Consider the following 115343-nt stretch of genomic DNA (forward strand, 5'->3'; position numbering starts at 1 on the left):
GTTCCCTTCCGGGCCTGTTACAATTACCGTTTTTCCATCATTGGGAATGTACCCGCACTGTCAATCCTTTTTTATTATTATTAACCCGTTTTTGCAAACTTTTCCATATTGCTGACAAGCCCTCATCGGAGGAAAATCTTACGAGTCGCGAGATTTTAAATGCCAATTTATGGTCAATTATCGATTTTTCGGAAGGATCACAACCATTGTCGTTCCCATATTTACTCGACTTTCAGCGTAAATATCCCCTCCATGTTTGGAAATAAATTCTTTACACAATATAAGACCTAGGCCTGTTCCGCGCTCTCCATTCAGCCCAACACTACTGAATTGAGTATCAATTCGGAACATTTTCTCTAAGTTTACATCCGCTATTCCGACGCCTGTATCTCTACAATCAAGTCTCACTTGTGCTGCAGTTTCACTTATCGAGAGTTCTATGTTTCCATTTTCTGGAGTAAATTTTAAGGCATTGGAGAGGAGATTTCGAATGACGAGGCGAAGCATCGAATCATCGGCACATACATAGGTTTTGTGATCGCCAATCACATTCGCAGTTATTTTTTTCGACCGAAACTTATTATCCGATTCTGAAATACACTCACGCGCTAAATCATAAAGGTTAAGGAATTGGGGGGAAAAGGGTATGGTATCTGTTTGTGTTCTTGCCCAATCCAAAAGATGTTCCAATAATTGATAAACCTTATTTGAAGAATCTGAAATCTGTCCCAGAAGTTCAAGAATTTCCTCGTCCGTATAACGAGCATATTCTTCAATTAGCATATGAGTGACATGTTGGTAGCTACTCAAAGGATTTCTTAAATCGTGAGCGATGATTGAAAAAAACTTATCTTTGGTCTTATTTGACTCGGAAAGTTTTTGTTCTGATAAATTCAAAGCCTCAATGGCTTTGTTTTTCTCACTAATTTGCTGTCGGAGCAATTTGGTTCGTTCTAAAACTTTTTTTTCTAGTTCAACTTGATGGCTTTCTACTCTCGTATATAATATAGTCATAAACTCTGCCAGAAGAGAAAAAGGAACTAGAAAGGAGATTAAGTAAATATAGGATGTATATACATCTGGATTTACGAAAGGACCAACACCCATTTTTGTCATAACAATGGAAAAAATATAAAGGTGAAAGATGGCGACACTAACACCCTTTAATCGATTGAAATAACCGATCATTACGACAACAAAATAAGAGAGGAAATAAAGGAAAGGTAGGTATCGAATGGCAATCAATAAGATCGCCGTTTGAACCAATAGTAAGGAAAGGAAAACGGTAATTCTCCCATCAAACTCGCTCCTTCTCCAAAAAAAATAGAGGGGTACGCTTGCAAAAATCCCAATCGTATCGCCAAACACAATGACGCTGAATATCCGAATGATTTCTTCGGTCGTGTGTTTATCAAAAAAATGGAAATAGTATAAATTAAGACAAAGAAATGACACCGCTACAAAACACGGGATAAAAGCGACAAAGAGAATAAACTTATAAAAATCCGAAATGGAGAGCAATTCATTTTGGACTAATTTGCGCCAAAAAAGCATCGCGATGATTGGCTGAAGAGTATCACAACCGGCAGAGAAAAAAAGCGCTGCATAAATTTGCCAGTTTTCGATCCCATTTGCGGAAGAAATCAATCCATCATAATTTGCGATAAAACTGGAAAGAAAAACGATCGGTATAGCCCGGTATCCTAATTTTAAAAAAGTGATCAGAGCAATGCCAGAGGGAAGCCAGAGCACAGTCAAGTTACCTGGCTCAAAAGCGAGGTAACCCATCCCCAATTTTGCGGTAAGGATATATAAAAAGAGGGATAAAAAAGAGAATAGAACTTTGTCTTTCATCCTAATACAATGTATTAGGGAGTTAGTAGATTTGTATATGCCAATTGAATATTTTCAGACTTCATAAAATAAGTACCGATGAGCATCGCATCCACGAGACCCTTATATGCCTGCCAGTCTTCATAACTCTGAATACCTGACTCAGCGACGCGAATGATTTTTGCATCCATCAAGGGAGCCATCTCCTCGATCAGACCGGGATGTATTTGGAACGTATCTAAATCGCGGGTATTGATTCCGATGGTGTCAGCACCGCAGGCAAGTGCTGTTTTCACTTCGCTTGCATTATGTGTTTCGACAAGTACACCTAGCCCGAGACCCTTTGCGTGCCGCAGTAGAGAAGTTAACTGAGGTATTTCAAGGATCCTTACGATCAGAAGGATGGCAGAAGCGCCTGCCGAATAGGCCTCGTCAATCTGAACTGGATCAATAATGAAATCCTTTCGTATCGTCGGAACTTCCACTGCATGCGAAACATTGATCAGATCCTTAAGTGAGCCAAAAAAATACTGTTCGTCCGTAAGGACTGAGATGGCCGCTGCCCCTTGCACTGCGTAAATGGTTGCGATAGAAACAGGGTCATAATTTGGCCTGAGGATTCCTGAGCTGGGACTTCCTTTTTTACATTCCGCAATGATGGAGACGGTATTTGGTTTTTTTAGGCGCTCGGCCCAAGGGTAGACTGGTAAAAGACGACGGGGGAATTTTTTTCCCCTCAAGGCCGTCACTTCCTGACGTTTCGTCTCAATGATTTTATGGAGGATAGGATTCGTGACCTAGTCCTTTAAAAATTAGAATGCTTTTAAGGCAGCGTCTTCCGACTCATAGATATCAAACAAAGATGTCAGCTCAATCACATCGAAGATGCGCTTTACTGCAGGTTTGATGTTAGAAATTTTCAATTGCCCTTCTTTGCTGTTGAGTTTGCGTAATGTCGAAATGCAGGCTCTAAAACCGGAAGAAGACATATATTCTACGTCTTTCATGTTCAAAAGGACTTTTCTATGCCCACCATTGTCAATCAGATCCATAAGACCTTCCTCGACATCATTTGCCACAGAAACGTCAAGACGACCTTCTAAATAGACAACTAGCTTTCCTTCTTTGAACTCGTGTTTTAGCACTATAGCACCCGAACCTGATATGATTTTACAAAATCATCGGTTTTTAGCTGACTGTCAATCAATGTTTTCTCACTCAATTTTTGACAAATCCTCCCTCCTCCAAAGGGACACTTTTCTTGTTTTAGGGGGTGGCCTCTCTGGTGAATCTGCCGGTCGATTGCTCTCAAAGAATGGCAAGACTGTTTATCTTGCGGACAAAAACGCGGTTCAAAAAACGGATTCGGTTTTCGTCGCGACATTTTCTGATACGACCGAATGGAAGGAATTGCCTAAGTTTCAAATGATAATCAAAAGCCCGGGAATTTCTCCGGAGCACCCCCTCCTAACGCAAGCGCGACAGAAAGACATACCCATTCTGTCCGAAATCTATTTGGGAAGACTTTTTTTTAATGGCACTCTCATTGGCATAACAGGCACAGATGGTAAATCAACGACTACTGCACTCACCCATCATATAATCAAAGCTAAATTTCCAAATTCCGAGGTCGGAGGAAATCTTGGGTTACCCTTTACTTCGTTCTGCGATGAAAATCTAGATCTTATAGTATTAGAATTATCAAGTTACCAATTAGAAGATTCTCCTAATTTGAAACTGACGGCATCGGCCATCATCACCTTGGCACCAGACCACCTCGAAAGACATAAAACGATGGAACGGTATGCGAAAGCGAAATGGAACATCGTATCTCATAATGACATACATCATACTTTGGTTACCCAAAAAAAGGTAATGGAGCTTATACCAAAAGAAAGGACCGAATTCATGGGAAGGATGCTGTTTTTTGGAATCTCTGAATCCATTGATATCCGAGATAAAGAAAAATTAATTAAGACACCAAACGGAGTTTATCATACGAATGATTTTAATCTTTCGGGTTTTCACAACTTACAGAACTTAAGCGTAGCCATTGCTCTTGCAGAGACAGTTGGACTGACCCAAGAGGAAATCCAAGGACGAATCAGCACGTTTCAGGGATTACCTCATAGGTTCCAATCCATTCCCAAAGAGGAGTATGACGAATCGACTTTTGGTAAGATTCGGTTTATCAATGATTCCAAGTCCACAAATTTACATAGTATGTTATCTGGAATTGCTGGCTATGCGAAAGAGGATCCTATATTTCTCATTTTAGGTGGAGAGCCAAAAAACGAAAATTTGTCTCCCCTCATTCAGAGGGTAAGGGAGTTAGATGCAAATATTTTGATTTACGGTAAAGCTTCCGTAGTCTGGAGAAAGGATTTTGAGAATTCAGGAATACAAAATATTAATTATGTAAATAATCTGGAAGAGGCAATCCAACTAATCAAATTGATGATTGATCGGGAAAAACAGACAACAGTGATTCTCTCACCTGCAGCTGCGAGCTTCGATCAGTATCAAAATTTTTCAGAAAGAGGTGATCATTTCGTTTCTCTGGTGAAACAGTATTTCGGAAGATAGATTTTGATCGTGGATTAACTTTCGAGTCTCTTATGAAGTGTTTTTTCGTAAACTTTTGATTCGATAAAAATATCAAGAAGATCACCATCGATGTGTTGGTCTCTCACTTCCATTTTTAAAATATCAAAAGCCCTATCCAATGGGACTGCTTTTTTGTAAGGACGATCTTTATCTGTTAACGCATCAAAGATGTCAGCAATGGCCATCATTTTGGCCTGAATCGGAATTTCTACAGCTGTTAGGCCACGAGGATAGCCTCCACCATTTAGCTTTTCATGGTGCCCGTGTGCGATTGATGGAACCATTTTCAATTCCTTGGTCCAGGGGATCTTGCTTAAAAACTGAAACGTATGTTCCACATGAGATTCGATTTCTCGTCTTTCCTCAAAATCCAAACTACCCTTTCGAATGGAAAGAAAACCAAATTCACGCGGCTGTAAAAGAGAAATCTGCCCACCTTCAGTCGTTATATAACTTAGTTTAGATATTTCCTCTAAGAAATTAGAATTACCCTCTTCCAGAATGGAAGGCTCGTTAGACTGATGAATGACACGTACCATTTCTTCCATCTTCTGCTTTTCTAGCTCGTATTCCAATTGGATGGACTGTTCGAATTGCGAATATCCAGCAGAGCCATGTCTTTTCAAATACTCAATTTTTTTCTGAGCGAGTTTTGCCTCAACATCCTTGATGATAAAATGAAAACGCCAACGGATCAGATCAAGCTCATGGTCCTCAAGTTTTTTAGCTTTTACAAGAACCTTCTCTCTCACTCCTACTTTTCCAAAATCATGCAAAAGCGATGCATACCTTATCTCTTTGATCTGTGATGGATTAAATACAATGTCTTTAAATCTACCAGCTTCGATCGAATTTACAGCCTCCGCCAAATTCACAGTATACTGTGCAACGCGAAAGGAATGACCTGAAGTGGTTGGGTCTCGAGATTCAATGGCCGAAACACTGGCCGTTACAAATCCCTCAAATAATGTTTCGATTTCTTGTACTAAATTATTGTTTTGAATGGCAACCGCAGCTTGACCTGCAACTGCCATCACCAATTCTTCCGAGTATTTATCATACTCGAGAACGGAATCAGATTTTAACTGATCTACTGTCAGTTTTGAATGAAAATTTTTCTTACGATTGATGAGCTGAATAACGCCCACAACCTCATCGTGATGATCCTTCATGGGAACAACTAACATTGATTTTGAATAGTAGTTTCCCATTTTATCGAAATCACTATTAAAATGAAATTCTTCCTTGCCCGATAGTTCGTAAACATTTGGTATATTTAGCTGCTTACCCGTAAATGCCACATAACCGGCGATACTCTTTTTATTGATCGGAAGGATGAATTCATCCGAATTCAGGTCGAGTGCTGAAATCTTAAATCTGAGGTTTCTAGGATTTCCTTTTTCATCTTTTTCTACAAGATAAAGGGATCCTGAATCTGAATTGGATATTTCTCTTGCAGAATTTAAAATATCTCGAAGAAGTTTCGTGAAATCTTTTTCATTGGCAAGACTGATACCAATCCTCGTCAGTTTTGAAATTTCATTTGTAGAAACATTGATTCTTTTTTGCAGCTCGAACTTGTCGACAATCATCTGCAAGTTGGTGAAGGCATTTATTAAGGATTTTACTAAAAAAATAACGGGAGCTTCATCAGGAATATTGGTGAAAAACAATTCCTCTTCTATTGAGAGGGCTTGGAAACCGGTATAATCGATAGGCGCTCGAATCAAAAATGCACACATTACAGAAGGATGCATTTTTAGATATTGGTGAAATGCAGAATGAGATTTTTCGAGTTCGTATCTGGAAATGTAGAATAGCACCTTTGCAATGCTTTGTGATGATTCTAAATCGACTTTATCTAACTCTGAAACTGGTAAAATCGTAGCACTTATTTTTTTTGCATAGTCTACAACCCTACCTTCAAAGTAAGGATCATCTGTGATGATATACCTATGCGTCCTAGACGAATCTTTTAACACATTCATTTTATCGAGGATTGTACGTGAAATGTCTAGCTTTAAATTTAAAATTCAAGGGTTTATCTTTTTGGGCAAAAAATAAACAACCGATGCAATAAATGTGGAAACTAGAAAAATGGAAAGTAAATAGAGAGTCTGTACCCCTAACAATACCAAGGGGGAATGTGGCCAATTCGTATCTGGTATTAGGAGAAAAACAGAGTATACTGAAAAGAAGGAAGAAATCAAGAGCGAGACCGCTAAAATGCTCCCATGCAAAGTCCAATTTCTTCCCTGAAGCCAAACGCGAACTAACACGAAACAAATCCCGAGCACAAAACAGAAAGGCATGAGTAATTCGATTGGAACAGTGATGGATTGCAGGACAAAACCGGAAGCACCGAGAGAGGCCATTAAGGCAGATGCTTTTGTCAGGTCGGATTTCCTGTTCAGAATCATGATGCCAAGTAGCATTGCACAAAAAGAAAAGAAAACTTTCAGAGCTAACGGAAGGATCGATTCCGTTGGGAAGTGACCAAAAGAACAAAGCAAGGAAACGGGAAGGCCAAGAAAGAATAGAAACTTGGCATTAAAATCATCCGTTTGTGATTCTAATTCGTCCTTTTCTGCCTTCATAAAAACTTCAAAAAACCATACCATGCTTCCAGAGGCAAGAAACAGAAAAGAGGACCTACTCTGGTCAATGACATGTAACTCAAAAAACAATCCATCATGTATTAAAAAAAAGAAAATTGGAAAGGAAACACCTGAAATTAGAAGTAAAAGAAAAATCGCAGAGAAATCGGACAAACGTGAAAGTATGCCAGAGGTAGCGATGAATCCGAATGAGAGAAATACTATCATCATCGTCAAAAATGTGACTTCACTCGCTTGGTTGGGAAGTGAGTCCTGAAATCCAAAAATTTGTAAAACTAAAAAGATTACATACGTAAACAAAAGAAAGACGGTTGAGTAAAATGTAATTTTGGCATGCATTTTCCTTTCATAAAAAAAAGTTACCACACCAATTAAAAAAAGGATAGAGAGTCCTAACGAAACTATGAGTAAATCGGGGGCAATCATTGTTTTGTTCATTTCAGTATTCATTCAATGTATATTTTGCGAGCGTATAGGGAGGCTCGCCGTTGCGATCCAAACTCTGGAAATTATGATGAAAGCCTCTAACGGATTGGTAACCAATAATAGTAAACTTGGTACTTCCTATGGGTTTAAAAAGAATACTTCGATTGAAGAAATAAAGCACAGGATTGTCCATTAGAGTGGCGCCAATATCTTTAAAATGAGGCTGTATCTTGTTAAATGTTTCATAAATATCGATTGAGTTTGCAGCGCGAATGATGATTGTTTTATCCTTTAACTTTGGAATGTTACGGTTTCTGAAGAGCCATCGATTCGTATCCTCATAAGATTCTAGAAAATTTCCGACTCCATCCGCACTGATGATTCTAATATTGCCAAAGGAATACAATTGTTCCTTCTTATCATTCGGAACTTTTTTCAAAAACAATTCTACTTCCGTCGGGAGCTCCCAAAGGATAACATTCATTTTTGGAAAATGGTATGCCACCGACTGTGATGTAATCCCAGGGGCATCCACATTATTTAACGCTGGACCGATGTCGATGAATACTACGTTTTCTCCCTTCACATAACTTTTATTTGGAGGGAAAAGTGAATTTTTTAAATAAGCTAAGGCTTGAGTTCCAAAAAAATCTATATGCAGTAAATCGCGTAAAAATTCATTAGTGTCTTCAAGACGGTCTTGGTAAGTACGTGCCCTAATCTCCTCGTCTTGGCCATTAAAAATATAACGTCCTGTAGATGATTTGATCACACTTTCCTCATAGGTTGTAAAGGCATCATTTTTTGGAATTTCGAATGTTCCGAATTGAATATAGTTTGTTATCTGTAAATTCGGTTTTGATTCCAAAGGTAAAATACCACTGTAAGGACTCAAACGAGTATATTGTTTATAGTACGATTCGGTTTCGTCAACAGATCCTTTAATTTGGTATATATAAGCAAGATTCAGTAAAGCATTTCGATAATAAAGATTGTCTTCTATTGGCAGAAAGGCTTTTGCATTAATGATTTCTTCAAAATAGAATTGTGCCTGGTTATAATTTCCCATACTAAAATTGATAGCACCGGAAAGAAGGATTAAATGAAAACTGAGCTCGTGATTCGTTTGACCAATTTGAAATAATTTTTTCTTGGAAAGATTTGCAAAATGAAGGCTTGCTTCAAAAGAAGAAAGAGAAAATTGTAACCTGGAAAAATTATAATAGAACAACGCCTGATCAAAATCATGGAACTGACTTATAGATTTTTCTAATTTATAGAACTCATTTAGAGCAATTTCTCTTTGACCTAATTGAGCAAGAAGCAATGAGTAATGGATTTGGTTTACAAGATAATTACTTTTTCTTTCATACGCTAGCGTTTCATACATCTCTTTAGCAGAAGTAAAATAAAACAACGCCTCTTCTGACTTCCCAAGCGAAATTAAAATTCGACCGATTAACGAAAGAGTCTCAGCATACTCTTCATGAAAAACCTTTCCTTGGTTCTCGCGTTCTTTTCGGGAGAGTTGAAAAAATTCAAAAGCTAAATCATTCTGTTTTTCGCTATAATAGCCTTTAGCAATCTCATATGACAAGAGATAAGTGTAGTCAGAGGACATGAATTTATTTTCAGTCCAAACTTTCCACACATCCTTACCAACAGAGCTACCTTTCCATTTTAAAGAACTTAGCAGCGACTCGAAACGAAGAAAGGGAGATTTTGGTTTTGCCGAAATCAATTGATTCATGAGTGCTTGTTGCTGAAGCTCAGTAACGCTCTTATCAAAAGCCGATTTGTAGATTAAATACTCACTTGATGAAAGAATTTCTGGATTTATATCAAAAGGAAGTGACTCGTATTTTGGATTCAAGAGCAAATATCGATTCAATCGAATTTTTTCTCGAATCAGTGAAAGATAAGATTCTGTAATTTGAATTGGCGCCTTACCAATTTCATCCCAACTAACACGCAATTTTTGACCACTATATGATTTAAAATGTTTTGGAAATTTTATTTCCGCCTGGAAGGTAATTCCGAAGCGATCAACATCGAAATCTCCACCTAAGGCAATGTCGGCGAATGTCGATTCAAAATCTGCTTTTTCGATTTCAAAGCCAAGAAATACAAGGCTACTCATTTTTTGGAACTCAAGGGAGACAAGATGACTCAGCGTATCGTTATGTAGATCGATGCCTTTAACAGAACTATAACGCCAAGGGGAAAGAGAAATTTTTGGAATCATACTGGGAGCATTGTATGATTTCGGAAGCGTTTCTTTCTGAATTGTATTTTTAATAGAGTAGTATAGCGGAGGATATGCGATCGCCGCGAGAAAGATTAGAGTGAGTAATGCGTTTTTTTGAAAGCGGGACAAGGATTTGTTCAATTCTAAAAATAATGATATGACCCATTATCTTTAGAATTTTGCTAGATTCAAGGAAAAAATGGGGGTCACCCCCCACCGATTATCGTTTTAGTCCAAGGACTTCCTGAATCATCTGATCCGAAGTGACAATGGTTCTCGAGTTGGCTTGGAAACCACGCTGTGTAACGATCATATCTGTAAATTGGTCAGAAAGGTCAACGTTTGACATCTCAAGAAGTCCCGCATTGATCTTGCCCCGACCTTGAGATCCCGCTTCTCCAATGTTTGCCTCTCCCGAGTTCATGGAAAAACTATACATTGTGTCTCCTTCTTTATTGAGACCAGCTGGGTTTGTAAAATTGGCCATTGCAATCCGAGCGAGTGGTTGGCGCACACCGTTCGAAAAAACTCCCGTCACGGTTCCTGTGTTATCAATGGAAAAGGATTCCATGTACCCCATCGCATAACCATCCTGTTTTACAGCCTTGGTCGTAAAATCGGAGGAGAATTGTGTGATCCCGCCAACGAGTCCTGCTTCACCTAAATTTAAACTGAAAGTTTGAGTCGTGGGATTGCCAGGCAAGCGGAAAGAAACCTTTGCTTCTAGTTTTCCTGTGGTTTGCGAATCAACTCCATCGGATACAGAGATAATTTTTCCGTCTGGAGTAAAGGAGACCTCGAGTTCATTGTTTCCAGGAACTTGTGTATTTTCTCCACCCGTTCCATTTACATCCACAGAAAGTTGAGAAGACTCATCTAAATTCATTCGCATCTTCCAAACATTGTCTCGGACTTTATAAAACTCAACTCCTAGCTGGCGTGTATTACCTTGTTCATCATATACGTTTATGCTTGTTACATGACCCCTTCTCTGACGTGGATCTGGATCGTTAATGTATCTTTTGATGTCTTCTTCGGTCGCATCTGCTGGAACTGCAGGAACATTGGAATTGAGATTTGATTGAAAGTCTACTTTTTGAGTCGCTCGAGCCGGCTCCTTGGAGTATAAGGGAATGATAATATCTTCTACTGATCCAGCGGAATTAATATACTTATTTCCGGTATCATCTAGGCGGGAGTTCCAACCTTGCACCTTCAATCCGTTCGCAGGGTTTACGTAATAACCATTTTTGTCTACGTTGAAGGCACCAGCTCTCGTATAAAAAGACTTATCACCATCCTTAACAATAAAAAATCCTTCACCGGAAATCGCGATGTCTGTGTTTTTTCCAGTAGTCTGGAGAGCACCTTGAGTCATTATCTTATCAATCGCTGCAATGAGAGAACCAAGTCCAACTTGTTTTGGGTTTGTTCCACCAATATTTTCTTTTGGCTCAGACGCACCTTGCAATTCTTGCGAGATCATATCTTGGAATGTTACACGCTCAGTCTTGAAACCATGCGTGTTAACGTTTGATATGTTATTCCCGATAACGTCCATTCTTACTTGGTGGTTTTTTAATCCGGATACTCCGGAGTAAAGCGATCTCATCATATATTTATCCCTCTTTTACCTTATCGACCTTTTCTGATTAATCCTTATAAGCTTCTTGTCTGCTTTGTGTATTATTTGGAATTTCCGGAAGTTTTAACTCAGCTTGCGCTGGAACAACTGGTTCCTGTTTTACGACAGCAGGTTGTCTCTGATATTCTGGTTGCATTTTTAACAATTCAGGATCAGAGATTAAATTTATTTTCGTAACGTCTATCATACGTCCGCTGACACGAACGTAAGTTTTACCTTCATTATCAAACATGATAGCACCGGCTATTCCTGTGACATCCTCACCAGTGACTAGATCCGGACCAGAAACCATCTTTCCGACAACCGAGTAACTTTGTTTCGATTCCATTCTCTGTATGCCCGATGAAATGTTCTTCATCTGTTCGAGTGAAGAAAATTGTGCCATTTGTGCGATGAAGTCTTTGTCTTGGACTGGATTTGTCGGATCTTGGTGTGAAAGTTGAGTTAAAAGAAGTTTAAGAAAATCATCTTTCCCTAATTCTTTTTGTTTTTCTCGAATCTCAATCCCTTTGAGCCCGCTTTTCTCTTCCTTATCCATTTGATCTAAATGCTTACGGATATTGAACGTCTTTTCGGTATCGAGATACCTACTTCGAACTGCGTTTTGACTGGATATATCTTGTATCGAATCAGGCATCTCTATTGTCCTTTACGCGAAAATCTCAAGCGCACCTGATGGCTTAAGATAAGCATCATCTTCACTTTTGGTATCATTTCCTTCCTCTCTGGCGGAACTTCTGTTATATGAAGATCTTACCATTTCTTCCGCAAATTTCCGATCTTCCGAATTCTGTTGAGAAAACTTAGAACCATTTTGATCCCATACATCCACGAGAAGTGACTCGAGAGATAGCCCCGATTCTTTGAAGTTTTCTTTCAATTTTGCGATTTCATTTGTAAGAAGATCTTTCATTTCTTCTGTTTCAACAAGGATCCTTCCTTCAACCTTATCTCCATCGACAGATACACGTAGGGTCAATCTTCCAAATTCTTTTGGATTCATTATGATTTCTGCAGTGGACTTTCCGTTTTGCACAATGTCAAAGCGAGCCTGTTTTACTAGTTCATCTAAATTCTTCTGCATTTCCTGACGGGTCGGAGTATTCGATTTTTCCGACTTACTAAGTTCCTCAGAACGGCTGTTCCATTTTGTCTCTGCAGCAAACGAAAATCCATCTCGCTGCGAGGAAGGATTTTTATTTCCACTATTCATTTGTCCATTTTCTTCCTTGGAAGATGTGGCATTGGTATTTATCGCAGAAGAAATCTCTGTTTGCTCTTTTGTTTTGATTTTTTCTGCTGCCGAATTTGATTTTGGTTCGGTTTTTAAAAATTCCTTCTCTTTGATTCCGAGGCTACGTGTTGATTTTTCACCTAGCGCTAGTAAATCCAAATTTTCTTTTCGTTCCTCTTTGAAATCGGTAACATTGCTCCCGTTTTTCTTTTTAGGAATTTCTTTTTGAAATACATTTTCCTTAGGCAATTGGTTGGCAACCGGAGGAAGTTCCGATTCTTTTTTCACTACTTCTTTACTGACAGCTGAAAAGGTAGAAGGCGCGCCCGAGCCAACACCCGGTTTTTCTGTTGATTTGGAAACTTGTTTGGTTTTTGAAAAATTAGCAAACGTTACATTTCCGTTCTGGATTCGAATTTTCGGATTTGTGAACGCTATGTTTTCTGAGCTAGTTTTTGGTATTTCCAGTTTTAATTCGTTCGGAGAATTTAATTCTTTCGCTTTAAATTCTTTTTTATCTTTTTTGAAGATTGAGTCAGCGATTTTTTTCGCTTCCTCCATAAAGTTTGTATTTTCTTTTACAGAGCTAGCATAAGGTGCATTTTTTTCATTTTGTTTTAGAAGTGCAAATTGAGTCGGTTTCCTGTCCTGCTTTGTGGATTCTATTTCCACACTTTCTTGGGTCTCTTTTCGTTGGAACGAGTGTGCAAATTCATGTCCTAGATACACGATTGAATCGGTTACAGATTCCGCTTCTATTTCGTCTTCATCTAAATCCAATGCAAAAGCCTCCTCCTCCTCCTCGAGGTCCAGCCTTTCGACCTTTTGGTTTTCTGTTTCTAGTTTCGATTCTTCTTTTTGCTCCTTCGGATTTATGCGAGCGCTAGCTGACTCGTCTTTGTTACGAGCGGAATTTAGGTCTGACTTCAATGGAGATTCAAATGCAGATACAAGACTATCTGCTTCCCGTTTCAATAGATCACTGAAAGGAACGGAAGCAGTCTCTGCCGATTTATTGCCATCAAGGGCCACAGTCTTAATGTCAAAACTGAGAGCGGATGTTAGTTGTCTTGAGTCCCGAGAAATGTTCATGGGAAATCTCCTTACAAACTAAGGATCGAACTTCCACAGAATACCTTGAGACATTTATCTTCATTCTTCCCCTCCCTATGTCTCCAAGGCTGTGATTTCTATTGACATTCTCGCTCCTTGCGAAAAATTTGACAAATATCCAATAAATTGGACAAATGATCCGATTTATTGTAAAAATTACTGGATAACCCCGCAAATATGGACACATTCATTAGTACCCGCCCATATACAAAGACGAGTTTCGGACTCAGCTTGGGTGTGACGGTATTTTATTTGAGCTTGATGGTCATGATTCCCTTGCTCGGACTTTTTTTTTCCACGGCACAAATTGGATGGGAAGGAATCTTCTCTGTATTTAGCGAAGACAGAACGCGAAATGCGCTATTTTTAAGTTTTTATGTGGGTTTTGTTTCCGCAATCATCAATCTATTTGTCGGTTTTCTCTTTGCATGGGTGCTTGTTCGGTATGAGTTTCCAGGCAAAAAAATCATCGATACCCTTGTGGACTTGCCCTTTACGCTGCCAACTGCGGTTGCAGGCATAGCACTTACCACCATCTATTCGCAAAATGGATGGGTCGGGAAAATTTTTGCCCCGTTTTCTATCAAAATCGCATATACCCCAATTGGAATTATCATCGCACTTGTTTTTATTGGTTTTCCCTTTGTGGTTCGCGCCGTACAACCGGTGTTAGAAGACTTGCCTAAAGAAATGGAAGAAGGCGCAAGATGTTTAGGTGCCTCGCCTTTCACTACCTTTCGAAGAGTTATTTTTCCCGAGTTGTGGCCATCCATTCTTTCTGGAACAGGAATGGCTTTTGCTCGTGGCATTGGTGAGTATGGGAGTGTCGTTTTTATTTCAGGAAACATTCCAGGAAAAACTGAGATATTGCCACTACTGATCATCACAAAGTTAGAACAATATGAATATGCAAAGGCAACTGGAATAGCGGTTGTTATGCTAGTTATTTCTTTTTCTATCATGTTCATTATCAATGTCTTACAAAACCGTGCCTCACGGAGATTGACATGAAAGAATCAACATTTCCTTTTACAAAGTGGATATTGATCAGTTTTGTATATTTTTTTGCGTTTGTGATTCTAATTTTACCAATACTCACTGTCTTTCAAGAAGCATTCGCAAAAGGAATTTCTGGATACATCGAAGCGCTCAAAGATCCCGATACCATTTCAGCATTTATGCTCACACTTGAAGTGGCAGCAATTACTGTCCCCATCAATACTGTTTTTGGTTTCATTGCTGCCTTCACAATCACTCGGTTCCAATTTCCTGGTAAAAATATAATACTGACCATCATAGATTCCCCATTCGCCGTATCACCCGTGATTGCCGGTTTAATTTTCCTGCTAATTTTCGGAAGGCAGGGATGGCTTGGAGGAACACTCGATGCTTGGGACATTAAGATTGTTTTCAATACACCAGGACTTGTCATTGCGACACTCTTTATTACCCTTCCCTTTGTGGCAAGGGAACTCATTCCGCTTATGCAGTCTCAAGGGAAAGAAGAAGAAGAAGCAGGATTATTACTCGGAGCAAGCTTTTTTCAGACACTAAGAAAGATCATTTTACCGAATGTCAAATGGGGCTTGATATACGGAATCATTTTGTGTAACGCTCGTGCTATGGGAGAATTTGGTGCAGTTTCTGTATTGTCGGGTCATATACGAGGACAGACAAATACTCTCCCCCTTCAAATCGAGGTTTTATATAATGAATATAACTCGGTTGAGGCATTTACTGCAGCTTCCCTACTTGTATTTTTATCGTTACTGACACTTATCGTTAAGATTATCCTGGAAAAGAATATTCATAAAAAGTAAAACTCATGTCTATCGAAATTAAAAACATAAATAAATCGTTCGGATCATTTGAGGCTCTTTCAAATATCAATCTAACCATTAAACATGGTGAGCTAGCCGCCTTACTTGGACCAAGCGGAAGTGGAAAAACGACTCTGTTGCGTATCATCGCGGGACTTGAATCCCCTGATAGCGGTGAAATCATTTTTCATGATGAGATGGCCAATACTTCGAAAATCAAGAATGGCGAAGTTGGTTTTGTGTTTCAGCATTATGCGCTTTTTCGGCATATGAATATTTTCGAGAATGTTGCCTTTGGTTTGAAAGTTCGAAAAAGAAATATAAGACCAAGCAAAGCAGAGATTGAAGAAAAAGTTCACAGCTTACTCAAGTTAGTGCAATTGGATAATTTTCAATACCGCTATCCTAGCGAGCTATCCGGTGGCCAAAGACAAAGAGTGGCACTTGCACGGGCACTGGCGATTGAACCAAAATTTTTATTACTTGATGAACCTTTTGGTGCGTTAGATGCAAAAGTCAGAAAAGAACTTAGAAATTGGGTACGTCGTTTGCATGACGAAATTCATATCACAAGTGTATTTGTAACTCATGACCAAGAAGAAGCTCTGGAAGTTAGCGATACCGTCGTCATCCTTAGATCTGGCAAGATTGAGCAGATTGGTAGCCCCGACGAAGTCTATAACAAACCAAAATCTCCCTTCGTATTCAACTTTTTAGGGGATGTAAACCTATTCCATGGCAGAATCCATGAAGGAAAAGCTGTTATTGGAAATGTAGATGTCGAATCGCCTGACCATGCTGCTCTGGAAAATTCTGCTGCAGTAGCCTACGTACGTCCTTATGATGTGGAAATATTGAGATCAAAAGACCAAGGAATTGCAGCCGAAATACAATACATTCATTCGACCGGACGGAATGTTCGCGTGGAGTTGAAACGTAAAGATACAGGCACTCTTATCGAATCAGTTCTTGAACAAGAAAATTATAAGGCTTTGAATTTACTTCCGGGTGAAACTGTTTATTTACGCATTAAAAAAGCTACGGTATACGTTGATGATGATTTTTCCATTTAATATTTTTGAAGTTATTAGAAGGACTTTTACAAATTTTTACAGCCTGGTGAGGATAGAATGACTGACATGAATATGACTGAAATTTCAAATCTTTTGACGCCACTGAACCTTGAACAGTCTCTTGGTAAAATCAATGAATTGTATGGTAAAGATGCCGTATTCACGACAAGTTTTGGATTGGAAGACCAAGCAATTACGCATGCCATTTTTAAAAATAACTACTCAATTCGAGTAGTTACTCTAGACACAGGCAGATTGTTCCGAGAGACTTATGAACTTCATCGCCTGACGCTAGATAAGTATGGAAAGCAAATAGAAACTTACTTCCCGAATGCCTCTGATCTAGAACCATTTCTTCTGAAAAATGGACCCGACTCCTTCTATGCATCCATCGAACAAAGAAAGGAATGCTGCCATATACGTAAAGTGATCCCTCTCGACAGAGCATTAAAGAGTGCCAAGATTTGGATCACAGGAATTCGTAAGGAACAATCAGGTACGAGAGGTGACATGCCGAAGGTGGAATTGGATGTGGCCAAAGATATCATCAAAGTTCATCCCATTTTGGATTGGACTTGGGAGGATACATGGACATACGTTCGCGAAAACCATATTCCTTATAATAGTTTGCATGATAAAGGATATCCAAGCATAGGTTGTGCCCCATGCACACGCACCATAGAGCCTGGAGAGGATTTTCGAGCGGGACGCTGGTGGTGGGAAAATGAAAATACAAAAGAATGCGGTCTCCATTGGGTAGACGGCAAGTTAACACCTAAAAAGGAAATGAAAGCATAATGACACTCAAGAAATTATCGCACTTACAACAGTTAGAAGCGGAATCCATCTATATACTTCGTGAAGTGGCGGCTCAATTTGAAAGACCGGCACTCCTCTTTTCTGGTGGAAAGGATTCGATCACCCTCGTTCATTTAGCACTGAAAGCATTTCGTCCTGGTAAATTTCCATTTCCCTTAGTTCATATTGACACAGGGCATAATTTTCAAGAAGCGCTCGACTTTCGAGACGCTTTAGCGAAACGGATCGGAGAGAAATTAATCGTAAGGTATGTCCAGGACTCTATTGATCAAGGCAAAGCAGTAGAAGAAAAAGGAAAATTTCCAAGTCGCAATGCGATACAAACAGTAACCCTTCTTGATACGATTAGTGAATTCAAATTTGACGCTTGCATCGGTGGGGCTAGAAGAGATGAGGAGAAAGCACGCGCGAAAGAAAGAGTATTTTCCGTACGCGATGAGTTCGGAAGTTGGGATCCAAAATTGCAAAGGCCTGAACTTTGGAATATTTATAATGGAAAAATTCACGTCGGTGAGAACGTAAGAGTGTTTCCCATCAGCAATTGGACTGAGCTTGATGTATGGGAATACATACGCACCGAAAACATTGATCTACCTTCCCTATATTTTTCTCATAAACGTGAGATTGTTTGGCGCGAAAACGTTGTCTTTCCGGTTTCCAAATTCATAACTTTGGATGCAAGTGATAAGGTTGAAGAAAAGACCGTCAGATTCAGGACCGTGGGTGACATGACATGCACAGCAGCCGTTGAATCAGAAGCGAATCATATAGACGATATCATCAGAGAAATTCAAATTTCTCGGACAACAGAACGTGGATCTAGGTTAGATGATAAGAGATCAGAAGCTGCGATGGAAGAAAGAAAGCGCGGAGGTTATTTTTAATGGATATGTTAAGATTTATTACAGCAGGTAGCGTAGATGATGGAAAATCAACGCTCATTGGTAGGCTACTCTATGATAGCAAATCTGTCTTCCAGGACCAGTTGGACGCACTTGAGCGCGCAGGCCAAGTCAATGGCGAAATCAATCTAGCACTTCTCACTGATGGATTGAAGGCAGAAAGAGAACAGGGAATTACCATCGATATTGCCTATAAATATTTCTCGACTCCGAAAAGGAAATTTATCATTGCCGATGCACCAGGCCACATCCAATACACACGAAACATGGTTACAGGTGCATCAAATTCCGATTTGGCGATCATCTTAATAGATGCCAGAAAAGGTGTTATCGAACAAACGTATAGACACTCATATATCACATCACTCCTTCGTATACCTTCTGTAGTTGTATGTGTCAATAAAATGGATTTGGTAGATTTTTCCGAATCTCGCTTCGAAGAAATTCGTAAACAATATTTAGACTTTGCCAAAGATTTGAAGTTGAAGGCCATTGAATTTATTCCAATTTCCGCATTACGTGGAGATAATGTAGTCGAACCGTCTAAGGATATGCTCTGGTGGAAAGGCAATACGTTACTCGGCTTTTTGGAAGAAGTCGAAGTTAACTTTGACGAAGAGGATACACATCCACGATTTCCAGTACAGTATGTCATTAGACCTCAGACCGATGAATTTCATGATTATCGTGGTTACGCGGGGCAAATTCGCAGCGGAAGCTTTCGGGTTGGCGATGAGGTGACGGTATTACCTTCAGGATTAAAATCCAAAATTAAACAAATTGATACTTATGAGGGGAAAAAGGAAGAAGCATATTCACCTATGTCCGTGACGATATTACTCACAGATGATATTGATGTGAGTCGAGGAGATATGATAGTTCCTAGTAATAATATTCCCACGGTATCGCAAGATCTCACGGCTGATGTTTGCTGGATGGACACGAAACCACTCAATATTGGAGGAAAGTATCTTTTACGTCAATCCACTGGGAATGTCAAATCAGCCGTAAAAGAAATTTCATTTCGGGTCGATACTCAAACACATGCTAAGATAGAAGCTTCAAATCTGGAATTAAATCAGATTGGCAGAATCGTCATTCGGACAGCAAAACCTGTGGCGTATGATACGTATGACTCAATACGTGCAACGGGAAGTTTTGTGCTAGTTGACGAAGGAACAAACCAAACTGTAGCGGCGGGAATGCTTACCAAATAAGCATTCCTTTAAAATAAATTTCGCTTGGCTTGAGATTTATACATAAATTTCTTTTGTTTTTTTCGTCCCATGGTTTGTGCATCCAGTTTACTTTGGCGAATCGAATCTTACCCAAATATCCTTTCGCTTTCAATTATCCTTAAATCCGGACGGCACTTTTTCTATAGACTTTTTATCCCATGAATTTGCTGCTCTTTTTTCACTCATTGATTATGAAAGCCATTATGATGTTCATTCCTTTTTTGATACAATCGGTTGTGATGAGCTTCCCGCGTTACTTTCAAGTTTTCGTGAGTCGGCAGAACTGCTAAAGCCTTGGAATTTCGAATGGAGAATTGAAAAGGATGGGAGGCAATATTGGTTAACTGGAAATGCCACTCCCTTTGAAAAAGAGGGAAAGATACAATGGTATGGATATATACAAGATATAACGACGAGTAAGTCATCTGATCTAACGATGTCGATCATTCAAGAAAAAGACAAGCTCCTGTTTCAAACAATGCAAGAGGGACTCGTCATTCATGATATGAGTGGAAAAATTCTTTCTGCAAATCGGAGTGCCGAACAAATTTTAGGACTTACCTTTGAACAGATGGTCGGCCTTACATCAATTGACCCAAGATGGCAGGCTGTAAATGAGCATGGCGAATACCTTCCGGGCGAAAACCATCCGGCGATGGTAACCATTCAAACTAAAATTCCTATAAAGGATTTTATCATGGGTGTCAGAAAGGCAAATGGCAATTTGACTTGGATATCGATCAATACGCAGGTGATCTACCATCCAAATACGAAAGAGGCAATTCAGGTATTTGCTGTATTTCATGATATTTCTGAGAGAAAGAAAACGGAAGAAGCCTTAATCGAATCAAAATTAAAGGCAGAATCCGCAGACAAAATCAAATCTTCTTTTCTTGCAAACGTTTCCCACGAAATCAGAACTCCATTGAACGCAATAATTGGTTATACGGATCTGATGATGGATGAAAATCATTCTGATGAAACAAAACAACAATTAGCTATAATAAAAAATAGCGGAAATTTATTGCTGAACATCATCAACGATATTTTGGATTTGTCCAAGATTGATGCAAATCAAATGCAAATAAACGAATTCCCGTTCTCCATATTTGAAATTGCCAAACGAACAGAAGAAACGGCAACGATCTTAATGAATAAGAAAAAGAAAAATCTCCACTTCCATCTCTCTGTGGATTCCAACTTACCCAAAATGATGCTTGGAGATGAATTTCGTATCTTACAGGTGATCTTAAATTTAGTGAATAACGCAATTAAATTTACTGAAAAAGGAAAAATTGAAGTTTGTTTCAAAAGTTTGCAAAAAGATCTAATTGAAATTTCTGTTCAGGATACAGGAAAAGGAATCAAGACAGAAAATTTCGAACGAATCTTTTTGCCTTTCCAGCAAGAAGATTTCAGCGATGCGAGAGAATTTGGTGGTACAGGACTTGGTCTAACTATCTCCAAAAAATTAATCGAAAAAATGAATGGGACGATCTCATTTTCGTCGTCAACTAGAGAAGAGCATGGATCTCTTTTTAAAATTATGTTACCTATCAAATCATTTGATTCAGATTCTGGATTTGCCACATCAGCGGCAATACAATCTAACGCGAATTATAAGGCCAGGAAAAACAAAATATTAATCGCAGAAGATGATACCATCAATCAAATCTTGGCAAAAAAAATTCTTGTCTCTGCTGGTTTTATAGTCAGCACAGCAAGTAACGGTAATGAAGCAGTCGATTTATTCAAGGAAGAAGAATTCGATTTGATTTTAATGGACGTACATATGCCAGATAAAACTGGATTCGAGGCAACAGCCGAAATTAGGTCATTAGAAAAAGAGAAGATAAGTCAAAAACGCATTCCTATTGTATTTTTATCCGCCGCGGCCATGGTCGAGGACCGCGAACGAGGATTAGAAGCAGGCGGTGATTGGTATCTCACAAAACCCATAGTGAAAGAGGAGCTTTTAGACGTCATCAATCAGTTTAATGACTAGATACTATAAAATTCCTAGGTTGTTTATAAAGTCACCAAAGCTTTCTGATTTTTTTCTCTCTTTTGAAAACCTTCCGAGTAATAGATCAAGTTCATTTAAGATTTGATCTTCGTCTAAACTTTCTTTATACTTTCGATTCATCCTAGCACCTTCCCAATCGGCTCCTAAGTGAAGGTTGTACTTTCCGTACGCTGTTCCAACTAAGCCTATTTCAGAAATATACGGTCTAGCACAACCATTCGGACAACCAGTCATACGAATCGTGATGGGCTCATTTTTCAAACCATACTTTATTAAAATTCCTTCAATCTTATCCACGAGCGATGGTAGATACCTTTGACCCTCCGCGAGCGCAAGCGAACACGTGCTCAGTGCAACACAAGCTATCGAATTCTTTCTTAGTGGAGAAGCTTCCGTTGTCTTTTTATCAACATCATAACGGACTAGAATTTCATGGATCAGCTCTTTGTCCTTTGGCAATACATCCGAAAGAATGACATTTTGATTGCAAGTGAATCGAAAAACCGCCCGTCTCGTCTTTGAAACTTCCAGAAGAGCTGATTTTAAATTATATCCATTCTCATCCAATACGCGACCATTCTCTACAAAAACAGTATAATGCCAGTTTCCTGCTGTGTCCTGTCTCCAGCCAAATTCGTCGGTTCTTGTTTCGAACTTATAATTTTTCGCTGGCTGGAAAGGTATTCCTGTTCTGCTTTCGACTTCTTTCTTATAAGTATCAATACCCATACGATCCACGGTGTATTTCAAACGAGAAAGCTTTCGATCTTCCCGATTACCAAAATCTCGCTGAACCGTAACAATTTCGTAAACGACTTTCAAAACATCTTTTTTTTCGATAAAGCCAATGACTGTTCCGAGCCTTGGATATGTATCAGGATTTCCATGAGTCGTGCCGAGCCCTCCACCTATGGATACATTAAACCCAATCAATGCACCATTCTCAATAATCGCGATCAGACCAATATCATTTGTAAAAATATCGACGTCGTTATGCGGAGGGATAGCAATCGCAATTTTAAATTTGCGCGGAAGGTATAAATCTTTATAGAGAGGGTCTTTTGGCTCTTCCTTTTCAACGAGCTGTTTCTCATCTAGCCATATTTCATAATATGCTCTCGTTTTCGGAAGAAGGGACCTGCTGATTTCTCCCGCATAACCAAAAACTTCTTTATGGAGCGGCGAGGCAGTTGGATTCGATGTGCAAGTAACGTTACGATTAACATCACCGCAAGCTGCAATCGAATCCAAGAAAACCTGGTCAAATGCCTTGATCGTGGGTTTGATCTGCGTCTTCAAAATACCATGCAATTGCACAGTTTGCCTGGTCGTAATTTTGATCGTCCCAGTAGAATTTTTGCCAGCCACATTATGAAGCTCTTCCCAGTGAACTGGACCGACCATACCACCGGGAATCCGAAGTCGAATCATAAAAGAGTGCAATCTGTCCAACTTTTTTAGGGTTCTTTCTTCTCTCCTATCACGATCATCTTGCTGATACATGCCATGAAATTTAAGAAGAAGTTGGTCGTCAGCCCGAAGGGAACCTGTATGCTCATCTTTTAAACTTTCAGCAAGCGTTCCTCTAAGTCCTCGACTCTCCCTTTTTACTCTTTCGGCAACTGTTTCTTTTTTTCCAGGTGTTGACATATGAAATCCTTAATATACATCTTTCTTGTAGCGACCAGATTCTTCCAGGCTACTTAAATAATCTTCCGCAGATAGATTTGTTTCAAATTCTCTGGCCGAGAGTATTTGAAGTAATTGCTTTTCTACGTCTTTACTCATTGGATCTTTGGAACCGCATACGTAAATATATGCACCCTCTTCTATCCATTTTAATAACTCAGAGGCATTTTCTAGCATCCGATCCTGAACATATACTTTGTTTTTCGTGTCCCGTGAAAAGGCTGCATTTAGCTTCTGCAGGATTCCTGTTTCCATCAATTGTAACAATTCTGCTTGGTAGTAAAAATCGGAGACAAAGTTTCGTTCTCCAAAAAACAGCCAGTTTTTTCCTGAAGCTGAGGCTGCGTCCCTTTCCATTAAAAAGGAGCGAAATGGCGCAATCCCAGTTCCCGGGCCGATCATAATGAGTGATGCGTCATCCGGTGGGAGTCTAAAATTATCATTTTTCTGAATGAAAAACAAAACTTCCTCACCGACTGTAAAATTCGAGAGATAGCCAGAACATAACCCCTCTTTAACTCCTGTTTTTGTTTCGATTGCCACCTCGGCCACTGTTAGATGGATGGCATGTTCCCCATGGGCACTTGGAGAAGATGCGATGGAATAATATCTGGGTACCATATTTTCCAAAATCGCAAAAACCTGGCCTGCGTTTGTTCCAGAGGGTAAAGGGAAATCGCTGAGAAGGACATCTAAGTCAAATCTTGTAGTAGGAATATCGGTCTTAACAAAATCAGCATATTTTTTTATCACACGATCCGGAAGATTTCGAATGGAAAGTTTTGTGAGTAAAAGATCTTTTGCCATCCATGTTTCACCTGCATGACTGACTCTCTCTTCTGGACCAATTTTTAACAAAGACAAAATCTGGTTCACTTCTTCTTCTTTGTTTTGTGGGATAAAACCTGCACTATCTCCTGGTAGGTAAAGGATTGATGCATCGGATTCAATCTCGATATGGCGAGTTGATTTCGTTGAACCAATGTCATTCAGCACAAGGTTAGTCGTCACCTTACCAGTATAAATGATTCTTTTATTGGTCGTCGTTTTGTTTTCAGTAGCTTTTGCAGTAACTTCTCCATTTTTTTCGCCAAGTTGGGAAAGATTGGATAGAAGTAAATCGATCCAAGGTGAAGCCGTAGTATCAATGTCCAAATCGCATTTTGCTACCTCTTGGATGCGGGTTCCACCAAGTCCAAATAACAATGAATCTACATCAACTCCCGTTTGGCAAAATAAAGGATACGAGGTATCGCCCAATCCAATCACCGCAAAATTTAACTTTTTAAATTTTGAAGTTTTATTTTTTAATATTTCTAAAAAATTTTTTGCTGCTGCTGGTGGCTCACCGTCACCATGAGTTGATACGACAACGATTAGGTTTTTTTCCTGATCAAGTTCGCTTGCTTTATATGTTTCTGTATTTTTTAAAGTCGCTTTATGTCCGGCATCTTTCAGTTTTTTAACCAGACCGGTCGCAAGTTTTTTGGAATTTCCGGTTTCTGTTCCATAAACAACCGTTACCTGTAGAGTTGCCGGAACAGCAGGAGCCAGTACCGTTGTCGGGACTGAACTTGTGACAATTCTTTCCGACATATCATTTGTTATACTTTTTAAGGGGATGGGTCCATCCAAGGGCATGACCAGTGCAGACAAATATCCGTTCATCCAGACCCACTCGTCTTTGGATGAATCTTTTAAGAGTTCAAAAAACTTGTTCCGTTTCTCATCTGAGAGCATTGTTCGTTACGATTCCTTTGCCTGGGTGATCAAAATGGCTCATCGGGCTTGCATGCCGCCAATAATTCTATTAAAACATCCAAAAAGTCCGATAAATTGAACGTTCGTACTCAGAAAGGCATGGGTAAACCAAAAAAATGGAGAAAATGTAAAAAATATTAACATCCATAGGAGAATTCGGAGCGGAGCAATAGGAAAAAGGAGGGAGATTCACTTGACGATCAATGGGATTATTTAAAATATAACGAATATGTTGTCCAATAAGACAGAAATTGGTCGGGTCAGCTTTGTGAGCGGAGGGCCTGGTCCCGTAGATTTGCTCACTCTCAGAGGGCTCGAGCGCATCAAAAATGCAGAAGTGATTCTCTATGATGCCCTTCTCGATCCAGAATTTTTGGACATCTTCCCAGAAAGTGCGATCTGCCTTTATGTTGGAAAACGTTCCGGTCAGCACTCTCGAACCCAAGAAGAAATCAGCGAACTCCTACTCGAATACGCAAAGGCTGGCAAACACGTCGTGCGGCTTAAGGGAGGCGATGCAACTGTATTCGGGAGACTCGGCGAAGAAATTGAAATCCTACAAGAAAATGGAATCTCTTTTGAAATCATTCCAGGAGTCAGTTCTGTCACGGCAGGTGTGAGTGCATTAAATTCTTCTCTTACACTTAGAGGCGTTTCAAGACAGATCATCATTTTGGATGGTCACACGATCATGGAAGATAACAGAAGTTGGGTGGGTATGGAAAATTTTTTTGGAACGATTGTCATCTTGATGGGAACTCAAAAAATAAAAGAATTATCCTTAAAATTAATTGCTAAAGGGATTTTACCAGAGACTCCGATTGCTCTCGTTGAAAATGCCGGCGGAAGGAAAGTCACTTCCTCATTTTCCACTCTTAACTTGGCTTCAGAAAAAGGAATTCCGAAAGAAACAAACGGACCCGGTATACTCTATGTTGGCGAGGCTATCCGAAAGAGTCTGGAAGTATGGAATCATGATAAAAAAATATCCAATCTTTCTCAATCTACAAAATAGAAATCTGCTAATTGTGGGAGGAGGACTTGCTTGTCTCGAAAAACTCCAAGGTCTTGAGAATACAGAAGCCATTATAACCATCATTACACGAGATCTCCATCCAGAAGTTCAAGCTTTTGTCAATGGTAAGAATCATATTAAGGTGATACTGCGAGATGTGGTAGCAGCAGACTTAGAAGACAGAGACATCATTTTTCTAGCCACAAATGATCCAGAGACAAATCAGCAATTTAGAAGTATCGCAAAGTCACTTAAAACATGGGCAAATTCAGTAGATGATCCAAGAAATTGCGATTTTTATTCCGCATCACTAATCAACCTAGGGGCGGTTTCTTTTGCCATCTCCACGGACGGTAATTTTGCTGGTCTAACAGCGAGTTTACGGCGGTTATTTGAAGAGGTTCTCCCCGAAGGGGATTCCGAACTTTTTGAAAAGATATACGCCATGAGAAGAGAACTAAAAGAAAAACTTCCCGATTTAGCTGAGCGAAGAAACGTTTTAAAGACAATCATCCATGATCTCGAAAATAAATACTTTCGAAAAAAATCCGATTGAATCAATCTTTATAGGTGATTTGAATCTCCGTTAGTGGATATTCATTTTCCCAACAGGAGTAAAGTGGTATATTGATCACCACTTTTCCATTACCTTCCGATCGTGCCGTCCATTCTCCTGGTGTTCGATGTTCGGTAAATTTTATAGCTTTTATTTGGTAAGGCAGATATAATTCGATTTGAATATGTTCTGACAAGGTATTGAAACGCATTAAATCATCTCGACTCTTTGCCTCAGAAATCAAATTTTGAATTTCTTCTTTTTTAATCCCAAGAGCTTCTATTAACTTTGATTTATTGCTAGTATCGATGACTACCATAAAGCTATGAGCCGTATCGTTTTCTTCCTGGTATTGAAGGAACCTCAGTCCTGGAGGTGAAATTTTGGTGATATTTTGAAAGGTGTAGAATCGTTCTTTGATTAGCAGCTCCGATTCATACTCCGCCTTTAAGCCACTACCAAAAAAAATTCCACCCGACTTCCGCTTCATTTTTTTCTCATAGATTTGCATTTCACCAGATAGGTCAGACTTAACTTTTACCTTAAGATTCCCGCCGGCACAAAAACTGATCAATGCTGTGACTGAAATTAAAAAAAAGAAATTCCTCATTTCGCAATTCTTTCCGATGATGGGTTTTCCGTTCACCGAAAAATGATTTATCCGAAACAATTTCCTGCCACAACCAACGACATTTCTAGCGAACATCATTTTTATAGACGCTTTTCCAGGGAAATTAATGACTCGGACAATGTTTACTATTCTCTGACCCTCATCACTCCGGATGTCCCAATGCGCGAGATTGACTTTGTCGTGGTCAATCCTTACGGGATCGTCACCATTGAGTTAAAAAATGGTCGCTGGAAGATCAATCGAGGTAAATGGGAATTTTATAATGTCCGCATGCGAGAATGGGAGGAAGTTGAAGGTAAGTCATACCGAAGTCCGATTGAACAATCAACCACACAGCTTTCCTTGTTTCGCGAATTTTTAAGAAATCATAACGGGTTAGAAGATTTTTTTCCTGAAGAGTATTATGATTGTGCTCTCTTTTTCCTTAAGAACGAAAGAAGAGAATTTTTTCATAAAAATACGGAATCACCTTGGATATTTGGAAAGGATGAACTTGAGGATGGAAAGTTTTCCTTACAAGAGATTATAGACAAAATCCAAAACCGAGAAACTCGCAAGCCCCTTGATAAGGAGATCTTAAATCAGATCCACGAAGTTTTAGTCAAAAATCTTAACTTTGTCTCAGATCTATCCAAAAAATCGAGCACAAGAGATGACAAACTTCTCGCACTTACAAGAGAACAGTTTTCTCTGATCTCTGAAATTACGATTGCCTCAAGATCCATTGTCTATGGAGTCCCTGGTTCTGGTAAATCGATACTTGCAGGACAATTAGGATTAACTTTTGCCGAAGAAAAAAAATCTGTCGTGATTTGGCAAGGATCCCCTTCTCTCTTCAAATTGTGGAAGGATGAACTTGAGGCAATGGAAAGTTTTTCCAAACCCATTCTTATCCATCATATCTCAGAGATCAAAAACCAAAAGTTCGATCATTTGATCATAGACCAGGTTGAAGATTGGATGGAAGCAAACACTTTAAAAGATTTATTCAACTATCTATCCGAAAATTTTTGGAAGACTTGTAACTGGACATGGTTTATGAGCAGGAGTTTTAAAACTAAAAACTCGGATATTGTTTCCTTTTTAGAAAAAACTCCTCATCGGTCGTGGGATATCATTCGAAATATTAGAAACTCTCCTGAAATCGCAAATTTCGCCAATCAGCTATCAAACGGTGACGGAGGAGAATCCGTACTTGAAACATTAACCGATGTTCAACTAGTTCCCGTATCTAAAGTAGATACAATTTCCGAGAAATTAAAATGGTGCTTAGGATATGCGAAAAAAATTCTAGATGTATCCTCTGATGAAATCAGAGTGATCTGCCCAGACGAAAATTTTAAAAAAAGCCAACCTGAACTTGGTCAGTTTTTAAAAGAGCATTCCATCTCTTTTTTAACCCTATCTGAATTTATCGGAATGGAGGATAAGTGTGGAATGCTTGTAGGTTTTAAAAACTGGCAGTTACCACAGACTAGGTCTGAAATTGCAAAAGCAGTTTTGCTTTTTCGGGATTTAGTATGCGTGTTATATGATGAAGAGGAAGAAAACCAACTTCATCTTCTACTAAAAAAAAGTGGCCCTGGCCCGTAAGCCGGATTCTGTTTTATGCGATCATCTATCTGATGCTCTCTACCCACAACCTGGCGGGACAGCTCATAACGGTTGCTTACTTGAGATTGCACATCGGAGGGTTTACCTTGCCTTATTTTTTACAAAATAAGCGGTGGGCTCTTACCCCACCATTTCGCCCTTACCATTTGCATGGCGGTATTTTTTCTGTTGCACTTTCCGTATACGATCAGTCACCCTTTCGCATCCCGAGTGTTACTCGGTCCGATTGTCCCCTAGTGTCCGGACTTTCCTCCCCAAGATCTATGTTTGATAAATCTTAGGGCGACCGCTCGACCAGAGCCAAACTCAAAATGAATCACCTATTTTTTCCGTCCAGAGGTTAATCGCATAAAATTTGGCATGATTTCTGCATTCATTCTCTCGTAATGGTGATCCGATGAAAACTTTCAGATTTTACTCTTTTTTTGCACTTTTTTTGACTGCTTTGCCCATTCTGTACGCAGTTCCAGTCGAGGATAAAACGAGTGATGAAATATTAAGCGAAGTCCGAATCTCTCGGATTCCAAAGATCATTGAAGTTTTAGAAGAAATGGGTTTGCGGGCGTATGAAATGGAACAGTTGAAAGAAGCAAAAATCCATTTCCAAAAGGCGCTCGTCCTTAGACAAGCGATTGGCATGAAACAAACGGAAGGGAGTGCACATATCCTCACGAAAGTATCTGCTATTGAGAGCAAACTGGGCAACCGATGCGAAGCCTCAAAACTTCAGAGATTAGCGATAAGAATCTACCGACAAATGGGCGTTAACTTTGGTGCCGTAAGACTAGAAGAAGAGCCAGTTAAAGTTTCCCACCTTGCGTGTGCAGAAACGATCAGCTGGCTTAGAGACTGATTACGTTTTCTTAAACTCCAGACTAGCAGAATTGATGCAATAACGCAGGCCCGTGGGTTTCGGGCCATCAGGAAACACATGCCCCAAATGGGCACCACATCGACTACAGATCACCTCGGTCCTTCTCATTCCATGGCTGCCATCTTCGATTGATTCTAATACTTCTGCATTTACTGGGGCATAATAACTTGGCCATCCACTTCCAGAATCATACTTTGTTTTTGATTCAAAAAGTTCCTGTCCACAGCATACACACAAATAAGAACCATTTTCTTTGTTCTCGTAGTAATCCCCAGAAAAAGGTCGTTCCGTACCTTTGTTTTGTGTTATCTGGTATGCAAGCGGTGAAAGCTTACGTTTCAATTCCTCTTCCGATAGTTTGATTTTTTCTGCCATATGGTATTAGACCTTGTACTCATCATTTCATTCATAGCTTTTTAAAAAAAAATGATTCTTACTCGCAACTTTTGCCTAGTTGGAATGTTAATCTAAGGAGATGAGAAATAAATTTTGTTAAAAATCAGACTGGGCTCAAAGAATTCCACCTTAGCAAAGTTACATACTCTGATGGTGGGAGAGGCGCTGAAGATTAAATTTCCAGACCTGGAACTTGAATATATTTTCAAAGAAAGCCAATCTGATCTAAATTTATTGAATGCCGATACCATCATTGGCAATTTATCTGAATTCGATTACCTATCTCATAGTCCGACAAAGGTATTTCCTGTTCTAAGCAGATCCGACCAGCGAGAAATCATCTTCTTTAAAAAAACTGCCTATTTAAAAGAGAATGACCAGCTAAATATTCTATGTTGTGATGAGATACATACGGAGAACACCTCATCTTTTTTGAAAGAATTTTTACCTCTTTTGATGAGGAATCGAGAAATCAATTTCGTGACGAGGAACGAGGATCTTTCGAAAATTTTTTCAGAATACCTATCTTCTAACTTTGATGCCCTGGCGATTCCAAAAAACTATATAGATAAACTTTTAACGGCTTTAATAAATCGAACGAACCAGGACGAATTAGATACATGCCGGGAATTGGTTCGCCAGATATTGCTTGATTCCTTATTTTTAATTCCACCGCTTTCCTATTGTCCCAGTGCCCCTTTAGCGGGGATCATGGGAGTTCGTATTTTAACAAACTCTGACAGTATCCATCATTGCCTCCGTGCCATCTTCGATACGGAATCCGATTTTGTGGCGAGACAAGAATTGACACTCGCCTCTCAAAAAAATGATGTGAACGAAAAAATTCATGCATCCGTTTTAGTCAGACCCTATGGAAATATAGAATATGGCAGAGGAAAAAATTATTGTCTTTGTCGGCTTTCGGATTCGTGTTCTGACAAATTTAGCATTCATGAAATATGGCCACCTAACGCTAAAATGGCTCCAAGACAGAGAGAAAGATTGGAATACAAAATACCTTCCTCCTCCGATTTATACATCTCAAGAGGTTATGCCTTTCCCTTAGATTTAGCACCCGACCCGAGCCAACAGATTGTATGGGCAGCAGGACTAACTACCTGGAAAGATCTTTCCAATCGAAATATCTGGGTTCATGGAACGAGTGATGGACTAGGAGAATCGGAGCCTATGAAACTCACAAGCATAATGGCTCGTAAATTAAATTTTGTGAAACTCTCACATATGGACTCAGAAACATCACACAACACTTTTCCTCTCATCTCCACGTATCGCCTGTCATATCCTGAAATCCCCGTTGATTTTGATCCTTCAAAAATCAAAGCAGCATTTTGGCGGAGCAGCACCGAATTCGATATCCTAACAAAGAGATTTCCCGAACTAAAGAAAGTAATACATTTCGTTAGCCCAGGCTCCACCTACACAAAAATTAAGTCGGAACTAGAATCAGATCCTCAATTGAAACTACATATATCACTCTCATTTGAGGTCTGGCGCACTCAGAACATTCTATTTTGAAATCACTTACCTGACTTATTTGTTGAGAATAAATCTCATTTTTTTAATGAAAATTCTGACATTCTCGTGACAATGGTTTAGGAATCCCTGGTATACTAAAATATATGTGGTCAACGCTCGTCCTTTTGCACAGTGAAGAGAAGTCTCGCCTTATGGAAGAAATACCTAATTTTATCTCCTGGCATACATGCATGAGATCAGTGTATTTAAGCGATAAGCGTCTGTTATCCGTAGATTCTGAAGAGCTAATTTCAAAAAAATACGAGATTTATTTTGGCTTTGAGGCTTATACTTTCTTACTAGAGATTGTTTGTGGTCTCCACTCTAAACTTTTTGGAGAGTCGGAAATCCAGGGACAATTTCGGGATCGTTTCAAAGAAAGCCAACTGAACAACACATCGCTTTCTCTAATGCTTCAAAAACTAAGAGATCAAATATTAGAGCATTCTAAAATAGTCAGAACTACTTTTCTTACGGGCTTCGGTCGTCAAAGTTATGGAAGTTTGTGTGAAAAATTCTTAATTGGCAGTTCTCATATCCATTTATTTGGAACGGGAAATCTAGCAAAATCACTTATCCCTTATCTTTTAGATCACCACCGAACGGTGGTCCTCTACGGTCGAAATAAGGCACGCCTCTCGGAGCTAAGACAGGAATTTAAGGTACAAACAGGCCAATGGGAAAATTATATTTCGGATTTCCATCCCGTCATCATTGCATCCTCTTACTACTCTGAATACATGATGCAAAAACACCAAGCTGCTTCGGTTGTTCTCGACTTTCGAGAGAATACGATTTCTGAAATCGGAAAAAAGAAATCAAATTATATACCATTCTCTCAAATTTTGGCTACGATTCAAAATACCGAGATAAAAATAGACCTACTGAAACCAAAAGTGAGAAGTTTGATTTTTGAACTAACGCAAAATCGAGAGGATGAACAAACTCATTTTATCAACGGATGGGAAGATCTACCTCAAGTATGTTATTAAAGATAGGATCTCGTGCGTCCACTCTGGCAAAAATTCAAAGCTATTCGGTGGGAGAAAAACTCAAAGAGACATTTCCTGAATTAGAAATTGAATATATCTTTCAGGAATCAAAAGGTGATAAAGACCTTGTTACCCCGCTTTGGAAATTATCTGGTCAGAGCATCTTTACTAAAGATTTACAAGATGCATTGCTGGCCGGAAAAATAGATGCCATTGTCCATTCATGGAAAGACTTAGAATTAAACGACCGGGATCTTACAAAGGTATTTTCAGTATTATCTAGAGCTGACGAAAGAGATGTTTTATTATTCAAGAAAGACCATCGAAACCAACCTCCTTCAAAATTAAAAGTCCTTACATCGTCTCCTCGTCGAGAATACAATCTAACTTTATTTATACGAAACTTTTTTCCCTCTTCGTTGGCAAATCAAGCCTTAGAATTTGAATCTGTAAGAGGGAACATTCAAACTCGATTCAAAAAATTTATAGAATCCGACGCCTCAGCCATACTCATTGCGAAGGCTGCACTTGATAGAATCTTATCCGCCGATATTTTTTTGACTCAAATTCATGAGATCAAGGAAACTCAAGAATTTTTAAAATCCAAACTTCTAGAATGCTTTTTTATGGTCATTCCTCTATCGCAAAATCCATGTGCTCCCGCGCAGGGAGCCTTGTGCGTTGAAATGCGTGCAAACGATTTACACTCTCAAAATTATATTCATGCTATAGTTGATAAAAATTCGGAAGCAAATGCCTTAAAAGAAAGAGCGATCCTAAAAAATTACGGAGGCGGCTGCCACCAAAAGATAGGAGTCAGTGTCATAAAAAGAGATTATGGAGAAATAACTTATTTGAGAGGAATAACCGACGAAGGACAAATTCTAAATCAAATTTCTTTTACGAGAACTTATCCCTTAAAATTTAAGAAATCCGAGGTATGGCCGAGCGAATCAAACAAGTTAAAGAAAAATAGACTTCTGTTAAATGTAGAAATTCCGGCTCTTTTCGACCTCTACGTTACAAAATCATTCTCTCTTCCACGTTCCGCGGAGCACACATTAAATGATCGAATCGTATGGTGTTCGGGAGTTAAGACTTGGAGCGAATTAGCTGCAAGAGATATCTGGGTTCATGGAACATCCGACGGACTCGGTGAAGCAGAAGAAATGAATCTTTCCCATTTAGTTCCGAGAAAGCTCAATTTTTTAAAACTGACACATGATGATTCGCAGGATCAGTTTTTGGCAACGTTAAAAACTTATCATTTAGAGCTTCAGGAAAAATCTGAAGGTATAGAAAATCACGAGCAGATTCAAGCAGCATATTGGAGTAGCGGTTCTGAATTTTTTTATTTAATAAATCATTATCCTCACTGGAAAAATTTAATTCATTTTTGTGGACCAGGAACTACATATTCCAAAATAAAACAATATTTAGGTGAATCAGCAACTGTATATATATGTCCTTCATATAAATACTGGGAAGAAAACTATTTAGAAAATTAATCATGCAAAAATATCATTTACATCGCATTAAAAGTCATCCCGCATTACTCGAAATTGCAGATACAGGCTCATTGAACTATAAAAAGATGATCCAGCCTTTGTTTGTAGTCGAAGGATTACAAGAAAGAGAAGCACTTCCATCTCTCACGAATGTCTTCCGAGAGACTGAAGATTCTATTTTGGAACAGATTGCTCGTGATGTGGCGCAAGGAATTCAGCAATTTATTCTTTTTACAATTCCAAAGGTAAAATCTGATACCTTATTCCCTGTAGATTTTTATCAAAGAGTCATCCGAAAAATCAAAGACGCACACCCGTCAATTTTTCTTTGGCTGGACACTTGCATTTGTTCTGTTACCACGCACGGTCATTGTGGGCAACTTGACTTAGATGGGAAAATTGACAACCTAGCTTCCGTAAGGAGACTCTCTTCCCTTGCCTTAATCTTTGCAGAAGCAGGGGCCGACGGCATTGCTCCAAGTGATATGATGGATGGTCGCGTAAAGTCGCATAGAAAGATCCTAGACGACAAGAGTTTCCATCCTGTTCCTATCATGAGTTATTCGACAAAATTCAAAAGTACATTGTATGGACCCTTCAGGGATGCAGCAGAATCAGCACCTAAATTTGGAGATCGATCCAGTTACCAGCTTGACGTAAGAGATAGAAGTTCTGCAATTTATGCCTCTCTGCGGGATGCGGAGGAAGGAGCTGATTTTTTGATGCTGAAACCTGGAATCACATCTTTGGATTTAATCCAGCCTATTCGGGAGAAAACAAATTTACCAATAGGTGCGTATCAAGTGAGTGGAGAGTATGCGGCAATCAATCTATTAGCTGAGAATCATTTTCTAAAAAGAGAAGACGGACTTGTCGAATCTTGGAATGTGTTTCGCCGAGCAGGCGTTTCTTTTCTCATCACTTATGCAGCCAGAGAGGCAAAAAAAATATTCTCATGAAATCCACCGAATTATTTGAAAGATCTCTTAAAGTAGCTCCTGGAGGTGTACATTCACCTGTTAGGTCATTTACTTCCGTTGGCGGAAGCCCTATATTTTTTCAATCTGCTTTGGGAGCTCGATTAACAGACGTTGAAGGGAAGGAGTATATTGATTATTGTCAAAGTTTTGGACCACTTCTATTTGGACATAGAAATGAAGAGATAGCAAACATAGTGAGAGAGACGGTTGAGACGGCATGGACTTTCGGAGCCTGTGAACCATATTCTTTAGAATTAGCTGAGTTTATAACGGCAAATATTCCTTGGGTCGAAAAAATCCGATTTGTAAATTCGGGAACGGAAGCAGTTATGAGTGCCTTACGCATAGCACGTGCCGCAACTGGTAGGAAAACGATTTTAAAATTTGATGGCTGTTACCATGGTCATTTAGACTCTCTTTTGGTAAAAGCTGGTTCAGGACTTGCTGGCACAAGTTCGAGTGATAGTGCCGGAATTGACCAGGAGATGATTCAAAATACCTTAGTATTACCTCTGGATGATGAAGAAGCATTGGAAAACCTATTTCACAAAGAAGGAAAAAATATCTGCGCTGTGGCGATTGAGCCACTACCAGCTAACTATGGATTATTGGTACAAAGAGTAGAATTTTTAAAGAAAATTGCAAATTTAACAAAAGAGTATGGCGCCTTATTATTATTTGATGAAGTTATATCCGGATTTCGGGTTGGTTTTCAGGGGATGGCGAAAGTTCTGGGCATTGAGCCGGATCTCGTATGTTACGGAAAAATCATCGGTGGAGGCTTCCCTGTAGGAGCGTATGCGGGGAAAGGGATTTATATGGATCTGGTTGCACCTCAGGGAAAAGTTTACCAGGCAGGAACTCTTTCCGCCAATCCTCTCGGTATGAGGGCTGGCCTTACTACTTTAAAAAAGGCACTGAGAGAAAATCCGTACGAAACTTTGGAAAAATCCTGTCAGACGCTAACTCAGAGTCTCGTAAGTATTTTCAATCAAGAAACGAGCATAGAATGGGAGGAAGTCTGTTTTGGTTCCTTGTTTTGGTTCAAACAAAAAACAGTAGAACCAATCCGCCGAGTTTCCGCAATACCAAATGGTCATAAAGAAAATTTCGCGAAAATGTTCCATAAACTATTGAATGCTGGAATCTACTTAGCACCTAGCGGATATGAAGTGGGATTTCTATCTACTGCTCATACCAACGTAGTGATCGAAGAGACCATCGAAAAAGCAAAAGCAGCATTTGAAAATAAATGATTACTAATAAAAGATTTGCAAACGCGATCCACCAGATTCCTCAAGCAGTACCGCCCATTTGGTTTATGCGCCAAGCTGGTAGGTATCATTCCCACTACAGAAGGTTAAAGGAAAAATATAGTTTTCTCGAGTTGTGTAAGAATCCAAACCTTGCGGCTGAGGTAGCGTTGGGTCCGATAGAAGCTTTCGGCTTTGATGTATCCATTTTATTTTCAGATCTACTATTTCCTTTAGAAGCATTAGGTATCGGTTTGGATTATGCTCCTGGACCAAAACTTGCCTTCCAGTTACGTACAGAAAAGGATGTGAATGCACTCAGAAAATTAGACGATGCGCTTCCTTACCTAGAATTCCAAAAAAAAGCCCTACAGCTAACGAAAGAAATACTGCCAAAAGATGTCTCGCTCATTGGTTTTCTCGGAGGACCTTGGACTTTATTCACCTACGCAGCTAGCGGCAAACATGAGGGAAATTTAAGTTTTCCTAAAACCAATCCTGGACTTATAAATGCCTTTTACGAAAGGATGCTGCCTCTCCTGATCGAAAATTTGAAACTCCAATTAGACGGTGGTGCTGAAATCGTCATGATTTTCGATACGGCTGCTGGTGATTTGCATTTGCCTCAGTTTGAGAAATTGGCCATTGAGCCATTAAAAGTTTTATGTAAATTGTATCCTGGTAAGGTTGGCTACTATGCTAAAGGTACAACAAACGATCAAAACGACTTACTTACCACAATTGACGGGTTAGTTGGATATGGAATCGATCATAGATTCGATCTGAGAAAAATGTTAACCTCTGAGAATAAAAAAGGCTTCGTCCAAGGAAATTTTGACCAATCCCTACTCTTTTTAGATAAAGTAAACTTTAAAACAGAATTGGAAAACTACCTGAATCCGATCAAGTTACTTTCTCAAAAAGAGAGAGCTGGTTGGGTTTCGGGACTTGGACATGGAGTGCTTCAACATACTCCAGAGGAAAATGTAAAATATATGATCGATTACATTAGAGAAACTTTTGATGCTTAGTAAGTCTGATTTACTTAAAAAGTATGATATTCCTGCTCCGCGATATACAAGTTATCCGACTGTACCTTATTGGAGCGAAAATCCTTCAACTAAAGAATGGCTTGATTCCTTAGAAACAAATCTAAGCAAGCCAGGTAGTGCACTTTCTATTTATATACACATTCCATTTTGCGAAACGTTATGTACTTTTTGCGGATGTAATACGTCCATTACAAAAAATCACTCCGTTGAGCGTCCGTATGTGGACGCAGTTTTAAAAGAATTACTTCTTTACCAAGAAAAATTACCATCAATGGAAATGACGACTCTAAAAGATATTCATCTTGGAGGCGGTACACCAACTTATCTTTCGGAACAACATTTAGATCACTTGCTTAAGGATTTGTTAAAAAACTTTAAGAAGACGAATGATTCTGAGTTTTCGATTGAAGTAGACCCTCGCAGAACAAGACTTTCGCAACTAGAAATTTTAAAAGAATATGGCTTTCGCAGAATCAGCTTAGGTGTGCAAGATTTTGATCCAGAAGTCCAACGCCTTGTAAATCGGAACCAATCGTTTGAAGAGACTAAGACCATTACGGAGGGCGCTCGATCTCTGAGTTACAATTCAGTAAACTTCGATTTGATTTATGGACTGCCAAAACAAACAGCCCTTAGCATGCGAAAAACATTTCTACAGACACTTAGCCTTAAGCCGGATCGAATCGCATTTTACTCTTATGCTCATGTTCCTTGGATCAAACCATCGCAGAGATTATTTACAGAGTTAGATCTTCCTCAAAGTGAAGAAAAAAGAGAACTATACGAAATAGGTAGGGAAATATTAGAATCTGCAGGCTATATCGAAATTGGAATGGACCACTTTGCCCTTAAACATGATCCACTTGCAATCGCATCGCAAACAAACCAATTGCACCGAAATTTTATGGGCTATAGTAGCCATACTACAGATGTTATGCTGGGTCTAGGAGCGTCTGCTATCTCCGAGACCCAAGATATTTTTTTTCAGAACCAGAAATTAGAAATCAAGTATCGAAATCAAATTCACAATTCCGAAATTCCCAATTTTCGAGGTCATAAATTATCTGACTCCGACAAATTAAGACGACAGTTGATCCTTTCCATCATGACTAAATGGAGAGTATCCGTACCTAAGGTATTAGTCTCTGATATTAAAACATACCTTCAAGAAATGGAAAATGACGAACTCATCACATGGAAGGAAAATGAATTATTCGTCTGCGAAAAAGGAAAACCATTTCTCCGAATCATAGGTACTGCCTTTGATGAAAAACTCAGAGAGGGGAAACCAGAAGGAATGTTATTTTCAAAAGCGATTTAGATGAAAAATAATACGGTCATTTTAGGTGGCGGTATATCAGGCTTGGTATCCGCGTTTTATGCACAGAATGCCAATCAAAATGTTTATATTTATGAAGCCAGTGATCGCTTAGGTGGCTTGATCTCTACCACTCAAACGGAATATGGAATCGTTGAATCTGCTGCCAACGGATTTATCTTGACATCCGAAATCCAAAATCTCCTGCATAAGTTAAATCTTAAACCTATCTCTGCAAAAAAGGAATCGAGGAGACGCTATTTTTATTCGAATAGAAAAATCACTCAGTTCCCCCTATCGTTCTGCGACCTCTTTAGGGCCGTATTTGGTTTTTTGTTCCTCAATTCCAAACTAAGAGTGAATGAAACTTTCCTGCAATGGAGCAGCCGAATCTTCGGAATCAATACCGCACTCAAAATCATTGAACCTGCGATAGGTGGTATTTATGGAGCAAAACTCGATCAACTGGATACACGAATGCTATTTTCGAAACTGGACTGGTCAAAAAATCAAAGTTTTTTTCGAAGGTATCTGACAAAAAAAAACAAAAAAAAGAACTTAGGTCTGGTATCCTTTGAAAATGGAATGGTTAGTGTCATCCAAGCATTAGAATCAGCAATCTCACCAAAAGCAGTCATTTATCTAAATCGCAAGGCTCCAAATTTATCTGATTTGCTCAATGAATACGAATCTCCCGCATTACATATATGTCTGCCATTAAATGAATGTTATTCGTATCTAAGAGAAATAGTTGATCAGATACAGATTCCAAATTTTCTTAATATTTCAACGATTACCTGCTTTGTTCAGGAGCGAATAACAAAGAAACCTGGTTTTGGAATTTTATTTCCTAAGGGTGAAAGAATGAATGCAAGTGGAGTTTTATTAAATTCTGATATTTTTCCTCATCGGATTATAAAAGAGAATCTTTGGTCTGAAACTTGGATTTTTATCTCTGATCCGCAGACAATAAGATCAGACGAGGAACTGCTAGATTTATTGATGCAGGATAGAAGACGAATCGTTGCTGCGGCTATGCCACCAGTTCAAAGTTATGTAACTCATTGGCACCGAAAATTTCCTGTCTATGATAAGGCTCTCTATGAATTCAATCGTAAATTGGATCAATTAGAAGTGGATTATTTCGATCGAGGGATAAAGATCATCTTTAAAGGAAATTATAGGCGTGGGATCGGTCTTAGAAATCTAATCGAGATGGCAACTAGGTAGACGCTCTCCCCCGAGTCTTAGGCAAAGACAATCCGTGTTTCTTTTTTTATCTCTCGATTCTAATATCAAATCAGCAATCAAATTAATAAATTTCGGGTAGGTCCCGAAAGCAGGTATTCTTAGATACGATTTAGCGCCTGCTCTCAAAGCAATATCACGTAGTTCCACTCCAATTTCTTCCAATGTCTCTAAGTGATCGCTCACAAAGCTGATGGGAAAAATGGCAATGTTCCTCTTTTCGCCACCTAACTTAGACAATATATCTTTGGTATTTGGTTCGGTCCATTTCGCTCTGCCAATCCGACTTTGATAGGAAAGATAAATTTGTCCCTGAAATCCTAGGTTTTTCAGGAATTCTCCTACTTCTGTGATCATCTGCTCAAGTTGTGTTACGTATCTATCTCCTTTTTCAACCAGTCTCATCGGAATGCCATGAGCAGAGAATACTAAATGATACGTTTCCCAACGGGGAATTCTACCTACATTTTTAAAGTGAGGAAAATTCTTTGTTTCAAGATTACCATTCATGAAATCAAATATAAATTCAGCAACCAAACGAGTGAATCTCGGGTCCAGGGCAAATGGATCCACCCAACCTACTTTTCCAACAGGACAATTCCCAATCTTATTTTGATAGATCGAGCCTAAGGATAAAATCGTGGATCGCGAAAACTGGGGAAAGAGAGGAACGTGAATGTGAGATTTTGAAGGAGCATTTTCTTCTATTAGGTGATCTCGAAGATTCGGAAATCCACATGCCATAGATACATATCCGATCCACTCCTCGCCCGTTTTCTTTTGGAGTATATGGGAAAGAGCCTCCGCTTGTTTTTCTGTTTCCGCCACTAACGGAGAACCACCGCCATAACCCATAGATTCGTAAGTCAAAGCTACCTTCGGTGCTCTCGTCCGAGCGATGTATCTTGCGATGAATTTACGTAACGGTTCCCAAAGTGGAAGATCAAAAACATACGGATCCAAAAAAAGATCCCTTAAGAAAACTTCTATCTCTTGCCTGTTTCTCGGACCTCCGAGGTTGACTAAAGTAAAACTATTCTTTTTTAACTGGCTCATAGGACACAAAGTCACAGTGCGGGTACCTGGAACAAAAATAAATGGTTTTTCCTGTTTTTGAAAATTTACTTCGGATCCTGCCTTCTTTACATACAGGACAAAGTGTGGTTAGCATTTCCGTCTTCGTTGTTGTCGGAACTTTTACTTTTGATTTCGCATCCTTTTTATCGAGATTCGATTGTGATGTAACGATTCTGTTTAATTTTAGAAGCCTGATTTTCTCAAAAAATATTTTTAATAATGTTAACTTTTCTCCCTTGCCAGAAGCTAGGACGTCCAAGGAAATTTCCATTTCTTTCGTGAAACTTTCTCCGATCAATTCAGAAAAACTGGCAACTAAATGTCCATTTACTTTTTCACCTAATGCCGTTGCGCCTAACTTTTTCTTCACTTCCATCACGTATTTTCGTTTCTGCAATGTTTCCAGCGTTTGTGAATATGTAGAAGGTCTTCCAATTCCGGTTCTCTCCATTTTTGCAATGATTTGACCTTCCGTGTATCTTTCTTTGGGTAACGTTTGTTTTTCTGCTGCTAATATTTGATCGCAGATAACAGAGGATCCTAGTTTGAGATTGGAAAGAGGATCTTTGGGCAATTCGACCTTGGGATGAAATTTTTTAAAACCCAGTGATATGCCTTCTTTTTGTCTACAATTCCAGAACTCAGCTTTTTCTTCAAAAGTGTAGCTCCTTTCCAATCCGGTTTCGGAATCCAAAAAACTAACAAGAGTTCTTTCCCAAATCAATTGATACAAAGCCGCCTCATCCTCAGTTAAAGATTTTAATAGAGATGCAGGCGTTCGAAAAGGATCTGTCGGAGTGATTGCCTCATGTGCTTCTTGGGCATGCATTTTTGATTTTGATCTTCGATCCTTTCCAAGATCTAAATCAGGTCGAGTTTGCTTTAAATATTCTCGCGCACGTAAACTCTTTTGCTCAGAAACCTGAGTGGAATCAGAGCGCATATAGGTGATGAGTCCGATCATTTCTCCTTTGACATTGATTCCTTCATAGAGGCTCTGAGCTATTTTCATCGTGTATGAGGAACTAAATCCGAGTGCCTTTGCGGCCGTTTCTTGCAAACTCGCTGTGGAGAAAGGTCGAGGCGGTAAAATTTTATATTTTTTTTCTTCTACCTTCTTTAGTTCAAAATGTAACCCTTTGGGAGTTTTTCCTGGTACGGACATGCCATATTTTTTTAAAATGGTATTTGCAGAAGATTGATCCAATCTTTTGTCCTCATCAGGAAGAACATAAGACAATGTAATTTGATGGGCATCGTTTATTATGACGGATTCTAAACTAACATAGTTTTCGGATATAAAATTACGAATTTCTAATTCTCTTTCACAGATCCACTTCAACACAGCAGACTGCACCCTTCCCGCGGACAGGCCTGAAATTTTCAAATCCTTCCATAACACGGGGGAGATTTCGAAACCAAAGATACGATCAATGAGTCGCCTACAGATCTGTGATTCAACTAAATGAGTATCAATTGTACCTGGAGTTTTTATGGCATCGTTTAATGCCTTTTTCGAAATCTCATGCAACCTAATTCGATAAATCTTCCCAGATATTTTCCCAAGCTCAGAGGAGATATGTTCTGCGATCATCTCGCCTTCTCTATCAGGATCTGAGGCGATAAAAACAAGGTTAGCCGATTTTGATGCTTTTTGAATGGAACTAAATAATGTTTTCTTTCCTTTTAACCAAACATAGGTGGGAGAAAAGTTGTTTTCAAAATCGATGCCGTAGTCTTTAGGTGGGAGGTCTTTAATATGACCTTTAGTAGCAAGCACCACCCAATCCTTTGTTAAATAGGATTGGAGGGCTTTTGCTTTTGTTGGAGATTCAACTATGATGAGTTTGGTGATACCCTACTCCAGGATTATACAAACAATCCGTCGACAGATAAATATCTCTCACCTGTATCATAGCAGAAAGTAAGGATTTTGGAGCCAGCTGGAATCTCTTTTAATTTTTTTGCAACTGCTGCGAGACTTGCACCGGAAGAGGCTCCGATAAAGACTCCTTCTTTTTTAGCAATTTCGACTGCCATAGCGAATGCTTCATCTTTTCCCACTGTTATGATCCCATCCAATAATTCTGTTTTACAGTTTTTGGGGATGAAACCAGCTCCTATCCCTTGCAGAGGATGTGGACCAGGCTTTCCACCACTTAACACAGGTGAGCCTTCAGGTTCTACAGCAAACACTTTTAAATTAGGGAATTTTTTCTTCAGTACATCGGCCACTCCAGAAATATGACCACCCGTTCCTACACCTGTGATGATGTAGTCCAATCCCTCTGGAAAGTCTTTGGCTATCTCCTGTGCTGTGGTGTCTCTATGTACTTGAATGTTTGCTTCATTTTCAAACTGTTGAGGCATCCAAGCATTTGGATTTGAGGCTACGAGTTCCGTTGCTTTTGCAATGGCACCAGGCATGCCCTTTTCGCGAGGAGTCAGTTCAAAATTTGCTCCATAAGCAGCCATGATCCTTCTTCTTTCGATAGACATATGCTCAGGCATAACGAGAGTTATCGGATAACCCTTTACCGCTGCCACCATCGCCAGTCCAATCCCAGTATTTCCAGAAGTTGGCTCAATGATCACAGAATTTTTCGTCAGTTTGCCGCTTTTTTCGGCATCTTCAATCATCGCGAGTGCGATCCGATCCTTGATGGATCCGCCTGGATTCTGTCTCTCCAATTTCAACCAAACCTGGTGGCTGTCTCCGAAGAGGCGGGAAAGTCGAACGTGGGGTGTATTTCCTATGGCTTCCAATATGCTGTTAAATTTCATAATAACTCCAATATGTATCAGAAAAACATAAATTCTGTTTTTGTCGACGACAAAAATTTAATATAACAGAGGCTTTCGTTTTTTTTAATCCTAAGCCACCGCGAAAAATCGGAAAGCAGTCGGAAAAGGCAGGATCTTAGGTATCTTTTAACTTCTCAGCAACCTCTTTCAGTTTTTCCGAGAGGTCCCCCAGAGTTGTGGATTCCTGTTCTTGTATGGAAAGGGAAAATTTTTCTAAATCCTTTTGGATCTGTTCTTTTTTCTCACTGGCACGGGAGGCCATCTTCCGTAAAAGGTCTTCACGGTAATTGCTGAAGTCAGCTTCCTTCAATTCTCCCAGATCCACCATTGATGTGACAATTTTCTCTAAACGTTCTGAAGTCAGATAATTCGCACCAATTCCCCCTAGCACCAGTCTCTCAAAAAGGCCGGAGATGTCTCTGCCCGTTTCCCGGATCAGTGAAGTGAGCATGAAATTTGAAAAGTATTCGTTCCTCTGGCCAAGGCTGACCTTTAGAAAGGTCTGTCCCAAGATCTTGGGAGTGATGTCTTCTCCACTCATATTATCGAGAACTTTCACTTCCTCTCCACCTATGATCATCTTAGCCACATCCTCAAGGGTGATTGTGGAACTGGTTTCGGGATCATACAACCTTCGGTTGGCGTAACGTTTTAGAAGCTTCATGCAGGGACGGATTTAAAATGGCTTTTCGATAGTGGGGGTCAACTAAAATACAATCTGAATGGTTCCCCTCTACGGTGCAATCCTTTGTTCCACAGAAACAGAATCCCATCTGGATCTGATTTTGGCACGGTTAAAAATGGAGGGTCTTCCCGCCCATCACGTAAATCCAAAAAACTGGAAGGATGAAAGGGAAGGTATCCGGGTATTTACAAAAGTAAGTCCTTCTCTTGCAGGGGAACTTTTAGAATGGAGCATTGAGCCTTTGTTATATGGTTCTTTCTCCTCCTCGGAAAAAGAAGGCTACATAAAAGAAGGTGTGTCTCTTTTATGGGATCGTCCCATCACGGAATTGTTTCAAATGCCTATATTTATGATGAAGCAGAGTTCTTGTTTCTGGTCCATTTGCACTTCGCACCCGAAAGTAGACAAACACTTAGGTCTCATCTTAAAAAGTTTTGGGCAATTGGTTTCTATTGAGGGAGAGCCAGACCAACTCATTTCGAGACTTCGTACAAGCCCGATCAATTTAGTAATTTTAGATTGGGACCAGAAACAACTTGAGCTTCAAAGTAAAATTCCAATCCTTCGAAAGTTAAAAGAAGAAAAAGAAATTCTTTTCTTAGGCATTAAAAATTTTGAAAAAGATCATTTATATCGTGATTTGGCTTACGGAATTTCTGATGTTTCTCCATCTCTCTTTTCAATAACAGAGATCGTAGAACTCATCGTGAGATCTTTACCTGTTCATCCTCCAAATTCGCAGACACTACGCAAGCGCACTAGCATTCGAAAATTAGTATTTGAGTTTCAAGAAAAGATAAAACCTACAAGATATAAGTTTATCGATTCTTATCTCGAAGAAGGAAATGATTCCAGGGAGCAGATAGAAATAAAAAATTTAGTGCTGGTTTTCCAATGGCTTTTCAATCGCTCAATCGAATAAACGAAGATCATCTGAAGAGAGTTCCGCAGCTCCGCGATTTGGAAATGCTTGCTCAAAAAAAAGCGCAGCTAACAAATCAAAATCTTCATCTTCTACATAGTTTTTTAGTTCCCAGAGTTCATTTCTTCTTTTGATTAAAAGAGAAACGGTGGCATCTTCTAGAGAAAATTCAATTTTTGCACGATTCAGTTCCCTAATAAAAAAATTGAGATTATACAAAACGTAGTCACGAAAGTATTGTAAACTTGCAAGTGTTGGCTCATACTTTAACAAAGCTTCGGTAAGGTAGCATGCCGTTTTAAGTTCTTCTGTATTTTTTGTTTCAAAAAAATTTGTATAGATCTGGCTGATTGTTTCGAGCATTGTTTTTGTGCTATGGTAACAGCCGAGGATGAACTCCCTTTTATCTTCATTCTCCTGACAGAATTTCCAGATATCAATAATACTTTTCTCTTTGATTGCTAATTTTAATGCTCCATCGCAGGTTTCATCCGTCGGAACGGGATCTGAAAGTCGAATGAAAAGATATTTTGTTTCGTAGGCGAAACGAGATTCCTTGGGAATATAATATTCAATCCAAATGGGTTCTTTATAATAGTGAATGCTTTCTGCCGGACTTAAATCTGGAGTCACCTTGAGCGATTTCAGTTTTCGTACATCATCGGTGAGAACTTTTTTTCCCTCGATCCTCGTCCGACTACGCTTGATTTGGCGGAGCTCCGACTTATTTAAAAGAGGCTTTGGCTTGAAGGGTTGGGACTCCATAGTATTAGGGTCGGCGGATTAGAAGACTTGCGTGAGAAAAGATCGAAGCCAAAAGCTAAAAGGGCTGATAATTCCTGTATCAAAAAATAGGACTTCCCCCTTTCTATTTAAAAAAATCGTGGTTGGATAAGCAGTCACGCCCCAATCTTTAAGGACGTCGTATTTGGCCTTTAACACGGGGTATTTTATGTTACGAGCTATTATATACTCTGCTAAATCTTTCGACTCTTCATCTTCAACCACCGAGAGAAAAACCGTATCTCCCATAAGTAAGTTTAAGTTTTTATCTAGAAGATAGGAGTAGGCCTTACAAACGCTGCACCAACTTGCCCAAAAATAAACCACTTTCGGTTTGTTTTCCCATTGAGTCTGCTCTATGGGTGTCGTCGCTAAGGATTCAATCGAAATCCGCGGATGCGAACTTTTCCCGCGAAGCATGGCAAAACCAAGTGTCGCAGCGAAGAAGAATATAAATGCGACCGCTAATTTGGCAGGATAAGGCCACTCTTTCCAAAATTTCATTGTACCCTCTTATTGTAAGACAGGTACACTATAGAAAAAGTTACTAAACATTAAAAAGAGGACGAGAAGCAACCAAAGTAAGCCAGAGACGAGGACAGCTCTATCCGTTAAAATGGCTCTTGTCGGATCGTGACCCATGTTTTTAATATAGATGATGTAAAGACTTCTAAATATGGCATAAACAACAATCGGAACTGTATAGACCATGTTTTCCGTTCCCAGACTTTTTGCCGTACTCGGGCTTACGGTATACATAACGTAACTTACAAGAGTGAGGGTGGCAACAACTCCCATCATCAAATCTAAAAATTCTATTGAGTATTCTTCTAGAATCTTTCTATGTTTTCCAGCATCAGATTTTAAGATCGAGATCTCGCCACGACGTTTCGAAAAGCCCCAGAACAATGCCAACATGAACGTACAAAGCAGAAGCCAGTGTGAAAATTCCACTTCTATTACAATGGCTCCGGCAATGGCCCTGAGTACAAATCCGATGGATATACTCATTACATCTAAAATGACGATGTGCTTTAGAATCTTACTATATACAAGATTGAAAGCCAAATAAAAGAGTGTGAGGAAGAAGAACGGCTTCGACAGTAAAAATGCGCCAATCAAGGCGAAAGGAAGGATCGCACCAGTGATGACAAGCGCGAGTCCCGCATCTAATGCACCACTTGCGAGCGGTCGGTGTTTTTTTTCTGGATGTTTTGCATCTTCTTCTCTATCTAAAAAATCGTTAAAGACGTACTGCGAACTTGCGACCAAAGAGAAGAGAACAAAAGCCATAGTCACGCGTAATAGAGATGGCACATCAAAAATTCGTTTTGAAAAAATCAGTCCGGCAAATAAGATCAAATTTTTGATCCATTGCGGAAGCCTCATTAATTTTAAATATAATAAGATCATGATATTTAATTAAACTTTTTATTTGCTTCTATATGACGCATCTTTAATACGATTTTAGATACGCCTTTGATTTCGGGAAGTTTAATATGAAAGAAGGGATCAGAGCCAATCGATTCCATCTCTATCCATGCACCTGGAACGGATTTTCCAGAAAGTTTCATTTCATTTACAGTGCCATAACTCATTTTATCTTTGGGAAGAAGATCTTCTCCCCAAACGAAGTCATGAGTATAGATGAGCTTCCCCTTTCCATCGAAAAATTTCATGGATTCCGTTGTAAATCGGACGCGAGGGAGCTGGACGGGATCGATGCGAACTTCAATTAGATCCGTCGACTTTGGTAAAACGAATTCATAATCTACCCATTCCCCTTTTTTCTCTATTTGGATCTCATTGATGATGGAATATTCCTCTTTTGGAGAAGGGAAGGATTTTGATAAATAAAAGACCTGAACCTTTGATTTTCCGAGTTCTGGATATTTAAGCTTTCGAAAACCAGTAGAACCTATCGCAAGGGAAAGGAGGGCAACCAAGACGGCACCCTGAATTTTCCAACGAAACTTTTGTTCCGACAGCATTGTTCTTAATTCAGTTTTGTTCAAAATTCGGTAATAGCTTTCCAAATCAGAAAGTAAGTCCGATAGATTGCCCTCTAAAATTTCTATCTTTGTTTCCTCTTTTTCTAAGTCGATGGCAGACAAGGAAAAAATAGCTTCGTATTTTAAGTAAAGATTTGTTAGCTTTTCATTTCCTATCGAGGAAATCGCTACCTTCCAATCTTTTCCTACTTCCGTTAATGGTTTACCATAATAGAATAAGGATAAATTGATCAAGTCCAATGCTAACAAACGTATAATGAGAATAGAATCTTCTAATTTGGAATTCGCATTTAGAATCTCGACGGATTCCAATCGAGAAAAAGCAGCATCCATGAGCAATTTTAATTTAGATCTTTTTTCTTCTTTTAATTGATCCTCAGTAGAGAGTGCCGGTTTTTTAAAATTTATTTTAAACAGGTCGAGTGTTGCCATAGTGATTCCAGTGATTGCAGAATTGAATTTGAATCTGGATGCGTAAAGTAATTTTCTCTAACCCACCTGGATCTTAACACCATCATCGGTTGTACCCATCTTTGGAACGCCTGAATGTCCCGTTGCCGCTATGAGAATGGTAAAGATGCCGACTCTTCCCACAAACATGACAAAAGCATAAATTAATTTTTCAAAATCCCCTAGCTGTGGTGTTAAATTGAGTGAATATCCTACGGTCGAAAAAGAGGAAATCATTTCAAAAAATATAACATGCAGGGAGTGTTGGTTTTGATCTACAATCCCAAGCAGAATAAATGTTGCCGCAAGTGCAAGCGTGGCAAGAAAATATACACGTATCGCTATTGCCACCGAATTCTTCGAAACAATCTCACCAAACACCATTACGGGCTTCGATGGTTGGATCACATTTTTTAAATATGCGAGTAACAAGACAAAGGTTGTAATTTTTATACCACCGGCAGTTCCCTGAGGCCCCCCACCAATAAACATGAGGACGGTAATGATGATGACAGAAGCATCACTTAGATTTCCGAAATCCATCGTGGCAAATCCTGCAGTTCTTGAGCAGACCGAGATAAAGATGGCATTGGCTACACGATCCCAAAAGTCAAGTGGATGAAGGGAGTGTGGATTACCTCTTTCAAGAAAGTAAATGCCAAAGGCACCAAACAAAACAAGTACGAGTGATCCATAAACAAGCAGGCGGGACTGAATGCGTGTGGTCTCACCTCTCAAATGCATATTATAACGCTCGATTCGATTTTCTAAGTGTGCAGAAAACTGTGTCGGAAGGTATAAAAATTTTGAAATTTTGCCTGTTCGCACCGCTTGTTGTAGCATTACGGTCTCTGTTACAACTTCGATTTTATCAACGATCCTAAAAAGTAGGGTAAGTAAAAATTTTTCCAAAAGTATGATAACCGGAAAACCAATCCCGCCCAAGATCACAAGGCCACTAACGATGTAGAGACAAAACGGTTCATGACGGAGTGCACTCAAATCATCGGTAATCGAAAAACCAGCGTTATTGAAAGCAGAAACAGCTGTAAAAAGAGAATAGAACCATCTTTCATTTGGTCCTTCCGTTCCTTCTGGCATGTGAAGAAAAAGTCCGATCGCACCTAATATCTCTAGTACGAAGGAGATATTGACAATAGAAAGAAGGATCCGATTTACCTCGTTGGATTTCATGGATTCCGTTTCATCCTTGGTATCTATCGCCGCTGTTACGAAGGCATTGAACTTAGTATTTCGCGAAATCCCCTTGATGATCAAAAATCCGATGATGACAGTAAAGCTGATGATTCCAAGACCGCCAAGCTGGATTAAAAATAAGAGAATCCAGTGGGTCCCGGGTTCCAAAGTCGAGATCGCTACGGGAGCAAGACCCGTAACACAGATGGCGGAAGCGGAAAGGTAGAAAGAATCAATATAGGAAATCGAACCGGTCTCGCTTGTATAGATGGCGACCGAACCAAGGAGTATGGCCGAGAGAAATCCCAGGCAAACCACCCGAGCAAAGGACATAGTCCGAAAAAATCGCCTAAGACGTGATAATGGCATTTTGAGTGAAAGCTCTTTCTAAATCCTAAGTTTTACCCAGGCACAAAAAGCCCAAGTACTTTACAAAAGAGCTCAATTTAGGATTTTGGTAGAATCACAACGAATATTTATTTAATATTTGCGGGAAATTTATGACCTCAACTACAGCGACAAAACGCGATCCAAAACTAGAGAAAGTCCGTAACATCGGAATTTCAGCCCATATTGACTCTGGAAAGACAACTCTTACAGAACGAATTTTATTCTATACGAACAAAATCCATGCCATCCACGAAGTTCGCGGAAAAGACGGCGTTGGAGCTACCATGGACAGTATGGACCTCGAAAGAGAAAGAGGGATTACCATCCAATCTGCTGCAACCTATTGCACATGGAAAGACATCTCGATCAACATCATCGATACTCCTGGCCACGTAGATTTTACGATTGAAGTGGAGAGATCCCTTCGCGTACTTGATTCTGCGATTATGGTTCTCTGTGGTGTGGCAGGTGTTCAGTCCCAATCTATCACGGTTGACCGCCAGATGAAACGCTATAGCGTTCCACGAGTTGCGTTCATTAACAAGCTAGACAGAACGGGTGCTAACCCTTGGCGAGTCATTGAACAACTTAGAGAAAAATTATTCCTAAATGCACATGCAGTTCAGCTTCCGATTGGTCTTGAAAACGATCTTCTCGGAATTGTGGACCTGGTAGAAATGAAGGCATATTATTTTGAAGGTCCAAATGGACAGGACATCAAGATCACTGACATTCCAGCGGAAATGCAAGAACTCGCAAACGAAAAACGCGAAGCACTCTTAGATGCCGTTTCCCTATTCAGTGATGAACTCACAGAAGAGATGCTCGAAGGCAACGTAACAGAAGCACGAGTGAAAGAAGCAATCCGTCGTGGAGTACTCGCTCTAAAATTTGTACCCGTGTTTATGGGCTCTGCCTTCAAAAACAAAGGCGTGCAAAAACTCTTAGATGGGGTCGCGGACTACCTGGCTTCTCCTTATGATGTCATCAACAAAGGGAAAGAACTTGGAAACGAAGAAAATGAAGTCATCATGGAATCTGATCCAGAGAAGCCTCTCGTATGTCTTGCCTTTAAATTGGAAGATGGTAGATACGGTCAGTTAACTTACGTTCGGGTTTACCAAGGTAGACTTGAAAAAGGGATGACCATTTATAATTCCTCGAACAACAAACGCCACAACATCGGTCGTTTGGTGCGAATGAGTGCCAATGACATGGAAGATATCACAAAGGCAGAAGCTGGTGATATCGTAGCTCTTTTTGGTATCGATTGTGCCTCTGGGGATACATTCACAGATGGAAAAGCAAAAGTTACGATGGAATCTATGTTTGTTCCAACTCCCGTAATTTCACTTACGATTGAGTGCAAAGAATCGAAACAACTTCCAAACCTTGCCAAAGCACTGAACCGTTTCACAAAAGAAGACCCAACCTTCCAAACAGAAATGGACAAAGAGTCAGGCCAAACCATCATCAAAGGAATGGGCGAGCTCCACTTAGAAGTATATATTGAACGGATGAAACGTGAGTATGGTGTGGATCTTGTCACAGGTGCACCGCAAGTTGCTTACCGTGAAACGATAACAAAAACCGCCGAATTTGATTACACACATAAAAAACAAACGGGCGGCCAAGGCCAGTTCTCTCGAGTTGCTGGGTTCATGGAACCGATCGAAGGCGACGAAGGAAAAGACTACGAATTCGTAGACAAAGTCGTTGGTGGATCGATACCAAGAGAATACATTGGCTCCTGCGATAAGGGCTTTCGCTCTTGTCTAGAAAGAGGGTCACTCATCGGGTTTCCTATCATCGGCGTTCGTTGCGTGATCAATGACGGAGCTTACCATGATGTGGATTCATCCGACATGGCCTTCCAAATCGGCGCACGCTATGCATTCCGACAAGGATTCCAAAAAGCAGCACCTCTCATTCTTGAGCCAATCATGAAAGTGGAAGTAGAAGGACCGACAGAATTCCAAGGAGCGATCCTAGCTTCTGTCAACCAAAGACGTGGGATGATTCTAAACACAACCGAAGAAAATGGTTATGCGAAGATTGAAGCCGAAGTTCCTCTAGCGGACATGTTTGGTTACTCCACGGTTCTCAGGTCCTCTACTCAAGGTAAGGCTGAATTTGCTATGGAATTTTCAAAATACTCTCCGGTGCCAAGAAACGTAGCCGAAGAGCTCATGAAAAAATACAAAGTCAACAGCAGAGACGAAGAGTAAGCTTTTTTACTCTTATGTTTTCAGAAAAAGGCGGGTCTCACCCGCCTTTTTTGTTTCTACCGATCATTCTTCTTGGTCGATAGATTAAATGGATCCACTCATGCGAAGTTACCAAATGATGATGATGATGCTTTTTCTTTTTGCTTTCGGCTTGTTTACAGAAGTCGGATCCAAACAAGCTCCCGTTCCAAAACAAAATACATATCGGGTGCTGGCTGGGGACTCCTGGTGGGGCATTGCCAAGAAATTTAAACTCACTCCGAGCGAATTGGCGCTTCTAAATGGAAGAAAAGAATCGGATGCTTTGTACCAAAATGAACTTCTTCGCATTTCAGGCACTGGCCTCACCGCGGAGGAAGTAAAAGCACAAAAACCTAAACAGAAACCCTTTTTTCCCTTGCCAAGTATTGAAAAAACGGAAAGACCATATTCTGATATCACACACCTACCTCATAAAGGGATTGAATACTCACATGACAAATCCGGTTGGGTTAGATCCAGTCTCCCCGGCAAGGTGATCAATATCGATTATATGGACGGCTACGAAAATTATGTGATCCTGGAACATGAAAATGGATGGTATTCTGTATACGCCAATTTAGAACGAGTGCAGGTTACCGAAGGGCAAGTCCTTTCTGCAAGGGAAAGGATTGGAACGCTAACAAAAAATCGAGGACTTTACTTCCAAGTAAACCAATTGAAAAATCCAGTGAACCCTACTCTCTTCTTACAACAAGGAACGTAACTCTCTCAAATGAGCCTGATCACCTATACAAATGCAGTTCTGTTTGAATCAGGAGAGCCAAAACAGGTTGACCTCCTCATCCAAGATTCACTCGTCAAAGATATAACACCTAATGCAGCTTTAGTGAAAAACGTTGATCCTAGCAACAAACTTAGTTATGATCTACGTGGGAAAATAGTTTACCCAGGTTTTATCAATTCTCATGACCATCTTTTAGCAAGCTACCTTCCAAAAATCGGCGGAGCAACCAAACACAACTCTTGGCTTGCATATGATAATCTTTATAAATCATCAGGCGTTTTTGCAGAGAGACAACAAATAGAAATCGAGCTACTTCACTACCTCGGGGCTTATAAGAATCTTCTAGGTGCCGTGACAAGTGTGCAAGATCATATTCCGCATAACATACATAAACCCTTTTTGGATTCACTACCAGTCAAACTCATCCATAATTACTATCTGTCCCATTCCCTTGGAAACTATAGCCTTGGATGGGGAGAAGGTCCCGCTTTAGAATATAAGCTTGCCGCACAGGCTAATTTACCTTTTATCACTCACCTCGGTGAAGGTTTAGATGAGGATTCAATAAATAGTTTAAAAAAATTAGAAAAAGCCGAGGCACTTGGAGAATTTAGTGTTCTTATCCATTGCCTTCCTTTTGGACCTCGTGAGGTCGAGAAAATTGCAAAGGCTGGGGCCAGTGTAGTCTGGTGTCCCACTTCAAATTTACATATCTTTGGAAAAACAACGAATATAAAACTGTTTATGGATATGGGTGTCAATGTTTGCTTGGGAACCGACTTCTCCCCTTCTGGATCCTCAAATTTACTAGAAGAACTGCGTTTTGCCAAAAAACTATTCTTTGATTTGTACGAGGAAGAAATCTCCGACAGAACTCTCCTTGATTGGATCACAGTGAATCCATCGAAAGCATTCAAAATTCCTAATATAGGTTCCTTAAAGGCGGGATGTTCGGCTGATTTTGTCGTCTTTGAGGAGGATGAAAAATCATCTGAAATTTCCATTTCCAACAAAAGTTCGGGACAAATTGATTTGATAGTCATTGATGGAAGTCCGAGACTGGCATCCATTCATCATAAAAAACTTTTTTCTGATCTGGGCATTGATTTTGAGATCATCAAATTGGAAGGAAAAGATAAGATCGTGGCTGGATCTCCTTTGTCTTTATTAAAGCAAGTTTCAGCCAGTGTTGGGTATAAAAAGGAATTGGCTTTTTTACCTATTTTTTAAAAATGAATCGCTAAGAGGAATAACTTGTCTGGCCCTATCGTTCGAAATTACAAAGGTGGTTCCATCGTCTACTTTGAAAAAGACAAAGCAGAAGATATCTTTGTCCTCCAAAAGGGCAGAGTGGTGCTCACATTCACCAACATCAATGGCGTCGAACTAAAAGAAGATGTAAAAATCGGCGAGTTTTTTGGAGTCAAGAGTGCGATCGGGCGCTACCCCCGGGAAGAAACAGCACAAGTCATAGGAACCGCTACGGTTTTAGTTTTTAAAGTTCCTGAGTTTGAAAAATTTGTAGGTGATAAGACGCATTTGATCATCAAAATGCTAAAGGTCTTCTCAAGCCAGCTCAGACAAGTCCACAGACAAGTAAGGGAAATCCTAGGCCAAGGCGAAGCAAAAAATCCTGCCTTTGAGCTCATGAATGTCGCGGAAGTTTTTTATAAAAATGGAAACTGCGAGCATGCGGCTTATGCTTTTAACCAGTATATAAACCATTATCCAGACGGCATGTACATCGACCGTGCCAAACAACTACAAGATTTAGCATCGAAAAAAACTCCTTTTCCGCTTACGATTCCGGAATTGGTGTATAAACCTGAGCCAGGAGCTAATGCTGGTAAGCTGCAAGAAATGCTAAAGACTATGGCGGTCACAAAAGACCAGAGTCCTTCCACAGTAGATCCAAATTCCATTCAATCACTTTTCGACAAGGCCTCTACGCTTTTTAACGCACTCAAATATGAGGAAGCAGGACAGATCTACAAAACCCTTTCTGCTAGGACAGATTCCATGACACAAGAAGAAGAGCAGATGGTTGAAAATTCTCTTTTTTTCTATGGTAAGGTACAATATAAAACCAAAGACCTTACAAATGCCATTGGCACCTTTTCGAATTTCATAAAAAAATATCCCAAGGGACAACTACAAAAGGAAAACCTTTACCACCTAGCACTAGCTACGGAAGCGAATGGCGACAAAGACAAGGCTATCCAGTTTTATCAAAAAGTTGTGAGTATCCCTCCTTTAGATGACAGTCTATCTGAAGATGCAAAGAAAAAAATCAAAGGGGGTAAATCGTAATGAATGACCAAATGCTTGAATCCATGTTTGGAAAATTCGGGAAAGTTTTTGAACCCAATGATGTCTTATTTTGCGAATATGAACCTGGTAATGATTTTTACCTCATCAAAGAAGGAAAAGTTAAGATCACCAAAACGATTGGAACCTCCATTAAAACATTAGATATTCTCGAATCTGGCGATATCCTAGGTGAAATGGCGATCCTCGAAGAACAACCTCGTTCGGCGACTGCGATTGCGGTAACGGAAGTAAAAGCACTCAATTTCAATCGCGCGAACTTCGAAATGCTCATGACAAAGAACCCAGCACTTGCCATGAAACTTTTGCATATATTCTCCTCTCGGATTTATGATCAGAAGCGAAGGCTTATGATCCTTCTCATGGATGATATGATAGGCAAGGTTTGTGATGTTTTTGTAATGTTATACGAAAAACAATATACGAACGATACCTATAACGAGATCATTTTAAATTCCTCTGTAGACGATATTGCGAATTGGTGTGCACAACCTGTGGGCGAAGTCCAAAAAGTGATCATGCAGTTTGTAAAGACAGGCAAATTAGATTTATATCCCGACAAAATTGTTATTCACAATATCAACGATTTTCAAAGAATTGTGAATCAGAAACGTAAACCTACGTAAACATCGCTCCCGTAGCTCAGGTGGATAGAGCACTAGTTTCCTAAACTGGGGACACAGGTTCGAATCCTGTCGGGGGCAAAATTTATGACAGAACCAAACCACATCCTTCATTTCTTAAAAAGATCAACAGAGTTTCTAGAGAAAAAAGGGATTCCCAATCCAAGAGTCGACGCGGAGTGGATTCTATCTGATCTCCTCAATCTGCCTCGAATCAAGCTTTATGCTCAATTTGAAACTCCCCTAACTGAGAATGAAACGAAGGTATACCGGGAACGGATCGTAGATCGTGGCAAACATAAGCCTGTCGCCTATATCACAGGAAAAAAGGGCTTTCATAAATTTGATTTTTACGTGAACGAACATGTTTTGATTCCCAGGCCAGAAACGGAAGAGCTTGTAGAGTGGTTTTATAAAAATCATAAAGGTTTCTTTGGAGACGAAGCTCAGATCAAAGTGTTAGACCTTTGCACTGGAAGTGGTTGTATTGGTCTCTCTCTTTCACGTTTGTTACCGAATGTAGATGTATGGCTTAGTGACCTCTCTGATGAGGCTCTAACTGTCGCTAAGCGAAACCATCTCACCATTCCAAATCCGAAAAAACGGGATGTATTTTTTTTACAATCCGACCTATTTCAAAATTTTCCGGCGGAATTAACATTCGACGTGATTCTTTCCAATCCACCTTATATACCGATTTCTGAAAAAGACTCGCTCATGGAAGATGTTCTCAGTTATGAACCACATCTCGCACTCTTCGTTGAGGATTTTTTTGGATTCCATCAAACTCTATTATCTGAGGCTTTTAAAAAAATAAACCCGAAAGGAATCCTCCTCTTGGAAACCCATCCGGAATACATTGAGGAGTTGAAACAAATGGCAAGCACGCTCGGGTTTCCAGATGCAGAGATACTATTGGATAGTTCCGCCAAAAAACGATTTCTCCTGTTACGAAAAAACTGATTTATTTTTACCCTCGATTAACAAGGAAATGTTTGGTTTCTTGTTTGATCTGACCCAGGAGTCTCAGGAGTTCCCTTTCTTCCTTCGCACTCATGGATTTTTTGAAAATTTTGTCAGCAGCGCGCACAAGAGGAAAGCCGAGTTCATGCTGTAGCCTCGCCTCATCAGTAAGACTCAATACCAACGCGCGGCCATCATTTTCACTTTTTACTCTTTTTAATATCCCATTCGATTCCCAAGCTTTGATCATCCGGGAGATCGTTGTTTTGTCCTTTCCGAGAATTTTACCATATTCTTTTTGCGTGAGACCTTCCTTTTCAAGGATGGGAAGTAAATTCATCCACTCTTCAAAAGTAAGTTTTTGACCTGCCTCCTCAAAATCACGAACAAGTAAGGCCTTCATCGAAAGCATGGTCTCACTCAATTGGATTCCAAGTAAGGTACGGATATCATTTGTTTTTTTTGTTTTCATAAAATAATATAGTTGCAAGTTACAACTATATAGTCACACAATGCAACTATATTTTTTTTTTAGCGAGTATCAATATGGAAACTAAAAATATTTATGCTTCAGGTATTTTACCAATCGAGGGTTTTAATTTAAAATACCTAATAGAAGGTATTGGTCACGAGGCGATCGTTGTGGGGAGTGCGATCTATTATCCAAGGGTCTTCTCGGAAAACTTTAAATCGCATTTTAAAACTTTGTTTCTAGACCATCGAGGATTCGCGGAAACGACGAATGACTTTCAGAAGTCTGATTTTGAATTACATAAAATTCTGTCAGATATCGAAATCGCACGCAATCATTTTGGGTTTGGAAAAGTGACGATGATCGGGCATTCTGCACATGGTTATATGGCATTGGAATACGCAAAAAAATTTCCTGAGTCCGTATCAGGTGTCGTCATCATTGGCACAGGGCCAAGCCATGGGAGCCATATGGCTTATGCCCTGCAAGACTGGGAGGAGTTGTCCTGCCCGCTTAGAAAAGAAAAATGGAAGGCAGACCAGCAACGATTTTTGCCTAAGATCGAAAACGATCCAGGTCGGGCTTTTGTATTCTATTGTCTCAGTGCTGAATCCAAATCCTGGTATGATTTATCCTATGAAAGTGAGCCCCTTTGGGATGGAATCACAGCCAATCCTTTAGGTATCGATTACTTATATGGAGAAGTGTTTCGGGATCTGAAAATCGAGGAGGGATTGGAATCATTGCATTTGCCTGTCTACTTGGCACTCGGCAGATTCGATTATCTTGTGGCACCCTTTTATACCTGGAATCCCTATCGGCACTTATTCCAAAACTTGCACATACGAGTTTTCGAGAGAAGCGCTCACAATCCACAAAAGGAAGAATCAGAAAGTTTTGATGCGGAATTGCTCCAATGGCTAGAACGAGAAAAAAAATAATTTTTTTTAGTCCATGCCAATTGGTTCGGACGACGGACCAGGTATCGTATGATATTATATACAAAAGAAATCAAAGGAGTTGCAGTTTTTCTTTCTCGCTTATGAAGAATTGCGAATAAAACAATGTACCAAAGAATCGTATTCTTGCTTATACTTTCAACGATCGTATTGACATGTAAAAAATCTTCCAAAGATGACAATTCCTCTTTGGTCGCTCTGGCCCTAGCTTCTAGTAGCCTGACAGCATCAAGCGGCACCTGCAATGGTTCAACTGCCACAACCGGAACAACCGTCACGGCTTCCACTGCTACACTTGATTCCACTTCTGGATGCGTCACTGGCGTGACAACTTGTATGGATACCGCTCTTCCTTCTTGGATCAAAAATAACTTTAAATGTGCGACGGCTTACGTATCGGGAACAAGCTATGTCTTCAAATCGCAAAACGTTCCTAATACGAAGAGTTTTTATTATGGTTCAACTTCGCCATTGTATGAGACCCTTCCTTCTGGAAACACAGCGGCAGGGACAAACAAGGTCTCTAGTCAAAAATTGGTCTATACCATCCCGGCAACAGCAACGAAAGGAACAGGAACCGTGAGCACACAAGGTGGGCTTGCCTCCATCGGCATTACTGTGAACGGTCTTGCCATTTTCAATAATGCAGCAGCGCCTCCAGACAATCTGTCAGTAGAAGCATTAACCTTTGACAATTATGGCGGGCACCCACAGAATTCGGGAGTCTACCACCACCATGCAGGAGCATCAAAAATCACAAATAATGACGCGAACCTGGTTGGTATCATATTAGATGGTTATGCGATCTATGGTAAAAAGTGTGATAATGGGACAGCAACTACTACAGATGATTTCACACCTACGCTTGATTCTCTTCATGGTCATACCGCAGTAACCACTCACTTCCCTACCGCGACCTATCACTACCATTTAGCTTATGATAGTACAGCAACGATTGATACGCTTATGGGCTCCTATTTTTATGGCACTACTGGTTCTGTTTCCAATTAATTAGAGTCAAGGTCTTAGTATCTAGCCTCTCCCTTGTGTTAGGCTAGATACTAAGCCCGAAATTCGTTTGGCGTTTTTCCCGTCACTTTTCGAAAGATTGCATTAAAGGATGATTTTGAATTAAATCCAGATTCTAAGGCAATTCGGAAGATTCCGTGTTTTGTATATTTGGGGTCATTCAGTTTACGGATCACCTCATTGACTCGGTATTCGTTCACGAACAAAAAGAAGTTTTTACCCATAGATTGGTTCAAGACCTGGCTGAGATGTGATCCTGGGATTTCAAGTTCTTTCACAATATCTTCAATATTTAAATCATTCCTCAAATAGATTTTACTCTCCTCCATAAATGAGATGAGTTTTCTCTGTATCTCCTCGATTTTTTTGTTAGTGAGTCCTGATTTTGAATACTTTTCTTTTTTTTGGATGATTCTCGTTTCTTCTGATCTAAATAAGGATCCCTGTTTTAATAAAAAATATCCAACTAAATAAAAATAACCAATAAACAAGAGTGTGGTGAGACTTTGAGGAAACACGCTGTTCTTTCCCAATGCATCCCGAAATAGAAAAAGTATAAACTGAAGTAACAAAACGAAGAGATACGAATAAATAAATCCATTGAGCCAGGAAACTGTCATACGCAAAGTCTGATAGGAAAAATGATCTTGAAGTTTCTGATTGTAAAGCTTTAGAAGCTTTCGAGTTAGAAGAGAATAAGAAATTAGAGAGAAGGAAGAACCAAAAACAAAAAAATAAACCACAGGCGAAGATTTGGAATCGGAATCCAAATTGGCAGATAGATTGTAATCGAGAGCGAACGGAAACAATATACAAAGAAAAAAAGGAAAAAAATGAATCAGATCCCGTGAATTGAACCTTCTCGGATTTGTAATGTATTTAGTATAAAGGTAAAAACATGGACCGTAACCAAGAGGATAAAAGATAAATTTAACAAAATAGTTTAATGGTTCAGAACTTCCATTTAAATGCAGGATGCGCCGAATGATCGCTAAGCCAATGAGCAATACCCAGAACAGCCCAATCTTATCGAAATTGAAAACCTTTGATTTGGAAAAAGTTAAGAAAATAAAAAGTAAAATTTGGAGAGAGATGATAACAGGTATGTCAAAAGCATTTCCGAACATCTTTTGAATAGACTTGAATCCTCAATATTAAATGTCAATAATATACCGAAAGTCAAAATCGGGGAGATCACTCCCCCCGAGAAAAAATGAATTAACCGAGCATTCCTTTTACTTCGTCGCGCTCTTCTTGCAATTCTTTGTGTGTGATATCAAACTTCTCTTTTCCAAAAGCATTGATCTCAATCCCAGAAACGATTTCTACTTTTTTACCATCCGATCGTAAAGGGTAACCAAAAATAAGTCCTTTGTCCACGCCATACTCTCCATTGGAATGACAGGCGGCGCTAAACCAATCTCCAGCTTTCGTTGGCGTTACAATATTATGAACCGTATCAACGACGGCATTTGCTGCCGATGCCGCAGAAGAAGCTCCTCTGGCTGCGATAATGGCCGCTCCACGCTTCTGAACCGTGGAAATAAAATCGCCCTTCAACCAGTCATGGTCTGAAATCGCATCAGTGGCAGGTTTCCCTTTCACTTTTGCGTTAAAAAAATCAGGATACTGAGTAGCAGAATGGTTTCCCCAAATCGCAACATTCGACACATCTTTTACGAGTACACCTGCTTTTTGAGCTAGTTGTGTTTTCGCACGATTTTCATCTAGTCCCGTCATCGCAAACCATCTGTCAGTTGGTATGCCTTTTGCATTGTTCATGGCGATGAGAGCGTTAGTATTGCACGGATTTCCGACAACCAAAACTCTTACATCGCTGTTTGCATTTTTCTCAATGGCTTTACCTTGAGTGGTAAAAATTCCACCATTGATTTTTAAAAGGTCCCCTCGTTCCATTCCCGCTTTTCTCGGAACCGATCCGACCAAAAGGGCCCAATTGATGTCTTTGAAAGCTTCATCTAAACTAGAAGTCACAGAGACCTTCTGCAAAAGTGGGAAGGCACAATCGTCGAGTTCCATGATCACGCCTTTGGCTGCGGGAAGTGCTTGCTCAAGTTCCAATAACTGGAGCTCGACCGCTGTATCGGGTCCAAACATTTGACCTGAGGCTATCCTAAATAATAATGCATATCCGATCTGTCCGGCTGCTCCGGTAACGGCTACTTTAACTGTATTACCCATAATTCAACTTTCTCCTGATTTTATTTATTTAATTCTTTTTGAATGATTTCGTCAAAACTCTCGAACGGAAGTGCACCCGATACGAAGATACCATTGATAAAAAAGGCAGGTGTTCCATTGACTCCTACTTTTTGTCCATCTTCGATATCTGCCTGTACTTCTGCTTGGATTTTTGCTTTATCTTTCATACACGATTGGTATTTTTCTTTGTCAACACCAGCCTTTGTTACAAGATAATCCACGTTAGCTGGCGAAAGATTGCCGGAATTTTCAAATAGAACATCAAATGCTTGCCAATACTTTCCTTGCGGGATCGTGCAATTCGCTGCAATATGAGCATACATAGCATTCTCATGGAATGGAAGTGGAAAGTCTCTAAAAACCCACTCTACTTCTTCTTTGTATTTTTCGCGCAGTCTACGGTTTACATCCTGGCTTCGTTTGCAAAAAGGACATTCAAAATCGGAAAATTCGATGACTGTAACTTTCGCGCCAGACTTTCCAATGGAAGGGTTATTTTTTCTCTCAACTGACACGCGTACGGTTTCAGGCTCACGAATTAGAAATTCCACAGGATATTTTCCCACGATTTCTTTATACGTTTTCTGGTTATGTTCTTGTTCTTGCTGATTTTTCATAAGGCCTGAAATCTGATCTTTCACTTGCGCAAAAGATTTCCCATTGAACTGAGCCTTATACGTATTATAAACTTCGAGCAGTTCTTTTTCGGAAGGCTCGCGTGCGACAAAACCTTCTTTTAAAACATCGCTAGGTTTGATTTTCTTTTCTTCGGCAACGATTTCAAACAGTTTGTCCTGAGCAAATTCACCAAGTGTGTTTTTGATGAGGCTTGCGTATTCTGTCTGAAACTTGGAATAGGCGATCGGTGATGTTTTTTTAACGTCACTGAGGTCATATTTTTTTCCAGCGATTGAGACACCATCTTGTTTGAAGTGAGCCGAAATAAACGAAGGGATTGAGACCCCTGATACTACGGCAAGTAAAACAACTGCTCCAACTGCGAGTTTTGAGAGAGGTTGTTCGATCCATTTTTGAGTACTATTTTCCATCAAAACCAGCATTTATGTGCTAAATTGCTAGATCAAACGGAAAAAAATCAGGAATTTAATAAGATTTTCGTATTTTATGCCAGATTTTACTCATTTGATTTTGAGATCAACCGATGATATACATGGAGAGAAAGGGAATTCTCTCAGAATGAAAACGGAGGTTTGGGTTTATGAATATAACATCCCTAACTGGTATGTCCCCTGGGGTCGTGCCGCAAATGATACCCTCTCAACCAGCAAAGCAAAATGCAATTGACGGTGAGCTATCGCCACAGCTAGAAAAAGAAAAAGTGGACTCTGCACGTAAAACAGAACAAGACAAGGAACAAGAGAAAGAGAAGCAGAAAGCTTCAAAAGTGAAACCAGAAGATTTGGTTTTAAAACCAACTCCTACTTCCTTCGAAGAAAGAATGAATCAAATTATCTCAGAAAAAGAAGTGAAGGACATTCTATCTCTTGTTACAGGTGCACCGATTCCAAAAGATGAAGAACATAAAGTAGACGTCAAACGGTAGTTTTTCTGATTTTCTTAGCGATTGCCATCCAGGACGGATTTATATTTATTTTGGGTGGCGTGTTACTTCTGTCTGTCCTGGGACTGCTTGGAATCATTTACCAACAGTTTATCTTCCCTCTTGTCTCGAGAAAGGATTCCAATAGACTCGTACCAGTGCAAACAGGTGATCATTACGACTTAGTCGTCGATGAAGTGAGCAGATTTGCACAATTTTCCATAGGATGTAAAACAGGACTTTTGGCAACAAGGTGTAATGCCATTTCAGAAGATCATCTTATCTTTCAATTCAAAAAAGGGAGAGATAGCGAAGATTATACGATCACAATTTTAAAAAATGCTCCTACCTTTTATAAACCTCCTCGGATGGAAATGTATGGGAAAATGGAATCAAAAGAAACCTTTGACTCTTACGAAATCATCGGACATCCTGCCGAATTCCGAATTTCGGATAAAATTATCAAAGAACGTATGGTTAACTTTATTGAAATCGCTTTGAGTTCTTCTTTCTATTTTAATCGTTTGGGTAAAGAAAGAATGAAATTTACCTTTACGATAGGAAAAATCCAACCAGGTATCAACAGAAAAGTAAGATTTAGAGATGATACGTATGGATTCGGAAAAGAAGAAGAGGATGCTGATACTTAGTGAAGGGAGATTTGCGTACCTAGATCGTCAGCCTTGACACGACTGAATCGAAACGAGAGATCCAACTCATTCATAAGGGAATTGATTTTTTCTTCCAATTTAGGTAAAATTTTTGCCACATTCTTTCGTTCTATAAAAACAAGCAAACTCGGTCCCGATCCAGATAAACAGTGACCAAGCTGAACGGAATCCAAAAGATTAGAAATTTTATGCAAGGGGCTACCGTTCATGATACGGTATGGCGTATGCATTTTATCTTCAAGCGCCACCAAAAGATCACCAAACTTTCGTTTGTCCAAAAAATGCATCCAAGCTCCTAACCGCGATAAATTAAAAATGACATCGCTTGTCGGATACTGCTTTGGAAGAGTCTTTCTAGATTCTTCTGTCGAAATCGAAAATTCGGGAGTGAGAATAAAAAGCGAAACAGAGGAAGGAAATTTTTTTCGGAAGTATCTTAATTTTTCACCATGTGTAGAATAGGCAAAAACGAATCCTCCAAGGTATGCAGGTAGAGTGTTGTCTGGATGCCTTTCCCACTCTGATAAAAATTGTAAAAATTCTTTTTCCGTTGGGAGTAGATTCCATTTTGATGCTTTATGTACTTCACGCGCCAAACAGAGGCCTGCAACAATAGCGGAGGCACTCGAACCAAGTCCACCTTTCAAAGGCAAGGAAAGATCCATTTTACAGTGGTATTGCGGCGGTGAAATTTCTGGAAGAAAATGGGAAAAGTAAGATAGATAGGATTCTAGAACAAGGTTTTCCTTTTCAGAAAAAGGAAGTTCTTCTCCATTTTTCAGAGTGAAATGAAACTTAGCATCTTTCGGAAAATGGAAATCAAACTCATTATATATTTTTAGAGCCATCCCCATAAGATCAAAACCAGGTCCCAAGTTGGCACTTGTTCCTGGTACTTTGATGCGAATTTTCGGAAGGTTCATTGCTTCCGCCCAGGGTTTTCCCTCCTATCTTAAAATCAATCTCTCTTTGTTCTTAAGTATTCGTTTTGCGAGATTCATCCCACCGAGAACTACGGCAGGCACGCCTTGGCCTGGGTAGATGGTATCCCCCGTCAGATAAAAATTTGGGATTTGTGTCACCGGAGAAATGTAACGAAAAGGATTGCGAAAAAATTGGGACGGAATGCCACCTACTCTTCCGTGCAGCCTCCCTGTCCAAGTCGACCAGGTAGCAGGTGTAGCGGTATGCAGGAATACAATATCCTCACTACGAAACCAAGGAAATGTTTCGGAAAGGATTCTGATGAACAAGTTCATCACTTCCTTTTTTTTCTGTTGGTAGTCAGAAGATCTTCGATCCCACTTTTCTGGCATAGCTAGATGAGTAGAAAGAGATAAAATGCGAACCCCCTCCTTGGAACGAACCTCATCCTCAGCGTGAGATAGGGAGACAAAAACGGAATCCCCGATACCATGTATATTCTGTCCATTAACATGCAATTGGTGGTGTAAACATTCTTCTTTGGGAATGTTTGCCTTCAGAGCGATTCCCGCGGTGAAGGCCCCCCAAATACTCGAGTTAAAAGATTTTGAAGTAGCTGTTAAGGAATCCTCTTTCTCCTTATGAAGTTGGGCTAAATTCCAAATGGGAACGTTTGATATGAGATTTAATGAAAAGAATTCTTTATTTTTTGTTTTCACATGCCAGAGTTCCGTATCATGAACGTTGCGAACTCTTTCAAAAGATACCACTTCTGCTTTTGATTGGTATTCTCCAGAATGCTCGCAGATGAAACGGATGAGAGTGTTCGGAAGTTCGACCATACCCCCGTCTACATAAAAGTTTTTAAGATTGGGATAAGTAAGACCAGCTGCGGCTGATAAAAAAGGGGCTTCCTTAACACCGCATTGGTTTGTGATCATCAATTGTTCCGTTAAAAACTTTTTAAATAATAACTGGTTTTTTAATCCGAATAATGCCAATACTTGTTCTGTCCTCAGTAACGAAAAAATAAATGCAATGGGATCAATCCATCTAACGGATGATAAAGAAAGTATGACTTCTTTTATATTGCGAAAAGGAAATAAGAGATACCTTTTGGAAATATCCCAAACGGCAGAAGAGAGAAAGAAGGTAAAATTCCAAAACATTTTTTGTCTCAAAGGCGTCCCAAAAACCCGAATGCACTCTTCTATCCATAGCTTCCGGTCTGAATAGCGCTGGATGGTTTCTCCGTTTATGTGCACTTGCATGGAAAGAGGTAAGTCTCGTTTCGCAAACTCGATTCCAAGTAAGCGTTCTAAATGAGACATGGGGAGTCCTTCTTCGAAGCCAACAAGTGTGGTGGCACCAGCTTCAAATACATAATACCCTTTTTTAAAACTGGAACAACATCCTCCAGGACTTGACCCCCGCTCGAGAACGAGAACTGATTGGCCATTTTTTGCAAGGACGGCCCCGGCGGAAAGCCCCCCCATACCTGAACCGATAATGACGTAATCCCAAATCTTTTCCATTCTCTCTGTAGACTGGCACGACTTATGCAATCAATGAGTGACTGGCACTAAAAAATAGATACGTGCTGAAAATAGATACAATTTGTTAGTTAGGAAAGCATATCATGGTTTCAGAATCTCTTAAGAAAGTGGATTCCGCAGTTTTACTTTGGAAGTCTCTGGTACGCCAGCCCGAATTTCAAGCAGGTGCCTTGAGACTGAACCAAGACATCACTCTCAGAACCTTTAAAAATCAAAATTACCGCTACTTAGATTCGGAAAGATTTGAATTCATCGTGGCGATGAAGGAGCTTTTAAAGCCAGTAGCTTCGCTAGAGAATGAGAAAATTGAATATTTGATCTTTAGAATTTACGAATGTTACCATAAAGAACTTGCCTATAGCGCTGGAATTGACTCAAGATTTTCAATTGATATTGTTTTTCAATTCATTGAATTTCTCTGTGCCGATGGGAAAAAAGAAGATATCGAAAAAGTTTTACAAAAAGAAACGAGCCTAGATAAAAAGGAAGTAGAGTCGATCATCAGTCACATCAAGGCATTCAATAAGTTAGGAGCCTATTTTAGCAAGTCCAGCAGCTTAAAAAAAACCATTGAAAATGGTGAGCAAATTCTTTCTGCTATCGCCAGTGCCTATCCAGACATCACCTGGCTTGCATTAGAATCTATGTTTTACTTACTCGTTGCTCAGTATGCACTTGCTACAAAATATTCATGTGAATCTTTGTTACGTGGATGGATGAATGAGTATGGGTTTGATGAGAACCAGTATGTTGTTGTTGCAAATTTTTTCCCTCCAGGCACATCGCTACTTGATTTTCGTGGAAATTATACAAATGCCATCCGTAGCTTGCATGGAATGAGTGCTAGCACTAGACCCGAATATGACTTACTACTCTTACGATCAATAGGAAATTATTTCAGTTCTTGGATCGTAAAAGTAGCACACCAAATGGAGAGTGACCTTCAGGTTGCTTAAATCACTCGCTCCAGATTTTCTTTAAGTCAGAGGCAATGTTTTTCTGCATAGCCTCGTTGGTGCCCCCACCTATAGAAAGTAAAATGGAATCTCTATGCAATCTTTCTATAGGATACTCCCTGCAATAGCCGTAACCGCCAAGTACTTGGATTGCATTTCGAGAAACTCGTTCTGCCATCTGAGTGGCAACTAGCTTTGCCGAGGCGGCACCCAAAGAATTTCGAGACTCAGGAGAAAGACTCGAGGCTACTTGATAGACAAGGGCTCGAGCTGCAGAATAGTCAGCATAGGATTCTGAGACCAATCTCTGGATCTGTCCGAACTCCACTAATTTTTTTCCGAAGGCTTCCCTATGACGGATGGTATAATCACACATAACATCGATACAACGCCGAGCAATCCCAACCGATTGAGCAGCGAGAGTGACACGCTCGATTTCCAGGTTCCTCATCATATGGGTAATGGCACCATTCTCACTACCCAACAAATTTTCCTCTGGAACTTCCATATCTTCGAAAACTAACTGTGTGGTTGGCGAAGAACGCATGCCCATTTTCTCTTCCTTTTTACCCACTGAAAAGCCCTTGTAACCTGATTCGATGACAAAGGAAGTCATCTTCCTTCCGTTCTTATCGAGTTTTGTATAGAGTACAAAAACCTGTCCTACGGAACCGTTGGTAATGTATTGTTTGGTTCCGTTGATGATGTAGCGATCTCCTTTTTTGACAGCTGTCGTAGTCATTCCGAGGACATCTGTCCCAGCTCCTGGTTCTGTCATCCCCATCCCGCCAATCCACTCACCTGAAATGACCTTACTGAGATATTTATCTCTTTGGCGTTTATCCGAGCTCTGATAAAAATTATTCACAAATAAAACTTCATGGGCAAGATAAGAGAGTGTGAACCCAGGATCAAACCGAGACATCTCTTCGTGAATGATGACACTAGCAACAGGATCAAGGCCGTGGCCACCATCCTCTTCTGCAACCGTGATTCCGAAAATACCAAGTTCCGAACCTAGCCTTTTGAATAAGCCAAAATTAAAAGACTCAGCTTCATCATGTTCCTTTGCCTGGTCATCCATTTCCTTTTCCGCAAAAGTGGATACTGATTCCCTTAAGGACAGGTGGGATTCGGACGGATTAAAAAGATCAAATGTTTTCGAAAGGTTCGTAACGCTCATTCGAAAATACTGATCCTAGACCGATAAATGTAAACGAAAAATAGCACTTATTTGCCAGACCTGTACACATTTTTCCTCAGTGCACAAATTCAAACCTGGATCGTTTTTGAAGGACAGGGTCGTAAAACTGAAATTTTTTAGACGTTGATGCCCGTTTCCTTTACGCTAAAAAAAATCTAAATAAAAAAACTTATAAAACATTTTTTTAGAATATTTTAATACTCGAATATAAATTAAAAAAATATAAGAACATACCTAATTCTGCTTACGTCCCTCGGACAAGTCCCTATACTAGGTAATCTACTAGGATGAGGTAACAAATGTTTCATCAATTTTACAAAAACGAAGATTACTCATAGAATTCCTTTCTTCTAAGTTTATATTAAATTATAAATTTATTTACGAACGTACCCAAAAATTTTAGATATCTTTAAGTGACATATATATGCGAAGGGATTTAGTTAGAAGTCAAGAAATTTCGCTAGGGTATTCCCTAGCCCCATGTTTCCTGCCTGGGGAGCAATCTCATGAGTGACCTGCAACAAGTTGCAAAGGATAAGCTCGCAAAATTTGAGTTAAATGAAGAAACTCTGAATGCGTTTCGGCGTAATAATAGTATTCCCATTGATCTGTATAACAAAAATGGTCAGATCATTATCCCAAAGAAAAAAAATCCAACTTCCGATGATTTTGGGAAATTACTCAAATTCGAATTACAAGGTGTATATTTTCTTTTATCAGAACTTAACAAGGGTAAAACGGCAGCGAAATTAGCCGAATCAGCGAAAGAACCAGTTAAACTTTTTGACCAGAAGAAAATCGATCATTTTGCCAAACAGTCTGCGACCCTCATCGAAGATCTGCGCAAACAATCTTTCACTTCAGAACAAGCGGTTTTTGTTCAAAACTCGATCAATGAAATCCTAACTGATTTTACGAGTAATCCGGATTTCGAATCTGGTATTTTTAATATTCTCGAAATCTTAGGAGTTGCAGGAGTCTCTCTCCAATCTGAGCTCATGACCAAACGCACGATTGTTGCCATGGGGATGAAAGTTAGAACCAAAAAAATAGTTTCAGATGCGGACAAAAAGCCTTACCAGAAAGAGCATTTAGCAATCATGATGGCTAGTTATCTTGCTGATGTAGGTTACGCGAAACTTGATATTACCGAAAATCCAAAAATTTCTAAAGAAGAATACGCCATCATCCAACAGCATCCGATCATAAGTTATCTGATGACTCTCCCTGCACAAGAAATTTCAACCGACGTTCGGACTTTGATCTTAAATCACCATAGACCATTTCGCGGCAATGGAGTGAACAACAACTTTCCAGATCCAAGGGTTGTGTTTCAAAAATTAATGTCCGTTAGAGACATTTATACAAAAGAAGCAAACAAAGAGAGGATCGTCGAAGACATCGAAACCCAGCTCCACCAACAGGAAAATCAAGTTACGACCGCGAGCAGAGAGGATGATATTGCCATTCTATCCTTGGCAAGTGAATATGCCTCTCTGACCTCGGCACAAAGTTGGAGACCTGCGTTTAGTTCCGCGACGGCACTTAAAATGATCGTCAATGATTCTTTTTTCTCCTATAGTAACAAAAATATACGCCATCTTTTGGATTACGTCGGTGCTAGCTTAACCAATAATGAAAACATCATCAATCCCGGCGATTTTATCATTACAGCTGCTGTGGATTCCGAAAAACAAGTACACTTCGACATCTGCCAGGTGATCGAAGTGGATAGATACCAAACCCGTCCAAAATTGCAAAGGCTTTGTACCATCAAACCGATATTCAAGAAGGCGAATAAATATAGAATTGCAGATTTTGACCTAACACAAATTCGTATGGATCGAAGAAAGGCCATCATTGATTTGGCCTCTCATGCAGCTGGCTCGACCCGTGTCATTTACATCATTGATAGAGATCTCAATGCACCGCTATTTGATACTGTATACAAACTCAGCAAGTCTGCCGTTTAAGAAGGAGTCCAGGAATACAATTCCACAGATTTTTCTTTACCTGCTAATCTAACTTCATTTGTCTTTGTAAAATCATGAGGTTCGCCAATTTCTTTCCAGACATCTGAAGAGATAAGTAATATCGCATTTAAAGTTTTGCAAGCCGATTCAATTCTTGAAGCTGTATTTACGGTATCACCGATAACCGTGTATTCCATTCTATCTTCGGTCCCTATATTTCCTGCAAATACATCTCCCGAATGAATTCCGATACCGATTCGTATCTCTGTTTCTCCTCTTAACCTTCTTTCCTCATTAAACTTTCCAAGCTCAACAAACATTTGTTTTGCGGAAGCTACGGCATTCTTAGAGTCGTGCCCTGCTTCTTCCGAAGGTGTAGGGGTGCCAAATGTTGCCATCACGGCATCTCCTACAAATTTATCGAGAGTCCCTGATTGATCAAAAACGGCTTTAGTCATTCTTCTGCGATAGTCTGTTAAAAACTCGGATAAAGCAGAGGTGTCCATCTCCTCTGAGAAATGGGTAAAGTCCCGTATATCCGAAAATAGAACCGTTACCTTCTGACGTCGCCCCGTTTGGATCGAATCTGGTTTTGAGGTAATCTCCTCTACTAAGTCTGGTGAGAAGTATCTAGCAAGAGATGTTTTTTGTGCTTCCGCTTTACCTATGCGGATGAGCATTACGTAAGAGCGATAAATTCCATAAGCTACGGATAAAGAAACAAAAGAAAATAACACCGGCTTTGTGACTAATGCATCAGCAAAAATGACCTCTTCGCCGAGCACGTACTCATACCAATCGAGGCCAGTAGTTCCACCTTTGAATTGCGCGTAAAAGAAAAACAAAAAGTAATAAAAAAGAAAATAGATAAGTGTATTGAGAACAAGTGAGATCCGAAATTGGATGAGTGTGAAGGCTAGAGGGATTAGAAAATAAAAAATCAGCGTATTTTTGATTAGAAAATTAGGGTTCCCTTTTCCTACGATTAGATACCAATTCAAAATTGTAATAGCGATTAAAGTGTTATCTATAAATATACTAATATATTCATATTTTAATTTCCATTTTGCGTGATCAGACTTCAAGATGCGTCCGTGGATGAGGGTATTTGTGAAATAAGCAAAAAGGGCCCCGAAATTTGTAAGAAACCCAAAGATGGAAAATGTATTTGATAGATTGGCGATGGCAGACATTAAAAAAGCGATGCCGGCGATATAGCGAAATCGATTGGCCATTAAAGCACCATGCATTTCCTCTTCTTTCAATAGCTTTCTTGTATTTGCAGGCATCGCCTGATCAAATAAGTAAACGGATTTTAATTTATCAATGAATTGCATAGGAATCGGACTTTTATAAGATGTAGCTTACGAAATGAAAGAAGAAAATCATTTGTTATTAGCTTTCTTTTATCTGGGAGGGGACGTCATCTTGGCCCTGCTTGCCAATCTATCGGCATTCACTTTTGCATTCCAATACCAGATTCGCAGAGTTGATACCTTCGTTCTTCTTTTATCGGTTTTCGGAATTTATCTTTTGGATCGCTCGTATGATGCATTAAAAGAACGATCGGATGCAAAAACCCGGAGAGGTGCCTTCTTTATAAAAAAAGTTTCTTATACGATTCCGCTAGGAATCTTTGCTTTGAGCCTGGCGTTGGTTCTTGCTCTCCTTACCAATGATACAAAATTTCTCCTGGGTGGGATCTTCATTGGTTTTCTGGTAGGCTCATATCTGATCCTGCATCTATTCTTCCCATTCTCTTTATTTCCAAAAGAAATCTTGATCGCTCTACTCTATTGTATGGGTGTTTCCTACCCTGTTATTTTCTTCCGCCCTTTGCAGACCTTAACCGAGGTGTTAGTTTACACAATGTTCTTCTTAAGCATTCTCGTTGAAGTGATTTTGCTTTCCTTGGAGGATTTTCAATGGGATAGAAAATACCAGCAGATGACTCTCGTTTTGGCTTGGGGCCAAAAAAAATCCAAGCTGATTTTAATCTCTCTACTTGTTCTGGGTCTGCTACTTGCCTTATACGTTTCGACACTCGATGGTGTACAAAAGAAAGTCGGAATTGGATATGCAGTTTACTTTTCTACGCTCGCCTTTCTCCCCAGATTCCTAAATGCTTATCCGAGCGATGTACGAAAAATCATTTTAGAGCTCAGTTATTTACCTTTCCTCGTGTATTACTTTCTTTAAATTTTTCTATTCGCCAAGTATTCGTTTGCAAAATCTAGTTTTATGATCTTCGCACTCGTAAACTTGGTTCTATTTTTTTTCTCTCTTCTTTATATATTTCTGATTTTAGGCAAAAAAGAGCCGGTACTTACGCAAGGGAATCTCCTCCTTCTCAGAACAAGCCTGCAAAACTGGAACTCCGTTCCACATCTGGTTCACTTCGCTTCCTTTCTGCTGTTTTTGTTACTTCCCCTAACCCTTGGCCTCAGTCTCTATTTGAAAACGGACGCCAATGTCGTAGTCGTCATCTTTTGGATCCTTTGGTCGTACAATTGGACCAAATATACATTCTGGAGAGAATAAAAGACTTCCCAGGGTGAACAGCACACTTTTTCTGGTAATAGGCAATCCACGAAATCGGGGTAAGGAATGAAAATTTTTGTACTTGTAAAACAGGTTCCAGATACGGAAACCAGCATCAAAGCCGGAGACAAATCTATCAATGAGTCCGGTGTGAAATGGATCATATCTCCATATGATGAATTCGCAATCGAAGAAGGTATCCGCATTCGTGAGAAGAGCGGTGGAGAAGTTGTAGCAGTCTCCCTTGGACCAGACCGAGTCGTTGAGGCTCTCAGAACTGCGTATGCAATGGGCGTTGATCGTGCCGTTCATGTAAAAGTTGATGATTACAACACATTCGACGCAACGTATACATCAGAATTATTAGCAAATCTTATCAAAGCAGAAAATGCAGACTTAGTCATTGGTGGTCGTCAAGCCATCGATACAGACAGTTCGCAAGTTGTGATCCAAATAGCAGAGAGATTGAACATCCCTCACGTTGCGATGGCACTCAAACTCGAATTTGACGGTAATAAATTAACTGCCACTCGCGAAGTGGAAGGCGGAACAGAAGTTGTAGAAACGACTGCTCCTCTTGCCGTGACGGCACAGAAAGGTCTGAACGAACCACGTTATCCTAGCTTAAAAGGAATCATGTCGGCAAAGAAAAAACCTGTGGATGTAAAAAAACCAGAGGAACTCGGAGCTACACCTTCGAAATTGGAAGTGGTTTCCATCGAACCACCACCACCAAGAATTTCTGGAAGAAAACTAGAAGCGGCAGACGCATCAGGTTTTGCATCTCAACTCGTAAAAGCTCTTCGCGAAGAAGCGAAGGTCATCTAAGGAGAATTACATGGCAGACGTACTCGTAGTTAGCGAATTAAAAGACGGCGAACTTAAAAAAATCTCAAAAGAACTTACTTCCGCGGCACGCAAGATCGCTGATGCATTGGGTGGCAAAGTTCATACAGTTGTGATCACTGACAATGCAGACAAATATGCAGCTGATTTAAAGGCGGTTGGTGCGGATTCCATCATTGGAGCAAACTTAGGAGAGTTCAATCCTGAAGGTTATGCAAATGGTATCAGTGCCATCATCAGTGAGAAAAAACCAGCAGTGGTTCTCATTCCTCATTCTTCTCAAGGAAAAGACTATTCGGCTCGGGTCGCGATCAAAGTAAATGCTGGGATCGTTGCTGATGCGGTTGGTCTTTCGGTAGATGGCGGCAAGGTAGTTGCTAAAAAGCCGATTTATTCTGGAAAGGCATACGCAAACTTAAAAATTTCTTCGGACATACAAATCTTTACTGTAAGAGCGAATTCCCAAGAAGTCACTCCGAAAGACGGTGCTGGTGCAGTTGAAAAATCCTCTGCTAGCGCAGGTGATGTCAGACTTAAATCTATTTCTAAAGATCTTTCAGGTGGAAACAAAGTCCAGTTGGCAGATGCATCCATCATCGTTTCCGGTGGTCGAGGGATCAAAGGACCAGAAAACTGGCCTCTTTTACAAGATCTCGCAGACACTCTTGGCGCTGCTCTTGGTGCTTCGCGTGCAACGGTAGATGCTGGATGGATTTCCCACTCCCACCAAGTAGGACAAACAGGAAAAACAGTCTCTCCAAATTGTTACATTGCCTGTGGTATTTCGGGCGCGATCCAGCATTTGGCTGGTATGGGCTCCTCAAAATACATCGTTGCCATCAACAAAGATGGTGATGCTCCTATCTTCAAAGTGGCAACTTACGGAATCGTGGCCGATCTTTTCGAGGTTGTGCCAGCCGTGACCTCAGAATTCAAAAAAGTGCTCGGGTAATCCGAGCCTTCCATTTGAATTGGAGTGGTGTACTCAAGTTTAAGAATCCTCCTCCTTTCTTTCGTCCTGTCTATCACTTCAAATGCAGTGTTGGCACAGGACGGAAAAGAAAAACTAAACGCAGTCATCTCTAAATTAAACTCTCTCGATACCTTTCGAGCAACGGTGACCATCAATGGTGGCCTAACTGGAGTTTTGTCCTATAAAAATCCTTACCAATTGCATGTCCGGCTAAATGACGGACGCATTATTTCTGCCAACGGGAAAGTACTCTGGTTTTACAGTCCCGACTCCTCTCTTTCCGGAAAGCAAGACCTAAAGGGCGGTACCGGGGGACTTGGTGGCCTTCTTAGCGGCTATGAAAATGTCACAGTAAGTGGTAAAACCTTCCGCCTTACCTCCTCCACTAAAAAAATCAATGAAATCATCTTGATTGTATCCGATAATGATATACCAAGAGTGATTAAAATGAAACGAGATGACGAAGAAGTTACCGAAATTTCATTTTCTGGAATCGCAACTAATATTGGTCTGGGAACAAGTCTATTCAACTTCCAACCACCAACAAATTCACAAATTGTCGAAAATCCTCTTAACCAAAAGGAGTGAAAGATGACACCCGTTTCGAGAACAGAAGCCCATCGAGTTTTTGCAGATCTCTATCGTAAGACGAGAACTCCTGACCACCAACAGTTGATAGACGAGGCAATCTTACGCTCCAATGATGTTTTTATCCGTATTGACTTGATTAAAAAAGTAGACGAAGACTTCCAAAACAAAAATAAACCAGCAAAGCCTGCATTACCAGAAGATCGAAACGCGAGAGAGCATCGAGAAAAACAAGAGAATAGACAGAAACAAGAACAAAAGCCGAAATCGAAATCTGCCTCGGAACTTGTAAGTGTTGATTCCGCCAAACAAAAGCAAAATTCCGCCAAAAAGAAACCTGAAGCCGCCAAACAAGGTGGTGGTTTATTTGCAGGGCTTTTTGGAGGTGGCGGCGGTGGCAACCCAGCAAATTCTATTGCAAAATTTGGCAAGGAAACAGGAGCATTAGATCTTGGACTTTTTGGGAGAAATCCGACCATCTCCTCTGCTTCTGAAAGACTGTTCCGAACCTTAAAAGAAGATACTATCATTCCCACCATCCAAACTCTGCGAATGGCAGAACAACAAGGATGGAGGATTTGGACTCCGCTCGTTTATAATGTATTTAGTAATTTTAATAAATTTTTTAACGCGTTTGTCTCATTGGATTCCTTATTCTTAGATAAGATCTCGCCTGAAATTTTCCTGGATCGATCTTTAAAAATGCAAATGTTCTATGTCCGTTTTTTACAAAGAGACGATGCAAGAGAAATCATCATAAACAACTTACCAGAACTTGTAAAAATGGATGAAAAATTAATTCCTCGGTTATCTGTCATCACCGATGGAATCAATTTTGGATTGAACCTAGAAAACACCAAACCAAAGCTATCTGAGGTTATCACAGCTTTCTATATTGTTTCAAAAAAGAAAATGCATACTTGGGCCGATATCGTTACCGATTTAAGAGTCCCTCCCATTCAAGAGCATAAATTTCAAGCGGCAAGAGAGATTCAAAAAGAAGTCGAAGTGACAGTTGCCAAGATATCAGACGATATCAATGCCAGAGTCTTTAAAAAAGAAGAACTCCAGAATCTTCGTACACGTTATTTCAGCATTGATGATAAAGGAAAAATCAGTTTTGAATTTCTGAACGCGGTTGTTGATGATTATGTGATCAAACATTTACCGGATGCAGCCAAGAGCCAATCGATTAAAAACACTTATAAATCTATGCCCCATAGATTGCTGCATCTCCTCCTCCGTGACCTTCAAACAGTTTATATTAACATGATAGAAGGCTATGTCAAATTAGGTGACAAAAATCAAAACCAAGATTTGCTCATTGTGCAACCAGGCTTGTTCCGATCGGAAATTGAAACAATGAACAATCTTGTGCGAACCATTGAAAATTTTAATAAGAAATTTCCCAGTTTTCAATACACTTTCCAGCAGTACAATAGTGATTTCAATAAGGGAACAACAGACCAAATCATCAATAATATCTTAGGTGCACTAACAGAATCTGCAGAGTTTTTTGGATCGTTTGCAAATAAGCTAAATATGTTGATTGAAAGTCATTTGATGGCAAAAAGTTCTGAATCGAAAGGAAAGGGTTCTGATAAAATGCTTGTGACCAAAGAAAAGGTCATTGAAGAGATCAAACTGCAGCAACGTTTTTTGACTCATTTCGACAAAGCAGTGGTATCAAAAGAAAGAATCAATGGACTTAGCGTTGAAGAAGTTTTTTTACAATTTACGAAATATCTTTATAATTATGCAGTCATCTTCAAAGATCCACAAACATCTCAAAAACTGACGGCTCACAGAAAGATTGAACAAGAGCTCATCAATTTACATAAAGAGTATGAAAGACTTACATATTCCACTTTCAATACTGATGGTTCAGGGTTAGCGCTTGCCGTTCCCGATGATGAACCTGGCGATCTTGGGGAATAAATTTTTCATGAGAATACTAACGGGTGTGCAACCCTCAGGAAAACTCCACTTAGGAAATTATTTTTCAGCGATCCGTAAAATTTTAGAATACCAACACAAAGAGGAATTATTCCTATTTGTTGCTAATTTGCATGCTTTAACTACCTTCTCATCGAAAAAAGAATTGGAAGAGAATACAATGTCAGCGGCGCTCGATCTACTCGCACTCGGAGTGGACCCAGAAAAATCTATTTTTTGGATGCAGAGTGATATTCCTGAGGTAACAGAACTTACATGGTATCTCTCTCAAGTGATCACAGTATCCAAACTTGAACTTGCACATTCGTTTAAGGATAAGGTCGCCAAAGGTTTTAGCCCGGGTGCAGGATTGTTTACATATCCAATACTCATGGCGGCAGATATTTTGCTTTTTTCGGCGGATCGAGTTCCCGTGGGGAAAGACCAAAAACAACATTTGGAATTTGCCCGTGATATTGCAGAACGTTTCAATGCCCAGTTTGGAGACTTACTTGTGATACCCGAACCCGATATTGATGAGCATACTGCTACCGTACCTGGTGTTGATGGTGCAAAAATGTCGAAATCATATAAAAACACAATTGACCTTTTTGCTTCTGAGAAAGAGATCAAAAAGTCGGTAATGTCCATCGTAAGTGATTCAAAGGGCATCGAAGAGCCAAAAGATCCTGATGATTCCATCATATTTCAAATCCATTCTTTATTTTTGGACGAAACAGGCAAACAGACGCTACGTGATAGATTTAGGAAAGGCGGTGTTGGCTATGGGGATCTAAAAAAATCTCTTTTAGAAGCCATTCTAGACAGATTTGCTCCCTATCGGAAAAAAAGGGAAGAATTGAGTGCTGATTTAGGTTACGTCCAATCTTCCTTAAAAACCGGTAGAGATAAAGCCCGATCTGTTGCATTCGGCAAAATCAAAGAAATTCGTGCTGCTATTGGTATCTATTCTTCTGATTTTTAACATCCTATCATTTTCTAACGAAAAATAACACGAAAACCTACCCTTCCTTACTATGCGGAAGGGAAAACTACCGAGGATTTTTCCTGTTTCCCATGGAGGGATTCTCTCCCTCGGTATCTGTTTTGCCGCAACGTTTTCCAAATTGAATTTCAAAGGTCAAAACGCGGTCTCCATCATAATAGATTCTCTCGCCTTACTAATGATTGTTGGTATTTTTTCTTTTCTATCCAAGAACGTTGCTAACCTCTTGAAACTTTTTTTCTTGGGTGCGATACTTTTTCATATTTTGAATCTAAACAAACTCGAGAAAGTTGAGAAGCGCTATTCCAATCGTGACACAATTTCTTCTATTGCCTTCAGCAACCAGATCAGTGAACTACTTTTGCGCTCAGGATTGACCACTCAGTCGCAAGCCATCACGAAAGGTTTGGTTCTGGGTTCCAGTCGGTATCTGCCAGACGAAATTAAGATCAGAGCGCGTGAAGGAGGAATCCTCCATCTATTCGCAGCATCTGGCCTCCACCTAGGAATTTTCATCGGATTCGCTCTCTTTATCTTCAAAAAAATATTCTTTTTCCAAAGGGCTCTTCCTTATTTTATCGCTTTGCTCTTGGGATTTTTATATTTGTTTCTGCTTGGCTTTCCTGTTTCCTTTTTACGTGCCTATTGTTTTGCCGTTTATAGTTTGCTCGGAATCCTAGCCCATAAAAAAACTCAGCCAGCCGACACGCTCTCCTATGCCTCGGCGACTATCGCCATCTTCTTACCCTCTGATTTTTTGAGCGTAGGTTTTTTACTCTCTTTCAGCGCCGTCTTCGGTATATTTTACCTGAAACCAGCCCTCGATATCTATTTTTTCCCAAACCAGAATCGCCTTATTAAAGACAATCTGACATTATCGCTCGCCTGCACATATGCAACTTTCCCTATCCTTGTCTATTATTTTCACGCGTTTTCCTTCGGCAGCTTTTGGATCAACCTAGCAGTTGTTCCTTTTGCCTCCCTTCTACTTCCTCTTTTGTATTTAAACTTATCTTTTGAATGGTTGTTTGGAGGTCCCATTGTCTCCTATCTTTGGATCTTTACCGACTACGTCCTCGGTCTCTTCATGAAGTTACTCAAAAGTCTAACCAATTCGATTTCTTTTTTTTTTCAATGGCAGGAAATTCCTGTACCCATCGTAGTTTACTTCCTCCTTATCTTTTTCGCGTTTTTCTGTTCCTACCTTAAACATTTCTTTTTCCAGAACTTAAAAGAGAAGAGAAGGATTCTTGGAAAAGAATTACCAATGAATCGGTTATACTCTATTTTTCTTTTCCTATTATTCTTTGGCTTTCAACCTTTTGGGATATGGTATTTCAACTGCCAAAACGATTTGGGTCCAAAATTCCAGGCTTGGTTCCATAAAGGAAATTCTTTTTTGCGTTTCGAGAATACATTCTATTTTCTTGGAAATTGTTATGCGGAGTCCTTTTTTAAGAAAGTGGACTCTGAATTATCTTTAGCAAAGATTGATACAATCTACATAGAACACGCCAATTGTAAAAAACTTGCTTTGCAGCTTCGATCCAACATTGAACGAAGAAATGGAAAAGAAGTTCATTTTTTTACTGTAAAACCTGGTGCAGTCCTTCCCGTTTTTTTTAATCAAGGCGAGTCCATGTCCGCACTCATTAGATATGATGGAAACAAACGGAATATCTTCCAGCTTATGAACAAATTAAAGGAAATTGAATCTGTACAAGGAAAATATCACATCAGTTCCGCAAACTATTTGGTATTGGATTTTCCGGTTTGGTCAAAAGAAAAACCAGAGGATTGGAAAAAATACCAAAAACTACTTGGGATTTCCTACGACTGGAAAATTATGAGCGTAGAGGAACTTCTTGCAGGACAGGTACACAACACCAACCGAAATTCAAAGCTTTCTTTCCACTAACGGACTGAATGCGCAGAAGAAGTTTGGTCAAAATTTTCTCGTCGATCAAAACATTGTAAAATTCATCATCGAAAAAGCAAAGCCTATCATTTTTTCTGAACCGATGGAGATTGCAGAAATCGGTATAGGCCTTGGAACTCTTACGTATCCTATCTTGGAAATGGGTTTGATTACACATTTATTTGAAATCGATCATGCATACATCCAGTTGGCAAAAGACTCCTATCTCAAAAACTTCATAAATGGAAAACTCTATCCTGGAGACGCGCTCGAAAATTTAAATCAAATTTCCAATATACCAATCTTTGTATTTGGAAACTTGCCTTACCACCTAACAACTGAAATCATCACTACAATTTCTACAGATTTTTCCGATTGGAAAGGCGGCTTGTTCATGGTGCAAAAAGAATTTGCCGAAAGGCTTACGGGTGAGATATCCTCCCTATCTGTTTTTCTCGAAGCAATCGGTAAAACCACACTTCTCAAACATGTAAACAAAAAGTGCTTTTATCCAGCTCCCAAGATAGATTCCAGTTTGATCCTCCTCTTGCCGCACGCCTCAAAAGATCGCATTTTTAAAAACAAGAACGAATTGGCTGTTTGGTCCCGAATGCTCCGAAGCTTTTTTTGGGGGAAACGAAAGCAAATGCAAGTTAGCCTACGGGAATCCCCTTTCTCGCAGGACCCTATCTTTCAAGCAGCAGTCTCACGCTCCATGGAAGCAGCAGGCATCTCGCCAAAAACGAGACCGGAAGAATTGAACCGGAAACAATTTCTGAATCTGGGTCAGGAATTACTTGACTCCTTGTCAAATTGATGTCATAAGAGATTCTTATGTTTGCTAACTTTACTCCCCCTCCTTTTGTAACGTATGCCATACCTGGTTTTTTCGTTCTCATTGGCATCGAAGTTGCGATTGGTGCCTGGAAAAACAGAAGTTTTTACCGGCTGAATGATTCCATTGCCGACCTAAGCACCGGGATTTTATCCCAGCTCTGGGGACTCTTTCAGAAAGGGATCGGACTATTTGCCTATTTCTATATCTATGAACACTTCCGCATTTTCGAATTTGCCTTAAACAATCCTTGGGCTTGGGTTTTATGCATTGTAGGCCAGGACTTCTGCTATTACTGGTCGCACCGCCTTGCCCACGAAGTCAATTTCCTTTGGGCAGGACATGTCATCCACCACCACAGCGAAGAATACAATCTTGTAGTGGCACTCAGACAGACCGGTCTTGGTGGTCTCGTGTCTTGGATTTTCTATGTGCCCTTGGCTCTTGTTGGTTTTCACCCTTGGATGTACTTGGGCAGTGGCCAGATCAATCTCATTTACCAGTTTTGGGTTCATACAAAGGCTGTAGGCAAGATTGGAAAGGTTGGGGAATTTTTACTCTCCACCCCGTCTCACCACCGTGCCCACCACGCCATCAATCCGATCTACATAGATAGAAATCACGGCGGCATCTTTATCATCTGGGACCGACTTTTTGGAACCTTCCAAGAAGAAACGGAGCCATGTGTCTATGGAACGGTGAAACCCCTTCGTAGTTTCAATCCAGTTTACGCCAATGTTCATTACTATTGGGAATTGATTCAGCAGGCAGCTGCAACGAAAGGCCTCCTCAACAAACTGCTGGTTTTTATCAAGCGACCTGGTTGGGTCCCGCCCAATGGAAATGAGCCTGCAAGATACCTCCCCATCCCGGAAGTGAAACCGGAGTCCTTCGTGAAGTACGATCCAAAGCCAAGTGCGGAGGTTCGCTCGTACACGACAGCCTGGTTTGTCGGAATCTTACTCCTTTCTTTTGCCTTTCTACTCTTCGTGGCCAAATTTACGCTTCTCTCTCAGACTTTATTTGCAGTCTGGGTGACCCTTTCGCTCGTCTCGGTCAATGCGATGATTGAGGGGAAGTCTTGGGCGACCACCGCAGAGATTACCCGACTGATCTTTGGTTTCCTTCTCCTTGGCTATTTTGGTCTCGGTTGGACCTCTTACGGGATTGGCATCACCTTTCTGATGATGGCAGGATTTCATTTCTACAAACGGCAGGCAAATCTGCCCTCTCGGAATGCAAGTCCCTCCTATTAACTCCTAATTCTCCTCAGTGCGCGGCTCCATCGGCTGCGCACGCTTCCTATGCTTAACTCCCGTTAAGGCAAACTTCCCCGTTCCCTTTCGATTTGGCTCGCCATACGCGCAGGGATGTCTTTACTATGTCTCATGAGTGCCTTTTTTGACGCTTTTTTTCGGTTCCTTTTCCTTGACCGAAATCCTTGGCGTGAGATTTTGGCAGTGCACAATAAAATGTGAGGGCGAAAAAGATGAAACGAAAAAGATCCTTGTTCAGTATTTTGGGAGCCATCCTTCTGGTAGTCTCCTTCTCTGCATTTGCTTCCTACCAAAAGAAAAAAAACGAGCCAGTGTTTTTAGACAACCAAGTCTTCCAGAGATATGGAGACAAATGGGGCATGTGGGTAGATTTCCGCTTCGAAAAGAAGTCCTTAGAAGCCAAGGTTCAGGAGTTTGGAGCTGATTTAGAGGAAGTGCATTCCTTGAATGCGATTACTGAGAAAGAAAAAAAGAAACTGAACCGACCAGTCTTCATCGCTTATGGCAATGCGTATTCTGCGAAACTCCAGGAATCCGGATTTTATCGCGAAGCCGTTGATTCGCAAATCGACCAATTCATTTGGCCTGTTCTCCCAAACAACCGGTCTCGGATTTCTTCTCGCATCGGACGCCGTTGGAATACGCTCCATACGGGAGTCGATATTGCGATCCCAAAAGAATCGATCGTTCTTGCGGCTGCAGATGGTGTCGTTGAGATTTCTGGTCGGAGTGGTGATTACGGAAATACGATCAAAATCTACCACCATGATTTGAATCATTTTCATACGGTTTACGGACATAATAGCCAGTTACTCGTGAAAGCGGGAGATATCGTAAAGAAAGGGCAGATCATCGCGTATTCTGGAAATACAGGAAAATCCACAGGTCCGCATGTGCACTTCGAAGTTCGTTATCATAATGTGTATCTGAATCCAGAAAACTTTCTCACACCCTTTGAAGAAGGTGTTGCTACGAGCATGGTGAGTTTCGCACACTAGAAGAGTGACTGATCCTTTTCCCTTGAGACGTTGGGTTCCCGAGATACATGGGAACCTAACACAAATCATTTCCAGTGCCCCTGGAATCGCTTGCTTTGATTTCGATAACACTCTCATCTATAATGATTTTGGCGAAAAGTTAATGGAAGCTGTTGTCAACGATGGCATGGTCAACCTCCCCAACGATCTCAGTCCTTATTTTAGAAACCATTCTTATTGGAAAGATCATAGAAGCCACCCCACCGAAGAGAAGGCAGCTCTAATCTGGGAAGAGTATACCTACTTTTTAAAAGAATTTGGAATCGAAGCAGGTTACAGATGGACGAGTTTTCTCTTCCAGGGAATGACAAAAGAAGAGTTCTATGACTTTAGCAGAGCCAATTGGGCCAAGGTAAGTGGACATAGAACTGAGGAAGCAGTCTTCCCACAACCCGAGCTACTTGATCTCATTACATTTCTAAACAAAAAAGATTGGATTGTATATATTGTGACTGCCTCGCCCGAGCTAGGAATTGCTGCGATTTCGGATCATTTTGCCATTCCGGAATCTCAAGTGATCGGAATGAGACAGGCTTTTTCACCCGAGGGCAAAACCCTTCCAGTAATCATCGAACCCTATACCTACGGCAAGGGCAAGGTTGCTGCCATACTTTCTCGGATAGGAAATTTGCCTGACCTAGCCTTTGGGGATTCGTTTAACGACTTTCCTATGTTATGCTCTGCCAAACGAAAAGCAGTTGCCATGGACAAGGGCAATCCTGAATTTGTAGATGCCTGCCGAAAAGAAGGAATTTTAATTCAGCCTTTTATGAATCACGTTTAATCATATGACTCCCACACTCTATTTAGTATCAAATTCCCTCGGTGACGACAGGGATCTACCTCCCAGGACCAAAGAATTATTAGAAAAAGCAGATTTAGTGTTAGGTGAGGAAAGGCGCACTACCTCCACTTTGCTCAAAAAACTAGGCATCCAAAGAGACTTTGAAATTATAAATGAGCATTCTACAGAAAGTGAGATAGAAGAAATTCTCCTACGAATGCTTCAGATACCCCTTACTTGCATCATTTCCGATTCCGGGAGCCCTGGGATCGAAGATCCAGCTCGAAAACTCGTTCCCAAGGCGTGGGATTTTGGCATGAGCGTACATTCCGCACCTGGGCCGACAGCGGCTATGGCTGCGCTTGCTGCCTCTGGCTTTCAATCTTCGCCCTTTACGTTCGTTGGATTTTTTCCCAAGGACCAAAGAGAGAGAGAAAGGGACTTAAAAACGTATTTAAACCTAGGACACACCCTTGTTTTTTATGAAACGCCATACAGGACCAAACATATGTTAGAATCATTGGCGAAAGTCGTTCCTGCCAATCGACGTATTTTTTTAAATCTCGATATCTCCCTAAAATTTGAAAAAAGTTATCGAGGTGCTGCAAAAGAATTGTTTCAGTCCGTGCAGTCCAATGCGAAAGCCATGCCTGTATTCGTGATCGAAGAGAAAAATTCTAAGACGCATCGTTAGTTTCTTGACTTCCCTCTGTTATATTGGAATTTGAGTCATGGTCTCTAAACTCGAACCTTCTGATGCGGAAAAGGAATTGGCTTTTGCTGAAGCTGGTGATTATATAACAGATGTTGTCAAAGAAAACCTAAAACTCATACGACATACCAAAGGCTTTTCGCTCGATAAGCTTGCCAACCGCTGTGGTGTGAGTCGAGCCATGCTGAGCCAAATTGAACAGGGAAAGTCCGTGCCGACCATCTCCGTTTTGTGGAAGATTGCCAATGGTCTGAGCGTTCCCTTTTCAGAACTTCTCAAAGAAAAGAACCAAGACGGGATCCACGTCCTCAAGGCTGAAAATTCTAAAGTTCTCTACTCCAATTCCAAAGTGTTTGCGAGCCGTGCCTTATTTCCTTTTTTAGGAAACCGTAAAACGGAATTCTATGAACTCGTTTTAAAACCAGGCGGACATGAAGTGGCAGAACCTCATAAGACGGGCACGACGGAAAATATCGTAGTCGTGACAGGAAAACTCAGACTCCGCGTCGGGGAAAAGGTAGTAGAGTTAGATCCAAGAGATTCCGTTTTTTTTAAAGCAGATATTTCTCATGAATATTCCAATCCAACAGATGGGGAAACTCTCATGTATCTTGTCATGGATTATACAGATGAAGTTGGATAATTAAAAACTTGGAATATAGAGAATTAAAAGTCAATCTTCCGAAATCAGGCTCAGATGATCTCTATTCTCTGTTAGAACTTTTACAAGTCGCAGGATATTATGAAATTCTTTTCGATGGCGATGCTCCCAAAGAACCTGAGCAAGGCATACTCAAAGAGAATACAAACATTCGAATCTACTTAAATACGGAAGAGATTCAAAAAGAAATTCAAATACTCATTTTTTTAAAATCCAATTTTCCGCATAACTCAAATTACGAAACTCGAAATATTGAAACTAGAGACTACGAAGAAGCCTATAAAGAATTTTATAAGCCTTTCTCCATAGGAAAAAAACTTTGGGTGATCCCTACTTGGGAAAAAGATTCAGAAATAACAAAGGCTCTATGGCAACATAATGGCGGGATTCCTCTGTATATCAACCCGGGTGTAGCCTTTGGAACTGGTCACCATGAGACAACCAAACTCATATTGGAAAGATTAGATAGTCTCACGGACGAGGGTTCTATTTTTCAATCGGCTTGTGATTTAGGTACTGGGTCGGGAATTTTGTCAATCGGCCTTGCAAAACTCGGAACCAAAAGAATTTTTGCACTGGATATTGATCAAAATGCTGTTAAGGCTGCTTGGTCGAATTGGCAAGAAAATGATTTTTCAAAGGATATAAAATTCACAGTCGAAGAGTCGGGACTTGACAATGAAAATTGTTTGAAGGATGAATATGATCTTGCCATCGCAAACATTACATTCGCTGTCCTCTCTCAAAACATTCGTAATTTGGCTAAAATCAAATCAAAACGATTTATTTTCTCGGGCATCATCACGGAAAAAAAAGATGAGTTCTTGGAGCTACTAAAAACGAACCTTCCTGGCTCCCTACTCCACTCTCACGAGTGGAATGAATGGTGGGTGCTAGATTGGGTTAAACATTAGCCCTTCTTAAAAAACTTTATCAGCCTTACTTGATTACCAACTTCGTTGTACTCGATCCGATCAAAAACAGATTTTGTTAAGTAAATGCCTCTACCATGCTGTTCGTGTGCATCGTTTAAATCTTCTATCGGACGCTCTAAAACTTTTTTGTGATCAAAACCATTTCCTTCGTCCGTAATTCGATAGGCAACATAATCATCGTTTAAGACATACTCAATTTTTATCACCTTACGGTTGTATCTTGGATCTTCTTGTCTTTTTTGAATGAAATCGAGATAATTTCCTTCTAATAGAGCCTCTGATTTTTCATCAAAACCTATGTTTAAATTTCCATGTTCAATGGCATTGATGATGATTTCTCTTAGAGAAGTCCGAATCTCTGTTTGACTAATGGGACTAATGTGTTTTCCCAAGTGTGTTGTCACTTGTTGAGATACAAGCTCCGCATTTCTTAAATAATTATTGATCGTAAATTCAATACGCTCGGAATCAATAAAACCTAACAAAGTATCATCATACTGTGGTGTTAAAGTTGCCAAAATTTCTCTATTTTTTTCGAACTCAATGAATTGAAATTTAATATACATATCCTTGGGTTCTTTTACGTATTTTTGAGCAAACTCCACGCGAAACGTTCCCACTTTTCCGATCATTTTCAATTCAGCAAATTTATCATTTAAATAAAGAAGATTGAATCCCGCCTTTTTGCCCTTCATGGGAAAGAGTAGATCCGCTAGCTTTTTCCCTTTGATATCATCTGTCCTGTATCCTAAGTGTTTTGCAAGCGCCCGGTTTGCATTGATGATTTCGGTATCTTCATTTAAAAGTAAAATTACTTCATCTGCACCTTGGAAGATTTCTCTAAATCGTTTTTCCGAATCTTCAATTTTGGCATTAACATGTGATAATTCCCTGAGATTTTCTCTAAGACTCCGCGAAAGAGAATTGATTCGATCTGCAAGACCTAGTGAGAGCAGAGTGACTTCAAGTGCCGTTCCTATTTGAATGGTCCAGCGGGTAATCTGATTATCAGGGAGCAGACCTAAACTTTTCAAAGAGTACAGTCCAACACCTAACAAAAAGAAAGTCCAAGCGATTAAATAAAACGTCGCCGTTCTACCTTTTCTGATAAAGGCGACGACACCACTCGACACCATAATGATTAAAGAGATCAGGGCAAAACCGATCGCCAAAAGAATACTTGTCCTATATGAAAAAAAGAAAGTTATGATAGAAACAGCGATCAGTATGTATCCCCATTGCAGCATAAACTTCGCTAGAGCATGCGATAGTTTTTGGAGACTTAAAAAGTGAATCGCGAAAAAGACTCCGGAAAAGCAGGATGTGATGATAAAGAAAGGTAGGCAATAATTTGCCCACCAAACAGATTCTGGCCATAGATATTGAAAAGCAATTCCGTTATTAGCTAGATGAAAAAGGGAAATAGAAGTAATAAACAGCACATAAAGCAAATAACTTTTATCTCGAGTGAAAACATATATAGAAAAGTTATAAAAAATCATGACTAGCATGATGCCATAAAACAGACCAAAGATAATCTGCTCCTTATTCATCTTACTTATGCCTTCTGTCATGGACCAAGCCTCTAATGTGAGTGGTATAGTTGACTCGGACTTAATTCTTAAATAATAGACTGCTTCCGAATTTGGTGATTCAATTAATGGAAATATTACGTTTCTATAATTTTCATTACGCTCAGAGAACGGGAACTGATCGCCCGTTAAGCGTTTTAACTGAGGCGATAGATTTGATGAGTAAATTTCAATCTCATCAATCAAGGGAAAATTAAACTCTAAAAACCAATGGATTGCATTGTCAGATTTATTAGCCACAGGCAATCGCACCCAGAATTGAGAGGAGGAAAAACCAAGATTTTCGGAAAGCACGCGCTTAAATTTCGAATCAAGGCTCCCTGAAAGAATCTCTTCTGCCGTGACAGACGATGTCTTATCTTCCAAGAGGTAAAGATAGGGTAATAGATTTTTTCCCGCCGTATCTGCTTTGATCGGAAAAGCAACTTCAGCGAAAACGGGAAGCCCATAGAGTAACGCAAAGAGGGTAATTAGATACGTCAAAAGTGTTTTCAAATTAAAATTCCAAATATTCGTCTGTGATTCGCAAAAAAGCCAAAACTATTGCACGGTATTTTCGTATTTTTTCTAGCCTTTTTTCGGATTCTGAATATTTTAGGGGAAAGATTTATGAATCGAAAAGATTTCCTTAAAAAACTCAGCATCACAGGTACTCTACTCACACTGGCAAAAAGTTCCGACTCGTTTGGGCAAACCGAATCCCGAACAGAAGTGAAAGCACCGACCAAAACCAATCCTTCAAAAAAAGCAATCGTTCTGGGCGGCGGACTCTCTGGTCTTTATGCTGCCTACCTACTGAAACAATCAGGATACCAAGTCTCTCTAGTGGAACGAGGAGAGAGGTTGGGTGGCAGAATCGCAACCTTTACAGATAAAACACTCGGAATCACTCAGGACTTAGGTGGGGAATGGATCGGTGAAGGCCAATCTGATATCAAATCTCTTACAAAACAATTGGGTCTCACCTTAAAAAGTTCACCACTTGCGGCAAAGTTTAAGCTCCGAAATGAAGGTGGGACTTCTTTGGTCAATATCTCTCCGTCTTCGATTGAAACCTTAGAAAAAGTGATAGAACTTCATAAATCTCTTGGCGAATCCCAAAAACAAGGCCTCGATAGAATCAACTTTGCGGCTTATGCCCGTTACCAAGGCATTGCGGATGAAGAAGTGAAATCCATCAATGAAGTTTACAGAGTATTGCTTGGAGGGGATTTAACACAAATTTCTAGTGAGTCCTTACTCAGTGATCTTTCCTCACAAGAATCCGCTCTTCGTCCAGAATATTTTATATCTGGTGGAGCAGAAAATATGATCAAAGGACTGGCAGAACTCTTGGGTCCCGAAACGGAAATCTCACTCGGAGACAGCGTAACCAAGGTTAGTCAAATAAAGAATTCCGTACAAGTTGACCTTGCCTCCGGCAAAGTGATCAAAGCAAATGTTCTCATCTGTACCATTCCACCGCAAAGTATATTGGATATCAAATGGACTCCTAGTCTCCCAAAAGATATCGTGTATTCTAGTTTGCGTATGCAATCAGGTCGACTTGTGAAAAATTTAATCTTGTGCAAAAGTAAAGAAACGTTCTCTCCTTTCCTAAACGTAACCGACACACCAGCGCAGACGATGTATTTGAGTACTCCGGAAGCCATTGGCGAAAATGCTTTCGCGATTACGACTCTCACGAGCGGTGATAGAGCTCTCCTATTTGAAAAGGCGTCAGACAACCAAAGAAAAGTTTTATTAAAACTTTCCTTACAAGAACAAAAACAATTGGAAGCTGCCGAACCTCTGGAGAATGGATTTATCTTTCACTCTTTCAAAAAGCATACGGGGCATAGCGGATTTGTTTCTCTTTTTCCGGCAGGTTCTTTCGGCATAAAGGATCCTTGGTTTGAGTCCTACGAACGGGTGTTTTTCGCCGGAGAACATCTAGCCAAACACTCAGGCACAATGGATGCAGCTTTGTCCTCTGCGATTCAGGCAGTGAGTCGAATCTAAAAAATCATTTTAAACCGAATGCTTTTCTAAGTATGGTCGTATTTTTAATCAAGGTATCGTAAATCAGAAAACTTGATGAAAATACGATCATCGTATGTAACAAAAATTTCAAATACACATTCGCATCCCATTCTCTAAAATAGTATGCTATCAAAAGCGAAATCGGATGGTGTAAGAGATAGATGGGCAAACTGGAATCCACGAGATAAACGGTAAAGGAATTCGAAACGTTTAGATAACGTTCAAATGCTAATACAAAAAACTTTGTCCAGATGAAAGGAGAGAGGCACCATAACAAAATATGTAATCCGCGTTTTTCAATGCCATAAGTAAAATAAGGCATCCATAGAGGATCAGAAATTTCGAGCTGATAAAAACTTAAAAACACAACGAGACCAGCAAGTAGCCAATTCAAACTCGCAATAGTAGAACCTCTTTCTATAACTTCAAAAATAGTTTTTCCATAAAAAGAAAGAATACCAACAAGGAAAAAACCAAACTGGTAAATGAATGTCAGTTTATCAATGCCGTAAACATCATCTCCTCTAGGAAAAAATGAATGTCCAAGGATTGTTAAAGAAACTGTCAGGATTACGTAACCCAAGAAACAAAAATTTTCATTTTTCGGAAAGAGCCCCGCAATTTTTTCGATCCATAATTTCGGAAATAAAAAGAAGAGAATGCTGAAAAGCGTAAGATCAACGAGAAACCAAATATGGGAATGCGCAAAATAATCCATAGAAAAAAAATTTGGATAAAACTGGAAGTAGGATAAGTTTGGATGATGGATCTTAACGACGAGAAAATACTGAATGGGCGCAAGAAAAACGAGACCAAGGACCATAGGAATCAAGATTCTCTGGATCCTGCCCAATATATAGTTTCCCATGCCTTTCTTTTGCCAAACGAGAGCTGAAAAATATCCAGAAATTAAATAGAAGAGTGGCATCCGAAAACTATGAATATAGTAACAAAAATAGCCAAAGACATCGGCTCTTTCTTTGGCTTGGATCGCATAACCAATTTTTGGTGCATAGACGATTGCAGCATGGAATAGGATGCCAAGAAAGAGGGCAAACGAACGAAGATTGTCTAGATAAAATAATCGACCCATTCCTACTTCTGGAATAAGAAGAGTTCCACCTGCCGTCGATTCTTTTTCTTTGATTGACATACTGTCTTCCATTAGTCCAAATTTTCGTATGGAGCCGGAACCAGAAATAGAACGTTTTTTTTCTACGATCTCTGATGAAGAGATAGCACGAGAGAGAAGAAAAGCAAAAGAACTAAAAAATTCTGCCTGGTGGAAAAATAAACGCTCTAATGGAATTTGTCATTATTGTGGTCAAAAATTCAAAGTGGAAGAGCTGACCATGGACCATTTAATCCCTATCATACGAGGCGGTCTTTCTATTAAGGCCAATTTAGTCCCATCCTGCAAAGAGTGTAATTCGAAGAAAAAACATAGCCTACCCTTCGAAAAGGACTTCTTCGGGTAATGGAATTAAATGATTTAGGATTTCAGGGAGACGACTTTCTACCAAATCGATCTTCTGAAGAAATTGACCTCGTCGATGAACGAGGTAATACCTTTCAATGGGAAGTTTTCTATTCTTTTTCCTTAAGTGGCAATGAATATTTGGTATTTCTTCCCACTTCGGAAGCGGAATATTACTTAGTAAATGTGGATATGGATGATCCTGAATCTGATGTTCCTGGTTATATCGTTTTACGACTCAGTAACGATGACAATGGTGACGAGATACTAGAAGAGATCCTCGATCCAGATGAGCTTGAAGAAGTCGCAGAGTTCGTGGAAGATGAGATCGGACTCATAGGCCAGTTTCTTAGCTCGGAGGAATGACGAGTGTTTCGCCCTTGCTCACAATTTCATTTTTCTGATTTGTCCATATAATTTTCATTTTCACCGCTTTCAATCTATCCACTTTCTCGATCACTTCCACCTTACAGGTGATTGTATCTCCAAAGAAAACCGGTTTCCGAAACTTCGTTGTTGTTTCCAAGGCAACAGTCCCAAGACCCGGTAGCTTCATCCCAAGCACTGGTGCTAGCAAGGACGCAGCAAGGCCACCATGGGCAATACGAGTTCCAAAGACAGTTGTTTTGGCGTACTCCTCGTCTGTGTGAAGAGGATTAAAATCCCCGCTGATTCCGGCAAATAGATACACATCAGTTTCGGTGATGGTTTTCGAAAAGGAAGCCGTATCATTTATTTGAATTTCTTGAAACGTTTTTCCTTTTTGGTAGCTCATTCTAATACTCTCTTTTTTTTAGATTCAAATTTAAAATGAAAACAAACTCTTTCGTTAGGTGCCGAAGAAACATCGACGGCTTTTCCAGCTAGCTGACTACAAAGTGAAAAAATGACAGATAGCCCTACCGACTCCGCTTTTTGAATATCGGAACCTTCAGGAAAGCCTTTCCCGTTATCCATATAGATCAACTCCATCTCTCCATTATCTTGCACTCTTAGAGTTATGGAAATGAGTGCAGCCTTTGTGCTCGGGAAGGCGTGACGAAATGAATTTGTCAGCATTTCTGTAATGATGAGTCCGAGAGGTATCGCATCAGCCGGACTTAATTCTTTAGAATCAATTTCTAAATTGATGGATACATCCATTCTCATGTACATAAGTTTGATGTTTTCGACTAAACTTTCGATGTATTCTAAAGCATTTAGGGTTGCTAAATTTCTGGAACCGTAAAGCTTTTCATGAACCAACGCAATGGCCTTAATACGTGCTATGCTTTGCTCAAGAATGACTGCTGATTCTTTCGGTGCTGTATAAGATTGAAGCTGCATGAAGGAGATGATGACGGCCAAATTATTTTTAACTCTATGATGAACTTCGGTTAACAGTATTTTATTTTCTTTTAAGGATATTTCCAAACGGGATTGTTTATCGATATAGTCTGTGATATCTGTAGTGATGGCAATGGCACGGCCTTCCTTTTCTTCCTCGTCATAAATATAGAGTCTGTTCTCCAAACCCCATTTCACTCGACCATCAGGAAGTTTTAATCGGAAAAGAATGCCGACAAAATTTTCCGTTAAATGATTCATCCAGATATCGGACATACGGTCTCTATCTTCTGGATGAAGCCGCTCGATCAAAAGTCTTGAGTCTTTCAGAATTTCTTCGCGAGAAAGCTCAAAAAATTTTGCCGTCTGAAAGGATAATAATTCAATCTGCCATGTTTTTAGGTTAAAAACAATAACAGAATCTTGAACTTGCTCTAATATATTTTGATATAATAACTCATTTTGGTTTTTTTCACGGATTGTTTTGTACTCTCGAAGGATCTCTCTTCTTAATAAAAAGAAAATTAAGAAGGCCGAGACGATCACAAAAAACCAACCTTTTAACGATTGGGCAAAGCGTACGGAGTCCATCTGGTAGATGGCTAAAGCCAATAAATGATCTGATACGAAAATCCAAATCACTCCGAGCAAAAAATATATTAAAGAAACTCGGAGTGCTGCCTTCATTTGTTATGAGAAATCCTGCAATTCATTAAATCTTTCATTGACCGATATTTCTATGGATTCGCTAATCTTTTGATAACTTGTCCAAATTTGGTTTAACTCATCCGGTGCATATTTTGCTAGCCTGGAGAGTGAGCCTAAGTATTTTCCTACCAAGTAAAAAGTCAACAAGCTTCTATCGGCTAACTTCGCTTTCCCAGAATAATGTACGAATTCCTCAACTGAATCTTTTTTTGAGAGTGAAAGTATGACAAACAAAGATAAGGCATCTGCAAAAGCAAATTCAATGGACTGGAATCTTTTCCGATCATTTTCGGTATCCATTTTGACTAGGATCTCAAAGAGATGATTTTGAATGGTATCGGAGGGAGAAGAAGGATTTTCAATTTTTGAGAAATCTGCCATAAATTTCGCCTTACCAGGATAAATGGAAGCGATGATAGATCTCTGGACCTCACTCGTACCACCACCGATTGTTCCAAGTTTTACATCTCTATAGAACCTTTCTACAGCGTACTCTTTCATATAGCCATATCCTCCGAAGAGTTGGACCGAGTCGCGTGCAACATCTTCCGAGATTTCAGAGGAGATCAATTTTCCAAGTGAACTTTCCAGCGGAGAAGGAATGCCAGCATCTTTTCTCTCAGCAACCCAGTAAATCAATCGCCTTGCCGCTTGGATATATACCCAATTTCGTACCAAAATATCTTTCATTCCAAAAAAAGAAGAGATGGATTTTCCAAATTGTACTCGCTCTTTCGCATAACGCATACCCGAACGAAAACAAAACTCCATCGCGCCAGCAAGACCAGCTACAAATACAGTTCTTTCCCATTCAAGAGTTTCCTTACCGATTCTGAGGAAACCCGAATTGAGAGGACCTAACAAATTTTCTTTCGGTATGACCATATCTTCAAACACCAGTTCGGCTGTCATAGACGTATGATGACCTAATTTTTTTAGTATCTTACTTACTTTGAAACCTTTTGTTTTATCTTCAACGATAAAGGCCGAGATGCCAAGTGGCCCTCTTCCTTTTTCAGAAGTTCGAGCCATGACAACAAATACCTGTCCAACTGGACCGTTCGTGATGAACATTTTGGATCCGTTGAGCTTCCACCCTCCATCTACTTCTTCGGCTCGAGTAAGTAAGGCGGCAGCATCCGATCCAGATGCAGGTTCACTTAACGCAAAACCAGCGATCCATTCTCCAGAGGATATTTTAGGTAAATATTTTTTCTTCTGAGCCTCCGTACCTTGAAAGACTATGGGCATAGCCCCTATAATCATATGGGCTGCCCATGACAAACCCATCCCGCCATCAAGGGAGCCCGCAGAGAAAGCATCGGTTGCGTGAGAGCACTGTAAACAACTCGCACCTTGCCCGCCATATTCGGAAGGGATGGAAAGACCTGTGAGTCCAGCTTTGCTAAATTCTTTCCATAACTCATTTGACCAAATTTCTTTTTCGTCTCTCTCCTCAGCGGAAGGCAGGACCTTATCGCGTGAAAAATCAAATACAGTTTCAAAGAAGTCTTTATCAGCTTCGGTCAAATACGGATTCAGTTTTGGGTGTCTCATTGGTATATCCTATTAATTTCATTTGCAAAGGTATCGGCGATTACATTACGTTTCATTTTAAGAGTACGGGTCATTTCCTTGTCTGGATCAAACTGCCTAGGGACAATATAGAAATTATTTGCAGGAACAAGCTCAAATGCTTTGAATCCGTTTGATTTGGCTATGATCCGAGATATTTCGGACTTATATAATTCTCTAACCCTGGGCTCCTCGTTCCAGGTCGTATAATCATTATTGATACCTGCAATTCGGCTCATCACCGCCTCAAAATTTGGCACGATCAGTGCGCCCAATGTCTTTCTGTCGTGTCCGATGACCATCACCTGATCAATATAAGTCGAAGTTAATAACTTGTCTTCAATCGGAATCGGCTCAATATTTTCGCCACCAATGAGAGCGATGGTATCCTTTGATCTTCCCGAAAAGACCAATTCATTCCGAAATGTAATCTGCATCAAATCACCTGTATCGAAAAATCCATTGGAATCAAAAACAACCTGATTCAAATCAGGGCGCTTGAAATATCCGGATAGTATCTGAGCAGATTTGATCCATAGTGTTCCTTTGGCACCGGGTTCTGTCAAAATCCTTCCCGAATCATCTTTGAGAATGACATCGTAGCCATCGATGGGATTTCCGACAGTTCCTTTCGTAGGTTTTGCATCGGACCGAATCGAAACAACGGCGGAGGTTTCTGTCATGCCATAACCTTCCAGAACTTTCAATCCGATGGCAGATAAAAATCCATCCACGACACTAGGAAGAGCAGAACCTGCCGAGATACAGATTCGAATCCTACCACCTAACGCTCGATGTATTGGTGCAAAAATTTTAATAGATGCTAGCTTCAATGGTGCTAAGCCAATGAGTATGAAGATAGAAAATAATCTTTTGGAAAGTTTCAGAAATAGATTCTCCTTTAGAATCTGAAGTTCATAGCCAAAAACCACTGCTTTGTGTTTTGCCCAAGTTTTGCCGACCCTCAAGAAAAAATGGAATAATTTTTCTTTGAATCCGCCTTCTTTTGCTACTTTCACCATGATTCCATTATAAACAGATTCCCAGATTCTCGGAACGGACGGAAAGATGGTCGGACGGAAGTCCCTGAGGTCGTCTTTTAAAGAGGTCATATTCGAAACCAAAAAGTCAATTCCTAGGGAAAGAGTCGCGTATTCAATCGCACGTTCAAATGCATGCCAGGGCGGAAGTAAGCTAACAGCCGTATCCTGAGATGACATGTCTAATCTAGCGATTGTATTTTGTATCGCTGTTAACCAACCCGCCTGCGAAAGCATGACACCTTTCGGATTTCCTGTTGTTCCAGATGTATAGATAAGTGTGGCAAGTGAATTTGGATCAATCTTTTGCAATCTTTCAGCTAGAAGATTTGGATTGTCTGCCAAGGATTTTTTTCCTAAAGTGGACAGGAGTGAAGCCGATTTTTCACCTAACTCAAGTTCGCCATTATCATTTTCTAAAACATATATCTGCTCAAGAAATTTCAACTTGTCCTGTAATTTTTGAATTCTGTCTAAATCCTTATCTTTTTGTACAACTAAATATTTTGCTTCGGAGTGATTTAATATATAGAGAATTTCATCTTCCACAATGTCTGTTCCACGCGGAACGACAACACCACCCGCAGATAAAATGGAAAGATCCATCGTGAGCCAGTTTGTCGTCGCATCACAAAAGTAGGCGACACGATCCCCGATGGCAAGTCCAGAGGAGATCCAGCCAGCGGAGTAAGCATCCACTCTTTCTTTTTGCTCTAAAAAACTAAAGCCGGGGAACATTCCGGCTTTGTCTCGCTTACGAAAACTGACTTTATTAGGAAAGCGAGTTGCTACAGAACCAAGTACATGATATAGTAAGGTCGGCTGACTTGTCATAAATTTCTTCTCCTTCGGAACCGCTTTGGTCTCTGAAGGATAAAAAACCAGTGTTCTTTTTTCAAGTTTTTTTGTGATTTTTTGACAAATTTAGGCCAAATTAGGACAATGATATGTTTTTTTGGGTTCAAAACGGGATCCTAACACCCCGATTGCCAGCGGTATCCAAGCCGACTGTTCCTAAGATCCATCTTCTTTCCGAAGGCCATGGGCTTCAGGCCTTTGACCCGGATGAGGAGGCACCCCTCGCCGCGAATACCAGCCACATCTTCCAGAATCCAAAATCGGCTTACACGGAGGAGCAACTTGCGCCCGAAAATGAGACTTCCCCTCTTCTCTTTGCTAACCAGCTGATGAGCTCTCCCGTGACGACTCTCCCTTCCCATGCACTCGTATCCGATGCAAAACTCCTTTTTTTAGAAAAGCGATTTCGTCACATTCCTGTTGTAAATGAAAAACAAGTATTGATTGGGATTGTCTCCGATCGGGATGTTTTGAGATCGGTTGCAATTGATGAGAGCCCAAGCAATATTTTAATAACCGAAATCATGACCGAGCGCGTCCTCAGCGGAAGCCTACAGACAGAAATTCGATATGCCGCCAAGGTCATGTTAGATGAAAAAGTAGGATCTTTGCCTATTTTAGATTCAAGTGGTGAAATCATCGGAATCATCACCCGAACTGATTTAATTCGGGCCATCGTAAAATTTCCTGGTTTTACTCTCCTAGCCTGATAAAAAACTGCCTTCTATGCCCAAGAACTATATCACAGACATATTTGTCATATTATTCTACTTCATCGCCGTTTTCTATTTTGGATTTCATTTTTCAAAACGCAAATCCTCGGAAGAGGATTTTTATCTAGGTAAAAAACAGATTCATTGGGTATGGCTTTTATTCTCCCTTGTCGCTACCGAGACATCGAGTTTGACCTTTCTTTCTATACCTTCTCTGTCCTATAAAGGGGACTACTCATTTCTACAAGTTAGCATAGGATATATTTTCGGGCGGACAATCGTCGCCTACCTACTCCTCCCTGCCTATTTTGGAGGCGAACGAATTTCAATTTATGAATATCTGAAAGAAAGATTTGGAACATCTGCGCAGAGATCGATGTCTCTCATTTTCACTGTCTCACGGATTCTCGGCGATGGCATTCGTTTGTATGTAACTTCGTTGCCAATCGCATTTTTAATCAGTCGTATGAATCTTTTTGCTTGGAATGAAACACACGTAGGCATCATTTCTCTATTTTTACTTTCGATCGCGACAATCATCTATTCAGTGTATGGCGGTTTTAGAGCCATCGTTTTTACTGATTCCCTGCAGTTAGTCATTTATTTGCTAGGTGGATTGTTTTCTCTTGGTCTCCTGATACACTTAACCTCCCACCAAAATAATCTCTACGGAACATTCACTCAACTATTTGACTCAGGCAAACTTTCGATTTTTCATTTGCATTGGCTGGATACAGATAATTCCTACTTTTTTTTATTTGCCATATTAGGAGGTGCATTCATTTCCATCGGGTCGCACGGCACTGATTTGATGTTAGTCCAAAGGATCATTGCTTCAAAAGATTTACAAACAGGACAAAAGATTTTAATCTCTAGCGGCATTTTTGTCTGCATTCAATTTTTGTTATTTTTATCTATAGGATCACTTCTCTATATATTTTTCCAGGGCAAAACGGTAGCTCCCGATAAAGCCTTTAGCTTATTTATCATAGAAGAAATTCCATCTCCTTTTCTTGGCTTACTACTCTCAGCCATCCTTGCTAGTGCCATGTCTACACTTTCTTCTACCATCAATTCTCTTTCTTTGACTTGGGCCAGAGACTGGGGAATGGATCGATTTTTTAGTCCCAAACTCATTAGTTTGATCTTTGGAGTTATTTTATTTTTCTCCTCACTTGTTCCGTTTGCGCTCAGCGAACAACTTGAGAAAGGAATATTAGAAGTTGGTTTAACGATTTTTTCTTATACGCTTGGCCCAACGATCGCACTATTTTTATTTGCGTCAAAAAGGTCGAAGCCAAAATTCCCCAACTGGATCATTTCACCCTTGTTATTTGGCTCTATCTTAATACTTATTATACTAACCCAGAGCATCAAATTGCCCTTCACAACCTTGATTCCGGCAGGCATCTTTATTTTTAGCTCAGGCTGGACGCTCCTCCACTTGGCTTTCTCCGGATCGCGATCATAGCCATATCATCGTTTAATGTAGAGACTCCTGGTTTCGTCAATATCTCTCCCGTATGTCTCTCTGCCTCATTCACTAAGATTGCCATGAAATCTGAGGCAGAATTTTTCCCATTAGAGAGAAGGATTTCATTGATTCGTTCCCTGCCAAAAAAAATTCTATTTTGATCTCTGGCTTCATCTAAGCCATCTGTATGTTCGAAAAATATATCACCTTCATCCAGTATCACTCCACGTCTCTCAATGGTTGTTTCGAAAAATGAATTTTCATCCATCCCGAGTGGTAAGCCCCCCGCTGGGAGTTCATGGATTTTATGCTTTGAAGCATCATAAAACAAAGGTTTGATGTGACCTGCTGAGATATATTCTATTTGTGTATTTTTAGAATCATAAACTCCCAAAAAGAATGTAATAAAAATATGATCAGGCGTTTCTTCATAAAGATAAGCATTTAGTTCCAATAAGATTTTTTTAAGATTTCTTTCCCCTCTTCGTAAAATCGATCGTAGTTGAGAGCGAAATAAGGCCATGATGATGGCAGGACCTACCCCATGATTGGAAACATCTCCGATACAAAATGCGAGTTTGCCCTCGGAAAGGTCTATAAAATCATAATAATCTCCACCAACGCCTGTCATGGCCTTATAGAATCCAGTTAGTTCCAATGTATCAGAAAGACTCGTGGGTAGTTTCTCGGGGAGTAATCTTTTTTGTATTTCTTCTGCAGCGGCAAGTTCACCACGCATTTCTTCTCGCTCTCTTAATCCCACCACCATGTCGTTTAAAGAGTCACTCAAAATTCCGACTTCATCATAACCAGCTTTTGGAAAGGATACTTGCAGATTTCCTTTTTCAATTTCTTCCGCTTTTTTACTAATGAGTTTTAATTTGCGAACAAAAAACCAGGCAAATAGATACGCGAGAAAAACAGCGACAAGACAGATGATTCCTACGTAGCGAATGGTTTCATCCCTATTGTTTCGAATTTGCCTTAGACCTTCCGTTCGATCGATGATAAGAAGATTATAACCAAGCAAGTCCCTTTGCAGAATATCATAAAGCAAACCTTTAGATTCACTTTTCGATTGTATGATCGGCGTTGTATCGAGATACCACATCATTTCCTCTGCTTCTGATCTGCTTCGAATATGAACGCCTGAATCTTCAAAAACGGAAACCCCTTTAAAACTGGGCAGTTCAGTTTCAGAATTCCCAGAAAGAATCCACTCTCTTAGAAGTTTTAACTTTTGAGCTTCCATTTTTCGAGTCTGCAAATCTTTAAAGTAATGATCTAATTGTTGTTTGTTTGACTGAAAAGAGACAAAGACAAAATCTTGCAAAGCAAAATCTCGCAGATGTCGATAAGAATCATCTAATATCTGTTCATTAAAACCAGAATAATCATCCTTTGCAACTGTTAATCGCTCTATTTCGTCTTTCTTTTCTTCAGCCAGTGATTCTAGTTTTTGAATTTCGAATTGAATTTCCTCTGGATCGATTGGTTTCTCATTCGGACTTAAATTTGTTTTTAAACTCGTCTGTAATTTCACGATGTCTGAATCTATTTTCCCAAGTTGCAATTTTAGATCTTCGAGATTCTTCTTCCAGTTTTTGTAATAAGTGACGAGTCCCGCTTTTGCAGGAGAGAGTTCGTTAAACAGATTTTCTCGCTTATCCAATAATTTCCGATAGGCTGACGATAAATTGACAAATTCTTTATCGGATCCTGGCTTCTTCTTGCTACTCGTGCGTAGCTCAGTGATCCGGGCGCGAAGTTTCGTGGACAATAATTTGATTTCTCCAGCGATGGTTCGATCCTCTTCTAAAATTTTATCGTACGTTGTGTTTCCACTGGCAATTGATTCATAGATTTTAATTGCTCGAACGGCCGAAGTAGGATTTTTGAAAATCGGCCGGTAAGAAACTTCATACTGCCTACCATTAATATCGTACGTTTTGGAACTTAGTTGACCGATCTGTAGTTTCGTTTGGTTTTCGTTAAAGAAGGATTTTTTTTCGGATATAAAACTTTGATTTCCAAACAATTTTTTCCCCGTCTGACTAGAGTTAGACATGATCTGCCCTGTATCCATATTTTCCTTCCCTGTATGATCGTAAGAAAGAATTCTAATTTTTTCGGGACTTAGACCCAAGGCCAAGATTTGATCTTGAAATGAATCTCTGAAAAAAATTTGCAATGCCTTGTTTAAAGCAGATTCAAACGAAATTTCTTTTGCTTTTGCAACCTTGCCTCTCTGGGCTAATTGAATCGATAAAGACTCAAGCGTTGTGAGCTTTCGTTTTATCTCGGTTTGATTGGCTTCCGATTCTTTGACAGCATTTACTGCCGCTTTTAATGCCGTAATTTCATTTTCCGCATCTTGGAGTTCTTGGCTTGCTTTCTCCTTTGTAATCTTCTGAATCGCAGCCTTTTCTGCCAGCATTTGCAACTTCGACAATGACCGCTCGTCAATCAATGCTCCTGATCTTTTTTTTAACTGATTTTTTACTTTCGCTTCAAAATCAGATATTTCCTTTTCGGAAAGGTATTTTGAGAAATAGGTATCCTCGGAACTATAAATATTTTTTTTCTTAAGATTTAACCCTAAGGATTTTCCAAGATCTTTCAGAGTGCCCAAAAAACCTGTTTCCTGTTTTACAACAACTCGCCTAAACTTAGTTAGTTCTTTTTTCTTTTCACGAACACGAATCTTAAATTCTTCAATCAAAACTAAACTTCGATTCAGGTTTTCCAAATCCAAAACGATTGTATTTACGAACTCTAAAGGCATTTTGATTTCTGCATTTATTTTTTGGCTTAAGGCATTCTTTTGCTGATTGTAATTGATCACCGTGGTCACAGAGACGATTGCAAAAATAAGCAAGACCGTAAAAAATGAAAGTTTGATACGAATGCCAGGCGAGATGATTCGCAAGACTTGTTTTTTATTCATGATTTCCTTTCCGAAAAAATAGCGTTACTTGGTTTTTATTTTCTAACGAAATCCGCTTATAATAAAGTCGAGTTAACTTTTTTAATGCACTTAGACCGAAGCCGCCTTCCGCACCCGAATCATAAAGAGATTCCAAGGTTGGACCGATCGCATGATTGGGATCAAAAGCAAGCGCGTCGTCCACAATTACCATTTTCCAAAACGTCGGAAACGATAAGAGCCTGATTTCAATTTTTTGTTTTCTAGAATTTAAATTGCCATGTTCTATGATATTGCTTACCAGTTCATCCATGCAAAAAATGATCCGGTTTCTGAGAATTGAAGAGCCTTCCTCTGCAAGAAATTTGCGAATTTCATTACGAAAACCTGATAAATGTTCAACGCTTGGATCTAAAAAGAGAACTCTTTCGGCAAGGGATCGCATATACTCACTAAAAGTTTGCTAAAGCACCGTCCACGCTTGGAAACACTTTTACTTTTTTAGTGAAATACATAAGATCGAGCGTATCCTTTACCTCTTTTGAAAGATTGCAGAGGACAAGATCTCCTGATTTTTCCTTCAAATACTTAAGTGTAGCACTTAAGACGCCGATTCCAGCTGACGAAATATAGGTGAGACTTGTAAAATCTAATATAACATTAGTGATACCGTTTCCTATCAAGAGTTCAAGTTGAAGTTTTAGATCGGGAGCCGTCTTTGCATCAATCTCGCCCGTAATTTGAAGTATGGAAGGATTTCCCGATTTCTTTTCAACGATTGTTAATTTTTCCATTATGCTTTCCTTAAATTTTTCATCATGTCTTTGTCTTGAATGATTTTATAAAGTTTTCTTTCCAAACCATCGATTTCAAAATAGAACTTAGAATCGGGGTCTCCCTCGAAAATATATGCATATTTGCGTATGCCTTGAATGGCCTTTTTGGCATTCCCTTCTAAAATCCCTCGCGTCACAGAATAATAGATTTCAATTGCGAGTGAATCCCAAATATTTTTTCGAAAGCCCTCTTCTCTTTTATCCAAAGCGTTTAACAAGGTTTCTACTTCGGCTTTGTTATAGGTTTCAGTTTCATGATACGTAAGAATGTATTGGGATAAGAGTTTTTTACACCTAGATAAGTTATTTGATTTTGTAGCAAGTAATACCTGTTGGTAAAGATTATGAATGGTTTTTTCCAAATAAACTTTTTTGCGAGTCCCATCTAAACGGACTGTATCGAAGGCCTCTTTCATTTCATCTAGGCTCAATGTTTGAATCGAATCTTCGAAGCGTTTCTCATTTGTTTCCGCAGTTTCCTTTGCGAATGTCTTTAGTGGTCGTTCTATGATAAAAACAAACTCTCTAGCTTCCTCCGACTTCGCAAGCAAGGGAATCTCTCTAATATGTTCGAGAAAAAAAATGCACGAGTCACCTAATGCAGAGAGACTTTCAGCAATCGCCTGGGAGATGAGTCGCTTACACTGATGAGGAATCGTTTTTTCATAGGCAGGATCTTTCAGGTCTTCCTGGATTTTGTCCATCAGTCTAGATGCTGTCGTTGCTAAATGAGCCTTATCTCGCTCCCAACCACCGTAGACTAAAGATTCATATAGATACTTATTGAAGTTTTTTTTGCCTGCAAGTGCAAGGACCCGAATCGTCTTAATTAATTCCAGTGCGAGATCGGCAGGGATTGTGGTTCTTTGATTCATCAATTTTCTTTACAGCAAAGTATCCCTAGGTTATCCCTTGGGCAAATCTTACTGTAAAGATAAATTCTAAACTAAAATGGAATTTGGACTATCGCCTTCTTGTTTTTTTAGAAGCTGGCCCTCTATTTCCACCACCGTTTCCACCACCACCTGGTCTTTGTGGCCTTCTTCCGCCTCCACCTCCGCCGCCGCCAGATCCATGAATCTTCGGAGCTTTTCCAGTATGTGATTCTACATTTTTGGAATGAAAAGGTTGTTCCCTGTCCACTGGTATGGAGATTCCAATCACCTTCTCAATGTCTTTGATCAACGAACGTTCGTCAGCCTCACAGATGGAAATGGCAATACCTTTTGCACCTGCTCTTGCTGTTCTGCCAATCCGATGCACGTAGGTTTCAGGGACATATGGGATTTCAAAATTAATCACATGAGTGATGTCATCAATATCGATACCACGTGCGGCTAAGTCTGTCGCAACGAGTGCCCGATTTTTTCCCGATCGGAAGTCTTCTAAAGCACGCTGTCTTGCCGATTGTGATTTGTTTCCATGGATGACATCTACTCTCACACCGTTTTTTGCCAAAAGTTCCGCGACCTTATTGGCACCATGTTTCGTTTTTGTAAAAACGATGGCTCTTTTTAGAGCTTTGTCTTTAAAGATGTGAAGGAGCAGATCCTTTTTTTGGTCTTTATCAACATACATAACCGATTGCGCAATGAGTTCTACAGTCGATGAAACGGGTGTTACGTCAATACGAATGGGATTTACAAGAATGGATTGCGCCAGCTTTTCGATGTCAGGTGGCATTGTTGCTGAGAAAAATAAATTGTGCCGTTTTTTGGGTAAAAAAGTTAATATCTTTCTGATGGCATGAATAAAGCCCATATCGAGCATTCGATCTGCCTCATCGAGTATAAAAACTTCTAAGTTTGCAAGTGAGACATATCTTTGGTCCATGAGATCCACGAGTCTACCCGGAGTCGCAACGAGCACATCGACTCCACTCGCAAGAGCTTTTACTTGTGGCGATTGACCTACACCACCAAACAGAACAGCTGTCTTGATTTGAAGGTATTTTCCGTATATTTTAAAACTATCATGTACTTGCACGGCTAGCTCACGTGTGGGAACGAGCACAAGAGTCCGCGGTTGTTTTGGCATGGTTTTACGATTATCAAGCATCAAATTATGAAGGATGGGAAGGGCAAAAGCTGCCGTTTTACCTGTTCCTGTTTGCGCACAACCAAGAAGGTCACGTTTTTCAAGTAATAATGGTACAGCCTGTATTTGAATCGGGGTTGGTTTCGTATAACCAGTCTCGTTCACTGCCTTGAGAATGTGGGGATCGAGCGATAGCTCGGAAAATGTTTCGATTTTTTTATGCAAGGGTTGCCTACGTATATCTTTCCAGAATTGAGAACCAAGCCAATTTGAATAGGGAAATAAACCCCTAAGGGATGAAAAAAAAGTTGACGAAATGGAGAATTCTTACGTCTATAAAGTCAGAATATGAAATCTTCTATCAACATTCCTAGTTCTCTCCTCCTCCTCGGACTCATATAAGTTCGAGGGAGAGAGTGCTTTGTCAATGGAGCCCGAGTCCCTCAAAGGATTCGGGCTTTTTTGTTTGTAGCCTCCTGCAGACAAAAACCCCTTCCAATGAGAGTCCTCTGGCGATGGAAGGGGGGAAAAAATGTATCAAGATCAAAACTTCCAGAAAAAAATCTGGATCCAAGATGTAACTTTGCGTGACGGCAATCAGGCATTAAAAAAGCCATGGACACTTTCTGAAAAAGAATCCGTCTTTGATAAGTTAGTTGAGCTGAACGTAAACGGTATCGAAGTTGGATTTCCTTCTTCAAACAGCAGTGAATTTGAGGCTTCCGCAACTCTGGCAAAAAAAGCACCTGCACATATCACCATCGCCGGGCTTTCTCGTGCGATTCAAAAAGAAATTGAAGTCACTTGGGAAGCGATCTCCCATGCCAAACTTCCAAGATTGCACATCGTCTACCCAGTGAGTGCCTTTCAAATTCAAAATGTGCTTAGAATTTCACCCGAGCAAGTGTTAGAGAAAATATACAATGCAGTAAGTTTTGCTAGAAAAATCAGCGGAAAACAAACGAGCATCCAATTTTCAGGTGAACATTTTGGAGATGCCTTAGATAACTTTGACTTCGCAGTGAAAGCTTTCCAGACATCTATTGAGGCAGGAGCCAATGTGATCAATCTTCCAAACACAGTCGAAAGATACAGACCCTTCTTATTCGTCGAAATGGTGAGAAAGTTGGCAGAACAGATTCCAGAACATATCACAATCTCTGTTCATACGCATAACGACTTAGGTATGGCAACAGCTACAACTGTCGAAAGTTGTTTTGCGGGAGTGACCCAAGTGGAAGTTGCCTTGAATGGATTAGGTGAAAGAGCAGGGAATACGAATCTATATGAAACTGCGATCGCTCTTCATGAATGCGGTCAGAAATTGGATTTAAATTTTCAAAGAATCTATCCAACTGCAAAGTTCATTGCAGACCTGACAGGAATTCCGATTGGAGAAAAAGCACCAATCGTTGGTTCAGATATCTTTGCTCATAGAAGCGGAATCCACCAAGATGGAGTCACCAAAACGATGGGTCAAAAGAAGGGAGCTTACAGAACCTTTACACCTGAATTTGTTGGACGAACAGATGAGGAATCCATTCGCTTTACAAATCAATCTGGTGCCAAGGCGATAAAATACATGTTAGATGGAGTAGGAAAAATACTGGAAAATGAGAAAATTCAAATTTTGTTCCATAAAGCCAAAGAAGTTTCCAGTTCACAAGGCAATCGAGCGATTGAAGTTGAGGAACTCATTGCTTGGTCCAAAAATCTCTAACAAAATATTTCAGAGTTGACATTCAATTGCCTATGGTTACATATTTTGACCTACGCATTGTTCGTTGCTTGAGGATGATATATGGCCACTACTTTGATTCAAGGTGCTCGCATTTTTGATGGTTCAAAAAAAGATTCTTTTATCGGTGATTTAAGAATCAAAGATGGAATGGTTCAGGACCTTGATACATCCCTCACACCTGAACCTGATGATGAAATCATCGATGCCCATGGGCTTTGGCTCACGCCTGGATTTATTGACTTTCACACGCATTATGATGCTGAGATTGAGGTAGCGCCAGACTTGTCCGAATCGGTTCGTCATGGCGTGACAACCATTGCCCTGGGAAGCTGCTCCTTGAGCCTTGCGATTGGAGAGCCAGTAGATTTAGCTGATATGTTCAGCCGTGTCGAGGCAATACCAAGAAAAAATGTCCTTGAAATTCTGCAAAAAAATAAGAATTGGAATTCCGCTCAGGAATACGTTGATCATCTAAATTCCATTTCACTCGGGCCAAATGTTGTATCCTTTGCTGGCCACTCTGCGATACGAACGCATGTTATGGGATTAGAAAGAGCACTTACCAAAGGCGAAAATCCAACGAAACAAGAACTTAGTAAGATGAAAGATCACTTAACCGAAGCACTCGATGCTGGCTTTCTCGGGATGTCAATCAATACCTTGGTTTGGGACAAAATGGATGGCAATCGTTTTCGTTCCCGTCCCCTACCTTCTACCTATGCGAGTTGGAGCGAGTACCGAGCTTTCAATCAGATTTTGAGAGAACGTGGAAAGGTATTCCAAGGTGTGCCAAACGTATCGACTAAAATCAATCTACTCATGTTTCTTTGGGAAGCATTGGGAATCATTCGCAAACCACTAAAGACGACCATCATTTCTATGATGGACGTAAAGTATGATCCTCATCTTTATAAACTTCTTGGTTTCATTGGCCGTATCATCAATAAACTTTTCCGATCGGATTTCAGATACCAATCCCTTCCTGAACCTTTTGATCTTTATGCAGATGGTATGGACGTTGTCGTCTTTGAAGAGTTTGGTGCGGGAGCCGCAGCCAACCATCTTGAAGATGAATTGGAACGTAAAAAATTAATGAAGGATACAAAATACAGATCTTGGTTCAAAAGACAATGGAATAATTGGTTTTTACCTAGAGTCTTCCATCGTGATTTTCGTGAAACGAAAGTTGTCTCGGCTCCAGATAATAGTCTGATCGGAAAGTCAATCGATGACATCGCTAAAGAAAGAAAAGTAGATTCGGCAACGGCCTTTCTCGACCTAGTGGCTGAGCATGGAAACTCCATCCGTTGGTATACAGTCATGGCAAACCATCGCTTAGCCCCGCTTCAAAAAATCATTTCTCATCCCGATGTTCTCATCGGCTTTTCTGATGCAGGTGCTCACTTGCGGGGGATGGCGCACTATAATTTTCCCTTGCGTATGTTAAAACTGGCCTACGATGCAGAAAAATCCAAGAAGCCATTTATGAGTTTAGAATATGCTGTATTTCGTTTGACCGGGGAAATTGCCGATTGGTTTGGAATCGACGCAGGTTACCTTCGAAAGGGAAAACGTGCGGATCTTGTGCTAATTGATCCAGAGAAATTGAATGAAGATCTGGCAAAAGATGTCGAGGCTCCGATGCCATTTATGAACGACTTCAAGCGATGGGTGAGAAGAAATGATGAGACGATCAAAAATGTCTACATCAACGGGAAGCTTGCTATTAAGAATGGTGTTCCCGTATCAAAACTTGGCAAAGAAAAAGGGTATGGAAAATTTTTAAGGTCCCAGCTAGGGAAGGGAAGCTAGCCATTTTAGTAGACAGAAGAGTTAAAAAAATGAGGAAATATACGAAACATTTCGGACTATGACTTATGGGGTTGGTCAATTTAATACTTGGAGCGATTGCTGCCTTGCTCATAGCAACTGGCATCACCAAAGACCCCAACCAGAATAACGGAAATGTAACGATCACGACACCTCATGAGGTGGTTCGGCCTGAAATGGATTTTTCCAAACTAAAGGAAAAGGCACGTAAGCTTTTAGAATCACCTTACATTGAAATCAAACCTCATACCTCGAAAGAACTTTCTTCCTTACCATACGATCGCTATAAAAACATTCGCTTTCGAACTGAAAAATCATTATGGAGGAGCGAAGGTAGTGCTTTTCAAATTCAATTCATGCCTCCAGGTCACTTATATAATTATGCGATCAATATCAACGAAATGGTTGGATCAAACTACCAACGTATTCCTTTCCTAGAAGAATATTTTGATTGGAGTGAAGTAGGAGAAATCAAGCTCAACGCGGAGATTGGACATACGGGATTTAAGATCCATTATCCTATCAATACCGATGAACATACGGATGAGTTTGCCGTCTTCCAAGGGGCAAGCTACTTTCGGATCGTTTCGAAAGGGCAATTCTATGGTTTGTCAGCACGAGGTCTTGGCATTAACACTGGTATGGCAAACACTCAAGAAGAGTTTCCTGTCTTCAAAGAATTTTGGATTAAAAAACCTGGTAAATTTGATTCTACGATATTCGTTTATGCCTTGTTAGATGGAAAATCGGTAACTGGCGCGTATGAAATTGAAATCGTTCCTGGCGAGATTTCCAAAACAATCATCAATGCAGAAATATATTTAAGAAAGCCTGTAGAAAAACTAGGCATCTCTCCCCTAACCAGTATGTTTTGGTATGGCGAAAACTCGCAAGTTCCGCAAGGCCAAGCTTATCCTGAAGTCCACGATTCGGATGGGCTGCAGTATCAGACAGAAACCGGTGATTATTATTGGAGACCCATAGATAATCCAAAGAAACCACATACCCATATCATTGATTTAGAGAATCCCAAAGGATTTGGCCTCATCCAAAGAGATAAAGACTTTGCAAGTTACGAAGACACTAACATGAAGTACCAGTTGAGGCCTAGTGCTTGGATAGAACCAGGAGACAGCTTTGGAAAGGGGCAGATACATTTATTTCGATTTCCCACAAAACAAGATTCAGACGATAATGTCACACTATTTTGGGTACCATCCAACCTACCGGAAGTCGGTGAGCCACTCCGTTTGCAGTATAGTATCCTTTGGAATGTTTACCCACCCAAAAAGTTAGCTTATGTTGTGGGAACGAGAACTAATCTCGGAAAGGATGGAGAACGAAATTTTTTCATCGATTTTAAAGGTGAAAAATTACAATCCTATACAGAAGAAAAATTACCGACGCCCGTCGTTGAATCTTGGAATGAACCAATTGAAGTAACAAATGTGATAATCCAGAAAATTCCCGAATCAGAAAAATTTCGAATCTCGTTTCAAATACCAGCAAAACTTGGAAATAAAAATACGGAGTTAAAAGCCTATCTAAAAGACAATTCCGAGGTGATCTCAGAAACATGGATAACAACGTGGGACCATGCCAACCAGTAAACTTGTTTTAGCTCTCGAGAAAAGACTGCGAGCCTTAGGAAATGATGATCCCATTTACATCGCAGATATAATCCGCAAGATTTTATCTGAGGATAAAGAACTTACCTTAACGGAAGCAATGGACAGATTTGAAACGGAAGTCGAAAGGTCTTCCTTGGCAGAACTTGGACTCGAACAAGATCGCTTTCCAGATTTAAAATTTGAGAGTCTAGTATTAAAAGAATTTCGAAACCATCCAGATTTCAATCAGATAGCAGTTACCTTAAAGAATCAATTTTCTTCACGGGGAAAAGGATTTGGGAAAATGGTTCCGCGTCCCATTGATTTTTCCGGATTCGCAAGATTATCAGAAGAAAAAATCGATAAAAAAACTGTCATTTTCACCATATTGTTTTGGATTATTATATATTCTCTAATTCTTTATTTTATTTAATTCGCATATGCCATTTATCAAATTTAATACTTATACATTTAGGATTTTTTCTTTTTGGGGTTTTGTAAATTTACTTTCAGGTTATGGCACACTTGTCTACTTTGAATTTCTATCTTTTCGACAGTTTGATTGGATTGACGGAATCCTACTTTTTACATTTTCCATTTTATTTTTGCACCTATCTTATGGGGCAACCATCGCCCTTTTTGGATTCTTTCAATACTTCAAAGGAGGCGATGCAAAGAGATGCATCATCGAAAAAGACCTTCTTAAATCTATCGAAATCGATAAAGTACCTGTCGCCATTGTTGTACCTATCTATAATGAAAATCCAACGGAGGTCTATGAGAGAATATCATCCATGTATTCCGCGATCAAATCATCTAACGAATGCAACTCTTTCGATTTTTTTATACTTAGCGACTCAAACCAACCACATGTTTGGATCGAAGAAGAATTAGAATATATCAAACTGATAAAAAAAACAGAGGGTTGGGGAAGGATTTACTATCGTCGCCGAAAGTCCAATACGAATGGAAAAAGCGGGAATATTTCGGATTTTTGTAGGCGGTTTGGAAAAAATTACCGGTATATGATTGTTCTCGATGCGGATAGTTATATGGAAGCCGATGCCATGCTTCTTCTCGCAAAAAAAATGGAATCGGAACCAACCTTAGGAATCTTGCAAACAAATCCCCAAATTTACAAAACCCAGTCCTTATTCCAAAAACTTTTCGCATATTCTCAAAAGCTATATAGCGAGTATTATCTAACGGGTGCTAGTTATTGGCAGATGAATTCTAGTTCTTTTTGGGGCCATAACGCCATTATCAGGCTTGAGCCTTTTATCGAGCATTGCGCACTTCCCAAGCTCCCTAAGTTAGGTGCTCTTGGTGGCAAAATTTTAAGCCATGATACGATTGAGGCCGCTCTAATTCGAAGAGCTGGATATTCCGTACAATTCACAACAGATCTGCCGGGGAGTTTCGAAGAATATCCTCCGACCTGGATTGAATCTCTGCAGAGAGACCAAAGATGGTGCCAAGGAAATTTACAACACTTTTGGTTTTTAGGAGCCCGCGAATTAAATTTCCAGTCTAAGATTTCAATATTGCTTGGAATTTTTTCCTATCTTTCCAGTGTACTTTGGCTTCTATTTATCGTTTTGTCCCTGATCTTGTATTTAGATGATTTACGCTTTTTTAGATTGGCATTTAATTCCAGAGAATTTGAAATCATATTCAAACAGTATTATATTGGAAAAGCGATTCAACTTCAGGCAATTACGCTCTGTCTTCTTTTTGTGCCTAAAATTTTAGCATTCCTTGTCGAATTGATAAAACCCGAACGAATTCCGATTTCTAGACTCAAACTGACGAGCTTTTTTCTCATAGAAACTTTCGTATCTTTCCTGATGGCGCCGACCAACATGTTTATGTATGTACAATTTGTACTCTTTACCTTATCAGGCAAAAAAGTGATTTGGAAAAATCAAAATCGGGACATTTCAAAAGCACTTCCTTTTTTTATCGCATTTCAAAATTTCAAAATGCCATTTATAAGTGGTATTTTAATTTTTATACTTTTATGGCACACAGAAACTCAATTATTGATTTGGATTTCTCCTATTTGGGCCTCATGGATACTCGCGCCGCTCATCGCAGTTGTGTCTTCTCTCGTCACTGTCCAAACGCATCCATCAAACTTAACTGAAAAATCAGAAATTACGCCGACAAATGCATTGAAGCTTGTATTAACCGATCCTTATATATTTGGAATTCATTTGTTTATGATTCGAGAGCGGCTTTTAGAAAAGGAAAAATCGAAGGAATCCCTAAAGCTTCTTTGCGAAAAAATGCTCTTTCAAGGACCAAAAGCAATCTCCGCAAAGGAAACATTGCGAATCTTATATAGCAAAACGGCGCTAATCACGTTTCACGATAAATATTGGAAAACATATCCTTCTGAAAGAAATCCGTATTGGAATTGAATCTATCCTCGGATATGGTATCCACCATCTACATTGCGAATCTCACCTGTGATTCTATTGTTCTTTCTAAAAAGATATACGACTTCATCTGCTAAATCTTGAGGAATTGCATTTCCTAGCGGAGATTTTTCTTCTGCTTCCGCGACTGCTGCAGCGAGTCCTTCGATAGCACCTCCCGCCTTACTGGCAGTATATGCAGAGAACCGTATGGCATTTACTTGAATACCATCTGTTTTTCCAAGCTCCCAGGCAAGCTCCTTTACTAATCGCTCTAATGCTGCTTTTGCCATTCCAATATTTTTATAAGGATGGCTTGCAATTTTTTCAGCACCTAAATAACTCAAGGCGATGATTGAGGATTTTTTTTGCAATAGAGACTGTTGGTATAACGCCTTTGTCAAAGCAAGAAGAGAGAATGCAGATATGTTCATAGCGTCCATAAATTCATCTCTTGTCACATCCATGATTGGTTTCACTTTCCCTTGACGGATCGTTTTATCCATTGCGATAGAATGCAGAAGTCCATTCACCGAAATGCCTTCTTTTTTCAGAAGGGAAGCAAAATCATCAATGCTTTCTTGGATTCCCACATCCAATGCATAGGTTTTAATTTCCTGCCCGAGTTCGGTCTGAACCGTTTTTACGAAGTCACTGTATGTTTTCTCCAGGTAAGCCAGTCCATTCTCTGAAACATTTTTATGATGTGGGGTCCTTCCTAGACCTGTACAAAGCAATTGTGCACCCTGATTTTTGCACTCCTTTGCAATTGAAAGCGCAAGGGACGACGCATCCGTAATCCCTGTAATGATAACCGTTTGTCCGTTTAATGCATTTTCCATTTTGGTCCTTATTTACTCATTTCCTTGTCTTCTCACAAAACTTATGCCTGCGTTCTGGCAATGCCGTCCTTGATTCGGTGGCTCTATCCTATTCGACTGTAAGACGTCCCTAGACCTTTCAAACCCCGTATTTTTCAGGTGCTAGAAATGTTTCTTTCCCTTTTTTAACCTACTCTATTTATAACAGATATGGGGAATTAAGTCGTCCCATCTTATAAGTTGGAACTAAAAAAGTATGGCTCGAACATTCTGTAAGCATATATTCCTTCTGGGTATCGCTTTGATTACTGTTTCCGATTCCTACGCGCGTGATTTGACCCAAGTCGTGTCTCTCCAACCGATTGAAACTATACAAAAAGAATTGCGTCAGTTAGACGAGAAATCTATGGTCATCCACTATGGATTTCAGAAAGAGGATGTTCAATTCTCCATACTCGCAAAAAACCAAGCAACAAAAACCAAATCCTATTTTCTGATCTTTCTCTGGAGCCACCTGGATGAAGTAGAAGTTTGCATTCAGAAGGAAACTTGCACAAAAGCAGGGTATTCGCATCCAGTATCGGCCTGGCCAGTGATGCAAATTTTCCCGACGTTCCCGCTCGAATTACCACCAAATGGGGAAAAGGAAATCGCCATTCGCATTCGATCTAAAAATTTTATCGAATCAGAAATCAAACTCATTACGACGGAAGAACTTTTCGAAATCATCAACTGGCAAACGGGTCTTGTCTTTAGTTTCTTAATCTTAATTTTAGCGTTTTTATTCCGACTGATCTATTTTTGTCTGCTTTATAAAAAGAGGTGGCTGTACTTTTTAACTGCATTTCATTTTGCAATTTTTCTTGTTTTCATTTTCGGATCAGGACTTGCCAATTACTATCTTTTTCCTAATTATGCCATCCCCCTATCTCTATTCAAAAAAGTGATCATCGGAATTTTGATCCTCACTGGTTGTGCCTGGCTTTCCGATTATTTCCAAACGAAAATCAGGTATCCTATCTCTCACCGCTCGTTTCAAGCCGCAACAGTTTTAGCTGTCTTTTTAATTTTCTGTAGTTTTACCGATACACCAAGGGTTCTCATTTCGGTTTTATATACGGGCCTTTATCTGGCTCTAACCATTTTATCGATTCGTCTTGCCCTCACCAACCTAAAAGACCAACTTCGACCGACACCGTGGCTCATACTTAGCTTACTGTGCTTACTCATCTTTGAAGTATTAAATATTTTTTCTTACGAAACATTCGATTCACACGATAGCAAAATTTATTTATTCTTTCTCTCCATATTTATTCCTGCTAATGCATTTTTCGTATCTAGAACCATTCGAGCTCACATCTACGATATCGAAACAGAACTAACATTAACTAAACTTGAAATTTTAAAATTTAAAAGAGATCTAAATCTTTCGCTACCAATGGCAAATTCCTCCGACAGAAAATCATATCTTAACGGGGTTAATATTGAAGAGGTAATTGAAAAATTA

General features: G+C 39.9%; 99 protein-coding genes, 1 tRNA gene, 1 other RNA gene and 2 pseudogenes (1 of these 103 running past the window's edge). 60 read left to right on the top strand and 43 right to left on the bottom strand.

Going from position 1 to position 115343, the window contains the following annotated elements; genetic code table 11:
* Positions 1-177: 177 nt before the first annotated feature.
* The 3 genes from EHQ58_RS15560 to EHQ58_RS15570 are packed head-to-tail and all read right to left on the bottom strand — an operon-like array spanning position 178 to position 2978.
* Positions 178-1854 (bottom strand): sensor histidine kinase, encoded by a 1677-nt coding sequence (locus EHQ58_RS15560; RefSeq protein WP_135624837.1) that lies wholly within the window; start codon positions 1852-1854, stop codon positions 178-180.
* 14 nt (positions 1855-1868) lie between these two features.
* A complete protein-coding gene (locus EHQ58_RS15565; protein WP_135624838.1) occupies positions 1869-2618 on the bottom strand; it encodes a beta/alpha barrel domain-containing protein in 750 nt (249 codons plus the stop codon).
* 27 nt (positions 2619-2645) lie between these two features.
* Positions 2646-2978 carry an STAS domain-containing protein gene (locus EHQ58_RS15570; protein ID WP_135624839.1) on the bottom strand — a complete coding sequence of 111 codons (333 nt, stop codon included), beginning with the start codon at positions 2976-2978 and terminating at the stop codon, positions 2646-2648.
* Between the two features lie 19 nt (positions 2979-2997).
* Here EHQ58_RS15570 and murD point away from each other — a divergent pair, with 19 nt between their 5' ends.
* Positions 2998-4419: a UDP-N-acetylmuramoyl-L-alanine--D-glutamate ligase gene (gene murD / locus EHQ58_RS15575; protein WP_246047392.1), complete on the top strand. Its 1422-nt coding sequence runs from the start codon at positions 2998-3000 to the stop codon at positions 4417-4419.
* Positions 4420-4433: 14 nt separating this feature from the next.
* Here murD and EHQ58_RS15580 read toward each other — a convergent pair whose 3' ends face one another.
* From EHQ58_RS15580 to EHQ58_RS15605, 6 genes and pseudogenes are all read right to left on the bottom strand, one after another.
* A complete protein-coding gene (locus tag EHQ58_RS15580) occupies positions 4434-6428 on the bottom strand; it encodes an HD domain-containing phosphohydrolase (protein ID WP_135624840.1) in 1995 nt (664 codons plus the stop codon).
* Between the two features lie 45 nt (positions 6429-6473).
* Positions 6474-7496, bottom strand: coding sequence for a hypothetical protein (locus EHQ58_RS15585; RefSeq protein WP_135624841.1), 1023 nt, complete (start codon positions 7494-7496; stop codon positions 6474-6476).
* Between the two features lies 1 nt (position 7497).
* The gene (locus EHQ58_RS15590; RefSeq protein ID WP_135624842.1) at positions 7498-9861 is read right to left on the bottom strand and encodes a tetratricopeptide repeat protein; all 2364 of its coding nucleotides are present in this window, start codon (positions 9859-9861) and stop codon (positions 7498-7500) included.
* 91 nt (positions 9862-9952) lie between these two features.
* On the bottom strand, positions 9953-11347 hold the full coding sequence (flgE, locus tag EHQ58_RS15595; RefSeq protein WP_135624843.1) for a flagellar hook protein FlgE: 1395 nt from the start codon (positions 11345-11347) through the stop codon (positions 9953-9955).
* Between the two features lie 159 nt (positions 11348-11506).
* Positions 11507-12014 (bottom strand): annotated as a pseudogene (locus EHQ58_RS15600) (flagellar hook capping FlgD N-terminal domain-containing protein); the annotation flags it as partial.
* A gap of 12 nt (positions 12015-12026) precedes the next feature.
* Positions 12027-13703, bottom strand: coding sequence for a flagellar hook-length control protein FliK (locus tag EHQ58_RS15605; RefSeq protein ID WP_135624845.1), 1677 nt, complete (start codon positions 13701-13703; stop codon positions 12027-12029).
* 198 nt (positions 13704-13901) lie between these two features.
* On the opposite strand from EHQ58_RS15605, the gene cysT reads away from it, so the two are divergent.
* The 7 genes from cysT to EHQ58_RS15640 all read left to right on the top strand — a co-directional run bounded on the left by cysT (position 13902) and on the right by EHQ58_RS15640 (position 21581).
* The gene (gene cysT, locus EHQ58_RS15610) at positions 13902-14735 is read left to right on the top strand and encodes a sulfate ABC transporter permease subunit CysT (RefSeq protein WP_135624846.1); all 834 of its coding nucleotides are present in this window, start codon (positions 13902-13904) and stop codon (positions 14733-14735) included.
* Positions 14732-15544: a sulfate ABC transporter permease subunit CysW gene (gene cysW / locus EHQ58_RS15615; RefSeq protein WP_135624847.1), complete on the top strand. Its 813-nt coding sequence runs from the start codon at positions 14732-14734 to the stop codon at positions 15542-15544. The genes cysT and cysW overlap by 4 nt, the downstream gene beginning before the upstream one ends.
* Before the next feature lie 5 nt (positions 15545-15549).
* Positions 15550-16617 carry a sulfate/molybdate ABC transporter ATP-binding protein gene (locus EHQ58_RS15620; RefSeq protein WP_135624848.1) on the top strand — a complete coding sequence of 356 codons (1068 nt, stop codon included), beginning with the start codon at positions 15550-15552 and terminating at the stop codon, positions 16615-16617.
* A gap of 66 nt (positions 16618-16683) precedes the next feature.
* Positions 16684-17415, top strand: coding sequence for a phosphoadenylyl-sulfate reductase (locus EHQ58_RS15625; RefSeq protein ID WP_135624849.1), 732 nt, complete (start codon positions 16684-16686; stop codon positions 17413-17415).
* Positions 17415-18320, top strand: coding sequence for a sulfate adenylyltransferase subunit CysD (gene cysD / locus EHQ58_RS15630; RefSeq protein WP_135624850.1), 906 nt, complete (start codon positions 17415-17417; stop codon positions 18318-18320). The genes EHQ58_RS15625 and cysD overlap by 1 nt, the downstream gene beginning before the upstream one ends.
* The gene (locus tag EHQ58_RS15635; RefSeq protein WP_135624851.1) at positions 18320-19555 is read left to right on the top strand and encodes a sulfate adenylyltransferase subunit 1; all 1236 of its coding nucleotides are present in this window, start codon (positions 18320-18322) and stop codon (positions 19553-19555) included. Before cysD ends, EHQ58_RS15635 begins: the two co-directional genes overlap by 1 nt.
* A 76-nt stretch (positions 19556-19631) precedes the next feature.
* Complete coding sequence (locus EHQ58_RS15640; protein ID WP_135624852.1) at positions 19632-21581, top strand: PAS domain-containing hybrid sensor histidine kinase/response regulator; 1950 nt, start codon at positions 19632-19634, stop codon at positions 21579-21581.
* Between the two features lie 3 nt (positions 21582-21584).
* Here EHQ58_RS15640 and EHQ58_RS15645 read toward each other — a convergent pair whose 3' ends face one another.
* Both EHQ58_RS15645 and EHQ58_RS15650 read right to left on the bottom strand, forming a co-directional pair.
* Complete coding sequence (locus tag EHQ58_RS15645; RefSeq protein ID WP_135624853.1) at positions 21585-23252, bottom strand: NADPH-dependent assimilatory sulfite reductase hemoprotein subunit; 1668 nt, start codon at positions 23250-23252, stop codon at positions 21585-21587.
* Positions 23253-23261: 9 nt separating this feature from the next.
* Positions 23262-25031: a diflavin oxidoreductase gene (locus EHQ58_RS15650; protein WP_135624854.1), complete on the bottom strand. Its 1770-nt coding sequence runs from the start codon at positions 25029-25031 to the stop codon at positions 23262-23264.
* A gap of 250 nt (positions 25032-25281) precedes the next feature.
* On the opposite strand from EHQ58_RS15650, the gene cobA reads away from it, so the two are divergent.
* A complete protein-coding gene (gene cobA / locus EHQ58_RS15655) occupies positions 25282-26067 on the top strand; it encodes a uroporphyrinogen-III C-methyltransferase (protein ID WP_135624855.1) in 786 nt (261 codons plus the stop codon).
* Entirely contained in the window at positions 26027-26623 is a 597-nt protein-coding gene (locus tag EHQ58_RS15660; RefSeq protein WP_342776259.1) for a precorrin-2 dehydrogenase/sirohydrochlorin ferrochelatase family protein, read from the top strand. Before cobA ends, EHQ58_RS15660 begins: the two co-directional genes overlap by 41 nt.
* A 1-nt stretch (position 26624) precedes the next feature.
* On the opposite strand, the gene EHQ58_RS15665 is transcribed toward EHQ58_RS15660, so the two are convergent.
* Positions 26625-27233, bottom strand: a complete 609-nt coding sequence (locus EHQ58_RS15665; protein WP_210412840.1) for an LBF_1134 family protein — start codon at positions 27231-27233, stop codon at positions 26625-26627.
* Positions 27234-27275: 42 nt separating this feature from the next.
* On the opposite strand from EHQ58_RS15665, the pseudogene EHQ58_RS19125 reads away from it, so the two are divergent.
* A pseudogene (locus EHQ58_RS19125) lies at positions 27276-27623 on the top strand (nuclease-related domain-containing protein); the annotation flags it as partial.
* A 1205-nt stretch (positions 27624-28828) separates the two neighbouring features.
* Here the strand turns inward: EHQ58_RS19125 and rnpB are convergent.
* An RNA gene (rnpB, locus tag EHQ58_RS15675) (RNase P RNA component class A) lies at positions 28829-29170 on the bottom strand.
* 95 nt (positions 29171-29265) lie between these two features.
* Here rnpB and EHQ58_RS15680 point away from each other — a divergent pair.
* Positions 29266-29721 carry a tetratricopeptide repeat protein gene (locus tag EHQ58_RS15680; RefSeq protein ID WP_135624856.1) on the top strand — a complete coding sequence of 152 codons (456 nt, stop codon included), beginning with the start codon at positions 29266-29268 and terminating at the stop codon, positions 29719-29721.
* Here EHQ58_RS15680 and msrB read toward each other — a convergent pair whose 3' ends face one another.
* Positions 29722-30117, bottom strand: a complete 396-nt coding sequence (gene msrB / locus EHQ58_RS15685) for a peptide-methionine (R)-S-oxide reductase MsrB (protein WP_135624857.1) — start codon at positions 30115-30117, stop codon at positions 29722-29724. It lies immediately after the preceding gene.
* 114 nt (positions 30118-30231) lie between these two features.
* On the opposite strand from msrB, the gene EHQ58_RS15690 reads away from it, so the two are divergent.
* The 8 genes from EHQ58_RS15690 to EHQ58_RS15725 all read left to right on the top strand — a co-directional run bounded on the left by EHQ58_RS15690 (position 30232) and on the right by EHQ58_RS15725 (position 40007).
* Positions 30232-31674 (top strand): hypothetical protein, encoded by a 1443-nt coding sequence (locus tag EHQ58_RS15690; RefSeq protein ID WP_135624858.1) that lies wholly within the window; start codon positions 30232-30234, stop codon positions 31672-31674.
* Positions 31675-31865: 191 nt separating this feature from the next.
* Positions 31866-32666 carry a glutamyl-tRNA reductase gene (locus EHQ58_RS15695; protein WP_246047393.1) on the top strand — a complete coding sequence of 267 codons (801 nt, stop codon included), beginning with the start codon at positions 31866-31868 and terminating at the stop codon, positions 32664-32666.
* A complete protein-coding gene (locus EHQ58_RS15700) occupies positions 32657-34174 on the top strand; it encodes a type 2 periplasmic-binding domain-containing protein (RefSeq protein ID WP_167883658.1) in 1518 nt (505 codons plus the stop codon). The genes EHQ58_RS15695 and EHQ58_RS15700 overlap by 10 nt, the downstream gene beginning before the upstream one ends.
* A 2-nt stretch (positions 34175-34176) precedes the next feature.
* Positions 34177-35133, top strand: coding sequence for a porphobilinogen synthase (gene hemB, locus EHQ58_RS15705; RefSeq protein ID WP_135624861.1), 957 nt, complete (start codon positions 34177-34179; stop codon positions 35131-35133).
* Positions 35130-36410, top strand: coding sequence for a glutamate-1-semialdehyde 2,1-aminomutase (locus tag EHQ58_RS15710; RefSeq protein WP_135624862.1), 1281 nt, complete (start codon positions 35130-35132; stop codon positions 36408-36410). Before hemB ends, EHQ58_RS15710 begins: the two co-directional genes overlap by 4 nt.
* A complete protein-coding gene (locus EHQ58_RS15715) occupies positions 36410-37438 on the top strand; it encodes a uroporphyrinogen decarboxylase family protein (protein ID WP_167883664.1) in 1029 nt (342 codons plus the stop codon). The genes EHQ58_RS15710 and EHQ58_RS15715 overlap by 1 nt, the downstream gene beginning before the upstream one ends.
* Entirely contained in the window at positions 37431-38780 is a 1350-nt protein-coding gene (hemN, locus tag EHQ58_RS15720) for an oxygen-independent coproporphyrinogen III oxidase (protein WP_135624864.1), read from the top strand. Before EHQ58_RS15715 ends, hemN begins: the two co-directional genes overlap by 8 nt.
* The gene (locus EHQ58_RS15725) at positions 38781-40007 is read left to right on the top strand and encodes a protoporphyrinogen/coproporphyrinogen oxidase (RefSeq protein ID WP_135624865.1); all 1227 of its coding nucleotides are present in this window, start codon (positions 38781-38783) and stop codon (positions 40005-40007) included. It begins immediately after the preceding gene.
* On the opposite strand, the gene hemH is transcribed toward EHQ58_RS15725, so the two are convergent.
* From hemH to EHQ58_RS15745, 4 genes are all read right to left on the bottom strand, one after another.
* The gene (hemH, locus tag EHQ58_RS15730; protein ID WP_135624866.1) at positions 39984-41081 is read right to left on the bottom strand and encodes a ferrochelatase; all 1098 of its coding nucleotides are present in this window, start codon (positions 41079-41081) and stop codon (positions 39984-39986) included. The genes EHQ58_RS15725 and hemH overlap by 24 nt on opposite strands.
* A complete protein-coding gene (gene topA / locus EHQ58_RS15735) occupies positions 41059-42957 on the bottom strand; it encodes a type I DNA topoisomerase (RefSeq protein ID WP_135624867.1) in 1899 nt (632 codons plus the stop codon). Before topA ends, hemH begins: the two co-directional genes overlap by 23 nt.
* Before the next feature lie 14 nt (positions 42958-42971).
* Positions 42972-43886, bottom strand: coding sequence for a cysteine synthase A (gene cysK, locus EHQ58_RS15740; protein ID WP_135624868.1), 915 nt, complete (start codon positions 43884-43886; stop codon positions 42972-42974).
* Between the two features lie 136 nt (positions 43887-44022).
* Complete coding sequence (locus EHQ58_RS15745; protein WP_135624869.1) at positions 44023-44571, bottom strand: polyhydroxyalkanoate synthesis regulator DNA-binding domain-containing protein; 549 nt, start codon at positions 44569-44571, stop codon at positions 44023-44025.
* A 58-nt stretch (positions 44572-44629) separates the two neighbouring features.
* Here EHQ58_RS15745 and EHQ58_RS15750 point away from each other — a divergent pair, with 58 nt between their 5' ends.
* The gene (locus tag EHQ58_RS15750) at positions 44630-45514 is read left to right on the top strand and encodes a hypothetical protein (RefSeq protein WP_167883659.1); all 885 of its coding nucleotides are present in this window, start codon (positions 44630-44632) and stop codon (positions 45512-45514) included.
* On the opposite strand, the gene EHQ58_RS15755 is transcribed toward EHQ58_RS15750, so the two are convergent.
* From EHQ58_RS15755 to EHQ58_RS15775, 5 genes are read right to left on the bottom strand one after another with little or no spacing between them, the layout of a single operon-like run.
* Positions 45503-46279 (bottom strand): hypothetical protein, encoded by a 777-nt coding sequence (locus tag EHQ58_RS15755; RefSeq protein ID WP_135624871.1) that lies wholly within the window; start codon positions 46277-46279, stop codon positions 45503-45505. The two genes, EHQ58_RS15750 and EHQ58_RS15755, sit on opposite strands and share 12 nt — an antisense overlap.
* A gap of 18 nt (positions 46280-46297) precedes the next feature.
* Positions 46298-46801 (bottom strand): TlpA family protein disulfide reductase, encoded by a 504-nt coding sequence (locus EHQ58_RS15760; RefSeq protein ID WP_135624872.1) that lies wholly within the window; start codon positions 46799-46801, stop codon positions 46298-46300.
* A gap of 9 nt (positions 46802-46810) precedes the next feature.
* Positions 46811-47710: a decaprenyl-phosphate phosphoribosyltransferase gene (locus EHQ58_RS15765; RefSeq protein ID WP_135624873.1), complete on the bottom strand. Its 900-nt coding sequence runs from the start codon at positions 47708-47710 to the stop codon at positions 46811-46813.
* Between the two features lie 5 nt (positions 47711-47715).
* Positions 47716-48741 carry a hypothetical protein gene (locus EHQ58_RS15770; RefSeq protein ID WP_135624874.1) on the bottom strand — a complete coding sequence of 342 codons (1026 nt, stop codon included), beginning with the start codon at positions 48739-48741 and terminating at the stop codon, positions 47716-47718.
* Between the two features lie 57 nt (positions 48742-48798).
* On the bottom strand, positions 48799-50325 hold the full coding sequence (locus EHQ58_RS15775; protein WP_135624875.1) for a TrkH family potassium uptake protein: 1527 nt from the start codon (positions 50323-50325) through the stop codon (positions 48799-48801).
* Between the two features lie 131 nt (positions 50326-50456).
* On the opposite strand from EHQ58_RS15775, the gene fusA reads away from it, so the two are divergent.
* The 7 genes from fusA to prmC all read left to right on the top strand — a co-directional run bounded on the left by fusA (position 50457) and on the right by prmC (position 57254).
* On the top strand, positions 50457-52574 hold the full coding sequence (gene fusA / locus EHQ58_RS15780; protein ID WP_135624876.1) for an elongation factor G: 2118 nt from the start codon (positions 50457-50459) through the stop codon (positions 52572-52574).
* Between the two features lie 88 nt (positions 52575-52662).
* Entirely contained in the window at positions 52663-53319 is a 657-nt protein-coding gene (locus EHQ58_RS15785; RefSeq protein WP_246047395.1) for an LIC_10271 family cell wall hydrolase, read from the top strand.
* A gap of 9 nt (positions 53320-53328) precedes the next feature.
* Positions 53329-54570, top strand: a complete 1242-nt coding sequence (locus tag EHQ58_RS15790; protein WP_135624877.1) for an amidohydrolase family protein — start codon at positions 53329-53331, stop codon at positions 54568-54570.
* 24 nt (positions 54571-54594) lie between these two features.
* A complete protein-coding gene (locus EHQ58_RS15795; RefSeq protein ID WP_135624878.1) occupies positions 54595-55650 on the top strand; it encodes a tetratricopeptide repeat protein in 1056 nt (351 codons plus the stop codon).
* On the top strand, positions 55650-56294 hold the full coding sequence (locus EHQ58_RS15800; RefSeq protein WP_135624879.1) for a Crp/Fnr family transcriptional regulator: 645 nt from the start codon (positions 55650-55652) through the stop codon (positions 56292-56294). The genes EHQ58_RS15795 and EHQ58_RS15800 overlap by 1 nt, the downstream gene beginning before the upstream one ends.
* Positions 56295-56299: 5 nt before the next feature.
* Positions 56300-56372, top strand: a tRNA-Arg gene (locus tag EHQ58_RS15805).
* Positions 56373-56378: 6 nt separating this feature from the next.
* Positions 56379-57254 (top strand): peptide chain release factor N(5)-glutamine methyltransferase, encoded by an 876-nt coding sequence (gene prmC / locus EHQ58_RS15810; protein WP_135624880.1) that lies wholly within the window; start codon positions 56379-56381, stop codon positions 57252-57254.
* Between the two features lie 7 nt (positions 57255-57261).
* Here the strand turns inward: prmC and EHQ58_RS15815 are convergent, their stop codons facing one another.
* A complete protein-coding gene (locus tag EHQ58_RS15815) occupies positions 57262-57726 on the bottom strand; it encodes a MarR family winged helix-turn-helix transcriptional regulator (RefSeq protein ID WP_135624881.1) in 465 nt (154 codons plus the stop codon).
* A 74-nt stretch (positions 57727-57800) separates the two neighbouring features.
* Here EHQ58_RS15815 and EHQ58_RS15820 point away from each other — a divergent pair, with 74 nt between their 5' ends.
* Positions 57801-58667 carry an alpha/beta fold hydrolase gene (locus EHQ58_RS15820; RefSeq protein ID WP_135624882.1) on the top strand — a complete coding sequence of 289 codons (867 nt, stop codon included), beginning with the start codon at positions 57801-57803 and terminating at the stop codon, positions 58665-58667.
* A gap of 123 nt (positions 58668-58790) precedes the next feature.
* Positions 58791-59696 carry a YHYH protein gene (locus tag EHQ58_RS15825; RefSeq protein WP_135624883.1) on the top strand — a complete coding sequence of 302 codons (906 nt, stop codon included), beginning with the start codon at positions 58791-58793 and terminating at the stop codon, positions 59694-59696.
* 50 nt (positions 59697-59746) lie between these two features.
* Here EHQ58_RS15825 and EHQ58_RS15830 read toward each other — a convergent pair whose 3' ends face one another.
* From EHQ58_RS15830 to EHQ58_RS15840, 3 genes are all read right to left on the bottom strand, one after another.
* Complete coding sequence (locus tag EHQ58_RS15830) at positions 59747-60841, bottom strand: helix-turn-helix domain-containing protein (RefSeq protein ID WP_135624884.1); 1095 nt, start codon at positions 60839-60841, stop codon at positions 59747-59749.
* 91 nt (positions 60842-60932) lie between these two features.
* On the bottom strand, positions 60933-61916 hold the full coding sequence (locus EHQ58_RS15835) for a malate dehydrogenase (protein ID WP_135624885.1): 984 nt from the start codon (positions 61914-61916) through the stop codon (positions 60933-60935).
* Positions 61917-61936: 20 nt separating this feature from the next.
* Positions 61937-62986: a DsbA family protein gene (locus tag EHQ58_RS15840; protein ID WP_135624886.1), complete on the bottom strand. Its 1050-nt coding sequence runs from the start codon at positions 62984-62986 to the stop codon at positions 61937-61939.
* A gap of 170 nt (positions 62987-63156) precedes the next feature.
* Between EHQ58_RS15840 and EHQ58_RS15845 the strand changes: the two genes are divergently transcribed.
* Together EHQ58_RS15845 and EHQ58_RS15850 are read left to right on the top strand one after the other, a co-directional pair.
* Positions 63157-63501: a hypothetical protein gene (locus EHQ58_RS15845; protein ID WP_135624887.1), complete on the top strand. Its 345-nt coding sequence runs from the start codon at positions 63157-63159 to the stop codon at positions 63499-63501.
* 59 nt (positions 63502-63560) lie between these two features.
* Positions 63561-64148: a hypothetical protein gene (locus tag EHQ58_RS15850; protein ID WP_246047396.1), complete on the top strand. Its 588-nt coding sequence runs from the start codon at positions 63561-63563 to the stop codon at positions 64146-64148.
* On the opposite strand, the gene thrB is transcribed toward EHQ58_RS15850, so the two are convergent.
* Positions 64145-65092 carry a homoserine kinase gene (gene thrB / locus EHQ58_RS15855; protein ID WP_135624889.1) on the bottom strand — a complete coding sequence of 316 codons (948 nt, stop codon included), beginning with the start codon at positions 65090-65092 and terminating at the stop codon, positions 64145-64147. The two genes, EHQ58_RS15850 and thrB, sit on opposite strands and share 4 nt — an antisense overlap.
* A 24-nt stretch (positions 65093-65116) precedes the next feature.
* A complete protein-coding gene (locus EHQ58_RS15860; protein ID WP_135624890.1) occupies positions 65117-66628 on the bottom strand; it encodes a phytoene desaturase family protein in 1512 nt (503 codons plus the stop codon).
* A 104-nt stretch (positions 66629-66732) separates the two neighbouring features.
* Here EHQ58_RS15860 and EHQ58_RS15865 point away from each other — a divergent pair, with 104 nt between their 5' ends.
* A complete protein-coding gene (locus EHQ58_RS15865) occupies positions 66733-67605 on the top strand; it encodes an LIC_13029 family protein (RefSeq protein WP_135624891.1) in 873 nt (290 codons plus the stop codon).
* 1 nt (position 67606) lies between these two features.
* Here the strand turns inward: EHQ58_RS15865 and EHQ58_RS15870 are convergent, their stop codons facing one another.
* Positions 67607-68788 (bottom strand): acyl-CoA dehydrogenase family protein, encoded by a 1182-nt coding sequence (locus EHQ58_RS15870; RefSeq protein ID WP_135624892.1) that lies wholly within the window; start codon positions 68786-68788, stop codon positions 67607-67609.
* Between the two features lie 527 nt (positions 68789-69315).
* On the opposite strand from EHQ58_RS15870, the gene EHQ58_RS15875 reads away from it, so the two are divergent.
* Entirely contained in the window at positions 69316-70782 is a 1467-nt protein-coding gene (locus EHQ58_RS15875) for an HD-GYP domain-containing protein (protein WP_135624893.1), read from the top strand.
* On the opposite strand, the gene EHQ58_RS15880 is transcribed toward EHQ58_RS15875, so the two are convergent.
* A complete protein-coding gene (locus tag EHQ58_RS15880; protein WP_135624894.1) occupies positions 70779-72119 on the bottom strand; it encodes an adenylate/guanylate cyclase domain-containing protein in 1341 nt (446 codons plus the stop codon). The genes EHQ58_RS15875 and EHQ58_RS15880 overlap by 4 nt on opposite strands.
* A gap of 34 nt (positions 72120-72153) precedes the next feature.
* Between EHQ58_RS15880 and EHQ58_RS15885 the strand changes: the two genes are divergently transcribed.
* The 15 genes from EHQ58_RS15885 (at position 72154) to EHQ58_RS15955 (ending at position 86809) form a co-directional block, all read left to right on the top strand.
* Entirely contained in the window at positions 72154-72981 is an 828-nt protein-coding gene (locus EHQ58_RS15885; protein WP_135624895.1) for a hypothetical protein, read from the top strand.
* A 42-nt stretch (positions 72982-73023) separates the two neighbouring features.
* Entirely contained in the window at positions 73024-73323 is a 300-nt protein-coding gene (locus EHQ58_RS15890) for a hypothetical protein (RefSeq protein ID WP_135624896.1), read from the top strand.
* 66 nt (positions 73324-73389) lie between these two features.
* Positions 73390-74151: an electron transfer flavoprotein subunit beta/FixA family protein gene (locus EHQ58_RS15895; RefSeq protein ID WP_135624897.1), complete on the top strand. Its 762-nt coding sequence runs from the start codon at positions 73390-73392 to the stop codon at positions 74149-74151.
* A gap of 10 nt (positions 74152-74161) precedes the next feature.
* Positions 74162-75121 (top strand): electron transfer flavoprotein subunit alpha/FixB family protein, encoded by a 960-nt coding sequence (locus EHQ58_RS15900; protein ID WP_135624898.1) that lies wholly within the window; start codon positions 74162-74164, stop codon positions 75119-75121.
* An 87-nt stretch (positions 75122-75208) separates the two neighbouring features.
* Positions 75209-75730, top strand: a complete 522-nt coding sequence (locus EHQ58_RS15905) for a LolA family protein (protein ID WP_246047397.1) — start codon at positions 75209-75211, stop codon at positions 75728-75730.
* Between the two features lie 3 nt (positions 75731-75733).
* On the top strand, positions 75734-77668 hold the full coding sequence (locus tag EHQ58_RS15910) for a hypothetical protein (protein WP_135624899.1): 1935 nt from the start codon (positions 75734-75736) through the stop codon (positions 77666-77668).
* 7 nt (positions 77669-77675) lie between these two features.
* Entirely contained in the window at positions 77676-78650 is a 975-nt protein-coding gene (gene trpS, locus EHQ58_RS15915) for a tryptophan--tRNA ligase (RefSeq protein WP_135624900.1), read from the top strand.
* Between the two features lie 247 nt (positions 78651-78897).
* Positions 78898-80589 (top strand): ComEC/Rec2 family competence protein, encoded by a 1692-nt coding sequence (locus EHQ58_RS15920; RefSeq protein WP_167883660.1) that lies wholly within the window; start codon positions 78898-78900, stop codon positions 80587-80589.
* Positions 80537-81406 (top strand): 16S rRNA (adenine(1518)-N(6)/adenine(1519)-N(6))-dimethyltransferase RsmA, encoded by an 870-nt coding sequence (gene rsmA, locus EHQ58_RS15925; RefSeq protein ID WP_135624902.1) that lies wholly within the window; start codon positions 80537-80539, stop codon positions 81404-81406. Before EHQ58_RS15920 ends, rsmA begins: the two co-directional genes overlap by 53 nt.
* Positions 81407-81423: 17 nt before the next feature.
* Positions 81424-82680 carry a sterol desaturase family protein gene (locus EHQ58_RS15930; RefSeq protein ID WP_135624903.1) on the top strand — a complete coding sequence of 419 codons (1257 nt, stop codon included), beginning with the start codon at positions 81424-81426 and terminating at the stop codon, positions 82678-82680.
* 233 nt (positions 82681-82913) lie between these two features.
* The gene (locus EHQ58_RS15935) at positions 82914-83699 is read left to right on the top strand and encodes a M23 family metallopeptidase (RefSeq protein ID WP_135624904.1); all 786 of its coding nucleotides are present in this window, start codon (positions 82914-82916) and stop codon (positions 83697-83699) included.
* Positions 83700-83703: 4 nt separating this feature from the next.
* Positions 83704-84522, top strand: coding sequence for an HAD family hydrolase (locus tag EHQ58_RS15940; RefSeq protein WP_246047398.1), 819 nt, complete (start codon positions 83704-83706; stop codon positions 84520-84522).
* Positions 84523-84526: 4 nt separating this feature from the next.
* Positions 84527-85216: a 16S rRNA (cytidine(1402)-2'-O)-methyltransferase gene (rsmI, locus tag EHQ58_RS15945; protein ID WP_135624905.1), complete on the top strand. Its 690-nt coding sequence runs from the start codon at positions 84527-84529 to the stop codon at positions 85214-85216.
* 37 nt (positions 85217-85253) lie between these two features.
* Positions 85254-85877, top strand: a complete 624-nt coding sequence (locus tag EHQ58_RS15950) for a helix-turn-helix domain-containing protein (protein ID WP_135624906.1) — start codon at positions 85254-85256, stop codon at positions 85875-85877.
* 8 nt (positions 85878-85885) lie between these two features.
* Entirely contained in the window at positions 85886-86809 is a 924-nt protein-coding gene (locus EHQ58_RS15955) for a 50S ribosomal protein L11 methyltransferase (protein WP_135624907.1), read from the top strand.
* On the opposite strand, the gene EHQ58_RS15960 is transcribed toward EHQ58_RS15955, so the two are convergent.
* Complete coding sequence (locus tag EHQ58_RS15960; RefSeq protein WP_135624908.1) at positions 86806-88917, bottom strand: 7TM diverse intracellular signaling domain-containing protein; 2112 nt, start codon at positions 88915-88917, stop codon at positions 86806-86808. The genes EHQ58_RS15955 and EHQ58_RS15960 overlap by 4 nt on opposite strands.
* Before the next feature lie 114 nt (positions 88918-89031).
* Between EHQ58_RS15960 and EHQ58_RS15965 the strand changes: the two genes are divergently transcribed.
* A complete protein-coding gene (locus EHQ58_RS15965; RefSeq protein WP_135624909.1) occupies positions 89032-90423 on the top strand; it encodes a flavin monoamine oxidase family protein in 1392 nt (463 codons plus the stop codon).
* 4 nt (positions 90424-90427) lie between these two features.
* Here the strand turns inward: EHQ58_RS15965 and EHQ58_RS15970 are convergent, their stop codons facing one another.
* A complete protein-coding gene (locus EHQ58_RS15970; protein ID WP_246047399.1) occupies positions 90428-91597 on the bottom strand; it encodes an acyltransferase family protein in 1170 nt (389 codons plus the stop codon).
* Between the two features lie 28 nt (positions 91598-91625).
* Here EHQ58_RS15970 and EHQ58_RS15975 point away from each other — a divergent pair, with 28 nt between their 5' ends.
* Entirely contained in the window at positions 91626-91922 is a 297-nt protein-coding gene (locus EHQ58_RS15975; RefSeq protein ID WP_135624910.1) for an HNH endonuclease, read from the top strand.
* Complete coding sequence (locus tag EHQ58_RS15980) at positions 91922-92287, top strand: DUF1292 domain-containing protein (protein WP_135624911.1); 366 nt, start codon at positions 91922-91924, stop codon at positions 92285-92287. The genes EHQ58_RS15975 and EHQ58_RS15980 overlap by 1 nt, the downstream gene beginning before the upstream one ends.
* Here EHQ58_RS15980 and EHQ58_RS15985 read toward each other — a convergent pair.
* Genes EHQ58_RS15985 through EHQ58_RS16000 form a run of 4 tightly spaced genes read right to left on the bottom strand, consistent with a single transcriptional unit; the run spans position 92271 to position 97404 of the window.
* Entirely contained in the window at positions 92271-92696 is a 426-nt protein-coding gene (locus EHQ58_RS15985) for a MaoC family dehydratase (protein WP_135624912.1), read from the bottom strand. The genes EHQ58_RS15980 and EHQ58_RS15985 overlap by 17 nt on opposite strands.
* A complete protein-coding gene (locus EHQ58_RS15990) occupies positions 92693-93934 on the bottom strand; it encodes a sensor histidine kinase (RefSeq protein ID WP_135624913.1) in 1242 nt (413 codons plus the stop codon). The genes EHQ58_RS15985 and EHQ58_RS15990 overlap by 4 nt, the downstream gene beginning before the upstream one ends.
* A gap of 3 nt (positions 93935-93937) precedes the next feature.
* The gene (locus EHQ58_RS15995; RefSeq protein WP_135624914.1) at positions 93938-95512 is read right to left on the bottom strand and encodes an acyl-CoA dehydrogenase family protein; all 1575 of its coding nucleotides are present in this window, start codon (positions 95510-95512) and stop codon (positions 93938-93940) included.
* Entirely contained in the window at positions 95509-97404 is a 1896-nt protein-coding gene (locus tag EHQ58_RS16000; RefSeq protein WP_135624915.1) for an AMP-dependent synthetase/ligase, read from the bottom strand. The genes EHQ58_RS15995 and EHQ58_RS16000 overlap by 4 nt, the downstream gene beginning before the upstream one ends.
* Positions 97405-97517: 113 nt before the next feature.
* Between EHQ58_RS16000 and EHQ58_RS16005 the strand changes: the two genes are divergently transcribed.
* Both EHQ58_RS16005 and EHQ58_RS16010 read left to right on the top strand, forming a co-directional pair.
* The gene (locus tag EHQ58_RS16005) at positions 97518-98138 is read left to right on the top strand and encodes a CBS domain-containing protein (RefSeq protein ID WP_135624916.1); all 621 of its coding nucleotides are present in this window, start codon (positions 97518-97520) and stop codon (positions 98136-98138) included.
* Positions 98139-98154: 16 nt separating this feature from the next.
* The gene (locus EHQ58_RS16010) at positions 98155-99612 is read left to right on the top strand and encodes a sodium:solute symporter family transporter (RefSeq protein ID WP_135624917.1); all 1458 of its coding nucleotides are present in this window, start codon (positions 98155-98157) and stop codon (positions 99610-99612) included.
* Here the strand turns inward: EHQ58_RS16010 and EHQ58_RS16015 are convergent.
* From EHQ58_RS16015 to EHQ58_RS16035, 5 genes are all read right to left on the bottom strand, one after another.
* On the bottom strand, positions 99560-102562 hold the full coding sequence (locus EHQ58_RS16015) for a PP2C family protein-serine/threonine phosphatase (protein WP_135624918.1): 3003 nt from the start codon (positions 102560-102562) through the stop codon (positions 99560-99562). The genes EHQ58_RS16010 and EHQ58_RS16015 overlap by 53 nt on opposite strands.
* On the bottom strand, positions 102555-102986 hold the full coding sequence (locus EHQ58_RS16020; protein WP_135624919.1) for an ATP-binding protein: 432 nt from the start codon (positions 102984-102986) through the stop codon (positions 102555-102557). Before EHQ58_RS16020 ends, EHQ58_RS16015 begins: the two co-directional genes overlap by 8 nt.
* Positions 102987-102993: 7 nt before the next feature.
* A complete protein-coding gene (locus EHQ58_RS16025) occupies positions 102994-103335 on the bottom strand; it encodes an STAS domain-containing protein (protein WP_135624920.1) in 342 nt (113 codons plus the stop codon).
* On the bottom strand, positions 103335-104252 hold the full coding sequence (locus EHQ58_RS16030) for a hypothetical protein (protein WP_246047400.1): 918 nt from the start codon (positions 104250-104252) through the stop codon (positions 103335-103337). Before EHQ58_RS16030 ends, EHQ58_RS16025 begins: the two co-directional genes overlap by 1 nt.
* Positions 104253-104340: 88 nt before the next feature.
* On the bottom strand, positions 104341-105639 hold the full coding sequence (locus EHQ58_RS16035) for a DEAD/DEAH box helicase (protein WP_135624922.1): 1299 nt from the start codon (positions 105637-105639) through the stop codon (positions 104341-104343).
* 307 nt (positions 105640-105946) lie between these two features.
* Here EHQ58_RS16035 and leuA2 point away from each other — a divergent pair, with 307 nt between their 5' ends.
* The 5 genes from leuA2 to mdoH all read left to right on the top strand — a co-directional run bounded on the left by leuA2 (position 105947) and on the right by mdoH (position 113018).
* A complete protein-coding gene (gene leuA2 / locus EHQ58_RS16040; protein WP_135624923.1) occupies positions 105947-107134 on the top strand; it encodes a 2-isopropylmalate synthase LeuA2 in 1188 nt (395 codons plus the stop codon).
* A gap of 81 nt (positions 107135-107215) precedes the next feature.
* Positions 107216-108967, top strand: coding sequence for an N-acyl-D-amino-acid deacylase family protein (locus EHQ58_RS16045; protein ID WP_135624924.1), 1752 nt, complete (start codon positions 107216-107218; stop codon positions 108965-108967).
* A 71-nt stretch (positions 108968-109038) separates the two neighbouring features.
* Complete coding sequence (locus EHQ58_RS16050; protein WP_167883661.1) at positions 109039-110595, top strand: glucan biosynthesis protein; 1557 nt, start codon at positions 109039-109041, stop codon at positions 110593-110595.
* A complete protein-coding gene (locus EHQ58_RS16055; RefSeq protein ID WP_135624926.1) occupies positions 110582-111028 on the top strand; it encodes a hypothetical protein in 447 nt (148 codons plus the stop codon). The genes EHQ58_RS16050 and EHQ58_RS16055 overlap by 14 nt, the downstream gene beginning before the upstream one ends.
* Before the next feature lie 7 nt (positions 111029-111035).
* Positions 111036-113018 carry a glucans biosynthesis glucosyltransferase MdoH gene (mdoH, locus tag EHQ58_RS16060; protein WP_135624927.1) on the top strand — a complete coding sequence of 661 codons (1983 nt, stop codon included), beginning with the start codon at positions 111036-111038 and terminating at the stop codon, positions 113016-113018.
* Between the two features lie 2 nt (positions 113019-113020).
* Here the strand turns inward: mdoH and EHQ58_RS16065 are convergent, their stop codons facing one another.
* Positions 113021-113857, bottom strand: a complete 837-nt coding sequence (locus EHQ58_RS16065) for an SDR family oxidoreductase (protein WP_135624928.1) — start codon at positions 113855-113857, stop codon at positions 113021-113023.
* A gap of 235 nt (positions 113858-114092) precedes the next feature.
* On the opposite strand from EHQ58_RS16065, the gene EHQ58_RS16070 reads away from it, so the two are divergent.
* Positions 114093-115343, top strand: the 5' portion of a protein-coding gene (locus tag EHQ58_RS16070) for a helix-turn-helix domain-containing protein (protein ID WP_135624929.1). It continues 321 nt past the right edge of the window; only the first 1251 of its 1572 coding nucleotides appear in the window; its start codon is at positions 114093-114095; its stop codon lies off the right edge, out of view.

It is taken from the genome of Leptospira ognonensis (assembly GCF_004770745.1).
Taxonomy (GTDB): domain Bacteria; phylum Spirochaetota; class Leptospiria; order Leptospirales; family Leptospiraceae; genus Leptospira_A; species Leptospira_A ognonensis.

Bases quoted from the DNA above. Each gene is read 5' to 3' on its own strand.
- EHQ58_RS15560 (WP_135624837.1), bottom strand. From the start codon at position 1,854: ATGAAAGACAAAGTTCTATTCTCTTTTTTATCCCTCTTTTTATATATC.
- murD (WP_246047392.1), top strand. From the start codon at position 2,998: ATGATTTTACAAAATCATCGGTTTTTAGCTGACTGTCAATCAATGTTT.
- EHQ58_RS15580 (WP_135624840.1), bottom strand. From the start codon at position 6,428: ATGAATGTGTTAAAAGATTCGTCTAGGACGCATAGGTATATCATCACA.
- EHQ58_RS15585 (WP_135624841.1), bottom strand. From the start codon at position 7,496: ATGAACAAAACAATGATTGCCCCCGATTTACTCATAGTTTCGTTAGGA.
- flgE (WP_135624843.1), bottom strand. From the start codon at position 11,347: ATGATGAGATCGCTTTACTCCGGAGTATCCGGATTAAAAAACCACCAA.
- EHQ58_RS15605 (WP_135624845.1), bottom strand. From the start codon at position 13,703: ATGAACATTTCTCGGGACTCAAGACAACTAACATCCGCTCTCAGTTTT.
- cysT (WP_135624846.1), top strand. From the start codon at position 13,902: ATGGACACATTCATTAGTACCCGCCCATATACAAAGACGAGTTTCGGA.
- cysW (WP_135624847.1), top strand. From the start codon at position 14,732: ATGAAAGAATCAACATTTCCTTTTACAAAGTGGATATTGATCAGTTTT.
- EHQ58_RS15620 (WP_135624848.1), top strand. From the start codon at position 15,550: ATGTCTATCGAAATTAAAAACATAAATAAATCGTTCGGATCATTTGAG.
- EHQ58_RS15625 (WP_135624849.1), top strand. From the start codon at position 16,684: ATGAATATGACTGAAATTTCAAATCTTTTGACGCCACTGAACCTTGAA.
- cysD (WP_135624850.1), top strand. From the start codon at position 17,415: ATGACACTCAAGAAATTATCGCACTTACAACAGTTAGAAGCGGAATCC.
- EHQ58_RS15635 (WP_135624851.1), top strand. From the start codon at position 18,320: ATGGATATGTTAAGATTTATTACAGCAGGTAGCGTAGATGATGGAAAA.
- EHQ58_RS15645 (WP_135624853.1), bottom strand. From the start codon at position 23,252: ATGTCAACACCTGGAAAAAAAGAAACAGTTGCCGAAAGAGTAAAAAGG.
- EHQ58_RS15650 (WP_135624854.1), bottom strand. From the start codon at position 25,031: ATGCTCTCAGATGAGAAACGGAACAAGTTTTTTGAACTCTTAAAAGAT.
- cobA (WP_135624855.1), top strand. From the start codon at position 25,282: ATGTTGTCCAATAAGACAGAAATTGGTCGGGTCAGCTTTGTGAGCGGA.
- EHQ58_RS15660 (WP_342776259.1), top strand. From the start codon at position 26,027: ATGATAAAAAAATATCCAATCTTTCTCAATCTACAAAATAGAAATCTG.
- EHQ58_RS15665 (WP_210412840.1), bottom strand. From the start codon at position 27,233: ATGAGGAATTTCTTTTTTTTAATTTCAGTCACAGCATTGATCAGTTTT.
- EHQ58_RS15680 (WP_135624856.1), top strand. From the start codon at position 29,266: ATGAAAACTTTCAGATTTTACTCTTTTTTTGCACTTTTTTTGACTGCT.
- msrB (WP_135624857.1), bottom strand. From the start codon at position 30,117: ATGGCAGAAAAAATCAAACTATCGGAAGAGGAATTGAAACGTAAGCTT.
- EHQ58_RS15695 (WP_246047393.1), top strand. From the start codon at position 31,866: ATGAGATCAGTGTATTTAAGCGATAAGCGTCTGTTATCCGTAGATTCT.
- EHQ58_RS15700 (WP_167883658.1), top strand. From the start codon at position 32,657: ATGTTATTAAAGATAGGATCTCGTGCGTCCACTCTGGCAAAAATTCAA.
- hemB (WP_135624861.1), top strand. From the start codon at position 34,177: ATGCAAAAATATCATTTACATCGCATTAAAAGTCATCCCGCATTACTC.
- EHQ58_RS15710 (WP_135624862.1), top strand. From the start codon at position 35,130: ATGAAATCCACCGAATTATTTGAAAGATCTCTTAAAGTAGCTCCTGGA.
- hemN (WP_135624864.1), top strand. From the start codon at position 37,431: ATGCTTAGTAAGTCTGATTTACTTAAAAAGTATGATATTCCTGCTCCG.
- EHQ58_RS15725 (WP_135624865.1), top strand. From the start codon at position 38,781: ATGAAAAATAATACGGTCATTTTAGGTGGCGGTATATCAGGCTTGGTA.
- hemH (WP_135624866.1), bottom strand. From the start codon at position 41,081: ATGAGCCAGTTAAAAAAGAATAGTTTTACTTTAGTCAACCTCGGAGGT.
- cysK (WP_135624868.1), bottom strand. From the start codon at position 43,886: ATGAAATTTAACAGCATATTGGAAGCCATAGGAAATACACCCCACGTT.
- EHQ58_RS15745 (WP_135624869.1), bottom strand. From the start codon at position 44,571: ATGAAGCTTCTAAAACGTTACGCCAACCGAAGGTTGTATGATCCCGAA.
- EHQ58_RS15750 (WP_167883659.1), top strand. From the start codon at position 44,630: ATGGTTCCCCTCTACGGTGCAATCCTTTGTTCCACAGAAACAGAATCC.
- EHQ58_RS15755 (WP_135624871.1), bottom strand. From the start codon at position 46,279: ATGGAGTCCCAACCCTTCAAGCCAAAGCCTCTTTTAAATAAGTCGGAG.
- EHQ58_RS15760 (WP_135624872.1), bottom strand. From the start codon at position 46,801: ATGAAATTTTGGAAAGAGTGGCCTTATCCTGCCAAATTAGCGGTCGCA.
- EHQ58_RS15765 (WP_135624873.1), bottom strand. From the start codon at position 47,710: ATGATCTTATTATATTTAAAATTAATGAGGCTTCCGCAATGGATCAAA.
- EHQ58_RS15770 (WP_135624874.1), bottom strand. From the start codon at position 48,741: ATGGCAACACTCGACCTGTTTAAAATAAATTTTAAAAAACCGGCACTC.
- EHQ58_RS15775 (WP_135624875.1), bottom strand. From the start codon at position 50,325: ATGCCATTATCACGTCTTAGGCGATTTTTTCGGACTATGTCCTTTGCT.
- fusA (WP_135624876.1), top strand. From the start codon at position 50,457: ATGACCTCAACTACAGCGACAAAACGCGATCCAAAACTAGAGAAAGTC.
- EHQ58_RS15785 (WP_246047395.1), top strand. From the start codon at position 52,663: ATGGATCCACTCATGCGAAGTTACCAAATGATGATGATGATGCTTTTT.
- EHQ58_RS15790 (WP_135624877.1), top strand. From the start codon at position 53,329: ATGAGCCTGATCACCTATACAAATGCAGTTCTGTTTGAATCAGGAGAG.
- EHQ58_RS15800 (WP_135624879.1), top strand. From the start codon at position 55,650: ATGAATGACCAAATGCTTGAATCCATGTTTGGAAAATTCGGGAAAGTT.
- prmC (WP_135624880.1), top strand. From the start codon at position 56,379: ATGACAGAACCAAACCACATCCTTCATTTCTTAAAAAGATCAACAGAG.
- EHQ58_RS15815 (WP_135624881.1), bottom strand. From the start codon at position 57,726: ATGAAAACAAAAAAAACAAATGATATCCGTACCTTACTTGGAATCCAA.
- EHQ58_RS15820 (WP_135624882.1), top strand. From the start codon at position 57,801: ATGGAAACTAAAAATATTTATGCTTCAGGTATTTTACCAATCGAGGGT.
- EHQ58_RS15825 (WP_135624883.1), top strand. From the start codon at position 58,791: ATGTACCAAAGAATCGTATTCTTGCTTATACTTTCAACGATCGTATTG.
- EHQ58_RS15830 (WP_135624884.1), bottom strand. From the start codon at position 60,841: ATGTTCGGAAATGCTTTTGACATACCTGTTATCATCTCTCTCCAAATT.
- EHQ58_RS15835 (WP_135624885.1), bottom strand. From the start codon at position 61,916: ATGGGTAATACAGTTAAAGTAGCCGTTACCGGAGCAGCCGGACAGATC.
- EHQ58_RS15840 (WP_135624886.1), bottom strand. From the start codon at position 62,986: ATGGAAAATAGTACTCAAAAATGGATCGAACAACCTCTCTCAAAACTC.
- EHQ58_RS15845 (WP_135624887.1), top strand. From the start codon at position 63,157: ATGAATATAACATCCCTAACTGGTATGTCCCCTGGGGTCGTGCCGCAA.
- thrB (WP_135624889.1), bottom strand. From the start codon at position 65,092: ATGAACCTTCCGAAAATTCGCATCAAAGTACCAGGAACAAGTGCCAAC.
- EHQ58_RS15860 (WP_135624890.1), bottom strand. From the start codon at position 66,628: ATGGAAAAGATTTGGGATTACGTCATTATCGGTTCAGGTATGGGGGGG.
- EHQ58_RS15865 (WP_135624891.1), top strand. From the start codon at position 66,733: ATGGTTTCAGAATCTCTTAAGAAAGTGGATTCCGCAGTTTTACTTTGG.
- EHQ58_RS15870 (WP_135624892.1), bottom strand. From the start codon at position 68,788: ATGAGCGTTACGAACCTTTCGAAAACATTTGATCTTTTTAATCCGTCC.
- EHQ58_RS15875 (WP_135624893.1), top strand. From the start codon at position 69,316: ATGAGTGACCTGCAACAAGTTGCAAAGGATAAGCTCGCAAAATTTGAG.
- EHQ58_RS15880 (WP_135624894.1), bottom strand. From the start codon at position 72,119: ATGCAATTCATTGATAAATTAAAATCCGTTTACTTATTTGATCAGGCG.
- EHQ58_RS15885 (WP_135624895.1), top strand. From the start codon at position 72,154: ATGAAAGAAGAAAATCATTTGTTATTAGCTTTCTTTTATCTGGGAGGG.
- EHQ58_RS15890 (WP_135624896.1), top strand. From the start codon at position 73,024: ATGATCTTCGCACTCGTAAACTTGGTTCTATTTTTTTTCTCTCTTCTT.
- EHQ58_RS15895 (WP_135624897.1), top strand. From the start codon at position 73,390: ATGAAAATTTTTGTACTTGTAAAACAGGTTCCAGATACGGAAACCAGC.
- EHQ58_RS15900 (WP_135624898.1), top strand. From the start codon at position 74,162: ATGGCAGACGTACTCGTAGTTAGCGAATTAAAAGACGGCGAACTTAAA.
- EHQ58_RS15910 (WP_135624899.1), top strand. From the start codon at position 75,734: ATGACACCCGTTTCGAGAACAGAAGCCCATCGAGTTTTTGCAGATCTC.
- trpS (WP_135624900.1), top strand. From the start codon at position 77,676: ATGAGAATACTAACGGGTGTGCAACCCTCAGGAAAACTCCACTTAGGA.
- EHQ58_RS15930 (WP_135624903.1), top strand. From the start codon at position 81,424: ATGTTTGCTAACTTTACTCCCCCTCCTTTTGTAACGTATGCCATACCT.
- EHQ58_RS15935 (WP_135624904.1), top strand. From the start codon at position 82,914: ATGAAACGAAAAAGATCCTTGTTCAGTATTTTGGGAGCCATCCTTCTG.
- rsmI (WP_135624905.1), top strand. From the start codon at position 84,527: ATGACTCCCACACTCTATTTAGTATCAAATTCCCTCGGTGACGACAGG.
- EHQ58_RS15950 (WP_135624906.1), top strand. From the start codon at position 85,254: ATGGTCTCTAAACTCGAACCTTCTGATGCGGAAAAGGAATTGGCTTTT.
- EHQ58_RS15965 (WP_135624909.1), top strand. From the start codon at position 89,032: ATGAATCGAAAAGATTTCCTTAAAAAACTCAGCATCACAGGTACTCTA.
- EHQ58_RS15970 (WP_246047399.1), bottom strand. From the start codon at position 91,597: ATGTCAATCAAAGAAAAAGAATCGACGGCAGGTGGAACTCTTCTTATT.
- EHQ58_RS15975 (WP_135624910.1), top strand. From the start codon at position 91,626: ATGGAGCCGGAACCAGAAATAGAACGTTTTTTTTCTACGATCTCTGAT.
- EHQ58_RS15980 (WP_135624911.1), top strand. From the start codon at position 91,922: ATGGAATTAAATGATTTAGGATTTCAGGGAGACGACTTTCTACCAAAT.
- EHQ58_RS15985 (WP_135624912.1), bottom strand. From the start codon at position 92,696: ATGAGCTACCAAAAAGGAAAAACGTTTCAAGAAATTCAAATAAATGAT.
- EHQ58_RS15990 (WP_135624913.1), bottom strand. From the start codon at position 93,934: ATGAAGGCAGCACTCCGAGTTTCTTTAATATATTTTTTGCTCGGAGTG.
- EHQ58_RS15995 (WP_135624914.1), bottom strand. From the start codon at position 95,512: ATGAGACACCCAAAACTGAATCCGTATTTGACCGAAGCTGATAAAGAC.
- EHQ58_RS16000 (WP_135624915.1), bottom strand. From the start codon at position 97,404: ATGACAAGTCAGCCGACCTTACTATATCATGTACTTGGTTCTGTAGCA.
- EHQ58_RS16005 (WP_135624916.1), top strand. From the start codon at position 97,518: ATGTTTTTTTGGGTTCAAAACGGGATCCTAACACCCCGATTGCCAGCG.
- EHQ58_RS16010 (WP_135624917.1), top strand. From the start codon at position 98,155: ATGCCCAAGAACTATATCACAGACATATTTGTCATATTATTCTACTTC.
- EHQ58_RS16015 (WP_135624918.1), bottom strand. From the start codon at position 102,562: ATGAATAAAAAACAAGTCTTGCGAATCATCTCGCCTGGCATTCGTATC.
- EHQ58_RS16020 (WP_135624919.1), bottom strand. From the start codon at position 102,986: ATGCGATCCCTTGCCGAAAGAGTTCTCTTTTTAGATCCAAGCGTTGAA.
- EHQ58_RS16025 (WP_135624920.1), bottom strand. From the start codon at position 103,335: ATGGAAAAATTAACAATCGTTGAAAAGAAATCGGGAAATCCTTCCATA.
- EHQ58_RS16030 (WP_246047400.1), bottom strand. From the start codon at position 104,252: ATGAATCAAAGAACCACAATCCCTGCCGATCTCGCACTGGAATTAATT.
- leuA2 (WP_135624923.1), top strand. From the start codon at position 105,947: ATGTATCAAGATCAAAACTTCCAGAAAAAAATCTGGATCCAAGATGTA.
- EHQ58_RS16045 (WP_135624924.1), top strand. From the start codon at position 107,216: ATGGCCACTACTTTGATTCAAGGTGCTCGCATTTTTGATGGTTCAAAA.
- EHQ58_RS16055 (WP_135624926.1), top strand. From the start codon at position 110,582: ATGCCAACCAGTAAACTTGTTTTAGCTCTCGAGAAAAGACTGCGAGCC.
- mdoH (WP_135624927.1), top strand. From the start codon at position 111,036: ATGCCATTTATCAAATTTAATACTTATACATTTAGGATTTTTTCTTTT.
- EHQ58_RS16065 (WP_135624928.1), bottom strand. From the start codon at position 113,857: ATGGAAAATGCATTAAACGGACAAACGGTTATCATTACAGGGATTACG.